General features: G+C 47.7%; 94 protein-coding genes and 1 pseudogene (1 of these 95 running past the window's edge). 39 read left to right on the forward strand and 56 right to left on the reverse strand.

Annotated elements, in window-relative coordinates:
* Positions 1–85: 85 nt before the first annotated feature.
* The 3 genes from KVT36_RS01220 to KVT36_RS01230 all read left to right on the forward strand — a co-directional run bounded on the left by KVT36_RS01220 (position 86) and on the right by KVT36_RS01230 (position 2220).
* Complete coding sequence (locus tag KVT36_RS01220; RefSeq protein ID WP_217601680.1) at positions 86–793, forward strand: DUF4386 domain-containing protein; 708 nt, start codon at positions 86–88, stop codon at positions 791–793.
* Positions 783–1655 (forward strand): AraC family transcriptional regulator, encoded by an 873-nt coding sequence (locus KVT36_RS01225; RefSeq protein ID WP_217601681.1) that lies wholly within the window; start codon positions 783–785, stop codon positions 1653–1655. Before KVT36_RS01220 ends, KVT36_RS01225 begins: the two co-directional genes overlap by 11 nt.
* A 154-nt stretch (positions 1656–1809) precedes the next feature.
* Positions 1810–2220 (forward strand): DUF1348 family protein, encoded by a 411-nt coding sequence (locus tag KVT36_RS01230; protein WP_217601682.1) that lies wholly within the window; start codon positions 1810–1812, stop codon positions 2218–2220.
* A gap of 4 nt (positions 2221–2224) precedes the next feature.
* Here the strand turns inward: KVT36_RS01230 and KVT36_RS01235 are convergent, their stop codons facing one another.
* Positions 2225–4120: a beta-L-arabinofuranosidase domain-containing protein gene (locus KVT36_RS01235; protein WP_217601683.1), complete on the reverse strand. Its 1896-nt coding sequence runs from the start codon at positions 4118–4120 to the stop codon at positions 2225–2227.
* A 272-nt stretch (positions 4121–4392) separates the two neighbouring features.
* Here KVT36_RS01235 and KVT36_RS01240 point away from each other — a divergent pair, with 272 nt between their 5' ends.
* The 4 genes from KVT36_RS01240 to KVT36_RS01255 all read left to right on the forward strand — a co-directional run bounded on the left by KVT36_RS01240 (position 4393) and on the right by KVT36_RS01255 (position 9421).
* Positions 4393–4971 carry an RNA polymerase sigma-70 factor gene (locus KVT36_RS01240; RefSeq protein WP_217601684.1) on the forward strand — a complete coding sequence of 193 codons (579 nt, stop codon included), beginning with the start codon at positions 4393–4395 and terminating at the stop codon, positions 4969–4971.
* A gap of 29 nt (positions 4972–5000) precedes the next feature.
* Positions 5001–6008 carry a FecR family protein gene (locus KVT36_RS01245; RefSeq protein WP_217601685.1) on the forward strand — a complete coding sequence of 336 codons (1008 nt, stop codon included), beginning with the start codon at positions 5001–5003 and terminating at the stop codon, positions 6006–6008.
* Between the two features lie 25 nt (positions 6009–6033).
* Positions 6034–8574: a TonB-dependent receptor gene (locus KVT36_RS01250; RefSeq protein ID WP_217601686.1), complete on the forward strand. Its 2541-nt coding sequence runs from the start codon at positions 6034–6036 to the stop codon at positions 8572–8574.
* A 100-nt stretch (positions 8575–8674) separates the two neighbouring features.
* Positions 8675–9421 (forward strand): hypothetical protein, encoded by a 747-nt coding sequence (locus tag KVT36_RS01255; RefSeq protein WP_217601687.1) that lies wholly within the window; start codon positions 8675–8677, stop codon positions 9419–9421.
* Between the two features lie 81 nt (positions 9422–9502).
* On the opposite strand, the gene KVT36_RS01260 is transcribed toward KVT36_RS01255, so the two are convergent.
* The 7 genes from KVT36_RS01260 to KVT36_RS01290 form a co-directional block, all read right to left on the reverse strand.
* Positions 9503–9838 carry a DUF86 domain-containing protein gene (locus KVT36_RS01260; protein WP_217601688.1) on the reverse strand — a complete coding sequence of 112 codons (336 nt, stop codon included), beginning with the start codon at positions 9836–9838 and terminating at the stop codon, positions 9503–9505.
* Positions 9831–10121 carry a nucleotidyltransferase family protein gene (locus KVT36_RS01265; protein WP_217601689.1) on the reverse strand — a complete coding sequence of 97 codons (291 nt, stop codon included), beginning with the start codon at positions 10119–10121 and terminating at the stop codon, positions 9831–9833. Before KVT36_RS01265 ends, KVT36_RS01260 begins: the two co-directional genes overlap by 8 nt.
* Positions 10122–10164: 43 nt before the next feature.
* Positions 10165–10626: a hypothetical protein gene (locus KVT36_RS01270; protein ID WP_217601690.1), complete on the reverse strand. Its 462-nt coding sequence runs from the start codon at positions 10624–10626 to the stop codon at positions 10165–10167.
* 41 nt (positions 10627–10667) lie between these two features.
* On the reverse strand, positions 10668–11315 hold the full coding sequence (locus KVT36_RS01275; RefSeq protein WP_217601691.1) for a DUF1080 domain-containing protein: 648 nt from the start codon (positions 11313–11315) through the stop codon (positions 10668–10670).
* An 87-nt stretch (positions 11316–11402) separates the two neighbouring features.
* Positions 11403–11939, reverse strand: a complete 537-nt coding sequence (locus KVT36_RS01280; RefSeq protein WP_217601692.1) for a pyridoxamine 5'-phosphate oxidase family protein — start codon at positions 11937–11939, stop codon at positions 11403–11405.
* An 80-nt stretch (positions 11940–12019) separates the two neighbouring features.
* Positions 12020–13249 carry a multiheme c-type cytochrome gene (locus tag KVT36_RS01285; protein ID WP_217601693.1) on the reverse strand — a complete coding sequence of 410 codons (1230 nt, stop codon included), beginning with the start codon at positions 13247–13249 and terminating at the stop codon, positions 12020–12022.
* A 39-nt stretch (positions 13250–13288) separates the two neighbouring features.
* On the reverse strand, positions 13289–13960 hold the full coding sequence (locus tag KVT36_RS01290) for an NAD-dependent epimerase/dehydratase family protein (protein ID WP_217601694.1): 672 nt from the start codon (positions 13958–13960) through the stop codon (positions 13289–13291).
* 193 nt (positions 13961–14153) lie between these two features.
* Here KVT36_RS01290 and KVT36_RS01295 point away from each other — a divergent pair, with 193 nt between their 5' ends.
* Entirely contained in the window at positions 14154–14858 is a 705-nt protein-coding gene (locus KVT36_RS01295) for a hypothetical protein (RefSeq protein ID WP_217601695.1), read from the forward strand.
* Positions 14859–14922: 64 nt separating this feature from the next.
* On the forward strand, positions 14923–15948 hold the full coding sequence (locus tag KVT36_RS01300; RefSeq protein ID WP_217601696.1) for an MBL fold metallo-hydrolase: 1026 nt from the start codon (positions 14923–14925) through the stop codon (positions 15946–15948).
* Positions 15949–16046: 98 nt separating this feature from the next.
* Here KVT36_RS01300 and KVT36_RS01305 read toward each other — a convergent pair whose 3' ends face one another.
* From KVT36_RS01305 to KVT36_RS01390, 18 genes are all read right to left on the reverse strand, one after another.
* Positions 16047–17447 carry a glycoside hydrolase family 30 beta sandwich domain-containing protein gene (locus KVT36_RS01305; RefSeq protein WP_254639784.1) on the reverse strand — a complete coding sequence of 467 codons (1401 nt, stop codon included), beginning with the start codon at positions 17445–17447 and terminating at the stop codon, positions 16047–16049.
* 11 nt (positions 17448–17458) lie between these two features.
* On the reverse strand, positions 17459–18277 hold the full coding sequence (locus KVT36_RS01310; protein WP_217601698.1) for a family 16 glycosylhydrolase: 819 nt from the start codon (positions 18275–18277) through the stop codon (positions 17459–17461).
* Between the two features lie 232 nt (positions 18278–18509).
* On the reverse strand, positions 18510–20054 hold the full coding sequence (locus tag KVT36_RS01315; protein WP_217601699.1) for a RagB/SusD family nutrient uptake outer membrane protein: 1545 nt from the start codon (positions 20052–20054) through the stop codon (positions 18510–18512).
* 12 nt (positions 20055–20066) lie between these two features.
* A complete protein-coding gene (locus KVT36_RS01320; RefSeq protein ID WP_217601700.1) occupies positions 20067–23435 on the reverse strand; it encodes a TonB-dependent receptor in 3369 nt (1122 codons plus the stop codon).
* 396 nt (positions 23436–23831) lie between these two features.
* The gene (locus KVT36_RS01325) at positions 23832–25019 is read right to left on the reverse strand and encodes a FecR domain-containing protein (RefSeq protein ID WP_217601701.1); all 1188 of its coding nucleotides are present in this window, start codon (positions 25017–25019) and stop codon (positions 23832–23834) included.
* Between the two features lie 89 nt (positions 25020–25108).
* On the reverse strand, positions 25109–25696 hold the full coding sequence (locus tag KVT36_RS01330; protein ID WP_217601702.1) for an RNA polymerase sigma factor: 588 nt from the start codon (positions 25694–25696) through the stop codon (positions 25109–25111).
* A gap of 92 nt (positions 25697–25788) precedes the next feature.
* Positions 25789–26655: a toxin-antitoxin system YwqK family antitoxin gene (locus tag KVT36_RS01335; protein WP_217601703.1), complete on the reverse strand. Its 867-nt coding sequence runs from the start codon at positions 26653–26655 to the stop codon at positions 25789–25791.
* Positions 26656–27034: 379 nt separating this feature from the next.
* Positions 27035–28192, reverse strand: a complete 1158-nt coding sequence (locus KVT36_RS01340) for a TlpA disulfide reductase family protein (RefSeq protein WP_217601704.1) — start codon at positions 28190–28192, stop codon at positions 27035–27037.
* Positions 28193–28212: 20 nt separating this feature from the next.
* Entirely contained in the window at positions 28213–29652 is a 1440-nt protein-coding gene (locus KVT36_RS01345) for a PKD-like family lipoprotein (protein ID WP_217601705.1), read from the reverse strand.
* Positions 29653–29667: 15 nt separating this feature from the next.
* Entirely contained in the window at positions 29668–30504 is an 837-nt protein-coding gene (locus tag KVT36_RS01350) for a DUF4843 domain-containing protein (RefSeq protein ID WP_217601706.1), read from the reverse strand.
* A 9-nt stretch (positions 30505–30513) separates the two neighbouring features.
* Positions 30514–31965: a RagB/SusD family nutrient uptake outer membrane protein gene (locus KVT36_RS01355; protein WP_217601707.1), complete on the reverse strand. Its 1452-nt coding sequence runs from the start codon at positions 31963–31965 to the stop codon at positions 30514–30516.
* A 14-nt stretch (positions 31966–31979) separates the two neighbouring features.
* Positions 31980–35471 carry a SusC/RagA family TonB-linked outer membrane protein gene (locus KVT36_RS01360; RefSeq protein WP_217601708.1) on the reverse strand — a complete coding sequence of 1164 codons (3492 nt, stop codon included), beginning with the start codon at positions 35469–35471 and terminating at the stop codon, positions 31980–31982.
* A 57-nt stretch (positions 35472–35528) separates the two neighbouring features.
* The gene (locus tag KVT36_RS01365) at positions 35529–36584 is read right to left on the reverse strand and encodes a FecR family protein (RefSeq protein WP_217601709.1); all 1056 of its coding nucleotides are present in this window, start codon (positions 36582–36584) and stop codon (positions 35529–35531) included.
* Between the two features lie 91 nt (positions 36585–36675).
* Entirely contained in the window at positions 36676–37260 is a 585-nt protein-coding gene (locus KVT36_RS01370; protein ID WP_217601710.1) for an RNA polymerase sigma factor, read from the reverse strand.
* Between the two features lie 89 nt (positions 37261–37349).
* Positions 37350–38336 carry a glycoside hydrolase family 43 protein gene (locus tag KVT36_RS01375; protein ID WP_217601711.1) on the reverse strand — a complete coding sequence of 329 codons (987 nt, stop codon included), beginning with the start codon at positions 38334–38336 and terminating at the stop codon, positions 37350–37352.
* Positions 38337–38403: 67 nt separating this feature from the next.
* Positions 38404–40032: a Na+/H+ antiporter gene (locus KVT36_RS01380; protein WP_217601712.1), complete on the reverse strand. Its 1629-nt coding sequence runs from the start codon at positions 40030–40032 to the stop codon at positions 38404–38406.
* A 68-nt stretch (positions 40033–40100) separates the two neighbouring features.
* A complete protein-coding gene (locus KVT36_RS01385) occupies positions 40101–40760 on the reverse strand; it encodes a class I SAM-dependent methyltransferase (RefSeq protein ID WP_217601713.1) in 660 nt (219 codons plus the stop codon).
* Between the two features lie 92 nt (positions 40761–40852).
* Positions 40853–42121, reverse strand: a complete 1269-nt coding sequence (locus KVT36_RS01390) for an NAD(P)/FAD-dependent oxidoreductase (RefSeq protein WP_217601714.1) — start codon at positions 42119–42121, stop codon at positions 40853–40855.
* A gap of 132 nt (positions 42122–42253) precedes the next feature.
* Here KVT36_RS01390 and KVT36_RS01395 point away from each other — a divergent pair, with 132 nt between their 5' ends.
* Positions 42254–43120 carry a dienelactone hydrolase family protein gene (locus tag KVT36_RS01395; RefSeq protein WP_217601715.1) on the forward strand — a complete coding sequence of 289 codons (867 nt, stop codon included), beginning with the start codon at positions 42254–42256 and terminating at the stop codon, positions 43118–43120.
* 82 nt (positions 43121–43202) lie between these two features.
* Here the strand turns inward: KVT36_RS01395 and KVT36_RS01400 are convergent, their stop codons facing one another.
* Positions 43203–43646: a GNAT family N-acetyltransferase gene (locus KVT36_RS01400; RefSeq protein ID WP_217601716.1), complete on the reverse strand. Its 444-nt coding sequence runs from the start codon at positions 43644–43646 to the stop codon at positions 43203–43205.
* Between the two features lie 174 nt (positions 43647–43820).
* On the opposite strand from KVT36_RS01400, the gene KVT36_RS01405 reads away from it, so the two are divergent.
* Positions 43821–43958, forward strand: a complete 138-nt coding sequence (locus KVT36_RS01405) for a hypothetical protein (protein ID WP_217601717.1) — start codon at positions 43821–43823, stop codon at positions 43956–43958.
* 188 nt (positions 43959–44146) lie between these two features.
* Here the strand turns inward: KVT36_RS01405 and KVT36_RS01410 are convergent, their stop codons facing one another.
* Positions 44147–45850: an FAD-dependent monooxygenase gene (locus KVT36_RS01410; protein ID WP_217601718.1), complete on the reverse strand. Its 1704-nt coding sequence runs from the start codon at positions 45848–45850 to the stop codon at positions 44147–44149.
* 102 nt (positions 45851–45952) lie between these two features.
* Between KVT36_RS01410 and KVT36_RS01415 the strand changes: the two genes are divergently transcribed.
* From KVT36_RS01415 to KVT36_RS01425, 3 genes are all read left to right on the forward strand, one after another.
* Positions 45953–46930 (forward strand): AraC family transcriptional regulator, encoded by a 978-nt coding sequence (locus KVT36_RS01415; RefSeq protein ID WP_217601719.1) that lies wholly within the window; start codon positions 45953–45955, stop codon positions 46928–46930.
* A gap of 344 nt (positions 46931–47274) precedes the next feature.
* Positions 47275–50049 carry an outer membrane beta-barrel family protein gene (locus KVT36_RS01420; protein WP_217601720.1) on the forward strand — a complete coding sequence of 925 codons (2775 nt, stop codon included), beginning with the start codon at positions 47275–47277 and terminating at the stop codon, positions 50047–50049.
* A gap of 11 nt (positions 50050–50060) precedes the next feature.
* Positions 50061–50810 carry a GLPGLI family protein gene (locus KVT36_RS01425; RefSeq protein ID WP_217601721.1) on the forward strand — a complete coding sequence of 250 codons (750 nt, stop codon included), beginning with the start codon at positions 50061–50063 and terminating at the stop codon, positions 50808–50810.
* A 9-nt stretch (positions 50811–50819) separates the two neighbouring features.
* Here KVT36_RS01425 and KVT36_RS01430 read toward each other — a convergent pair whose 3' ends face one another.
* From KVT36_RS01430 to KVT36_RS01440, 4 genes and pseudogenes are all read right to left on the reverse strand, one after another.
* Positions 50820–52070: a glutamate-5-semialdehyde dehydrogenase gene (locus KVT36_RS01430; protein WP_217601722.1), complete on the reverse strand. Its 1251-nt coding sequence runs from the start codon at positions 52068–52070 to the stop codon at positions 50820–50822.
* Positions 52071–52082: 12 nt separating this feature from the next.
* Entirely contained in the window at positions 52083–53117 is a 1035-nt protein-coding gene (gene proB / locus KVT36_RS01435; RefSeq protein WP_217601723.1) for a glutamate 5-kinase, read from the reverse strand.
* Positions 53114–53509, reverse strand: a complete 396-nt coding sequence (locus tag KVT36_RS33095) for a hypothetical protein (protein WP_368669993.1) — start codon at positions 53507–53509, stop codon at positions 53114–53116. Before KVT36_RS33095 ends, proB begins: the two co-directional genes overlap by 4 nt.
* Positions 53510–53518: 9 nt before the next feature.
* A pseudogene (locus KVT36_RS01440) lies at positions 53519–55168 on the reverse strand (glycoside hydrolase family 127 protein); the annotation flags it as partial.
* Positions 55169–55347: 179 nt separating this feature from the next.
* Here KVT36_RS01440 and KVT36_RS01445 point away from each other — a divergent pair.
* From KVT36_RS01445 to KVT36_RS01470, 6 genes are all read left to right on the forward strand, one after another.
* A complete protein-coding gene (locus KVT36_RS01445; RefSeq protein ID WP_217601724.1) occupies positions 55348–57648 on the forward strand; it encodes a GH92 family glycosyl hydrolase in 2301 nt (766 codons plus the stop codon).
* Between the two features lie 218 nt (positions 57649–57866).
* Positions 57867–58385 carry a hypothetical protein gene (locus tag KVT36_RS01450; RefSeq protein WP_217601725.1) on the forward strand — a complete coding sequence of 173 codons (519 nt, stop codon included), beginning with the start codon at positions 57867–57869 and terminating at the stop codon, positions 58383–58385.
* A gap of 829 nt (positions 58386–59214) precedes the next feature.
* On the forward strand, positions 59215–59676 hold the full coding sequence (locus KVT36_RS01455; RefSeq protein ID WP_217601726.1) for a hypothetical protein: 462 nt from the start codon (positions 59215–59217) through the stop codon (positions 59674–59676).
* A 129-nt stretch (positions 59677–59805) separates the two neighbouring features.
* Positions 59806–60474: a hypothetical protein gene (locus KVT36_RS01460; RefSeq protein WP_217601727.1), complete on the forward strand. Its 669-nt coding sequence runs from the start codon at positions 59806–59808 to the stop codon at positions 60472–60474.
* A complete protein-coding gene (locus tag KVT36_RS01465; protein WP_217601728.1) occupies positions 60441–61274 on the forward strand; it encodes a sensor histidine kinase in 834 nt (277 codons plus the stop codon). Before KVT36_RS01460 ends, KVT36_RS01465 begins: the two co-directional genes overlap by 34 nt.
* Positions 61246–61920, forward strand: a complete 675-nt coding sequence (locus KVT36_RS01470; RefSeq protein ID WP_089917547.1) for a response regulator transcription factor — start codon at positions 61246–61248, stop codon at positions 61918–61920. The genes KVT36_RS01465 and KVT36_RS01470 overlap by 29 nt, the downstream gene beginning before the upstream one ends.
* Positions 61921–62013: 93 nt before the next feature.
* Here KVT36_RS01470 and KVT36_RS01475 read toward each other — a convergent pair whose 3' ends face one another.
* Genes KVT36_RS01475 through kduI form a run of 4 tightly spaced genes read right to left on the reverse strand, consistent with a single transcriptional unit; the run spans position 62014 to position 66028 of the window.
* Positions 62014–63234 carry a glycoside hydrolase family 88 protein gene (locus KVT36_RS01475; protein ID WP_254639786.1) on the reverse strand — a complete coding sequence of 407 codons (1221 nt, stop codon included), beginning with the start codon at positions 63232–63234 and terminating at the stop codon, positions 62014–62016.
* A 32-nt stretch (positions 63235–63266) separates the two neighbouring features.
* A complete protein-coding gene (locus KVT36_RS01480; RefSeq protein WP_217601729.1) occupies positions 63267–64331 on the reverse strand; it encodes a LacI family DNA-binding transcriptional regulator in 1065 nt (354 codons plus the stop codon).
* A 51-nt stretch (positions 64332–64382) separates the two neighbouring features.
* Positions 64383–65147, reverse strand: a complete 765-nt coding sequence (locus KVT36_RS01485; RefSeq protein WP_217601730.1) for an SDR family oxidoreductase — start codon at positions 65145–65147, stop codon at positions 64383–64385.
* 38 nt (positions 65148–65185) lie between these two features.
* Positions 65186–66028: a 5-dehydro-4-deoxy-D-glucuronate isomerase gene (gene kduI / locus KVT36_RS01490; protein ID WP_217601731.1), complete on the reverse strand. Its 843-nt coding sequence runs from the start codon at positions 66026–66028 to the stop codon at positions 65186–65188.
* A 197-nt stretch (positions 66029–66225) separates the two neighbouring features.
* Between kduI and KVT36_RS01495 the strand changes: the two genes are divergently transcribed.
* Positions 66226–67872: a UxaA family hydrolase gene (locus tag KVT36_RS01495; protein WP_217601732.1), complete on the forward strand. Its 1647-nt coding sequence runs from the start codon at positions 66226–66228 to the stop codon at positions 67870–67872.
* An 86-nt stretch (positions 67873–67958) separates the two neighbouring features.
* Here KVT36_RS01495 and KVT36_RS01500 read toward each other — a convergent pair whose 3' ends face one another.
* From KVT36_RS01500 to KVT36_RS01525, 6 genes are all read right to left on the reverse strand, one after another.
* Complete coding sequence (locus KVT36_RS01500) at positions 67959–69167, reverse strand: thioredoxin fold domain-containing protein (RefSeq protein WP_217601733.1); 1209 nt, start codon at positions 69165–69167, stop codon at positions 67959–67961.
* 193 nt (positions 69168–69360) lie between these two features.
* Complete coding sequence (locus tag KVT36_RS01505) at positions 69361–70668, reverse strand: MFS transporter (protein ID WP_217601734.1); 1308 nt, start codon at positions 70666–70668, stop codon at positions 69361–69363.
* 47 nt (positions 70669–70715) lie between these two features.
* Positions 70716–71378, reverse strand: a complete 663-nt coding sequence (locus tag KVT36_RS01510; RefSeq protein ID WP_217601735.1) for a bifunctional 4-hydroxy-2-oxoglutarate aldolase/2-dehydro-3-deoxy-phosphogluconate aldolase — start codon at positions 71376–71378, stop codon at positions 70716–70718.
* 1 nt (position 71379) lies between these two features.
* On the reverse strand, positions 71380–72375 hold the full coding sequence (locus KVT36_RS01515) for a sugar kinase (protein WP_217601736.1): 996 nt from the start codon (positions 72373–72375) through the stop codon (positions 71380–71382).
* Complete coding sequence (uxaC, locus tag KVT36_RS01520; protein WP_217601737.1) at positions 72375–73769, reverse strand: glucuronate isomerase; 1395 nt, start codon at positions 73767–73769, stop codon at positions 72375–72377. Before uxaC ends, KVT36_RS01515 begins: the two co-directional genes overlap by 1 nt.
* Before the next feature lie 207 nt (positions 73770–73976).
* Positions 73977–75491: a tagaturonate reductase gene (locus KVT36_RS01525; protein ID WP_217601738.1), complete on the reverse strand. Its 1515-nt coding sequence runs from the start codon at positions 75489–75491 to the stop codon at positions 73977–73979.
* Positions 75492–75677: 186 nt separating this feature from the next.
* Here KVT36_RS01525 and mnmA point away from each other — a divergent pair, with 186 nt between their 5' ends.
* The 4 genes from mnmA to KVT36_RS01545 all read left to right on the forward strand — a co-directional run bounded on the left by mnmA (position 75678) and on the right by KVT36_RS01545 (position 83978).
* Entirely contained in the window at positions 75678–76772 is a 1095-nt protein-coding gene (gene mnmA, locus KVT36_RS01530; RefSeq protein ID WP_217601739.1) for a tRNA 2-thiouridine(34) synthase MnmA, read from the forward strand.
* Between the two features lie 327 nt (positions 76773–77099).
* Positions 77100–80441, forward strand: coding sequence for a glycosyl hydrolase family 18 protein (locus tag KVT36_RS01535; protein ID WP_217601740.1), 3342 nt, complete (start codon positions 77100–77102; stop codon positions 80439–80441).
* Positions 80442–80534: 93 nt separating this feature from the next.
* Positions 80535–82178, forward strand: coding sequence for a glycosyl hydrolase family 18 protein (locus KVT36_RS01540; protein WP_217601741.1), 1644 nt, complete (start codon positions 80535–80537; stop codon positions 82176–82178).
* Between the two features lie 114 nt (positions 82179–82292).
* Positions 82293–83978, forward strand: coding sequence for a S8 family serine peptidase (locus KVT36_RS01545; RefSeq protein ID WP_217601742.1), 1686 nt, complete (start codon positions 82293–82295; stop codon positions 83976–83978).
* Between the two features lie 6 nt (positions 83979–83984).
* Here the strand turns inward: KVT36_RS01545 and KVT36_RS01550 are convergent, their stop codons facing one another.
* From KVT36_RS01550 to KVT36_RS01560, 3 genes are all read right to left on the reverse strand, one after another.
* On the reverse strand, positions 83985–85154 hold the full coding sequence (locus KVT36_RS01550) for an RsmB/NOP family class I SAM-dependent RNA methyltransferase (RefSeq protein WP_217601743.1): 1170 nt from the start codon (positions 85152–85154) through the stop codon (positions 83985–83987).
* A gap of 93 nt (positions 85155–85247) precedes the next feature.
* Positions 85248–86819 carry a 2-oxoglutarate dehydrogenase complex dihydrolipoyllysine-residue succinyltransferase gene (gene odhB, locus KVT36_RS01555; protein WP_217601744.1) on the reverse strand — a complete coding sequence of 524 codons (1572 nt, stop codon included), beginning with the start codon at positions 86817–86819 and terminating at the stop codon, positions 85248–85250.
* Between the two features lie 71 nt (positions 86820–86890).
* Complete coding sequence (locus KVT36_RS01560) at positions 86891–89647, reverse strand: 2-oxoglutarate dehydrogenase E1 component (protein WP_217601745.1); 2757 nt, start codon at positions 89645–89647, stop codon at positions 86891–86893.
* A 279-nt stretch (positions 89648–89926) separates the two neighbouring features.
* Here KVT36_RS01560 and rpsT point away from each other — a divergent pair, with 279 nt between their 5' ends.
* From rpsT to KVT36_RS01575, 3 genes are all read left to right on the forward strand, one after another.
* Entirely contained in the window at positions 89927–90181 is a 255-nt protein-coding gene (rpsT, locus tag KVT36_RS01565) for a 30S ribosomal protein S20 (RefSeq protein ID WP_089917584.1), read from the forward strand.
* Between the two features lie 256 nt (positions 90182–90437).
* On the forward strand, positions 90438–92168 hold the full coding sequence (locus KVT36_RS01570) for a M14 family metallopeptidase (RefSeq protein ID WP_217601746.1): 1731 nt from the start codon (positions 90438–90440) through the stop codon (positions 92166–92168).
* A gap of 213 nt (positions 92169–92381) precedes the next feature.
* Complete coding sequence (locus KVT36_RS01575; RefSeq protein ID WP_254639787.1) at positions 92382–93506, forward strand: YhcG family protein; 1125 nt, start codon at positions 92382–92384, stop codon at positions 93504–93506.
* On the opposite strand, the gene KVT36_RS01580 is transcribed toward KVT36_RS01575, so the two are convergent.
* From KVT36_RS01580 to KVT36_RS01625, 10 genes are all read right to left on the reverse strand, one after another.
* Positions 93469–94521 carry a beta-ketoacyl synthase chain length factor gene (locus tag KVT36_RS01580; RefSeq protein ID WP_217601747.1) on the reverse strand — a complete coding sequence of 351 codons (1053 nt, stop codon included), beginning with the start codon at positions 94519–94521 and terminating at the stop codon, positions 93469–93471. The two genes, KVT36_RS01575 and KVT36_RS01580, sit on opposite strands and share 38 nt — an antisense overlap.
* 16 nt (positions 94522–94537) lie before the next feature.
* On the reverse strand, positions 94538–95752 hold the full coding sequence (locus KVT36_RS01585; protein WP_217601748.1) for a beta-ketoacyl synthase: 1215 nt from the start codon (positions 95750–95752) through the stop codon (positions 94538–94540).
* A gap of 14 nt (positions 95753–95766) precedes the next feature.
* The gene (locus KVT36_RS01590; RefSeq protein ID WP_217601749.1) at positions 95767–96024 is read right to left on the reverse strand and encodes a phosphopantetheine-binding protein; all 258 of its coding nucleotides are present in this window, start codon (positions 96022–96024) and stop codon (positions 95767–95769) included.
* Positions 96025–96119: 95 nt separating this feature from the next.
* The gene (locus KVT36_RS01595; RefSeq protein WP_217601750.1) at positions 96120–97406 is read right to left on the reverse strand and encodes an ABC transporter permease; all 1287 of its coding nucleotides are present in this window, start codon (positions 97404–97406) and stop codon (positions 96120–96122) included.
* A gap of 6 nt (positions 97407–97412) precedes the next feature.
* Positions 97413–98138: an ABC transporter ATP-binding protein gene (locus tag KVT36_RS01600; RefSeq protein ID WP_254639788.1), complete on the reverse strand. Its 726-nt coding sequence runs from the start codon at positions 98136–98138 to the stop codon at positions 97413–97415.
* A 99-nt stretch (positions 98139–98237) separates the two neighbouring features.
* Entirely contained in the window at positions 98238–99242 is a 1005-nt protein-coding gene (locus tag KVT36_RS01605; RefSeq protein ID WP_217601751.1) for a BtrH N-terminal domain-containing protein, read from the reverse strand.
* Positions 99243–99319: 77 nt separating this feature from the next.
* Positions 99320–99721, reverse strand: coding sequence for a hypothetical protein (locus KVT36_RS01610; protein ID WP_217601752.1), 402 nt, complete (start codon positions 99719–99721; stop codon positions 99320–99322).
* 32 nt (positions 99722–99753) lie between these two features.
* Positions 99754–100893: a beta-ketoacyl-ACP synthase III gene (locus KVT36_RS01615; RefSeq protein ID WP_217601753.1), complete on the reverse strand. Its 1140-nt coding sequence runs from the start codon at positions 100891–100893 to the stop codon at positions 99754–99756.
* 154 nt (positions 100894–101047) lie between these two features.
* Positions 101048–101974 carry a hypothetical protein gene (locus KVT36_RS01620; RefSeq protein ID WP_217601754.1) on the reverse strand — a complete coding sequence of 309 codons (927 nt, stop codon included), beginning with the start codon at positions 101972–101974 and terminating at the stop codon, positions 101048–101050.
* Positions 101975–102299: 325 nt separating this feature from the next.
* The gene (locus tag KVT36_RS01625; RefSeq protein ID WP_217601755.1) at positions 102300–103025 is read right to left on the reverse strand and encodes a head GIN domain-containing protein; all 726 of its coding nucleotides are present in this window, start codon (positions 103023–103025) and stop codon (positions 102300–102302) included.
* Positions 103026–103122: 97 nt separating this feature from the next.
* Here KVT36_RS01625 and guaA point away from each other — a divergent pair, with 97 nt between their 5' ends.
* The 10 genes from guaA (at position 103123) to KVT36_RS01675 (ending at position 113086) form a co-directional block, all read left to right on the forward strand.
* On the forward strand, positions 103123–104661 hold the full coding sequence (guaA, locus tag KVT36_RS01630) for a glutamine-hydrolyzing GMP synthase (RefSeq protein WP_217601756.1): 1539 nt from the start codon (positions 103123–103125) through the stop codon (positions 104659–104661).
* Positions 104662–104752: 91 nt separating this feature from the next.
* Positions 104753–106084, forward strand: a complete 1332-nt coding sequence (locus KVT36_RS01635) for an ABC transporter substrate-binding protein (protein WP_217601757.1) — start codon at positions 104753–104755, stop codon at positions 106082–106084.
* A gap of 73 nt (positions 106085–106157) precedes the next feature.
* Complete coding sequence (locus tag KVT36_RS01640; RefSeq protein WP_217601758.1) at positions 106158–107243, forward strand: ligase-associated DNA damage response exonuclease; 1086 nt, start codon at positions 106158–106160, stop codon at positions 107241–107243.
* Between the two features lie 37 nt (positions 107244–107280).
* Complete coding sequence (locus KVT36_RS01645) at positions 107281–108876, forward strand: ATP-dependent DNA ligase (RefSeq protein ID WP_217601759.1); 1596 nt, start codon at positions 107281–107283, stop codon at positions 108874–108876.
* Positions 108877–108904: 28 nt separating this feature from the next.
* Positions 108905–109108 (forward strand): hypothetical protein, encoded by a 204-nt coding sequence (locus KVT36_RS01650; RefSeq protein ID WP_217601760.1) that lies wholly within the window; start codon positions 108905–108907, stop codon positions 109106–109108.
* A gap of 99 nt (positions 109109–109207) precedes the next feature.
* Complete coding sequence (locus tag KVT36_RS01655) at positions 109208–109678, forward strand: Lrp/AsnC family transcriptional regulator (RefSeq protein WP_089917619.1); 471 nt, start codon at positions 109208–109210, stop codon at positions 109676–109678.
* 9 nt (positions 109679–109687) lie between these two features.
* Complete coding sequence (locus KVT36_RS01660) at positions 109688–110551, forward strand: AraC family transcriptional regulator (protein WP_217601761.1); 864 nt, start codon at positions 109688–109690, stop codon at positions 110549–110551.
* Positions 110552–110714: 163 nt separating this feature from the next.
* Positions 110715–111572, forward strand: coding sequence for an SMP-30/gluconolactonase/LRE family protein (locus tag KVT36_RS01665; RefSeq protein ID WP_217601762.1), 858 nt, complete (start codon positions 110715–110717; stop codon positions 111570–111572).
* 54 nt (positions 111573–111626) lie between these two features.
* Positions 111627–112022, forward strand: coding sequence for an ester cyclase (locus tag KVT36_RS01670; RefSeq protein ID WP_217601763.1), 396 nt, complete (start codon positions 111627–111629; stop codon positions 112020–112022).
* Between the two features lie 29 nt (positions 112023–112051).
* The gene (locus tag KVT36_RS01675; protein ID WP_217601764.1) at positions 112052–113086 is read left to right on the forward strand and encodes an LD-carboxypeptidase; all 1035 of its coding nucleotides are present in this window, start codon (positions 112052–112054) and stop codon (positions 113084–113086) included.
* Between the two features lie 85 nt (positions 113087–113171).
* On the opposite strand, the gene KVT36_RS01680 is transcribed toward KVT36_RS01675, so the two are convergent.
* Entirely contained in the window at positions 113172–114497 is a 1326-nt protein-coding gene (locus tag KVT36_RS01680; RefSeq protein ID WP_217601765.1) for an NCS2 family permease, read from the reverse strand.
* 63 nt (positions 114498–114560) lie between these two features.
* Here KVT36_RS01680 and KVT36_RS01685 point away from each other — a divergent pair, with 63 nt between their 5' ends.
* A protein-coding gene (locus KVT36_RS01685) for a ligase-associated DNA damage response DEXH box helicase (RefSeq protein WP_217601766.1) crosses the window boundary here: on the forward strand, positions 114561–115343 show its 5' portion. 1671 nt of this gene lie beyond the right edge of the window; the window shows 783 of its 2454 coding nt (coding positions 1–783); the start codon lies at positions 114561–114563; the stop codon falls past the right edge of the window.

Here is a 115343-nt window from a genome sequence, read left to right on the forward strand (position 1 = left end):
TTTCAATGGCTGCCCCATCAGGCATTTGCGGACCTTCCTAAATAATCGTTAAAAATAAATAGCTTTATAATGTTAATTTATCCCGATGCAAGACAAGTCCTTCCCTTCCCTGAAAAGAAATGCGCGTTTTGCCGGCATTCTATACCTGATAGTTATTGCCGGCGGGCTGTTTGCTCAGGTGTTCGTACGGCAGGCACTGACGGTTCCCAATGATGCCATGGCAACGGCCAGGAACATACAATCCAATGAACTATTTTATCGTTTAGGCTTTTTGGCCGACCTTATAAATTTCATTTGCGGGTTGCCGGTGATATTGTTTTTTTATCTTTTGTTTAGCCCGGTACATAAACGCAGTACCCTGCTTGCCATCTTTTTTGTGATCATCTCAAATGCTGTATTTGCGATCAATATTTTATACCAGCTCTATCCACTGCTGATTTTTGGTAACAAAGCCTACCTGGGCGTTTTTCAGGCCGGTCAGTTAGCAGCGCTGTCTGCAATGGCCCTGGATGTTCAATCACAGGGTTATGCCATCGGACTGGTGTTCTTTGGGTTTTACTGCATAATAATGGGTTATCTTATTTTTAAAACGCTTTACATACCAAAAATACTGGGGATCTTATATGCCATTGCCGGCTTATGTTATATCATCAACAGCTTTACCATGTTCCTTTCACGCGGCTTTGCCAATCCTTTGTTCCCTTATATCCTGTTCCCATCCTTCATTGGAGAGGCTGCGGTTTGTTTATGGCTTATTTTTGCAGGGATAAAAGAAAATCAGCATGAGCAGTAATACATTGGAATTAATAGATCCACAGCGCAAGTCTTTAGCATTTAAAGTTTATGCGTTTGAAGATGATGTTTATTTCAGCAGTCTTAAAAAGTATAATTATTTTTCAGTGATCCTGGTAACAAAGGGTAAAGGCATGGTGACTGCAGATCTGTCACAATACCCTTTTGATGGCACCTGCCTGATGTGTTTTTCCCTTTACCAGCCCTTTAAGATCAAAAGTGAAGGCGCATTCCAGGGAGTGATGGTTAATTTTCACCCGGAATTTTTTTGTTTGCATAAACACCGTAACGAAGTTTCCTGCAACGGCGTGCTGTTCAACAATATTTATGATTCACCGGTAACCGCTTTGACAAAGGATGAAACGGAGCTGCTGTTATCGACCATCAATGGCCTTAGGCTGGAATTGCAAAACACGGGCATTGCGCAAACCGAAGTGCTGATATCTTATTTAAAAATATTACTGATAAACGGCTCCCGGATCAAACTCTTCCAACAACAGGCGGAAGATGCATCTCTCACAAAAACACCGGTTATTTTAGACACTCTGAAAAACGCTATAGATGAGCATTTCAGCTCGCTGCACAGCGCGGGAGAATATGCAGACCTGTTAAATATATCTACAGCAGCATTAAACAGGGTTTGCAAAACACATTTCAATAAAACTTTGTCGCAGCTGATCTCAGACAGGATCATCATTGAGGCAAAACGGCAATTGTACCTTACGGACAAGCCGGTTAAACAAATTGCCTATGAGCTGGGCTTCAACGACGAATTTTATTTCAGCCGCTTTTTTAAAAACCACGTTGCCATCTCCCCACAATTTTTCAGGGATACCATTGGGTTCAACCGGGCCAATGCTTAACTAAGTTCCTGTTTGTATCAATTGTCCATGCCAAAGCACTATCCGTCCATGGACCGCTCCCCTGCATATGATGACCTTTGTAAAGTCAATGGCGATCCATGAAAACGCCCATTGAGCTTTAACATTTATTGGTCAATTTTTTAAAGTTAAAAAAATGGAAAACGCAAAATTAGTCCCGCCCTTTAGCGGGGAAACAGCAGCCCAAAAATTGCAGCTGAACGAAAATGAATGGAATACCCGCGATGCTGAAAAAGTATCTTTTTTGTACACAGAAGACGTTGAATGGTCAGACCGTACCACTTTTCTCAAAGGGAGGGCCCAGGTCAAAGATTATATGAGCCGCAAGTTTGCAGAGCAGCAGGAATATAAGATCCGGAAAGAAGTGTGGGGCGCTAAAGAAAACCGGAATGCGATCCGCTTCCAGGAGGAATGGCGCGACCGGGATGGCCAGTGGTTTCATAGTTACGGGAATGAGCAGCTGGAGTTTGATGAAAAAGGTCTTATCAGCAAACGTTTCGGCTGCATTAGTGATAAAACTATTAAGGCCACAGAACGGTCCTTATAACGTATTATTCCTTCCCTCCCACAAACCGCCAATAAGCAGCAAACCGCTGATCATAGATCCTGGACACCGGCACCAGTTTTACCGGCTTCCCATTACTGGTCTGGTCTGTTGTAAACGCCAACCTTGTTGAAGGCATTTTCTGTATCCAGCTCAGCTGCCCGGTAGTACCGGTAAGGGCGGGTACTGTTATGGTTGCGGCATAAGCCGGGGGCACATCACCGAAAAAATAATCGGTGGTCATGATCAGTGAATCAGCCATTTTTTCACGCCCCAGCTCACCGGCCAATACCAGGGGGCCATACATTACAGAAGCATACGCAGGCGCGTCAGGCAGTGGTTGCAGATGGAGCTGCATCGGCAGGTTAATGGTTACTTTATCGCCGTTATGCCAGCTGCGGTTGATCACCACAAAGCCGGTACTGTCTGGCGCTGCTGTTATGCTCTCACCATTCACTTTTACAGTGATCCCTTTGGCAGCCCAGTAAGGCACCCTGAAATGTATGGCATACCTGGCAGCTGCTCCGCTGATCTTAAACACGGACTGCTCATCATCAGGGAATGAAGTAATCTGTTCCATGCTGATACCTTTTGCTTTCCATTTTACTCTGGAGGGAATATAAAGGTTCACATACAGGTCATTTTTACTGTGAAAATAAATGGAGGATGCATAACGCACATGATCCTCCATACCGGTGCCGGTGCAGCACCAGAACACTTCCTCATTTTTACCGAATGTTTTAAAGCCACCGGGTTGCTGCGTATGGAAGTACATCATGCCGCCGGTTTCAGGATGGATAGCCGAAAGAATATCGTTATACAGCGCTCTTTCTACATAGTCGCCGAACTTAGCATGCGGATGCATACGGAAAAGATCATTGCTTAATTTAACCAGGTTATAGCTGCAACAGGTTTCGCCTGCTTTAATACCCAGCTCAGGCAATAAGGTATCAGGCCCATGATGCCAGTATTCATTGTAACCGGTACTGCCATTGCTGAAAGTACGGTGGCCGGTTACCTGGTTCCAGAAGAAATCAGCGGCCTGCAGGTAATAGGTATCCCCGCTAACCTCATACTTACGGAGGGCGCCAATAAATTGCGGGATAGTGGCATTTGCATGCTGGTAGTTGCTGGTAATATTTTTATTCAGCACATCCTTGCCTTCAGCAGCAGGTTTAATTTTGGATGTTTGCTCAAAGAAAGTAGCGGCTGTTTTATGTTTCTCATCATGGGTAATAATATAGAGGTTCAGCAGGGATTCTTCAATACCTCCTTGTTCAATAATATCCAGCACTTTCGCCCAATGTGCCTGGTCGCTGATCTTTGCTGCGCGTGCAGCAAACCAGTCGCCAAAGCGGGTGGCTACCTTCAGCGCCTGTTCATTACCTGTAAGGGTATAGGCATCCAGGAGGCCCTGGAGTATTTTATGCAGGATATAATGCGGCGCCCATCCTTCTCCTGTTTTTTCAACCCGGTCAATATCTTTTTCAGGGAAAGCGCTCAGGTACCCATTTCCCAGCTTATTCTGGCACTCCGCAAGGTTGCTTACTATATAAGTGATCCGCTGCTTTATTGCGGGCAATGGCTCCTGCGCGTACCAATAGCTAAGTGCCGACAAATAGTGCCCGGTAGTATGCCCGCGCAATGCCACCTCAGGCGCTTCCCAGCCGCCATAGGGTTTAATGGCCGGCTTAACCGGTATACCTGCATTTTTCCTGAAGGTATATAACAACCTGTCAGGCACTATAGACAACATTACTTTTTTATCCGTTTTGCCGGCCTGGAAAAAATCACCACCCGTAATGGTAACATCTTTTACGGGGAATGCCGATACCTGCTCCTGGCTCTTAACAAGGCAGGTAACAGATAGTTGTAAAAAGACCAGCAGAAAAAGATATCTCATATGCATACACGGTTGAACTGGCCCGAAATTAATGGTACACCGGTTGTTACGGTACCTATATCTTAGCAGGATCTGGTTGGTTTTTGATCGGCGTTCCGATGAACTTTTTGTTAAACAACAGGGAAGGACTACGATACTTATCCTATTGCGCTGGTGCAGCCGTAAGAATATATAATTATTTCTTTAACTTGCAGCGCCTTTATTCATGTTAATCAGTGTTCTAACATCCTTATTGCTAACGTGTAGCAATCTTTTTTATTAAACCTTTTTCTGTGGATCCCAACGATCTTTATAGCCAATTCAGAGAGTTATTTTTAACCCATTACGATCCGCTTTGTAAATATGCTTTTACGTTCCTTAAAGACAAAGAAAGCAGTGAGGATATAGTGCAGGACGTTTTTACCCGCATATGGGAGAAACACCGGGAAGTAATAAGCTCTTCAAAGATCCGCGCTTACCTGTATACATCGGTAAGGAATAGCTCCTTTACTCACCTGACCAAAGAAAATAAGCTGCCTGTTTATAGTTTAACGGATTGGGACACCGGGGAAGAAGAAGCCAGCCCCTGGGATCTAACAGCGGAACCTGAGCAACATGACAATATCAACTACCGTGAATTGCTGCAAAAGGCCATGGACAATCTTCCGCCAAAGTGCCGGGAAGTATTTCTGCTCAGCCGCTCCGGCAACCTGAGTAACCAGGAAATTGCAGATCACCTGGGCATCTCTGTTAATACGGTCAACAATCAAACCTGGAAAGCCATGAAACTGTTAAGGGCATTTATACGAAAGGCCAGCTTATGGATACCACCGGTTTTATTTATTTTTTTCTTTGGCGATAGGAGTTTTTGAAAAATGCGGGTCTTAATTACAGGAAAAGTATGACATCATTACCTGAACATATAGCAATAATAATAGAAAAACAGCTGAAAGGCCTCCAGGACAGCACAGAAATGAAAGTGCTGGATGAATGGAGAGCAGCAACAGCAGAGCATGAGCTGTTTTACCAGCAGGTGCTTAAACTATGGGAGGAATCAGGGGCCATATTGCAGGCGCCTGTTTTTGACGCGCAGCAAGCATGGCATAAGCTGGACCTGGCCCTCCGGCATGGCAAGGATGAAACAGCGCCCCTAACGCCTACCCCTCAGCCCAGGATCCGTGTTATGGTAAGGGTATTGCTGGCAGCCTGCCTCACGGGCATCCTTTTCCTTGCGGGATGGATGTTCTTCAGTAAAAAAGATACAGGCTTGCTTCACCTGCAGGCAAATGGCAAGGCTAACAAACAGCTGTCGCTTCCTGACGGATCAATGGTAGTGCTGCGTGAAGGCGCTGCCATTTCTTTTCCAAAAACGTTCAGTAAAAAGGAACGTGCGGTTACCCTCACGGGCGACGCTTATTTTGATGTTCAACCGGATAAGGACCGCCCTTTCCGCATACAAACGTTAAGGGCTAACCTTGAAGTGATCGGAACATCTTTCCTGGTGAGCAGCAATAAGCAGTACGACCGCCTGGTGGTAAGCATTGGTAAAGTAGCTTTTATAAACAGGGAAGCAACGGAGGAACGGCATATTGTCTCAGCCAGCGAAGCTGCTGTATTGGATAAGAACGGGTTTAACAAGCAGGAAGTGACGGATTCAAATTATTTGTCGTGGCAAACCGGCATTCTACAATTTGATAATACACCTATTGACCGGGTGGCTGCGGAGCTGGCAGACCATTATAACCGCTACATACAGCCGGATAGTCTATTGCTGCAACGGCCGGAGCTTTACGCCATCACTGCCAGGTTTGAGAAACAACCGCTGGAACAAGTGCTGGATGAATTGAAGCTGCTTGTTAACATCCGTTACCGCAAGCAACAGGATACTATTATTTTATTTAAACCTTAGCTCCACGGTACCAGAGTATATACCTATGTTACGCCTTTTACTTGTTTTAGCCGGCTGTCTCCTGTTATCGGATGTTATAGCGCAAAACAACCTGTTAAATACAAAGTTTCATTGCCGGGCTGCAGCAGGCAATGCCCATAAGCTATTACATGACCTTGCAGCTTATAGCAGGTTCAATATTGAATACTCCCCCGTTATACTGGATAGTACGGTAAACGTTACGTTACCGGATGGTGAAACATCCCTGGGAAAAGTGCTGAACAGGATCCTAAGCGGACAGCGTGTATCCGTGATCGAAAAAAACGATAAGATCATCATCTTACATGCTGATGCTCCCCTGCCGGCCGATGCTTTGCTGGAAAAACATATGTTATACGGATTCATTCAGCAGGAAAACAGCCTTGAACCCATCCCCTTTGCTTCCCTGCGTGAGGTATCTGCAAAGGCCATATGCGAGTCGAATGTTTTTGGCTTTTATAGTATCATGCTCCCGGCCGGCGAACATGTGCTGCAGGTTTCCTTTACAGGATCTTCTTCAAAAACCGTAACGGTAGATCTCACTAAAAATACCCAGCTGAATTTTTTCCTTTCCCCGGCCCTGTTGCCTGAAACCCAGGTAGCAGCAGGTAATATGCTGAGAAAGGATGCCAGTATTAAACTGGATAGATACCAGTCCGGCTTATACAGTAATATGCTGGGAGAAACCGATCCTGTACGTGCCCTGTATTTATTACCCGGCAATATGGAAAGCCAGGAATCAGGCGGTAAGTTATTGGTAAGAGGCGGCGATCCGGGTCAAAGTCTTTTTTACCTGGATGGCAACCAGGTATTTAATCCCGCTCATTTACTGGGCGAAGTTTCCATTTTAGGCAATACCAGTATAAGATCTGTGCAGCAATATAAAAATGATTTCCCGGCCCGGCTTAGCGGAGCTATATCTTCCGTGACCGAAATAAACTCAAAGGATGGTAATATGAACCGCTGGAGCGGGGAAGCAGAAGCCGGGCTAAACGCGTTTTCCGCTACCATAGAAGGCCCGCTTAAGAAAAACCGGACTGCAATGATGGCATCTGTAAGGCAAAGCACCGGAGATGCTTTCAACCAGGACATGTTTGCATACGACGCCAATTTTGGGGATACACATGTTAAGCTCACCCATCTTCTTAACAGGAATAATAAATTACAGCTAAGCGCTTATGCAGGCAGTGACCGGCTCCAATTAACACAGGATAGCCAGGAATACCTGCAAAAATGGAGCAATGCGCTGTTTACCGCAAACTGGAACCACGTATTAAACAGCTGCTCTTTTGTAAACACTACCTTTAATGCAAGCGGTCATAATAATTACATTGCTTTAATGTATAAGCTGCCGGAGACAAACGATATTGGAGTGCCTGTTAGCAGGAACATTGTTTTTAATAATTATTCATCCGGCAGACGGTATGAGGCAAAAACACAATTTGAGCTGGCGGTTTCGCCTGATGTACAATCCCGCTTTGGAGCAAAGTTTGAGTATAATATCCTGCACGCTTTCAACACGCTTGTTACAGAAGATTTTAAGGAAGGAACAGATGCCTTCCGGGTTATGCGCTCACCCCATTTCTCTAACCTGACGGCCTATTATGAAAATGATATCAATATAGGCGCCAACCTGCTGATAAGACCCGGTGTTCAATTTAACAGCTATAAATATGATACGTATAACTACCAGGTTTTTCAGCCAAGGTTTTTCTCCAGCTACCGCATAGATGACGATCAGCAGATCAATGTTTCCTATACACATACCGGGCAAATGCTGCACCTTGTTACCAGCCCTTACACCGGTATTAACCGGGAAGTATGGCTGCCGGCAAGCGCCCGGCTGAAGCCCGAAGAAAGCCGTATGATAAATCTTGGCTACCAGTTTAAGAACAGGCGCCTGGTGAATCTTACGGCGGATGTTTATTATAAGAAGATGAATAATGTAACCGGATTCGCTGAAAATATAAATATCCTTTTCAACGGCGATTCCGTAGAAAATAAGATCATTGCAGGTAAAGGATGGAGCTATGGGACCGAATGGATGTGCGAAAAGAAGTTTGAAAAATTTAAAGTGATCTTTTCCTACACACTTTCCTGGAGCTGGCGGCAGTTTGACAGCTCCTATAATGGTAAGCGCCAGCCCTACCGGTACGACCGGCGGAACCAGGTTAATCTCTTACTGGAATATCAACCTATAAAAAAGCTGGACCTGAGCCTGCTCTGGCATTTTAATACCGGCGGGTGGATAACGCTTCCTGCTACCGTATCCCTGGATCCGGAAAAGGATGTTATAAACCCGGGGCAGGATGTGAAGCCCCCATTCAAAGGCCCCGTCAGCAACCGGGTAAATCTTAATGCCGCCTGGTACTTTGATACAAAAAAGGTACGGCATACTGTGATTGCCGGGATCAGCGCTATTAACCAATCCGCTATGAAATATAGTACGGAGATCATAACGGAAGACAATAAAAGCTACGACCTGGATATGTACCCCCGTGAGCTCTTCAAATTCAATGGCTATTTAACCTATAAATTATCTTTTTAAATTTTTTTTCCCGGCCGATAGGAGTTCTTCAACATTTGCCGTCTTATATACAAATTGATTCACCTTAAACGAGTTTACAAACTAAAAATCGAATTTGACCATGAAAAGAATATTGATCGCATTGATGGCGTGCACTTTCCTGTTTGCCTGTAAAAAGGATGATGCTACACCTGATCCCTATAATAATAGTGATGAATCGTACCAGCCAACCAATAACATAATAGCTGACGGCGCAGTAATGTACACCAACAATGATGTAATACATGATCAGGCGCTTATAGCGGATTATATTACCCGTATGGGCTACTCACCGGAAACACCAGGCCCTAATGACCTTTCCTCTTACTCTCTGACATTTACTGGCGGTAATAACGTACTGCGGGGAAACATAAAAGCAGAGATCATCAATAAGAACGATTCGTTAATGGTGATTGCGGAAATGGATAACACCACTGATAACCCAGGCCCAAGGTCAGTTTGCGATACTTTACTGGATCTGTTGCCTAAGTATGGCCCCATGGTGGAATGCCCTACTTATTATACCAATCCATGCAGCTACCGGAAAAAATTTCCCATCCTGATCTCCAAGGGTAATTACTCTTTACCTTATTACGTTGCCATTGCCTCCACTACTACCTGGAGGCCTGTATTTGGTATGATGATGGCATTCACGAACAAGGGTTACATTGCAGGGCCTACTATGATCTCAAGCGACAGCCTTTTAATTGATAAAATAAGGAACAACACAACGCTGACCTATTATGATGATGTGCTGCAAAGGGATATCACTACGCAAAGATATGATACCATTGTAGTGCGGACAATGCACCGTCCTCTGAAAAAGTAATAATGAGCTGGGATCTGTAGCGAAAAAGGCTGTCACGTTTGAGCGTGACAGCCTTTTTTTATGGAAGATCAGTTTCTTGTATTATAAATTAAGTGAGTTTAACCGTGAAATTAAATCAGGTAAGAAGGCCTCCTTTACGGTCCAGACTATTTCATAGTCTATACCAAAATAATCATGAACAATCCTGTTTCTAAATCCACGGATACGATGCCAGTCAATATCCGGATGGGCATCTTTGAATTCAGCCGGTAATCTGTTTGCAGCTTCTCCGATTATCTCAAAATTCCTGATCACTGCATCCACGACCAGATCGTTCGCCACAAAGCCATCGTAATCCAGCCCTGTAGTGTAGGTAAGGATCTTCTTACCACTTTCAATAATATCCTGGATGAGTAATGCCGGCTTACGTTTAGACATAAACGATCTCTGGCTCTATTTCTTTGTAATATTTTTCCTTTACTCCTTTCTTGGAAACAAGGTCAACCGGCCTTTTCAATTTCTTCTCAATATAATCGGCCATATCAACAAATTCAATTCCAATAGGACGGGCAAAATCAACAATAATATCTACATCGCTGGAAGGCATAAAATCATCACGCACCACAGATCCAAACAAACCAATTGAACTGATATGAAATTTTTCAATCAGCTCTGGCTTTAGCGCAGATAAAATGTTTTTTATGGTTATAAGATCGCCCATAATACAAATATAACTTAATCGGCCCAATTTTAGGAGCTAGCGGCTACTTTACCCTTACATACCGCTCAATGATCTCACGGTCAATACCGGCGCCCTCCACTTTTTCCATTCCCCGCTGTATCAAGGTATCATTACTGATGGTAACGGTAAAATCAAATGTTTTGCCTTCCCAGTTCCGGTCTGCATAATAGTCCAGGTGTTCCGTGTAGGCATTGCCGGTAAGTGTATAGCTGCCCCCGCCTGCATCGAAATGGTATGAAGAGTCTTTCGGGCTGTTAAGGTCATGCTTTAAAAAGGCAAAATGGGAGTCATTGATGATCTTGATCATACTGGATCCCTTGGTATAATCGGTGGTAGTGCTGTCTCCTTTTGTAATGGTAGTACCGGATACCAGCTGCCAGGTACCGGTAATAGGTACCGCAGTGGTGGTGTTAGTAGTGGTAGATGATGTGCAAGACAGCAGCAGGGCAAAAGGTAATATGACAGGTAAAAGTGTATGTTTCATCTGATAAATATAAAAAATTAACGGCTTCATAACACTGGCTATTAATCGGCCAGCGGTTTTACCATAATGTCCTTAAAATAAACAGTGCTGCCGGGGTCATGGCCCTGTAATGCAAAAGTACCGGATGCTATTTTCCGGCCGCTATGGCTGGCATCCGGCTGATAACCTTTCGGCTCTGTATAATCCACTACGGTTTTGTCATTTATTTTAATGATCACTCTTTTTCCTTTTACAATAATATGCTCTGTATACCATTCATTGTCCTTTGCATATTTTTCTCTTACATCTACCACATCATATAAGCTGCCGGTCCGTTTCCAGTCTGTGTGCGAATTATTCACCTGTACTTCAAAACCTTTTTCCGGCCAGCCTTTTTCCTGGTAAGCGGTATGAAAGTAAATGCCGGAATTAGAGCCGGGCAGCGTCATTACCTGCGCTTTAAATTCAAAGTTCTTAAACTCATGCTGGTGTACATCTCCAACATAAAATAAATGCGCTACCGGCCCATTTACTTTAATAGCGCCATTCTCTATTTTAAAAGTAGAATCATGATCGCCTACTTTCCAGCCGTTAAATGTTTTTCCATCGAACAGTGAAACCCAGCCTGCACCGCCTGCATTTTTCTGGGCCGTACAAAAATTAAAGAGCAGCGCAAGGCTGCAAAAGAGGAATATTTTTCTGTGTAACATGCCATTGATGATTTAGTGGAACGTATCTAATGTAATAAAAAAGTCCGGGTAATTACCCGGACCTCTTAACTTATTTTAAAAGTGCGTTTACAATTTCAATGTTCCTTCTATTGAATCATCCAGTGTTTTTCCCATCATGGCGCCGGCAACCTGTTTCGCAAATGCTACAACTTGTCCATGTTTGGTATCCCAGTAATAACCTTTTTCCGGCACTACCCTGATCACTGATATGCGGGGATCGTCCTGCCCTTCTGTGAACCAGGTCTTAAAAACAGGCTCCCATAGCTCGGCGATCTTTGCTTTGTCCTGGCTGATGGTGGCATGGCCGTAAAAGCTCAGGAAATCCGAATGGGTGCTGCCCTGGAATAACAGCTGTACAGCCGGGTCTTCAGTTATATCAATGTTCTTTTCGCTATCCGTAGCGCTCAGGAACCAGCAGGTACCATCATCGTCTATATGTTGAACGGCCATGGGGCGTACCGCAAATTGTTTACCGGTGGTAATATGGGTGCAGAAAAAACAGGTCTTAGCTTTTTCACCCAGCTCTTTCAGCTTGTGGGCAGCTTCCATGCCCTGCAGGTTTTCCCGGTTCTTTTCGGGCTGCTGTTGGTTAATGCTATCCATGGTTTCTTTTTAAAACTGTACAAGTAAAACCATGCCAAAGCAATTATAATTAAAAGGGAGTTCAGCAATAGAGATAAGCTTTAGCTGGCTTGCTTTAAGCGGGCTAATACCTTCTTTGTTTCCTCTTTGTAAATGGTGATCAGGTGCGTACGGATGGAATCTGGTGTAGGGCTTTGTTTGCCGTTAGTAAGCAATGTAATGTTGGCCGAAGGCAATGCCGGCATATGGCAATCTATACAATTCTTTGCAAGGGTATTTGCAGGCAGCTCTACTAGTTTGCAAAAATTATGACTGGCTGTGTTATGGCAATGCATACAACGCTGGGAGAACAGCTCCATATTATTGCTTTCACTGTTATGCGGGTTATGGCAGGATGAACAGTTCATGTCATTACTTTTTATAAAACATTTGCTGGCAGTGAACAGCTGGTATTGGGTGCCATGTACATCCATTTGCGCCGTGCGCTTTGGTGCAGTAAACTCAGGAAAGAAATAATCGGACAATGCATCGCCCGGTTTAAAATCGAACATAGACTTTTGCGGTGTGCCTAAACCGGAATGACAAAGCGCGCACATATCCAGCTTTTGCCGATTCTTTAGTTCAGCTATCCGCGTCATGTACATAGCTTTCTTTTCCTGCGGATGGTCGTTGTGAAACTGTACATGCTCCGCAGCAGGGCCATGACAGCGCTCGCAGTCAATACCGTATACAACCTGGTTCTTCTCAAATGATTCTACAATGTGCACACCCTGCATGTCTGTACTTTTGCCTACCATAGAACTATGGCAGCCAAAACAGGTGCTGGGTATCATGCGGTCAAACTTAGGATGATCTGCCGGAAAACCCGGGCTGTTGGCCCAGCTATGCGCCGGTACAAAATAAGAAAGGGGCAGCTGAAAATATTTCCCGTCCTGCCAGTATAAATAGGTTTGCGCTTTCCGCCCGGAGCCTACCACAATATCAAAACGATGGTTTTCCTGCGGTACACCATTGTTGTAGGCTGCCTGGAACAAGCCGCTGTCGCGGGCTTCCATTACCACCTTTGCAGCGTTGCTGTAAGTAAAAATAGGATCCGGTGCAGTAAACGATCCTTTTACGGTAGCAGTATTGGCCGGCCTGGAAGTATGGTAATGTGCCGTGCCCATGTATGCATCAAAAATATTCTTATGGCAGCCGGCACAGGCAGCAGCGCCTGCATACTGCGGCCCCCTGAAGGCAGCATCATTTTTCTCCGTCTTATTGATACATTGTGAAAGAATAGTGATACAGGCAATAATACAGCAGGATACGTACAACAGGCGTTTATTCATAACGGTAGATGATAACCGAAATATACAACTCCTTCGTAATTATTCCTTCGCCAGCTGAATAATATCTACCCCACTAACTATATCCTTATTATAATCATTAATGGTAACGTGGATCATGGCCAGGCCCAGCTCTGTTAAGGTGCAGAAGCCATTGGGAAAAAAGCTGCGGCCAATAGGGAACATCCAGCCAATATATTTATAAAAAGGATGCACATTATGCAAGCCCTTAATAGGCTTAATAAACCCGGGTCTGAAAGCATATGCCCTATGGAAAGGCAGCTTCCGCAGGGCATTTTCTGTTTTGCCTTTTACACGCGCCCACATGCTGCGGCCTATTTCCGTACTATCTGTACCTGCACCGGATACATAACAAAAGATCATACCTGGATTCAGGCGGCTAAGGGTTTCCGCGACGTGCAAGGTAAGTGTGTAGGTGACCTTAAAATAGGCCGGCTCCTTCATTCCTACAGATGATACGCCCAGGCAAAAATAACAGGCATTATAACCGCTCAGATGTTTTTCTATGGGCGACAGATCATAGAAATCTGTATGAATGATCTCTGTAAGCTTAGGATGGGTAATGCCCAGGCTTTTGCGGTTAATAATTAAAACCGCTTCTACCAGCGGGTTTTGCAAACACTCATGTAATACGCCTTCTCCTACCATGCCGGTGGTGCCTGTAATAATAGCTCTGATCTCTTTGTTGTTCATTGGTAAAATATTTTTTCTGATGTTTCCAATTCCGCTGACCGGTGGCTGCTGCGGATTTCCGGCAGCCGGGTTATGGCCAAAAGTAGCCAAATTTACCTTGTTGCCAAACCAGCTGGCTTTTTTTAACGTTTTTCACTATTTTCATATCGAGAAAGCAGTGATTAGCAAAAACAGATAATTATCCACCCTACCTATGTATGAGTACCTAACGTTCAGGAAATTTGCTACCCAGGATGAAGCCTGTGCAGTACAGGAGCTATTAGTTGAAAATGATATTCCTTGTGTGCTGGAAGCAGACCCGGTGTTACTGCCCTCCACTTTCATAGGCCAGAACTTTGATCTTCCCTACCGTTTAAAAATACCTTCCAATTGTTTCCGTGCCGCGGATGCCCTGTTGTGGCAGCCGGTGAGCGTACAGCCGCCTGAAACGGAAAACGATTATTACTTACTGTCTTTCTCCGATGATGAGCTGATGGAGGTGATAGAAAAACGGGATGAATGGGGAACTTATGATTACGCGCTGGCCCTGCAGCTGCTGCAGGCAAGGGGCCTAACCTTAACCACCAGCGACCTGGAACGTATTAACCAGGACAGGTTCACCACACTGGCCACACCGGATAATGGCAGCACTATATGGACGGTGATCGGCTATCTTTCCGCCCTGCTTGGCGGAATGCTGGGGCTTTTCATTGGCATATTCCTTTTCACCGCTAAAAAAACTTTACCGGACGGCTCACGTATGTACGCTTACAGCCAGCATACCCGGCAACATGGGAAATACATTATGCTCCTGGGATTTATTTCCATTCCTTCCTGGATCTGTTATGCCGTATATTTTAACGGTAGTCTGCCGGGGCTGGGTACTATTTTGGGGCTGATGTCGAATGTACATTTTTAAGCCACCGGGGTATATTTTCACTCACTTTTCCAGACCTTTGCCTTTATCACCAGGATATTGAACAATGAAAAAACAATGGCGTTCGCTGAGCGATTCTGAAAACTACAGGCAGGGCAAATTTGAGAACTTATCTCCCACGCCCATGCTGGCGGAAAATGCTTCCTACGGGCAAATTATCCGTGACCAGTTCAAGCGGCCGGCTACTATACAACCTTCGCACGTTTTACCATCTGTAAAAACAAACCTGGCCACCCTGCATTCGGAAACGCCGGTGATAGTATGGTTCGGGCATTCCTCTTACCTCATTCACTGCAAAGGCACCAGTATACTGGTAGATCCTGTTTTCAGCGGGCGCGTTTCGCCCATAGCCGGTATGATGAAAGCCTATCCGGGTACGGATGTGTATAAACCGGAGGACATGCCTGCCATTGACCTGATGATCATTACCCACAACCATTATGATCACCTGAACCGCAAAACGCTGACACAGCTGAAACCCAAAACCAGTGCTTTTTACACGCCATTAGGTGTGGGCAGGGATATTGAAGATTGCTTCGGTAATGATGATGTGCGCATTACGGAAATGGACTGGTGGGAAACAGAAAATCCCATGCCCGGTATTACCCTTACAGCTGCACCGGCCCGGCACTTTTCCGGCAGGGGGCTGCGGCGCGGTACTTCATTATGGAGCTCCTTTGTGCTGCAATTGTATGGTTATACCATTTACATAGGCGGAGACTCCGGTTATGATACCCACTTTAAAACCATTGGTGAAAAGTATGGCCCCATGGACCTGGCCATCCTGGAATGCGGGCAATACGACGAGGCCTGGCCTTATATACACATGATGCCGGATGAAACGCTGCAGGCTGCTATAGACCTGCAGGCGAAGCTGCTGCTGCCGGTACACTGGGGAAAATTCACATTAGCAAATCATCCGTGGAATGAGCCCATTATACGCCTTACAAAGCTGGCAAAAGAAAAAGGCTTCCCGGTAGCAACCCCGCAGATCGGTGAACCGGTGGATATTCTGCAACGGAACAGCTGGGAAAACTGGTGGGCAGAAAGCCAGGCGCAGAATGTAAAATGATAAATGTAAAATCTTAAATGTAAAAGTGGAATGCAGCGATTAAAATTTCGCCGCATTCCACTTTTACATTTTACATTTATGATTTTACATTTTACATTCTACCACACATACGTCGCCACTGCGCCACTATCCAGCGAGCTGGTAACTATCTTATTATTGAACTGTATGTTAAATGTTTGCGCCTCGCTGCCATCATTAATAACGATGAGCACCTTTTTACCATCCTTTGTTTTAAAGGCTACGTTGTTTAACTGCCCGGGAACATTAGTGCTGATACGCACTGCGCCGGGCCGAACGAATTTAGCTGCATGTGCAATAATGTAGTAGGCTACATTCTTTTCTACCTGGTCATTAGGGCCGATGGTCACTGCACCCATACATTCTGTGCAGCCGCCTTTTGTATGCGGGTTATAAGCCGGATCAGCTGCAAGATTCCATTCTATTACATTCCTGCTCCAGTTACGGGTAGCGCCTATGATCAGGGTGCTTACATGCCATCTCAGGTTCTTATCAAATGTACCGGGCTTACCTACCCATTGCTCTGTAAAGTATAAGTGTTTTTTCGGGTAGGCATCATGCACCTTGCTCAATGCCGTAATAGGGCCTGCATACAGGTGAAACGCGCTGCCATCAATATACTGCCGGGCAGCAGGATTATCCAGCACAGTAATAGGATATTCCGGCTTGTCGGCATTATGATCGTAGATGATGATCTTTGTTTTAATACCGGCAGCTTTAAAGGCAGGGCCTAAATGGTTGCCAATAAAATCGGCCTGCTCTGCGGGCTGCATTACCATGCTGGGCACATTACCGCCATGCAAAGGCTCATTCTGCGGGGTAATAGCATCAATGGTAATACCAGCGGCCTTCATAGCCTTTATATATTTCACAAAGTATTGCGCATATACGCCGTAGTACTCCGGTTTTAAGCTGCCGCCTTTAAAGCTGTTGTTACTCTTCATCCAGGTGGGGGCAGTCCAGGGGGAGCCTAATATTTTAATGGATGGATTGAGCGCCAGTATTTTTTTGAGCACAGGTATCACATCCTTTTCATCTTCCTTTATGCTGAAGTGCGCCAGGCTGGTATCTGTTTGCCCGGCAGGCATTTCGTCGTAAGTGAAAGTAGTATCGCTGAGGTCTGATGCGCCAATGGTTACACGTAAATAACTTACGCCAATGTTATTACCGCTGGTAAGGAACAGCTCTTTCAGCAAAGCATCCTGCCTGGCAGGTGAAAGGGAATGAATTAAGGTAGCGCTGCCACCGGTAAGCGCATAACCAAAACCATCTATTTCCTGGAAGGTTTGCGCGGCATTTACCGTAATGGTGGGATAACTGTTCTTAGTGGTTTTAAATGCCAGGCTGGCGGGCTGTTTGGTAAAGGTTACCGACCGGTCTGATTTTGTAAGCCAGTAGGATACGCTGCCTGCTTTGGCCGGGCCGTCCTGCGCATATACCGTAGTTGTAAAAAGGGCGCCTAACAATAATAATACTTTCATCTTTTCCATCGTTATTTATCAATCATTTTATAAACCCGTACATAATCCACTTCCATCGCGGTGGGAAAAACATTGTCGTCAATACCCTTTTGCCCGCCCCAGTCGCCGCCTACGGCTACATTCAGCAGCAGGTGAAAACGTTTATCGAACGGCCATACCTTATAACCGGTACCTTCATTCTTAAATTCAAATATCAGCTGGTCATCAATAAATCCCTGCATGTATTGGGGTGTCCAGTCTACCCGGTACAAATGAAATGCCGTAGTAGCATTTTCAATAATTTTAGTAGCTGTTTTTTGAGTATTGATCTTGAAATAATAGGCTTCTGTATGCGCGGTAATGTGAATGTTGTTGAGGTCATACCCTACATGCTCCATAATATCTATTTCGCCCGACTTAGGCCAGTTGCCATAAACCCAGTCTGTAGGCAGCATCCAGATGGCGGGCCAGGTGCCTTTACCGGCGGGCAGCTTGGCTTTGATCTCAAAACGGCCGTACAGGAAATCGCCTTTGTTTTTAGTAACAATGCGTGCAGAGGTGTAGTTCTTTCCTTCCTTATTTTCTTTGCGGGCGGTAATGGAAAGTACGCCATTGGCCACAGATGCATTTTTAATGCTGTTGGTGTAATACTGCAGCTCATTATTGCCCCAGCCCCTGCCGCCAATATCATAACCCCATTTGGCGGAATCCGGTAAACCGCTGTAGTTAAATTCATCGGCCCATATTGGTTTTTTTTCAAACTGCCAGTGTTTGACGGGTTGCTGGGCGTGGCCAATTAATGGCAAAGCGAATAATAGTGCGAGTAATAAGTAGTTTCCTGGTGCCTTCATAACGGTATTTGTTTTTATGAAAGCGGCGGGGGAATGTAAACATTCCTGCCCGCCGGATTTCATTTCATCAAAAGTATCTCTTTTTTTTGTTCCTTTTTGCTTCCCCAAAAAGGAACCAAAAAGGGGACCGCAACCGGTTACCGCCCGGTTGCGGATGGGTACCTTGATTAAGCTTTATTGCTACTGTGGTGCCAGGCTGTTGGGCCTCTCTTGCGCCACTTTAGTCCTTGTTTTATTTGGTGCCGCCCCATTCCTTGCTTTGCTCGATTTTGGTGTTGTCCAGCTCTAAAAGGGGAATAGGTAATATTTCATTTTTACCTGCTACAAATCCGCGGGTAGCCAGTACGGTAGCGGCTTTGCCGGTGCGCACCAGGTCAAACCAGCGTTTGCCTTCGCCGGCCAGCTCTAAACGGCGCTCGTTAAAAATGTTATCAAAAGTAGCCGGGATAGCGGGTAAGCCTACACGGGCACGTACGGCATTCAGCAGCGCATAGGAGCGGGTGCCGGCCAGGCCGCTTTCGCCATTGCGCACGCGGGCCTCTGCTTCCATCAGGTAGGTATCTGCCAAACGGATCTCGTACATATTAATGCCGAAGTTCAGCTCAGAAGGGCCACCGCCGGTGCTTTTGTTAGATACACGGCCGGCAAATTTCTCCAGGAAATAACCGGTGTTGTTGTATCCTTTTTCATAAGAGGCAATACCGTTCTTTTCAAGGCTGTCAAGATTAGCAATGGTATACGGATAACGGGGATCGTTATGAATGGCATCGAACAGGTTGGTTGTAACAGGCAGGAAGCTCCAGCCGGATACATAATCAGGCGCGCCTGTTTTTAATGCCTTGTAAGCACGGGGCCCTACCATAATGCCCAGCACATTACCTTCTGAACAGGATACGCAATCCCAGTTACCGGCAGAAGTAGAGGTGAAAGACATTTCAAAAATGGATTCAGAGTTGAACTTTGTTTTCCACAGATCACCAAAATTGGCCAGCAGCTTATAACCGTAGGTAGCGCTTACATCGCCGGGGGTGGCGCCATTTACTTCCTGGAATTCTGCAATGGCCTCTGTCCACTTCTGTTCCCACAGGTATACCTTACCCAGCAGGGCATGTGCAGTGCCTTTGGTTACGCGGCCGCCTTCTGAAGCTGCACTAATGGTATTGGGCAGGTTCGTTTCTGCAATAGCTTCCTTCAGGTCTTTTTCTATCTGCGCATATACTTCCTGCGGTGTTACCTGTGATATATTATACCAGTCGTTTTTTTCAATAGGCTCCAGCGTAAGCGGTATGTTCTTGAAAAAGCGTACCAGGTCAAAATAGAAATAAGCGCGCAGCAATTTTGCTTCTGCAGTAAAACGTGCTTTGGTATTTTCATCCATAGCGGTTACACCGGGCAGCTTTTGCAGCAGCTTGTTGGCGCGGAAAATACCCTGGTAGCTGTTAGCCCAGATATCGTCCTGCGGGCCGGTTGCCGGCGTTAAGGTGTAATTGGAAATAACCTGCAGCTGGCTCACATCGTTAGGGCCGCCACCACCAGCCAGGTGATCGTCTGATGCGGCATCTGCCACACCTACCTTGGTTACATAACCATTGCTGGTCCAGGGTACTTTATCATAAATGGCTATCAGGCCGGTATAGGCTTCTGCCGCTGTTTTGTAATAATTCTCTTCCAGTATGGTGCCCCTGGGCTGTACATCCAGGAAACCACGGCTACAGGCTGCTGCCATGGAAAGACCAGCGGCCACTAATGCGATATATTTGATATTACGTTGCTTCATCTTTCAATAGTTTTAAAAAGTAACATTTAAACCTGCCATGTAAGAACGGGCCTGCGGATAAATACCGCGGTCCACACTCAATACGCCATTACTACGGTCATTACCGCCAATTTCAGGATCATAACCGCTGTAACCGGTAATGGTGAACAGGTTCTCGGCCATTATATATACACGTACTTTTGAAATGAGCGCTTTTTTGGTAAGTGTGCCCGGTAAGGTATAACCCAGCTGTATGTTGCGCATACGGAAGTAACTGCCGCTTTCCAGGTAAAAGTCTGAAGGGTTGGTAAAGTTCTTGTTCGGATCATTTACGTTCAAACGGGGAAAATCGGTGGAAGTACCTTCACCATGCCAGCGGCCCAGGGCCGTGGTTTGCCAGTTGGCATTGGGAATATCCAGCCTGCGCAGCGCCTGGAAGATCTTGTTACCGGCAGAGCCCTGACCAAATATAGTTAGATCAAATCCTTTGTAAGCAGCATTGATGGAGAAACCATATGACCAGCTGGGAATAGGGTTACCAATAAATGTGCGGTCCGCGTCACTGATCAAACCATCATTATTCAGGTCTGCCCAGCGGAAATCGCCCGGTTGTGCACCCGGCTGTATCCTTTTACCATCTTTTGTATATGCATCAATTTCTGCCTGGTTCTGGAAAACGCCCAGGGTCTTGAAACCATAAAATGCATTATACTGCTGGCCTACGGCAATACGTGTTAAGGGGTAGCTGCTGGCTACAAAAGGCACCTGGTCGTCTGTGATATATTTTACACCGGTACCCAGGTTGGTTACTTTATTTTTCAGGTAAGATACGTTGGCGTTCACACCCAGGTTCAGATCGCCCAGCTGTTTGCGGTAACCTACTTCCAGCTCCAGACCGGTGTTATCCATATCTGCTACGTTAGCAGCAGGGTTGGTGTTGGAACCTATGTAAGCCGGAATGCGCGGGTTACGCAAAATGCCGGTAGTTACTTTTTTGTACCAATCGAAATTCACGAAGAAGTCACGGAAAAGGGTGGCTTCAAAACCAACGTTGGTCTGGCTGGTTTGCTCCCATTTCAGGTCCGGGTTAGCCGGTGCATTGGGACTGTAACCTATCAGGTAGCTGCCGCTGTTGCCTATAGTATAGTTACGGCCGCTACCCAGGGTAGAGGCATAAGCAAAGTCGTTAATGTTATCATTACCTACAATACCGTAACCGCCGCGGATCTTTAAGAAATCCACTACATTGTTCTTAGGCCAGAAGTTTTCACGGGAGCTTACCCAGCCCAGTGAAAAGGATGGGAAGTTACCGTACTTGTTATTCACACCAAAGCGGGATGAACCATCGCGGCGTATAACACCCTGTACCAGGTATTTTTCATCGTAGTTATAATCCAAACGGGCAAACAGGGATGACACTGTATGATCTATACCTTCTGAACCGGATGATACGCGCTTATCGCTGGGCACATTAAAGTTCAGGGAAGCTTCTTTAAAATTGGTAGCTGGTATCTCGTAATAGGTAACGCTGGTGCCGCGGGTGTGGTTGTCCTTATAGGCGCCTTGTCCTAACAGCACCGTGAAGTTATGCAAGCCGGCTACTTTGTTATAAGACAAGGTGTTTTCCAGGTTCCAGTCAAAACGCTGGTTGTTGCTACGCAGGAAAGAAGTACGGGTGGTGTTGGTGGATGAGTTGAGGTAGTAAATAGGTGTAAAGGTTTCATCGCCCCAGAAACCTATTTTGGTACCTACTGTGGAACGCAGGCGCAGGCCTTTAATGGGCTGCACTTCTATAAATGCGTTACCTACTATGTTATGTGCCCAGGAGTAGTTGCCCAAACGGGTTTGGATATACGCTGCCGGGTTAGTAAGCTCCTGGCCTACCTGGCCGGAAATACCATACGGGCGGCCGCTGGCGTCTTTTACCACGCCCAGGTTCAGGTAAGGCTGTGCTGCTGCAACAGCAGGATCAGTTACTACGAACGGCGTAATAGGATCCATGTTGATGGCAGAGCTTAAAGGGCCGCCGAACTCATTGTTGGTATTACCCAGGCCAATGGATTTTTCGTAGGAGTAACCTACGTTCTGCCCAACGGTTACCCACTGTGATAATTTATGCGTAGAATTCAGGCGCAGGTTCACACGTTGGTATTTGGAAATATCAGTGGCTACAATACCATCCTGTTTCAGGTAACCTACGGAGCTGTAAAAGGTAGACTTTTCGCTACCGCCGCTTACGCTGATCTCATGGCTCTGGCGGGCGGCGCTGTTGTTAAAGATCACATCCTGCCAGTCAGTACCGGCGCCAAAAGATGCCGGGTTGGTAAATGGTGCGGGCTTGCCTGCATTTACAGCTGCCTCATTACGCAGGGTAGCGTATTCGGTAGCATTCAGCATATGCAGCTTTTTAGCAGGTGCAGAGGTACCATAATAACCATTATAGCTCACCTGCGTATTACCGGCCTTACCTTTTTTAGTGGTGATGAGTATAACGCCGGCGGCTGCACGGGCACCGTAAATAGCCTGGGAAGCAGCATCTTTCAGCACTTCCATGGATTCTATATCGTGCGGGTTCAGGTAGCTGATGCCGCCGTTATCCACCACTACCCCATCTACTACCCATAGCGGGTTACTGTTATTAAAGGAGGTAACGCCGCGTACACGTACGCTGGCGCTGGAACCGGGCTGGCCGCTGCTGGCAGCAATGGTAACACCGGAGGTGCGGCCCTGCAGGGTTTGTTCCAGGCGGGTTACCGGCTGGTTCTCAATATCAGCAGCTTTTACGCTGGAGATAGCGCCGGTTACCACGCTTTTCTTTTGTACGCCGTAACCTACTACTACTGTTTCCGTTAAAGCGGTTTGCGATATCTGCAGCTGCACATCCTGCATACCGGCAATAGCCGGGAAGGTATGCTGGGTGTAACCAACAAAGGATACTATCAGCTCACTGTTGCGGGGTGCGCGGATATTGTACCTGCCCTCGCCATCCGTAGCAGTACCGGTGTTGGTACCTTTTACGCGGATGGTGGCGCCGGGTATAGGCTGGCCCTTTTCGTCGGTTACGCGGCCGCTGATGCTAACAGTGGTGTCCTGCTGCATTTTAGCACCGGGGCGCACCTGTATAATGATACGTGAGCCATCAATGCTATAGAACATGGCCTGATCGCGCAGGCATTCGTCCAGCACTTCTTTCACCGTGGCGTTTTTTACCGATACGGTTACAGGCTTAGTGCGTGACAGCATGTTCTCATCATACACTATAGACATACCCGCCTGACGGGATACTTCTTTCAGCACCTTTTTCAGCGATGCGTTCTTTTCTGAAAGTGTGATCTGCTGGGATACTGCTTTTGCGCTTATCTGCAAGCAGGCTGCCAGCATTAAAAAGGCAGTCAGTTTCATAACGCAGAGCATTTTACGGGCCAGCAGGCTTTTTGCTGTAATACCATGGTCCGTGATTTGATTTTGGTATTGCTTTTCAATAACATGAGCATGCTCATGCCAGGTAGGTAGCTTCCGGGTAACGGAAGCTTTACCACTAAAGTTTAAATACATACTTTTGTAGTGTTTGGGAATGACCAGATAATAGTTCTTAACGGGACTTATTGTTTCTTCGGGAACCCAGACTTTCTGCCGGGGGTGTTGCGAGCACTTCCGGCTTTTTTCATAGGTATTGCCCCCCTTTGTGCGTGTTAGCTTGTTTCAGGCTTCATAACGTTATATATGTTTACGATCAGTTTGAATAATGCATACCCGGCCGCACGTGGTAGCGGCCAGGTATGAAATTGATGACGTGGTTTATTCTGCTGTAACCGTCAGCCGCCGCCCTTCCAGGCTAAATTTTGCGCCATTCGCTTCCAGCATATGCAGTATTTCAGATAAAGGCAGGTTTCTGCTGATACGGCCTCCAAAACGGCGGTTGCTTTTTTCATTACCATAGGCCACCTCTACATCGTACCAGCGGGCCACCTGGCGCATGATCACATTCATGCCGGCATTGTCAAACTCGAAAAAACCTGTTTTCCAGGCAATGGTTTGGTCTATATCTGCCGGGTGTACGGACATTTGACCGGTAGCATATTCCAGCACCGACTGCTGTCCGGGTTTCAATAGCTGCTGGTGCTCACCGCGCTGTACGCGTATGGCACCTTCCAATAATGTTGTATTCAGGCTTTGCTCGTCAGGGTAGGCCATAATGTCAAAACGGGTTCCCAGCACCTGCACCTGCGTATTATTAACATCTACGATAAACGGATGATCTGCGTTGTGCGCTATTTCAAAATATCCCTGTCCCTGCAGCTCCACTACCCTTTCCTTACCGGTAAAGGCAGTGGGATATTTCAGGCGGGAGGCGGCATTCAGCCATACATGGCTGCCATCCGGCAACACAATATTAAACTGGCCGCCGCGTGGCACTACCAGTATATTATAACCAATAGCTTCTTCTTTACCCTGTGCGGCATATTCCAGCCGGCCATTGCGCTGCTGCACAGTGGTTTTACCCTGCTGCAGCACCTGGTTGCCGGCGCTGTCCAGCTCCACTGTAGTGCCATCTGCCAGTGTAAGCACGGCTTTATTGGTGCCCGGCGCTACATTACTACCAATTCCACTTTTCTTATTCAGCGTCATGTTTGAAGCAATGTTGTGCGACTTATCTGTTTTATAGAACCAGTATACGCTGCCGGCCAGTAATAACATTAATATGGAGGCTACCGCTGCCCAGCGCCAGGGCTGGCGTAAAGGCACTATTTTATTACGGCTGATGTTCTGGAGCAAGCGGGCTTCTATCCGGTCGCTTACAGCGGCAGGTACTTCATGGGGCGCATTAATAACCTGTTCAAACTCCTGCTGCAGCCTGGCTAACAGGGGACGGTGCGCGTCTGAAGACTTCAGCCAGTTGTATAGCGCCGCCGCTTCTTCGGGCGTACAGCTACCTTGCAGGTAGCGTTGTAACAGTTCTTCGTAGTGGCCTTTGGTTTCAGACATAAGTGGACAACAGATACTGTTTGACACAGGTATCCAAGGTATATATATCCGAAAACCGGGTGCGAGGGTACCCCTTTCCTGAAAAAAATTTAAAATATTTTTTGCGCGAGGTATAAAAGAGTGATTACCAGTCCATGGCGGTAAATATAATTATGAATGGCCCGCATGCTTAATACCATATGTTTTTTCACTGCATTGCGGGAAATGCCCAGGATGGCCGCTGCCTCATCATAACTTTTACCTTCCTGCCGGCACAGGCGGAATACATTCAGGCGCTGGGGGGTTAAACGGCCCAGAGCTTCCTGGAATAAACGGTTGTACTCTTTTTCATTTACCATTTGTTCCGGTCCGTTACCCTGGAACTGGAGGTGCTCCAATACTTTTTCCTGTAACACCTCATCATATGCCAGCTTTTTCAGGGTTTTAAAAGCATGGTTACGGGCAATGCGGTACAGGTAGCCGGTAAAGGGCAGGGCGGGATTAATACGGTGCCTGATCTCCCATACTTTCAGGAATACATCATGCACCAGGTCCTCTGCAAGCGAAGGTATTTTGCAGATACGCAACAGGTAAGTATACAGCGCAGAATGGTACTGCCGGTAAATGCTCGTGAAAGCCGACTCATCCCCTTCAATCATCCGTGCTATCAAACCCTCCCCGGATGGTATGCTATCCATGTGTTTGTACATTTAAGAAACCCTCACGCCGTAAATTAAACAAAACAGGCAAATGTACCAATTGGCGCTGAATTGGCGGTGCAGAAAGGATCTTATATAATAAGGCTGCTTAAGCCGTTACGGGCCAGCGTAGCCACTACTATCGTATATAGTATCAATACAATAGCAACAAAAACCACTACGCTGCTGAACCAGCGGCGTACGCCCGTGCGGGTAGCCCAGGCTAAGCTGATCACAGAAGCCAGCAGGGTTACGGCCAGCAAAGTGCCCATTACGGCTAAGAAATAATGAATAATGAACGCGTTCACCACATCCGCATACGGATACCATGGGAACAATGCTGCAAAAAATGCCAGCGCAAACAGCACAATCGTTACAATGCTTATCATGGTATACCATGACTGGTAGCTGCGACTATTGATCATTACCAAAGCGCTCATACCTAACAGCAGCAGGGTAACGACGACAGGTATAATGGTAAACGTGATGGATATACCCCTATGACCTATAACCCCGTCCAGGTGCAGCCTGCTTTCCACAATCCCATCAGCGCGGTAATATCTCCAAACGCCGGTGCGTACGCCGTGATCATACTGGCCCTGTACATTCAGCACCCCATCCCGGTCAAAGCCCTGGAAAGTGCCGTGCATCTTATTATCCTGGTAATGGATAATGGAGTAAAAAGGTTTGCCCTCGCCATAATGCTGGATCTCTGTACGGTCAGGACATTGTTTTATAAACCCGCTGATCAGGCTATCATCATGATCAATAAGCAGATAGCCTTCCAGGGTACGCGTATCTATGTTCCATTTAAATTTTTTGCGGCCGTTCTCCGAATATTTCACCACAGCGTAGGTAACGCCGTTCCTGCTCACCTGCATTTCACGTGTTTTACCGTTGGGATATTTAGTGATCAGGGTATCATCCTGTGCTGCGGAGGAAAATGCAAAACACAGCATACATATAATAAGGTAACAGGACCGCATAGGAATAGGCATAGGTTTAAACTCCCTTAAAGATAATATAAAAATTAAGGGCCCGTAATGTTACAGGCCCCTGGTTATAGGATTCAGCCATAGGGAGTTAATTATTTCCAGGGGTGGGCAATGGTACCGGCCGTTATTTTCATATTTGCGTTAAGGTTAGTGCCGGTATATTTTCTGAAGATAAACAGAATAATTATCAATGTTGCATGCTTTAATGTTTTTTAATACGCGGGGTCATAAGATCATCCGGTTTGCAGGCAGCAAAAAAGCCGCTGCTGTTGCAACGGCTTTTTTAAAAAGGAAAACTCTGAGGTATTAAAAGCGGAACTGCTCTTATAGGATAGTTATATAATTAATTATGCGCATTGCCTTTATCCAGCAGCTCTGCCAGCTTCTTTTCCAGCAGCTCGCCACGCAGGTTGCGGCCTACGATCTTACCGGCAGGGTCAATGAGAAAGTTGGTGGGCACGCCTCTTACGCCGTACAAACCAGCTACTGCATTGCTCCAGTACTTCAGGTCAGATACGTGCGTCCAGCCTTCCAGGCCATCTTTTTTAATGGCTGCCAGCCACAGGTCCTTTTTGCCCGGCTGGTCAAGGGATACACTAAGCACCGTGAAGTTCCGGTCCTTATACTGGTTGAATGCCTTTACCACTACCGGGTTCTCTGCACGGCAGGGGCCACACCAGCTGGCCCAGAAATCCAGCAGCACATACTTACCGCGGAAGTCGGAGAGCTTTACCGGTTTATCATTTACATCGTTCTGCGTAAAATCAGGTGCAGTTGCGCCCATGGCCAGGCCGCGCTCTTTTTCCATAGAAGCGGCAAACTCTTTACCGGCAGGGCTGTTGCGCAGCTCCGGTGTCAAACCTTTGTACATAGGTTCCAGCAGCGTAAGGTCCATATTGGTATGCACCGCCAGCTCTTTTAAGGCTACTATGCTGAAGAAGGAGTTAGGATTTGCTGCTATGAACTTTTGCATCAGCTCCTTTTTTTCTGCTATGGCTTTATGAAAACGCGCGTCCAGGCCTTTGGTGAAATTGGTATCCCGGCGTTGTTCATCGGTAGCGGCGCCAAAATCTTTATTAATGCTGTTCATCTGCTCATCAAAAGGCGCCAGGAATTTCTTGTAGCGCTCATTTTCAGTGTTGATGGCTGATCCGGTGATGGTGCCATCTTCCAGCGTGGTAGCAGCTACCAGGGTAATGGTGCCCTTTTCCAGGTAAATAAGGCGTTTATCCGGCGCCGTTTGCGGGTTAGTTACGCCTGCGCCATCATGATCTACCATCAGCATACATAATAAAGGGCCGTCTACCTTACCCTTAAATTGAAAGGCGCCGTCTTTCAGTATGGCAGAATCCAGCATGATCTTACCCTCTTCCCTGCGGTCCAGGTAAGCTTTGGCAGGCGCATTCAGGTGGCCCAGTTTACCGTTTAATACAAAGTTGCCGCTTTGTGCTTTGGTTAGCAGAGGGAATGCTGCACAGGCAAGTAGTATCCATTTTTGCATGTTGTTTATTTATTTAAAGTTTAATCACGTAGTATAATATCCTGCGGCGATCCGGGGATGCCGTCTATTTTTTTAATGAGCTGCCCCAGCTTACCGGTACTGATGTCCAGGTAATAAATGCTGCCGCCTTCTGCGCCTGCTACCAGCAAGTTGCCGCCCTGCAATACTTTGAGCAGGGTGATCTTTTTACCGGCAGTAGTGGTTTGCAGGGGTTTAATGTCGTTGTTCAGCGGGTTATAACGGTAAATAATATCGTTGGCGCTGAAGAAGAACACCCCAATAGGCGACGACTGCCATTTAGTGCCTGCCGTTAACAGGCTGGTTCCGGGAAAGGGTCTTTTATAAGTGGTATAAAAACGCTGGGTACTGTCTGTAAAATCCACCCTGAACTTTAATTCCAGCTTTTTACCCAGGCTGTCGCCAATGGCATACAGCTCATTATCATTAAAGCGGTTCATGTAGATCATATCCATCTTCACCTGTTTGGGATCAAAGGCATCGCCCAGCACTGTATAGTTCACATCATAAAAAGTATTGGCATAAAAACGTACAAAGGCTTTGCGGTTCTTATCATACCCCAGGCAATAACTACCTCCTCTGCCAGACAGCGCTGTTTCTGTGAAATTCTCCATCAGCTGGGGGTACAGGGAGTAGCTGCCGTTAACGGGCACACCCCAAAAGCCATAGTAGGGCCAGAAGGGCGCTGTTTCTGTAGCGCCTATATATAACTTGCCGTCTATAACAGCATTGGTAGTGCCATTTACCATGTTCAGCAAATAATCTGCATGCGTAGTGGCCGGGGCATCAAAAAAATTATCCGGTATGTATTTATTCTTTTTTAAGCTGCTGGCGTCTATCTGCACACCGCCGTTCTGGTCCCCGTCATACGTGATCCAGTAGGCAGTAAGGGCGTTCAGGTAAAACATATTCTGGATAGGTACCAGCTGTTTGGCAGGGCCGGGCAGCGCCTCCTGGTTAATGGACTGGTAAATATCCGGCCGTACGGTGCCATCCGGTTTTACGAATGACAGTACTGCCTGGTTATTGTTATTACTTAGTACCAGCAGGCCTTTGGTAAATTCTGTTTGCGCTATAATGTCAAACTTGTAAAAGTATTTCATGCCGGTAGTGTTATCCGTTACGGCTAGCTGCGTGGGATAACGTGCGGCCGGCAATCCAAATACAATGCGCAGCTCCCGGCCTTCATAGTCCTGGCTGCGGGCTTCTGCGGCTACATCTATTTTCCAGTAACAGCTGTAATCATTTTTGCCGGAGGCCAGGGTTATTTTAGGTGTAATGATCAGGCTATCGCCGGTAATGGCGGTATACACGGTATCCAGGTTGCTGATCTGCGGATCCGGCAGCTCCACGTAATCATAATTGCCTTTATCGCGTGCGCAGGCTGCCAGTAACAGCAGCAGTACGGGTATATATAAAAGAGCGTATTTCAATTTTTGCATGACGAATAATTTGTTTTACACAACAATGCGGTTGCCATCCTCATCCCGGAAATAATACCGGTTATCTGCCGGGTTCAGCTCCAGCAAATACTTTCTCTCCGGGTTGGTAATGCTGTAAAAAAAGTAATTGCCGTTGGTAGTGGGCGTTAGGGTGTAACCGGCATCCGGGTTGTTCTGCACCCATAACAGGGGATCGCTCAGGAAGGCTTTAAAACGGCGGGTATAATACAGCACCCGTGGCGTAGTAGTGGCGTCACTGTTAGTAGCGGGTAGCTCCGTAGTGCCGGATACGCGGATGAACAGCTCATGTTTTACCCGGGAATACAACCCCAGCTCACCTATCCATACATTCCACCACACGGGCTTTTCCAGCCGGTTAGAGAATATTACGCGCAGGCTGTCCCAGGGTGTATAATCCACTTTAAAATCTGCTGTGGCTACCAGCATGAATTTGATGCGCACCGTTTTATTAGCCAGTTCCGGATCAGTGTTCAGCAGTATAACGGGTACGCGTGTGGTACCTGAATCTGCCGGTATGGTGTACGTATCTTCCAGCGGTTTATAATGCAGGCCGGCTACAGCGGTAGTAGCGCTATCTACTATAGCGATCTTAAACTGCCGCGCTGTTTTTACACGGCTGCCGGATATACGCACGGGCAGAAACACCGTGTCAGCAGCTTTATCAGGGAACAACGCAAAGCTGTACACGATACTGTCTGAACGTATCTGTTTGCTTGTATCTGTTATTAAGTTGAAGTACACATTATCGGTGGATTGATACCTGATCTCCTCCACCTTTTTACACGAATATAAAATACCGCATAAGAGTGCTATAGCTATGATATGCTTCATTCGTAATGTTTATCTGTTACCGTATGCAATTTCATCGTCCGGGAAAGGCAGCACCATAATAGCGCTGCTGGCCGGCACTGTGCTGCCGTTCTGCCCTGTAATGGGCATGTTCAGGCGTTTGTACATATAAAAGATCTGGCCTTCTCCATACAGCTCCTTACGCGCTTCTTTTACCAGCTCCTGCAGGAACACAGCTTTGGAGGGATCATTGCGCGTAACGCCTATGCCCCGGTTCAGGCGTACGGTATTAAAATAATCCCAGGCTTTGCCAGGGTCCGTGTCAAACGTGCATTCTGCAGCGATGTAATACATTTCGCTAAGGCGCATAGCCGGGGCCATTTGCGGATGCAGGTTATTATCCGGATCGCGGGCATATTTTTCCAGGCGCAGGTAGTTGGTAGAGCTGACTGTTTGTTCGGATAACCATTGTTTGTAACGGAAATCCTCCCCGCCTACCCCACCGGTTTCATACAGGTTGCGGCCTTCCTGTGTGGAGATATACAGGCCCCTGTCCGAATTACGGAACAGGCGGCGCAGCTCTTCTGTAGTATTAGGTATGTAAAAAGCAAACAGCAGCTCTTTGTATAATACCCGGTCTTTTTTGGTATCATCCGGGTTAAGGAAATCAGCCTGCCGGGTCCAGGGAAATTTATTGGCATTGATCACTTCCAGCGCGTTGCTAAGCGCATTGGCCTTATCACCTTTATACAGGTATACCCGTGCCAGCTGGCCACATACGGCATAATAGTTCAGGCGGTGGCGGCGCTCCTGCACAAAAAGATCGCCATTCTGTTCCGTAGATGAATCCGGGATGGGATAACCTACTTTATAACCGGCTGATACAATGGGATCGGCCGTGGACAGCAGGGTTTTGGCAGCCTGCAGGTCTTTCAGCATCAGGTCCAGGGCTTCACCGGTTGTATACATCTTGGGCACATCCTTGCTAAAGGCGGTTACATAGGGAATACCTTTGCCGCCTGCATCAACGGCAGCGAATAAACGCAGCACATCAAAATGGCAGTAAGCGCGTATGGCCAGCGCCTCCCCTTTTACCAGCGCATAGTTCACCGGTGTAAGAATTGCCTGCTGCTTATCTACTTTTTCCAGGATAAGGTTGGCATTGGCAATCACATTGTACAATCCGCGCCAGGCGCTGTCTTTACGGCTAATGAAATCAACGTCCTTATAATTATAGAGCGCTGTTTCTCTATAATGTACCGGATCGTCGGATGCAATGGTGTAGTTCTGCGCCAGCACATCCGGGAAACCGCCCAGCAGCTCTTTGCCATACAGGTCCGGCTGTGCGCAGCGGCTGTATAAACCGTTGATAGCTTCTTTAAAACCATCTTCAGTGCTAAAAAGATCATCCTGCGATACCTGCGACTGTGGCTGCACATCCAGCCACTTTTTGCAGGAGCTAAAGGCGGTTATTATTATAATTAAGATCAAATATCTTTTCATCCGTAAATAATTTTTTAGAACCTGGTTGATAATGAAAAAGTGAAGCTCCTGGCAAAAGGATACTGAATACCTCTTTCCAGCTTTACGGTGGACCAGTAAAAGAGATCGTTCATGGTAAGCGCAAAGCGCAGGTTCTTCATCTTTAACTTTTTGTACAGGGTAGCCGGCGCATCGTAGCTCAGGTATACGGATTTCAGTTCCAACCTGTCTTCCCGCTGCACAAAACGCGATGAGGTGCGGGTAAGGCTTTTATCCGTAATGTCCTTATACAGGGCATGGTCGCCAGGTTGCTTCCAGCGCAGGTCCAGCGCGCGGCTATCTACATTATACCATGGGTTGGCATTTTCAATACGGTCTACCAGGGTTTGGTTATAAATATCGCCGCCTACTTTTCCGTAAAAGTTCAGCTGCAGCATCAGGCTTTTGTAAATGAGGCTGCCGCCAAAATAACCGTCTATATCCGGTGTTTGATCGCCTACGGGTACGGTGTTCTTCACCTTATAATCATAGGTGCGGGTACCATCCTGGTTCAGGTATATTTCTTTCCCGTTCTCCGGGTCTATGCCCAGGGAGCGTACGGCATAAATGGTGTTGAGCGATTGCCCTTCCTTGTAACGCAGCAGGGGCGCGGTGGCCAGGTCTGCTTTGGCATCCTGCTGTTTATCTACCTGGTCATTGTAGCTTTTAAGCGCATCGGATATTTTAGTGATCACATTGGTGTTGTGCACCAGGTTTATGTTTATGTTGGCCGACCAGTTGCGCGTGCGCCATACGTTAGCGCGCATGTACACCTCATAACCTTTGTTCACCATCTCCCCAAGGTTGGCTTTGTATTTATCAAAACCCGTGGAGGTAGGTACATTAATATCCGCCAGCAGATCGCGGGTAAGCTTGTAGTAATAACGCGGTGAAATGTACACGCGGTCATTAAACAAACCCAGCTCCATGCTTACATCATAGTTATTGGTGCGCTGCCATTTCAGCTGCGGATTGCCATAGGCAGTAAACACAGCGCCTACGCCGGTAGAGTACCAGCTGCCCGTGTAATACTGGTAAGTGGTATTGGATAAATAGGCCGGGAACGACACACTGCCTGTTAAACCGGTAGTAGCTTTTAAACGCAGCTGGCTGATGGCGGTATGCTGCAGGAACTTTTCCTTATGCAGGTTCCAGCCAATGCCGTAAGACCAGAAAGGGGCCATGCGGGAACCCGTGCCAAACTTGGACGAGCCATCTACCCGCACGGTACCATCCATTAAGAAACGGTTCTGGTAAGAATAGTTAAAGGACAAAAAACCGCCAATGAGGCGCTGCTCCTCAATATCGCCGGTGGGCGCCGTATTATCTTCATACTTGCGGGCAAATGTGATATTGGTGAACCGGTCATTGGTAAAGCCTATAGCGGAAAAACTTTTGATGTCTGTTTTTGTTGCCTGCACATTCATCCCTAATGAAAAGTTCAGGAAATGCGTGTTTTGCAGGGCCTTGTTGTAGGTGATGGTGGCATAACCATCCACCTGCATATCATCCTGGCTGGTGTAGGTGTATTTGCCACGGTCTTTCAGCGCGTCGCCACTGTAAAAGTAGTAGTAGTTGCTGAGCGGCGATGCAAAAACATCCTCCGTGGTTTTACGTTTGGTAAGGCTTACGGTTGCATTGAACCGCAATGCATCAGTGGGTGTGTATTGTGTAGAAAAAGCGTCAATAAATTCCAGGTATGATGATTTGTTAAAACTGCCGGTGGTAGCGTCGTACAAAGGATTGAGCACAGTGGTGGTAAGGCCGGCATCCTCTCCCTTGTCATTCAAACCGCGGTAATTCCATTTATCTATTTCACGGATCAAACGGCCGGCGGAATCGCGCATGGGATAATAAGGGTTCATATTCACATACTGGTCAAAATTGCCGTATGGCGATGCCTTAGCGCTTACCTGCGACAGTGTGAACTGGTTACGGAACAGCAGCTTCTGGCTTTTAGGCTGGTAAGAAAGCGTATTACTTAAGCTGTAACGATCGCGCCCCGAGCCTTTCATAACGCCGTTGTTGGTCTGGTAACGCGCATCAATACCATACCGGATGGCAGACGAACCGCCCTGCAATGACACAGAATGTTTATGACCAAAGTCCGTAGCCACCGGCTGCGACAGCCAATAGGTATTAATGCCGCTGAGCACATTTTTCTTTTTGGCGTAATACAGCTTCTCCAGATCGTCGGCACTGCTCACGCCATTGCTGGTGTATAAACCGGCCAGCCTCTCATACTCCAGCTTTTGCGTAGCATCTAATACGTTATAGGCAGTAAGGTCCGGTGTGGTTACATTCAGCTCATAGTTATAATACAGCTCCAGCTCTCCTTCTTTAGGTGCGCGGGTTTGTATCACCACTACACCATTGGATGCTCGCGAGCCGTAAATTGCGGTAGCAGCGGCATCTTTCAGCAGGGTTACCATTTCTACCCGGTTAAAGTCCAGGTCAAAAATTGTTTCTATGCTTACCTGGTAACCATCCAGTATAAATAATGGCAGGTTGGTTACATTGGCCAGCTGCGTTCTGCTTAGCTGGCCTGCATCGCCGGTAGGTATGGCGGTAGTGCCGCGCACATTTACATTGGGCAGCTGGTTAGGATTAGCGCCTGCAATATTATTTTCCACCAAACGGAAAGAGGGATCAGAGGCCTGTATGCTTTGCAGGATGTTCTGCGGGTTAAAACGTTTCAGCTCCTCGCCGGTAATAGTAATAGCGGAGCCGGTATAACTTTCTTTCTTCAGCTGCTGGTAACCATTCACCACAAAGTCTTTCATAGACTGCACTTCTGTAAGCAGCTTAACATCAATATTGGCACGGTTACCTATTTTAACCTCCTGCATTTTATAACCAATGTAACTGAATACCAGCGTGCCATTGGGCGGTACGTTATTCAGGCGGTACTTACCATTCTCATTGGTTTTGGCGCCATTGGTGGTGCCTTTTACCACCACGGTTACGCCTGGCAGCGGCACGCCGGATTCCTCTGTTACCTGCCCGCTTACAGCAAACTGCTGCAGCTCACCGGAAGGCGTAGCTGTAGCTGAACCTATCACTGCTGCGCTCACGGGCTCCATATTAAGGTCAGAAGGAGTAATGGGATGATCGGCCGGTTTTGTGCCGGACTTCTTGTAAAGAATGTACTGGTCCTGCCCTACCTGCTCTGCTTCCAGGCCTAAAGGCAACAGGAATTTGTTGAGATAATCAATCAGTTTGGTAGCGGGATCTTTGACCGGCGGCGCATCTGCATAAATACCCTTTACCGTGTTACCAACATAGTTAATGCGTATGTTGTAACGGCGCTCCATATGGGCCAGGTGATCTTTGAGCGGCTCCTGGTCCTCTGTGTTGTTTTGTACGTAATAAACAGATCTATCAATGGCCGGGCCCTGTGCTTTACCAATGGCAGTAAGACTGCCCAATTGGATCAAAAGAGCCAAGGCAAGGCCACCACCGGTATATCCGGCGTGAATTTTCACCATAGCATTAGATTAAGGTTGGTTATATGTATTTACGAAACACTGTTACTTGTACTGCTTTTATTCCCCCTGTATTTTACTGATCCTGTATGTGTTAGCTCCTGTCTTTTCGGTATGTACATTAAACGATCTTCCGAGTGTTATAAAAAACACGGTGATATTATCCCTGGGTATAGTGCCTGTAAAGGTTTGGGCGCCCAGGCTGTCATCTTCCAGCACAATGGTAAGGCCCAGGTTATCCTGTAATGAGCGGATCACCTCTGCTACCGGCGTTTCATTGAACAGCAGTGCCGGTGTGCTCCAGGATGCATATTGCTCCGGGTTCACGCGCTGGTTGCTCAGCTCCGCGGTGGCGGCGGAGTAGGTAACCATATCACCGGGTTTCATGGTAATAGGCGCGGTGGCTTTTTTGGCGGATGTGGTATTGTTCAGCGTCAGCTTTACCACTCCGTTGCGCAGCACCACCTGTGTTTTTACCCGGCGTGTGTTCACATTAAATTCTGTACCTACTACCTGAATGCTTACATCATCGGTATGTACAACAAACCGCTGGTTATTGTAGGTATGCTGTACCGTAAAAAATGCTTCGCCCTTCAGCCACACTTCACGGGGCCCGGTACCGGCCCATTTTTTAGAAAAAGATAACGTGGAATTTACATTCAGCTTTACTACCGAATGGTCAGGCAGCTCAATGGTTTTCATTTCTCCCATTACCGTAGCGTATTGCACGGTTTTATTGAAGGAAAAGAAAATAACTGCACAGGCAACCAGCACCCCTGCCAGCAGGGCAGCGGCCGCATAAGGCCACCACCGGCGTTTTTTGTGCAGGGCTACCAGCTTAGCGCCGGTAGCTGTATGTTGGTTTGCGATGGAAATACTTTGTAATACTTTTTCCCAGGTCTGCTCCTCATCCTGCGTGGCCGGTGCATGTGCAGGGCCGCCGCCTATCAGCAGCAGCAGCTCGCGGGCCTGGTTTACAGCAGGCTGTTTATCAGGGTTTTCCTGCAGCCATTGCTCCCAGAACCGTGTAACTTCCGGCTCCTGTTCCAGCACCCACTTGCGGAAATCAGGATGTTGTAAAAAATCCTCCGTCTTAAAGTCCCTGAATGTCATCATTGGTTCTTAATAAGGTAAAGCAGTGAATGGTGAAAATCTTAGCGTGTTTTGGAAAGTTTTTTTAAAAAAAGTTTCCGCCCCTCAAAAATGGCTATAAAAACCGTTGGTGCTCAAGCACTATTAATAATAGCGGCAGCAGCTGATCACTATTTTTCTTCAGGTAATTCAATGCTTTGGAGAGCAGCACGTAGGTTGAGTTCATGCTCAGCGACATGATTTCCGCTGTTTGCTGCGTATCCAGTCCTTCGTAAAAGCGCAGGTATAAGATCTCCCGCTGGCGGCGGGGCAGGCTGCTCATCACCTTTTCCAGCTTTTGGGTACGTTCTGCGCTGGCCTGCTCGTTGATCAGGTCATCTTCACGGGAGTGCGTGAATGGCTCTTCCGTATGTTCAAACAGGCGGCTGAACACACCCTGTTGCTGGCGGCCGATCTTCCTTTTCAGGCTGGCCAGCAGGTAAAATTTAATGGAATCTGTTACGGATAAACGTTCCCGGCTTAGCCAGATGCCGGTAAACAGGTCGTGAATGCAATCCTTTACCAGGTTGCCATCTGCGTGCAGCTTCATGCCATAGCGGTAAAGGGAATGAAAATGCGTGCTGTAAATGAAAGCCAGTGCATCCTGGTCGCCTTCCATTACCTTACTCCAAAGCGCGCTATCATTCAGGCTGCCGTACAAGCTATTTAAGATTTGGTTTATTACGGTTCAGGTGTACTGGTGGTGTATTCTATCCGCTAAAGATATGAACCGGAATAATAAGATGCAACCTACTTTATCTTCACCGGCGTAACTCCTTCTTTGGTGATCTTTACAGGAGTGATCAATCCATCTTTATCAAAATGCATTTCATCAATACAAACCACGCGGTTATTGGCAGCGGTTTCAGTTAAAGGCCGGCGGTGGTACACAATATACCATTGATCCGTGCCGGGCAGCTGTATTACGGAGTGGTGGCCGGCGCCGGTAGCTACGCCCATATCCTGCTGTAATATTTTCCCGATGCGTTTAAAAGGCCCGGCAGGGGAATCGGCTATGGCATAGGCTACGGAATAGTCCGGGCCGCCCCAGCCCCCTTCAGACCACATAAAATAATATTTGCCATTGCGGATGAACATAAACGGCCCTTCCACATATCCTTTGGGCGTGATCTCCTTAAATGTAGTGCCATCTGCAAAAGGCTCAAAGCCGGTAAAATCGGATTTCAGGCGGGCAATATTACAATGCTGCCAGCCGCCGTAGATCATATAATAACGGCCATCCTTGTCATGGAACACAAACTGGTCTATAGGCTGGGCGCCGTTATGGAATTTATCGATCAGCGGTTTGCCCAGGTAATCCTTATAGGGACCACCCGGCTGGTTGGCTACGGCTACACCTATGCCACCCTTTTCCTGGTTGTTCTGAATATCGTTGGCAGCAAAGAAGAAATAGTATTTGCCTTGTTTTTCTACAATGGCCGGGGCCCACATGGCGCGTTTGGCCCATTTAATAGCGCCGCTGTCCAGTACATGCGGGTGTTTTACCCAGCGGCTCATATCGGTTGAGGAAAAGGCGTCAAAGAACACCTGGTTCTCATATTTGTCAGAATAGGTAGGGAAGATCCAGTAAGTTTTACCAAAAATAGCCGCTTCAGGATCAGCATACCAGCCACTGATCACGGGATTGCCCACCTTTTTCTGCTGTGCAACGGCTGTAGTTAAGGAGATTGCAGCACCCAGGAATACCGCGATCGAAAATACCAGTGTCTTTCTCATAGCTATTACTAATACGTTTAAGTAGTGCGCCAAAATACAACGGGAATTACTAATTGTCAATTAGTAATTATTCTGTGATTTCTCCGCTCACCATCAACCGGATCTTCTCCTCTTCCAGGTCCAGCAGGCCAATGTATTTGCGGATCAGGTCTTCGTCTATCTCCTGCTTTTTATTCAGTTTTTGCAATAGCTCACGCTGCTCTTTGATCACTGCGCCTACGGCGGCGCGGTAATGTTTGCTGGTAGTTTCAGCTGCCAGCTGCATATTTTCCGCTGCTTCATCCTGCAGGCGTTCCAGCAGGTGAATATCACTTTCATAGCGCACCTTTAAGCTTTGCAATTGTTCATTGGCGGCTATTTTCTCCAGGTACTGCTCATTTAGCACACGCAGCCCCGTATGCGCCAGCTTGCGGCGCACCACTTTTTCCTGCTCTACATAAGGCATGGGGTAATCATTGTCTTCCAGCTTTAACCAGCGCACCACTATGGGTAAGGTTAGGCCCTGGAATACCAGCGTTATCAGGATCACGGTAAAGGTGATGAAAAGAATAAGGTTACGTTGCGGAAAAGGCGTGCCATTGGTTAAGGTGATAGGAATAGACAATGCTGCCGCCAGCGATACCACACCCCGCATACCGGCCCAGCCAAAGGCCAGCGGCGAACGCCAACCGGGCCTGCTATCTGCCGTAGTAATAAATTTACTGGCAAAAACGGTGAAGGCAGATGCCCCCAGGGTACATAAAAGCCTGGCCACGATCAGCGCCAGGGAAATGATCAACCCATAACGGATAGCATCGCCCATACTTACTGTACCCAGTTGCTGTACAATAAACGGCAGCTCCAGCCCTATCAGCATAAACACAATACCATTTAATGCAAAGCCAATGGTTGACCATACATTCTCTCCCTTGAAACGGCTGCCCGGGCTCAGGATCACGTTACTGCGGGTAGACAGGAACAACCCGCCGCTTACCACTGCCAGCACACCGGAAAAGTGAAACTCTTCCGCTACTATGTACATTACATACGGCGCAATAAAGGTGAGCACAATGTCAACATTAGTAGTGGTAGGCAGCCAGCGGTGAATGGCATAAAACACCAGGGCCACAGCCAGCCCGATAAGAATACCCATAATGATCACCACAAAAAAGCTCACAATTGCCTCATGGAAAACGAATTTGCCGGAATCAATGGCGCTGTATGCAAAACGGAAAACAATTAAGCTGGAAGCATCATTCAGCAGGCTTTCCCCTTCCACTATTGTTACCAGCCGTTTAGGCACCTTAATACTTTTTAAGATAGAGGTGGCCGATACTGCATCCGGCGGTGAAATAATACCACCCAGCAAAAAGCCCATGGGCAGCGTAAATGCCGGGATCAGGCTTGAAGATATAACGGCAATTACGCAGGAGGTAAGTATTACAATGAGGAAGGCAAAACTGGCAATTACCCGCCGGAACTTCCAGAAATCTTTCCAGGAAGTTTGCCAGGCAGCTTCAAATAACAGTGGTGGTAAAAAGATCACGAAGATGAGCTCCGGGTTGATCTGAATTTGCGGCAGGCGCGGAATAAAGCTCAGGCACAAGCCGCCCAGCACCAGCACAATCGGGTAAGAGATCTTTAAACGATGCGCCAGCATAACAAGGAACAGGATCACCAGCAGCAGGAAAATATAAAGGCTAAAGGTATTATGCATAAATATGTATAAGTCAAATTCTGCGTTGGCCCTAAAATAATACAATTATCCTAATGCGCCAGCAGCCTTTATGGGCGCTCCAGCACACAACCCCGCAGCATATCTTTTTTTACAAAGGTGGCTGTTTCCGTAAAGCCGGCATCCTGCCACAGGTGTTTGAACTGGGGGTTGGCATATAATATTTTCATGGGACGCGGATGTAGTTCCAGGCTTTGTAATACTTTGGTGATAAAAGTTTCCATCACAGTGCCGTCAAAAGGGTTAAATAAAAAAACAACACCTACGCGGGATGGAATGTCGTAATAGCGGGCATCTATCCATTCAATGGTAATATGCGTGCCGGGGTGGCGGTCCTCCACTTTTTCCGCATTATCTGCAGCTTCCTCACAAAGCGCTTCAGAAAAATCTATTCCAATAATATCCTTAAACCCATACCCCGCGCCAATGGCCAGTACACGGCCACGGCCGCAGCCTACATCCAGCAGGGTAGTTTGCTTATCCTCCGGCGTTAGCTGATCAAATAAGGTGGTAGCGCTATAGTAATTCACCGGCTCATAAAAAGAAAAGTGTTTGCGTTCCTGTTCCGGTAAGTGCTCCGGCAAATGGTGAAGGCCAATAGTACGCACGCCAAACCGCCGCTCACCGCGGATCTCATGCTCAATAATAAAAATAGCTACATCCAGGCCCCAATACCATGCTAAGTAAAAAAAATACAGTACATACCGCATGTGTATAGTTTTATCTGTAAGCGCGTATACCCCACAATGGCCGTTTCATACATTGGGATCCGGGGTACCTGCTACTGTTTCATAACGGGAAGCTACGTATTGTTTTCATTATCCGGACGGATGATCATACGTAACGACTGATCTTTGCTAAAGTAAGCCACCGTCCAGTTGGCTAATGTTTTTAAACGGTTGCGGTAATTGATCAGCGACATTACATGCACGAACAGCCACATGAAAAACGCGATAATACCTTTGAAATGCAGCACTGGTTTGGGAAGGTCCGCTACTGCCTTGTTGCGGCCTATGATGGCCATAGAGCCTTTGTCGTGGTATTTAAAGGGCGTTACTGCACGGTTCAGCGCCATGGCTTTAAAGTTCTTAGCCAGGTGCTTCCCTTGCTGTATAGCTGTTTGCGCCACCTGCGGATGCCCGTTGGGCCATTGCGGCTCATGCAGCTGTAAGCTGGTATCCCCAATGGCGTAAATATTCGTGGTGCCCTGCACCTTGTTGTATTCATCGGTGAGCATGCGCTTACCGCGCCCGTAGCTGGCAGCAGGTATGCCTTCAAACATTTTTGCGGTAACACCGGCGGCCCATATAAGGCTCTTGGCTTCAATGGTATCACCATCGTCCAGGATCACAGTATCATTTACATAATCTTTTACGTGTACGTTTAACCGTATCCGTACGCCCATCCTGCGCAGCGCATCATAGGTACCTTTCTGTGACTGTTTGCTCATGGGCGATAGCAGGCTTTCGCTGCCATCCACCAGGTATATCTCACCACGTGTGCCGTGCAGCTCCGGGTAATCTTTTAACACGATAGTACGGCCCATTTCAGCCAGCATGCCGGATATTTCCACGCCTGTAGGCCCGCCGCCGGCTATTACAAAGGTGAGCAGTTTTTTACGTTCCGCCTCATCCTTAGTAATAATGGCCTTCTCCATTTGCTGCAGCATGCGGTTACGCATGTCAATAGCATCGTGCAGGGTTTTCATGGGCATGGCATGCTGTTTTACGTTTTGCATACCAAAGTAATTGGTTTCCGCACCGGTGGCAAATACCAGGTGATCATAGGTAAGCTCCCCGTTATCCAGTACTACCTTATTTTCTTCGGGCACTACCTTTACCAGGCTGCCCAAACGGAAGTGCAGGTTATTTTTATGACGGAATAATTTACGGAAAGGGTAGCTGATGCTGGAGGGTTCCAGGAAAGCCGTAGCTACCTGGTAGATCAGTGGTGGAAAAAAGTTATAGTTGTTCTTGTCAACCAGCGTAACGGTATAATTCTTATTGCCTCCCAGTGAACGCGCCAGGTTTATACCCGCAAACCCGCCACCCACTATGATAATATGCTTCATAAAACCAATTTTTGCTTTGTAATAGATCCATTCGAAAATTAACCCGGTTCCTGTAATTATTGTCGTCTAAAACATTAAATTTAAGGTACTTTCTCTTCATATTAAACCTTACTCACCGGAAATCTCTTTTTTATGGATCAGCGTATCATAAACCTCTTTGATGAATATACCCACAAGCCTTTACGGCGCGATGAATTTATTAACCGCCTCATCCGGCTTACCGGCAGCCTGGCCGCTGCCACCGCGGTTTTACCCTTACTGGAGGTAAACTATGCACGGGCGGCTACGGTACCGGAAAATACTGCCGGCATCCAGGGACAGGATATTACTTACCCCGGCGATGGCATTACCATGAAAGGTTACCTGGTAAAACCCACTACACTGGCGGCCGGCACTAAAACCGGGGCCGTAATAGTGATCCATGAGAACAGGGGACTAAACCCGCATATCCGCGATGTAACACGGCGGGTAGCGCAGGCAGGGTATATTGCCCTGGCACCGGATGCTCTGTCTGCCACGGGCGGCACACCACAGAATGAGGATGAGGCCCGCGACCTCATTGGCAAGCTGGATGCGCAAAAGAACCTGAACAACTACCTGAAAGCCCTGGATTACCTGGGCGGCCTGCCGGAATGTAACGGTAAAATTGGTTGTGTTGGTTTTTGCTGGGGTGGCGCGATGGCCAACCAGCTGGCAGTAAATGCCCCCACGCTGAAAGCAGCCGTGGCCTATTATGGACGGCAGCCGGATGCTGCCGATGTACCCAAGATCAAAGCGGCCGTGTTATTACACTATGGCGGGCTGGATGAGCGCGTAAATGCCGGTATACCGGCCTACGAAGCCGCACTGAAAGCTGCAGGCGTTAAATACCAGCTGTTTGTATACGAAGGGGCGCAACATGCCTTTAATAACGATACCGCCCCTACGCGGTATAATAAAGCAGCAGCAGATAAAGCCTGGGAAAGAACTTTACAGCTATTCAGCGAAACATTACATTAAGCGATGTTATTCATAACAAAGGGCTGTCTCATTTTCCTGAGACAGCCCTTATATTTTAGTATAACCGTAAACGTTAGTACATCTAATCAACTATCATATACTCAAATACCTTTTGCACTTTCTTTTCTTCAAACCCGTTCTTTTCATAAAAGGCATGCGCTTCCGTTCTTTTTACCTGGCAGCGCACCCGCAGCTTGTTGATATTTCTTTCTGCCGCCCACTTTTTAGCTTTCTCCACCAGCAGGCTGCCTACGCCTTTACCGCGGGCGCTGGCGGCCACTACCAGGCCGCCTATTTCACAAAAGGGGCCGGTTTCCAAACGCATGGTATAAAACACATGGATCCAGCCCACTACCTGTTCATTCATCACAGCCACATACGCCATGTCATAATTGCTCTTATCAATGGCCGCAATGTTAGTGATGGTATCCTGTACAGTTAATGGATAACCTAATTGTATAGAAAGCTCAGTGATCTGTGGGGCCTCTTTCTTAGTAGCCGCCCGTATCTGGATGGTACCGTCCATGACTCATAATTTCCATGATAATACAAAAATTTGCCCGATAAATATTTTAAAAGTATCTTAGAATGATAACCCAACCCTATTAATAACCCGTTTTTACAAACACATATCTTTTCAAGGAGCAGCCGAAAACCTTCTGACAGAGTAGGCAAATTGTTTAACCAAAAATTCCTTTGTATGAAAAAGAAAATCAAGAAAAAGCTCGACGTCAAAAAACTGAAGATCAGCAGACTGAGTGAAACAAACCAGGCCAAGCTGAAAGCCGCCACTATTCCGCCAAACACTTTCTGGTGCGAAACAGGCCCGGGCTTCTAAACCTAGCATTAAGATCTTAGGGCTGGCCCAAAAGAATGTAAAATCATAAATGCAAAATTCCAAATGTAAAAGTAGGAACCAGGTACTGACTCATGTTCGCTGCTTTCTACTTTTACATTTATGATTTAAAATTTTACATTTTACATTCTTTTGGGCCAGCCCCTGTAATTACCCCACCTTATAAAGGCTTATGCATGACTATAAACAACAGGCTGCACAAAAGGCAGCATAGCAGTTTGCAAAGCCTGCAAAGCTTTAACAGGTGCGGTTTCACAACGCCATGCCACAAAACCATCCGGCCTCACCAGCACCGCGCCGGTAGCGCTGATACCTAATATTTTTTCAATAGTACCTGCTGTAAAAGCCAGGCTGCCCTGCGCGCCAATACTGTACACGGGTACCTGCATAGTAGCCGCAGCCTGCTGCCAGCCGGCATTATCCATGCCGGTAAACAATACAAAACCTTTTCCTAACAGGTCAAGCGTAGATATTTGTTTCCCTTTATACAACACCCAAAGGTGTGGCATACGCGTACCTGGTGTACCATCCAGCGCGCGGGCCGGCTGGTATTCCTGCGTAGGCAATGCATTATCCAGCACGGCAGCAGATGTATATTTAAAGGCCGGTAATCCCAGCAACCCTCCTACATACCGCATGGTCAGGCGATGGCTGCTTTGCTGCCAGCCAAAGAACGAAGCTATTTTTGCACCTGTTACCGTGGTAATAATACTCAGTATGTTCAGGAAGTTCTTCTTCAATATTCCATCTTCATCAGACCAGTTGCCGCTTTGTACGGCATAATGTAAACCTACCGGCTGCCGCTCCGTACTGTAGGTTTGCAGCAGCGCAGGCGCTGCGGTTCCCTTCAATACAGCAGCCAGTTTCCAGGCCAGGTTATGCGCATCCTGTATGCCGGTATTAGCGCCTTTACCACCATAGGGCGTCATTACATGCGCAGCATCGCCGGCCAGGAAAACACGCCCGTGCTGCATGTTAAGCACCACCTTTACCGTAGGCTGCCAGGGTAAAATGCTGATGATGCGGATAGGCAGCCCCGGCATACCCAGCACATCCTGCAAAATAGCGGTTATTTTTTCCGTGCTAAGATCAGCGGCATTCTCTACTGCCGGATCATAATGCAGGTGAAACACCCAGCGGTTGCTGCTATTAATAGTGGCAAGCAACCCTTTTCTTGTAAGCGTTTTTAAGATCACAAGGCTGAAACGTTTGCCTTGCAGGGTGGCTGTCAGGTCAGCCTCAAAATAAATGTTCAGCAGGCTGGCAATAGCGCCCCTGCCGCAAACCGGCGCCTGCAAAGCCTCCCGCACAGGACTTTTTGCGCCGTCAGCAGCTATCATATAAGTAGCGCGTACGGTTTGTGTTTCATCCGTTTCCCGGTTACGGATCAGGGCTGTTACGCCTTCCGCATCCTGCGTAAAAGAAACCAGCTCTGTATAAAAGGCCAGCTGTGCGCCCCGTTCACGGGCAGCAGCCAGCAATACGGGTTCTGAAAGGTCCTGTGTGCAGCGGGCTGCTTCCTCAGGGCTTAATGCCATAATCTTATCTACCCCCAGCACTTTGCCGGGCGTTTTATTACCAGGTTTTATTTTTTTCAATGCTGCTACAAGACTGCTGTTCTTATAAATGCCCCAGCTATGCGCCAGGGCCTTCCCTGCATCGCGGATGGCCTCACTGAGCTGCAGCTCCCGGTACAGCTCCATGGTGCGCATATCAAAACCCCTGGCCCGGGGGTGAATGGAAGTGCCTTTATGCCGCTCAATTAATAACGGTGTAATGCCCTGCTGTAAAAGGAATAATGCGGCCGATAAACCTACCACGCCACCACCCACAATTAAAACAGGTACGTGCAGGGTGTTTGTTGTTACATTCATTTGCTGATGGATTATGTTACCGCAAAATTGCACCGGCAGCTAACCGGCAAAGGGCACCAACGGGATTTTTTTGTACCTTAAGCGGAGTAATCTGACTGGATCATGCCACAGCAGGAACAACATCCTGATTTCCCGGGTTTTGATGAGATAACCAATTTGCCGGAAAGTGAAACGCCTTACATTTTCTCCGTTTCCCTGCCGCAGGTGGATGGGCATTTCCGTCTCCTGAAAATGGGCGCCATAGCCCTTTCCGACGGCTGGATGCAGCTGAAGGACAAAAACCTGGAATATGCGGCCATGAAACATTTTAATGAGCTGCCCCTGGTAGAAATGAACTTTTCCCTGGAAGGCTGCATCCGCCAGAAGCTGGGATTCCTGGAGGAGGATGTGATATTCACAAAGGGGTACCACAATATTATGTACAACCGCGGGGAATGGGAGCATAATCAATTCATGAACGGCGGCATTCACAACACCTTTACCATTAATATTCATGCGGACCGTTTCCTGGAGCTGTTCTCTGACTACTCCTCCCCCATGGACCGGCTGGCGGAAAATGTGCTGAAACAGCAGCCTTTCCTGCTGCAGCAGCCAGGCCTGCCTTATACCCCGCAGATGTTATCCATTATTAATTCCCTGTGGAGCTGTACTTTAACCGGCGGTTTAAAACAGCTGTTCCTGGATTCAAAAATGATGGAGCTGTTGCTGCTGCAGTTTGAGCTTTTCACGCAAGCTGCGCCAGGGAGAAATACAGGCCCTGACAAAAACGAGCTGGAAAAGCTGCACCTGGCACGGGAAATACTGCTCCGTGATATACAGCACCCGCCCACCCTGGCCCAATTGGCGCGCCAATGCGGACTCAATGAATTTAAGCTGAAGAAAGGGTTTAAGGCAGCCTTTAACAATACGGTATTCGGGTACTTTGCCGCCATCCGCCTGGAACAGGCCAGGCAGCTCATTTTACATACCGCTAACACCATCTCTGAAATAGCCTACGAAACCGGTTTCAGCCATCCACAACACTTCCAGCGGGCCTTTAAAAAACACTTTGGCATCCCGCCCGGGCAGCTCCGTAAATAGCAGCAGACTTTTCCATTACAATAATCCGGGATAAGTACAACAGAATCCGTTAAATAGCCATTCTTTTACATTCATTTTCGTTGCACCTTTGCTTGTAATAAACAGTAAATAACGATTCACTTATACAGTGTAACAGTTGTAGGTTTAGGTACAGGCCGGAGTATTCTTATTCCGGTTTTTTTATTTTTATAAGCCCCATTCGTCGTTCATCACAGTTATAAACCGGTTCATCCCTTTTAACAAATCTTTTACTGCACACCGGGATTAACCATAAAATATTTTATTATTCTTTGTGGAAATAACTATTGTCAGCATCTCAATAAGTTTAACCGTCAATTCCCTTCATGAAAAAATATTTATTCATTGTTTTCCTCATAGTGCCCTGCCTGTGTTATGCCCAGCAACCTGCTGTGAAAGGCAGTGTATTGGATACGCTCAATCATCAGCAGTTATCCAACACTGTGATTGCTGTTTTGCAGGCAAAAGATTCTATTCTGCAAACCTTTACCCGCAGCGATGCAGGCGGTAAATTTTCCATACCTCACCTGCCAGCCGGTAAATACCTGCTGCTGGCCACTACGCCGGGATATGCGGATTATGTAGAGCCATTCACGTTAGCCGACAGCACCTCCACCACGAATGTTAATATTATACTATCGCTCAAAAGCCGGCTGCTGAAAGAGGTGCTGGTGAACCAGGCCATAGCTGCCATTAAATTAAAGGGAGATACTACGGAATATAATGCGGATAGCTTTAAAATGCAACCCAATGCAACGGTAGAAGACCTGTTGAAAAAGCTGCCGGGTATACAGGTAGATAAGAATGGGCAGATCACCGCCCAGGGCGAAAAGGTGCAGAAAGTGCTGGTTGACGGGGAAGAATTTTTTGGAGATGATCCTACCCTGGCTACCCAGAACCTGCGGGCCGATATGGTAGACAAAGTACAGGTATTTGATAAAAAAAGCGATCAGGCTGCCTTTACCGGGATAGATGACGGGCAAAAAACAAAAACGCTGAACCTGAAGCTGAAAGAGGATAAAAAGAACGGTTACTTTGGTAAAGCCAGTACCGGCGCAGGTAACGACGGTTATCACAACAACCAGCTGATGCTGAACTTCTTTAAAAAGAAACGCAAGATCTCCGGTTACGGCATTGTTTCCAACACCGGTAAAACAGGGCTTAACTGGAATGAAAGGGATAGTTACGGGCAAAGCATGGCGGAAAATTTCAGCTACGATGAAAATACGGATTCATATATGGGCGACTTTCAGTCAGACGATCTGGAGAGCTGGGACGGGCGTTATAACGGGCAGGGCTTTCCGCTGGTACAAACCGGGGGTCTGCATTTTAATGATAAGTGGAATGAGGACAAACAGTCCATTAACGGCAACTACAAGATCCTGAACCTGCATGTAGACGGGTACAGCAATACCAGCTCCCAATACCTGCTGCCGGACACCTTTTACTACACCAATTCCAGCGAACGTTTTGCCAACACCATATTACGGCAACGGGCCAACGGCATTTACGAGCTGCAGATAGATTCTACTTCCTCTATCCGCATCGCTGCAGACGGCGGCCTGGATCATAAAACCACCAAAAGCGCCCGCACCATGCAGTCCATAGCACAGGACAGCGCGCTGGTGAACCAGAATGAGCGCAACATAGCCACCACCGGGGATATACGTACAATAAACAGTAGTATATTATGGCGCAAAAAGCTCCGTAAAAAAGGCCGCACCCTTTCCCTGAACATACAGGAAAAGTATACCCAGAACAATTCCGACGGCTACCTGGATGCTGTTACGGAATTTTATAAGAACGGCAGTGTGGATTCCTCACAGGTCATAGATCAGTATAAAACCAACCGGAACGAGAATATTACGTTTGATACCAAGCTTACCTATTCGGAGCCTTTATCAAAATCCAGCTCCATTATATTGAATTACGGCATAGTCGTCAACAACAGCAGCTCCAACCGCAACTCCTTTAACCAGGATGCCAGCGGTAAGTACGGTGAGCTGGATTCTTTATACAGCAACGATTATAAGTTCAATATATTCACTCACCGCGGCGGCGCCAACTATAACCTTATTAAAAAGAAAATACGGGCCAATGCAGGCCTCAGCGCAGGCCTCACCAGCTTTGATCAGCAGGATATGCATACGGGCCTTACCCGTAACCGTGATTTTGTGAACTGGTTCCCGCAAGCCTCTTTCAGCTATATGTTCAGCACCCAGCGCAGGCTGTCCATTAACTATAACGGCAGCACCAACCAGCCCAGCATTAACCAGCTACAACCCTTACGTACAAACGAAGACCCATTGAACATCAGCATTGGTAACCCGGACCTGAAACCGCAGTTCTCCAACAACATCCGGATGTTCTTCAATGACTACAAGATCCTTACGGATCGCGGCATCTGGATCAACGGCAGCTATAACTTTACCTATAATGCCATTACCAGCAAAACCGTTATTGACGCCAGCGGCAAAAGGACCAACCAGGCCGTGAACGTGGACGGTAACCGCAATGCCAACCTGTACCTGGGTTATAACTTTAAGCTGAAAAAGCTTGATATGCGCACCGGCTTTAATGGTAACATACGCTACAGCCGTTATGTAAACTACATTAACGAAGCGCTGAACGCTACTAACAGCGGTAGCTACGAGCTGGGTACTTACCTGAATAAGTCCAAAGAAAAGAAATATGAGATAAGCATGGAAGCATCGGCTACGTATACCAACAGTAAATCATCCGTGCAGCAAGCTATAAAAACCAATTACTGGACCTTCAGCATTAATCCCAACGTAGACCTGTTCTTCCCCTGGAAGCTGCAGCTGCACACGGATTGTAATATAAACCTGCGGCAGAAGACCGCTGCTTTTGATAACAATAACAACGTAGTATTATGGAACGCCTGGATAGGTAAAAAGTTCATGAAGAATGATGCCCTGCTGATCAAAGCAGAAGTGAACGACCTGCTGAAAGAGAATATAGGTTTTAACCGGCAGGTGAACAGCAACTTTATTTCCCAGCAGAACTACGGCACCATTAGCCGTTATGTATTCTTATCCATTAACTGGAACTTTAATAAAACCGGCGCAGGCGCTAAATAAAACTGACCATCATGAAACAATTACTCCTGTATATCCTGTTAGGCTGCGCCGTAAACGCCACGGCACAAAATCCCATTTACCTTACCCAGGGCCGTATTGAGTTTGAGAAAAAAGTGAACCAGCACGCCCGCCTGGAAGCGCTGTTTAAAAATCAGAATGATGATGGCTGGAAAGACATGGAAAAAAAACGCCTGCCCCAGTTCACTACCTTTTACTTTGACCTGGTTTTTAATGGCAATACCACCTTATATGCGCCGGGCCGGGAAAACCCGGATAATATACGCCTGCGGCCGGAACCAGGCAATGATAACGTGATCTATGACCAGCTGGATAAAAAAGAAAGCACCGCCAGGAAAACCGTATTTGAACAAGTGTTCCTGGTAAAAGACAGCACCCGCAAGATCCGCTGGAAAATAACCGATGAAAAGCGCAATATTGCCGGTTTTGACTGCCGCCGCGCCAATGCGGTGATCATGGATTCCATTTACGTGGTAGCATTCTATACGGATGCGATTGTTACTCCCGGCGGCCCGGAATCCTTTACCGGCCTACCCGGCATGATACTGGGCATAGCATTGCCCTATGAGCATATAACCTGGTTTGCTACTAAAGTGCTGGCAGAAGATATTACACCCGCAAAATTAAAAGCACCTGCAAAAGGCAAAGCTGTAAATAATAAAACATTGCTGGAAACCCTTAACAGCAGTATGAAAGACTGGGGCCACTATGGTAAGATCTATACGCTGATCCTGATGTTATAAGGCAGCTGTTTATGTGCGCACCTGCCCGTTTCCATATACAAACCATTTTTCCGTTACCAGCTTTTCCAGCGCAAAGGGCCCGCGGGCATGCAGCTTCTGGGTAGAGATGCCTATCTCTGCCCCTAAGCCGAACACACCTCCATCTGTAAACCGCGTAGAGGCGTTCACGTATACTGCAGCAGCATCTACCTCATTCATAAACCGTTCACTAATGGCGGCATCCGCTGATATAATAGCTTCAGAATGTTTGGAGGAATAATGGCGGATGTGGGACAAGGCCTCATCAGCACCCTCCACCACTTTTACGGAACATTTAAAGTCCAGGAACTCCCGGCCAAAATCTTCCGGGGCAGCATGCTGTAAATAAGGGTAACCGGCTTTTTCCAGGATGGGATAGGCCGTTTCATCTGCAAAGATCTCTACATTATAGACCTGTAAGGAAGGCGCCAGCAATGGCAGGAAATCCGCTGCCACCACACGGTCTACCAGCACCGTATCCAAAGAGTTACAAACAGAAGGCCGTGTTACCTTGGCATTGGTTACAATGATAGCGGCCTGCTGCAGATCAGCCGTGCGCTCCACATAAGTATGGCATACACCGGCCCCGGTTTCAATTACCGGCACACGGGCATTGTCACGCACAAAGTTGATGAGCTGCTGGGAGCCCCGGGGAATAATAATATCTACATACTTTACAGCGGTCAGCAGCTCCATAACCAGGTTACGGTCTGCCGGCAGCAGCTGCACAGTTGCTTTGGGCAGCTCAAATTCCGCCAGTACATCCTGTATAAGCCCTACCAGGCAGGTGTTGGTATAAAAAGCATCTGTACCGCCGCGCAGCACACATACGTTGCCGGAGCGGATGCACAGCGCCGCCACATCTACTGTTACATTAGGCCTTGATTCATAGATCACACCTACTACGCCTAAAGGCGCCGTGCGTTTTTGCACCAGCAGCCCATTGTCCAGCTTTTTCTCTGAAACCAGCTGGTTAGAAGGGTCCGGCAGTTTGGCTATATCCGTAAGGCTGTCTGCTAATTGCTGGACACGTGTTTCGTTCAGTAACAGTCGGTCCTTCTTAGGGTCTGTGTCCGGCATACGTTCCAGGTCCTGCCGGTTGGCGCTTACAATTTCGTGTATATGTTCCTGTAAGTATACTCCCAGCCGTTTCAGCAGCTGCTGCTTTTGCCGGTCAGGAAAGGTTTTAATAGCACTGGTGGCTTGCTGCGCCTGTTCCAGTAAAGGCATGATAGACTCCATGAAATGATTTTTTTACAACAACACAATATCATCAGCGTGCGCAATTTCTACGTTCTGCGCTTTTTTATTACCGGCCAGCACATCGGACGATACTTTTGCACGGGCTACCGCAATTGCTTCATGCTGTTCATTTACAATTTCTATTACTTCGCCGCGGGTAAATTTCTCCAGGATGGCCTTTACGCCTACCGCCAGCAGGCTATGTCTTTGTTCCAGGGCTTTTTGCGCACCGGCATCTACCTGCAGGCGGCCGGTTACCAGGCTGCCGCTGGCCAGCCATTTTTTTCGCGCCGGCATACTGCATTCCTGCGGCACACATAAGGTACCGGTAGTACCTGCCAGCGCATTTAAAATACCATCGGTAGTATGAATACCAAAAATAACCACGCGTATGCCCATGCGGGTAGCCAGGCGGGCAAAGGTAAGCTTGGATACCATGCCGCCCAGCCCCAGGCTGGATTTGCGGGTATCTGCCAGCGCAAAAATAGCTTCATCTATGATCTCTATCTGTGGTACTACTTTGCCTTCCTTATCCAGCACACCACCCACAGAAGTGCTGAACAGCAAACCGGAAGCGCCAAAACCTACTGCTATCAGCGTGGCCAGTTCGTCGTTATCAGAGAACTTTAGCTCCAGGTCGCTCACCACATCATTTTCATTGGCTACAGGAATAATATTGTTGGCCCACAACTCCTCATAGGTTTTTTTCAGCTGCAGGAACTGGCTGCGGTTGCTGAAATGCCGCCGCTCGCACAGGCTTTGCGCAATGGCAATATTATAAGGCTGAAAATACTGCGCGTATTTATTTAACAGTAAAGGGTTGCCGATGGCTGCGGCAGCCTTGCGTTCACTAATGGTACCGCTGTATTGTGGCAGGTATTTTTTACCGGCAGCTACCGCCCCGGATGATACCAGCACCATATTATACTCCGCATGCAGGGTAGCTACCTGCCTTGTTATAGCGGCTACTATTGATTCGTCCAGCTCTCCGTTCTGATGGGTAATTGACGCCGTTCCAAACTTGATCACTAAAATAGGCTTGCTCACTGAGATTGAATTTGGCCCCCAAAATATTGAAAATATTTTGGAACCCATACCGCCATATCGGAATGCCCGCGGTTGCCCCAGGCGTAATAGGGAATAAAAGTTACTTTCAGCGGTTTGGTATCATTCACGGTTGCTTCCCGGTACAAGGTGTTTTGCCAGCCGGTATCACTGCGCAGGCGTACAATACCGGTTAAACCCATCATATTATTATGGTCTATTTGCATAGGCACGGGCTGCAGCGCAGCTTTATCCGGCATTACAATATCAAACAGGTTAGCGCCTTTGGGCAGGTTGGCCCCTTCCAGGCAATACACAATAGGGCCACGTTTTACAGCTACCTGGTTACGGGTTTCTTCTACCAGCGGGTTACTTTCCATTAAGGTTACCGGCATGGGTAATTGCAGGGAGATCACATCGCCCGCTTTCCAGCTGCGGTGCAGCGCTGCATACTGGCCGGGTGTAACGGTAACACCGGCCGGTTTACCATTTACCAGCAAAGTGGCCTGGCGGCTCCAGCCGGGTATGCGCAGGAAAACGGTGAATGCTTCCGGGCCGGCCGCCTGCACCGTTAGTTTAACATTCCCATCCCAGGGATAATTGGTAACCTGTGATAGCTGCAGGGCTGCGCCGTTCTTCAAATGCGTATGCAGCTGGTTAGCGCCATATAAATGTACCCACACACCTTTATCTGAAATACCATACGCATAATTGGCGGTTTCCGCAATAGTGCGCACCACATTGGGCGGGCAGCAGTTGGACAGGCTGATGTAGGGTATGCGCCCGCCTGCCCAGCGCAGTGTGTAAGGGTATTTGTCCGATACGCTTAATGGGTTGGCATAACAAAAACGGTCCCCATCCAGGCTAATGCCCGACAGCACACTATTATATAATGCCAGCTCCAGTACATCCGCATACCGGGCATCGCCGGTAATTTGCAGCATACGCCAGTTTCAAAGCACATTGCCAATATTGGCGCAGGTTTCATTATGGGCCGTCATATTAGGCAGCTGGTAATCGCGGCCATAGGCCTGGTGCGTTTTCTGAATTTCCAGGGGGTTGTAGGAAACACCGTAGGGCGAAACTCCATCGTACAAAGCCCCGCAGGCGCCGGTGATGTACATTTTCCGGTACACCACATCCTGCCATATTTTATTTAAACAGGTCAGCAGGGAATCGTCGCCTGTTTCCGCATACACATCCGCCACACCGGCATATAAATAATTGGCGCGTACTGCATGCCCCATGGCTTTGGTTTGCTGGCGAAAGGGCACCCGGTCCTGGTTATCATCTGTACCACCTTCCACATAACCTCTTATATTGATCAGGTTTTTAGCCAGCTGTAGATACTTGGGATCTTTTGTAGTGCGGTATAGCTCTATTACCCCCATGTAATGGGAAGGGCAGATGGCATTGCGCGCCAGCTCCGGCGATGCTTTTTTATAAAAACGGTCCAGGTAATCTGCTGCTTTAATGGCAATATCCAGCAGGGTTCTTTTTCCCGTAGCGCGGTAGTGTACACAGGCCGCCGTCATCAGGTGACCCATATTATAGGTTTCAAAATTCAGCTTGTCCTCAAATTCCTTTACACCGGCTTTAGCATGCCGTGCAGCTATCATTACAGGGGTGTGAATATAACCGTCTGCCCGCTGTGAGGCTGCAATTACGGGGATCACGCTATCCATCAGTGTTTCCAGCTGTTTATCTTTGGTAGCTGCGTATAAGCTGGCTACAGCTTCCAGCAGCTTATAAAAATCGCCATCATGAAAAGGAGGGCCTGCGTGTGAGCCGGTATCCAAACCGGCTGCTATCCTGAAATTCTCATAGGAATGGCTTATTTGCGGATCGGTATAGGTTTTCCATAAATGAGGTACCATGGCTGTTTTACAGATGGTAAAACGCTCTGCCCAAAAACCGCTGGTCCATTGTACAGCGCCCATATCTACACTGCTCAAAACAGCGAACTGGCTGTTGCCGGTATTTACAAGTGCCTGCTGTTGGGCGTTTACAAGGGCCGGCAGCGCCATCATCACCAAAAATAAAAAGCGGTTCATAAGTGGAAAGTGTTTACTGTTCAGCAAGATAATAAATATCTGCACTATACTACACTATACTACTTTTATAGACGGGTGCTGCATTTGCGGCCCCTAATTGCAGCAGAATAAATTTCGCGGAGCGCTAAAACGTTTTATCTTTAACACTACTTATTAAAAATAATATTGCCATATAAACAATGAAGAAAAGCTTATTCTATTTGCTCTGTTTAGCCCAGCTGCCGCTGTTTGCACAAACAGGCGCCAACCTGACCCGTTATGTAAAACCTATCATCGGCACACAAAAGATGGGACATACATACCCCGGCGCTACCGTGCCTTTTGGCATGGTGCAGCTTAGCCCGGAAACAGATACCCTTCCTTACGAGATGAATGGTAAGTACAACCCGGATGTATATAAGTACTGCGCCGGTTACCAGTATGACGACAAAACCATTACCGGTTTTAGTCATACACATTTCAGCGGCACCGGCCACTCTGACCTCGGCGATTTCCTGATAATGCCCACCACCGGCGCTTTACAGCTGAACCCCGGTACTGCCACCAACCCGGAAAGCGGTTACCGCTCTACCTTCTCCCATCAGTCAGAAGTAGCGGAACCCGGTTATTATAAAGTAAAGCTGGATGAATACAACATCCTGGCAGAGCTTACCGCCAGCAACCGCGTGGGCTTTCATCAATACACCTTTCCTAAAACAGACCAGGCGCATATTGTCCTGGACCTGATGGCCGGCATTTATAACTACGAGAATAAGAATGTATGGACGTTTGTACGTGTAGAGAACGATACGCTCATTACCGGCTACCGCCAAACCAATGGCTGGGGGCGCACCCGCTTCGTGTACTTTGCCATGAGCTTCTCCAAACCATTTTACCGCTACGGGCAAAAGAACTATGCGCATGATGTATACCGCGGTTTCTGGGGTAAGTTTGACCAGGCGCACAACTTCCCTGAAATGGCCGGCAAACAGGTAAGGGCTTACTTTGATTTTAAAACCACTGAAGGGGAAAAGATCAAGATCAAGTTTGCACTGTCACCGGTAAGCACAGAAGGCGCACTGCAAAACCTCCGCGCAGAAATACCCCACTGGGACTTTGATAAAGTAAAAGCAGACGCGCAGGCGCTGTGGGAAAAAGAGCTGGAGAAGATCAATATTAAGCTGGCAGCTAATGACGATATGGTGAGCTTTTACACCGCTATGTACCACGCTTTTTTAAGCCCTACCACTTTTATGGATGTAGACGGCGCTTACCGGGGCCTGGACCAGAATAATCATATGGCCAAAGGTTTTACCAACTACACCACCTTTTCCCTGTGGGATACCTACCGTGCGCTTCACCCGCTGTTTAATGTGATACAGCCCAAACGGAATGCAGACATGATACAGTCCATGCTGGCGCACTACGACCAAAGCGTGCATAAAATGCTGCCCGTATGGTCGCACTACGCCAATGAGAACTGGTGTATGACGGGCTACCACAGCGTATCTGTAATTGCAGATGCCGTAATAAAAGGCAATGCCCCCTTTGATGCCAACCATGCGCTGGAAGCCTGTGTAAATACTGCACGTTACAAGCTGTATGACGGGCTGGAATATTATATGCAAATGGGTTATGTGCCGGAAGATAAAAATTCATCGTCCGTATCAAAAACCCTGGAGTATGCATATGACGACTGGTGTATTGCGCAAATGGCTAAAAAACTAGGCCGGAACGATCTGTACGAAGAGTTCATTAAACGTTCCGCCAACTTCAAAAATGTGTATGATGCCGGCACAGGCTTTATGCGGCCTAAGATGAGCGATGGTGAGTTCCGCAAGGATTTTGACGCCTTAACCACCATTAACCAGGGCTTTATTGAAGGCAATGCGTGGAACTACAGCCTATATGTGCCGCAGTATCCAAAGGAGATGATAGCCCTGATGGGTGGTGAAAGCAAATTTATTCCCCACCTGGATTCCCTGTTCACCATGCATTTGCCGGATGCTTTTTTTGCAGAAACAGAAGATATTAGCCGCGACGGTATTATTGGCAACTATGTGCATGGCAATGAGCCCTCCCACCATGTAGCCTACCTGTATAACTGGACTAAACAGCCCTGGAAAACACAGGAACGGGTGCGCATGATCCTGAAGAAAATGTACCATGTGGGTCCGGATGGTTTAGGTGGTAACGATGACTGCGGGCAAATGAGCGCCTGGTACATCTTCACTACCCTGGGTTTTTACCCTGTATGCCCCGGCTCTGACCAGTATGCGCTGGGCAGCCCGGCCATGGAGCAGGCCACCCTGCAGCTGGAAAACGGGAAAACCTTTACTATTACAGCCAAAGATCAAAGCGATAGGAATATATATGTGCAAAAGGTGGTGCTGAACGGGCGTATGCTTACGCAGCCTTTCATTACCCATGCAGATATCATGAACGGCGGGGAGCTCACTTTTTACATGGGCGCCAAACCGGCTAAAAAGAATTACCAGTAACAGCCCACAGTTGGCTGACCACGGTCCACTGCCTTGTGTATAGGTAGTGGACCGTGGATTTTTATATACTATCCGGATCTGATAGGAATACTTTTGTCCCGGTCTTTTAGCTCCCTCCGGACCGTGCTCCCTCGACGGAGGACCGTCCCCGACAGATAAATACCTGCATAAGTTGATTAAATTTATATCCGGAATCCCCAAATGGTTCCATTGCGTATATGCAGGTACCTCCCACAGAACAGGATTTTATCTTCAACATGCAGGGCATTGGCGGCATTCAGCTGGGTAAGATGCCAAAAAACGTACGGGGGCTCATACCCCTGAAGGATTACCGGCACCGGCAGCGCTTTATGGTATTGCCGGACATTGGCCGGTTCTATGTGTATAATGGTTCCCTGAAAGCCCGCCTGCGCCATCCCCAATCCACTATTGATATCCGTTACCTGCTGGCCGGCACCAATGAGCAGGGCTTTATAAACAGCCTGTTTGTGTACCCCATGCCGCCGGGCGGCCATATAGCGGAGCGTTTAAGCCAGGTGTATGGTGAGCCGCGGATCGGTTTGGGTAACCTGGGCGGGCAGGTGGTGAACTCCAATCATTTTTGGGTAACGGAAGGTGAAACGGAGATCTCTTATGTAGGGCCTGAGCAGAGCATGCGGGAAATGGGCATTATTGTGTTCCGTTTCTTTTATGATTCGGAGGCGCTGCACCAGTTTACCCTTGCATTAAAACGTTGATAATCAGAAATACCTTATGACCACCTATCCGATATGAAACCTGTAAAAAAAGAAAAGGCCTGCTAAACAACAGGCCAATTATGGTACTTTGGGGGGGACAATACAATTGGGTTTTCACAAGAGTACAAAAACTTCAGGGGTAGGTACAATGTTGATGAAAGGTTGCAGTTGTGTTTCAATTGCAAGTTCAAATTATCAAAATGAATCCAATTAAAATGCATGAAGAGGTCCCTGAGCCAACTTTACAAGTGTTAAAATGGCTATCTTAGTAGCATAAGCAGTCCAGGAAAGGCAAGTACATGTGAACCCGCAAACCTTTAACCAGCCGTACTTAGCCGATATTTACAACTACCAGAACTAACGGGAACGAACATAGATTTACGGGCAAACTGTGGTGAAAAATCCGGTAATAAACTAACCTTAAAATGTACATATACGAAAGGGGCAACTGCGTAAATCACGGTATAATCGCCCCCGTATTTTAACGGGCTTTGCGCTGTGCTTTTACATATAAGGGGGTATACTAGGGGGAGCTGGGGCCGGAATCCCTCTGAATTTAGCGACTGTAGAATCATGGAAAAAAGACACCGATAAATAACGGTACATAGGCACCGTTATTCACGCAGTTTTACCCAGATGTTTCTTCATATTTTTTACCGGAAAAGACGGTTTTTATATTACAAAAAAATCAATACGATATGATTATGGTTACATTATGGATTTAAGTAATTTATTATCTAATGAAAATAAGTAATTTATAAATAACATTATATCAGATTTGAGATAGCTTTATAAAGTTATTTGATCATTAAACCTAAAACTTCCGATTATGTCCTCTACTAAACAAATCAATAAAGTGGGCAAATTCGTGGATGCTCGTCATGTAAATGAACTCCGTGAGAATTACCGTGCCGAAAGATGGATTGAGAATTCAAAGCATCTTGGTAAACCCGACTCATTAAGTGTTTGGTACAGCCTGGATGAATTAAAGCAGTACCTGGACACAGCTGCTGCTGCCGGAGCTGATGGCGTACGGGTTTACTTCGGAGCATATCCTTCCACATACCCCGAAAATATTTTGCATGCAGGCCGCCAAACCGTAGTGTTTGTAGCCACGCAGCAAAAATTAAGCGAGACAGGTAAAACCGAAAACAAAGACCTGTATGTTTCCACACCCAAAGGCCCTGAGGTGGTAGCATTCAACTTTGGCAGCCTGTGCCCTCCAACCTGCCCTGGTGGCGGCGGAACAACGAAAGATCTGCCCACTTTTATTGTAGCAAAAGAATCTTAAGGTTTAACAGCCTTCTTAACCTGTTTATTACTGCCAGACAATCATTTGTCTGGCAGTTTGTTATAGACCCCACGCTAATTCATCTGACTTTCCTAATTTGATGCCGTATTAATAATTGCTATGCACCCAATGAATCTACTAGATTTCATCACCGAAATTCCTGTTTATATTATTTTCATCTTTCTATGCCTGGTGCTCAGCCTGGTATCGCTGGCTAAAAAGAATCCACCTGCTTATCTTGCGCTGTTCACCTGTTACCTCCTTTTAACCCTGGTGATTGAATGTGTGGGCTGGTCATACAAAAAGGCGAACAGTAACAACCTTACCATGTATAACCTCTATGGGGTGGTGCATTTAACCTATGCTATTTACCTGTTAAGCTCCTTTTTACAGCCGGGAAGGGCCAAACAGGTTTTTACCTGGATCATGCTGTTTTACCCCGCTCTTGCCTTGCTGAACATCTATTTTATACAGGGACCACGTCATTTCGGGACTTATAGTTATATTGTAGGAGCGGTAATAGTGGTTGTCTGTTCCATCAATTATTTTTACCAGCGCATTAAATTTCCCGGCCGGGATAACCTCCTGCGGGATCCTTCCTTCTGGATTGCTACGGGGTTATTATTTTTTAATGCAATAACGGTACCCTACCTGGGGATCGTAAACTTTTTGGCCAATATACCACAGTACGCATATAAGACCTTTTCAAATATCAACGCCGTATTGAGTATTATTCTTTATTCCTTGTTTTGTATATCATCCGTATGCAGTCTGAACTTCCGGAAGTTGCCATCGTAATCATCACAACTATTATCCTGTTACTTTTCCTGGTGGGGTTTATTGTTATTATGCTGATCCTGAATCAGAAGAGCCGCCTTACCCAGGTACAGGAGCTGCGTTTGATGGAAGAAAAGTATGAGCAGGAGCTGTTAAGGACCCAGCTGGAAATACAGGAAAATATTTTTGGCAACCTTTCCCAGGAGATCCATGACAACATAGGGCAATCCCTCACCTTTGTGAGCCTTTCCCTGTTAACTGTACCGGTAGAAAACGGTAGCGAGGCGCATCTTTATATAGAAGAAAGCCGGAAAATGCTGCAAAAAGCCATTGCTGAACTGCGGGACCTTTCCAAAGGTTTACAAACAGAACGCATCATAGATATAGGCCTGGTAAAGTCTATAGAATTTGAGCTGCAAAGGCTGGAAAGAACAAATTTGTACAAAACTTCTTTTAATTTTACAGATGTTCAGAACCTGATGGACTCCCAGACAGAGACCATCCTGTTCAGGACTGTACAGGAAATGCTGAACAATATTGTAAAGCATGCCCGGGCCAGTGAACTTGAAATACACTTAACCCATGAAAACGATACTATTAACCTGGAGATAAGGGATAATGGTATAGGATTTGACCCCGGTACCCTGTTGGAAAAAGAACACTCAAAAGGCCTGGGATTGCGGAACATCCGCAAAAGAGCTGCCCTTATCGGCGGCACCTGTAACATCAATAGTATAAAAAATGGCGGAACAACCATACGCATAACCATACCCGTAAATAAACAACCTTTCCATGAGCACAACGAAGAAAGCCAAATATAGTGTAGCAATTGCCGACGACCATGTGCTGGTTCGTAAGGCGCTGGGCAGGCTTATTAACACCTTTAACGATTACTTCATGCTGTTTGAAGCCAGTGGTGGAGAAGAAGTAATTAAGATCATTAACAGCCGTGAGATACAGTTACCGGATATCCTGATACTGGACGTGAACATGCCGGGCATGAACGGATATGAAACCGCCACCTGGATCAATAACCACTTTCCGCAGATCAAAGTACTGGCGCTGTCTATGCTCAACGATGAATCCGTGATCATTAAAATGCTGAAATCAGGGGCCAAAGGTTACATCATGAAAAATGTAGAGCCAGATGATCTGAAGGATGCTTTTGACTCCATCATCAAAAAAGATTTTTATCTGCCGGATTACATTTCCGGTAAAGTGATCTCCGGCCTGCAGAAAGATGTACTGTCCGTTAGTGAAAAAATAGACCTTACACCTAAAGAAAAATACTTCCTGCAGCTGCTGTGCACAGAGCTTTCCTATAAAGAAATTGCACAGAAAATGTATGTAAGCCCCCGTACTATAGACGACTATAAAAGCAGCCTGTGTGAAAAGCTGAAAGTGAAGACCCGTGTAGGTTTGGTAATATTCGGGATTAAGTACGGCCTGATAGACATCACGAATTAAGCTGAATGTTTAACGCAAAACGCTTAACGCCGGTTATGTTCTGCGTTAAGCGTTTTGCGTTAAGCGTTTTGCGTTAAGCGTTAAGCATAACTCCTATTTACCCCATTGCTTGTACCGCAGCAGCGCTTCTACAAAATAATAGTCAGCATAGGAAAGCGGCACATCTACTTCAGATTTATGCGGGAAAGAACCTACGCTGTGCATTAATATAAAATCATTATTCTCTCCTTCTTTAGCCAGGTAGGCCGGGCTGCTTAAGCTGGTAAGCATTTTTTCTGCTGCCTTCCAGTAGCGGGTAGCATCCTTACCGGTAGTATAACGGCTTAGCTCCAGTAAAGCAGATGCTGCTACAGCGCCGGCAGATGCGTCGCGGGGCACATCCGGTATGCCGGGTGCATCGTAGTCCCAGTAAGGGATCATGTCTTCCGGCAGGTTAGGATTGTTCAATATGAAATCTGCAATATGCTTGGCCTGGTCCAGGTAAGCTTTGTCCTTGGTTTCCCGGTACATCATGGTATAACCGTATAGACCCCAGGCTTGTCCGCGTGACCATGCAGAGCTATCAGCCGCGCCCTGGTGGGTTTTCTTTTGCAGCACCGCACCTGTAGCGCCATCATAATCTATTACGTGGTAAGAGCTGTAGTCCGGCCGGAAATGATTTTTGATGGTTGTGTTTGCGTGCGTTTTAGCGATCTTCGCAAAAGAGCCGTCACCACTGGTGCGGCTGGCCCAGGTAAGCAGCTCCAGGTTCATCATGTTATCAATGATCACCGGGAAGGTGAATGCGCCATGATCCCATGATTTAATGCAGCCCACTGTTGGATTAAAACGGGTGCATAAAGACCTGGCGCTGGTAAGCAGCACTTCTTTATACGCAGGATCTTTAAATAAGCGGTAAGCATTGCCAAAGCTGCAATACATCATAAAGCCCAGGTCGTGCGTGCCTTTATTATTCTTTTCGTTTTCAATAAGAGCCAGCCGTTTTAAGGCTTCTGTTTTCAGGGACGCATCTTTTTTGTATTCATACAGGTATAATAAAGTACCGGGGTAAAACCCGCTGCACCACCAGCGTGAGTTGGAGGTCATTAAGCTGCCATCCGTGTTGGTGGAGCGGGGCAGCAGGCTATCCGGCAGGTGCTGCGCCATCAGCTTATACTGTTTCACTGCCAGGTCCAGCACCTGGTTGGCCTGCTGTACCAGCGCCGGTTTTGCTTTTTGCGTTTGCGCCTGCACAGGTGCCAGGGCGGTCAGTGCTGCCAGCAATACGGTGCCGGTGAACAGCTTAAAGGTTTGTTTGCCTGAATACATGTTCATTTCGTGGTCTTTTGTCGGTTTAGTTGCAGTGGCTATTTCTTTGCAGGTTTCTTTGCAGCTGTTTTCACTACATTTTTCCCTGCAGAAGATGCCCGCTCAATTAATCGGATGGGTATAATTTCCGGCGATTGCTTTTGCGGCGCCGTGGGTGCCTTTAATAATTCTATTAATGCCGCTGCTACCCGTTCTCCCATCATTTCCGGTGACTGGTCTACGGAAGTAATGGAAGGCGTACTGATCTCACTGCGCGGGTCATTGGAGTAACCAATGATCTTCAGGTCTTCCGGTACCCGCAGGTTAATACCCCGGCAATATTCCAGGATAGTAAGTGCGGTAGTGTCATTGGCCGCGAAAATGCCATCCGGGTAAGGCTTTTGGCCAAAGATCTGCTTACAGGCCTTCAAGGCATTCTCCCGGGTAAGCTCCTGGTAGAACATGCGCGTTTTTTTAAACGGCAGCTTGTATTGCTGCAGCGCTTTTTTATGACCGGCCACCCTTTCTATATACAGGCTGCAGCTCAGCGGGCCGGAAATATGCACAATATCCTTACAGCCTTTCTGGATCAGGTGCTCCGTAGCACTAAAGCCACCCAGGAAATCATCGCCCTTGATCACTTTTGCATTTTTTTCCAGGGGCACCCGGTCAAAAAATACCAGGGGAATATGTTGCTCTTTAAAAATATCGAAGTGCGAAAAATCGCTGGTATACAAAGTGGTGGATACCGCTAAACCATCTACCCTGGCTGAATACATCGTATTTACCAATGCCACTTCCTGCTCATAAGAATCATTTGACTGGCAAATGATCAGGTTATAACCATGCTCCTGCAATTTGTTTTGCATGATGGTGGTAATGGTGGCCGGGAAGAACATGGAAATGCGCGGTATGATTAACCCGATGGTTTTACTCTTATTATTCCGCAATCCGGCAGCCAGCGCGTTGGGGCGGTACCCCAGCTTACGCGCCATTTTCTTTACTTTATCTTTCGTACGGGCGCTGATGTTAGGATTATCATGCAATGCGCGCGACACCGTGGATACAGAGAGGTTCAGCTCTGCTGCTATGTCGACGATGGTTTTTTCTGATCGTTTACTCATGTATTGTAATTAGCTGCGTGGAATTTATGAAATAAGTGGCTAATTACCTATCTAACGCCCCATCCAGCCGCCATCTACCGTTAAAATAGTGCCATGCACATAGTCCGATGCGCCTGATGCCAGGAATACCGCAGGGCCTTTAAAATCCTCCGGCTGGCCCCAGCGCCCGGCTGGTATACGTTCCAGGATGGAGGCGCTCCGTTTTTCATCTGCCCGCAGGGCGGAGGTATTATCCGTAGCAATGTAACCCGGCGCTATGGCATTTACATTCACACCCTTACCGGCCCATTCATTGGCAAATGCTTTCACCAGCGATCCTACAGCGCCCTTGCTGGCAGCGTATCCCGGCACATTAATACCTCCCTGGAAGGTAAGCAGGGAAGCGGTAAAGATCACCTTTCCCTTACCCCTGGCCAGCATCCCCTGCCCTATCTCACGGGTAAGGATAAACTGGGCGTTTAAGTTGGTATTGATCACGGTATCCCAATACTCATCCGGGTGCTCTGCTGCCGGTTTACGCATAATAGTACCGGCGTTGTTCACCAATATATCTATAACAGGCATATCTTTTTTTACCTGCTCAATAAACGCATATAATGCTTTACGGTCTGCAAAGTCGCACTGGTAGGCTTTAAACGTACGCCCCAGGGCAGTAACCGCCTTTTCAACATCACTCCCGCTTTTTTCCAGTGAGGCAGAAACGCCTGCTATGTCAGCCCCGGCTTCTGCCAATGCCACGGCCATAGCCATGCCAATGCCTCTTTTACAACCGGTCACTAATGCCGTTTTCCCCTTTAGGTCAAATAGATCCAGCATCTTGTTAGTATGTTTTTGTGTTAATGTAATTGCGGTACTTAGCGCAGCTCAGTGATCGGACAACCATCCATATCGCCATAGTCCAGGTTTTCACCGGCCATCCCCCATATAAATGTATAATTGCTGGTACCTGCGCCGGCATGAATGCTCCAGGGGGGAGAAATAACCGCCTGCTCATTCTGCATCCAGATATGCCGGGTTTCCTGCGGCTGCCCCCAGAAGTGGCTTACCGATTGGCCCTGCGGTACTTCAAAATAAAAATATACTTCCATCCTGCGGTCGTGCGTATGCGCGGGCATGGTGTTCCATACACTGCCGGATTTCAGCTCCGTCATACCCATTTGCAGCTGGCAGGTGGGCAGCACGCTGTTCACGATCAGCTTATTAATAGTGCGGTGGTTAGCGGTTTCCAACGCGCCCAGGGTTACTATCTCCGCTTCCTTTTTGGTAATGCGGCGGGTAGGGTAATTGGTATGGGCGGGTGTGGAGTTCAGATAAAACTTGGCGGGTTTACCGGGTTCTTTACTGCTGAAGATCAGTTCCTGCTTGCCCTGGCCAATGTATAAGGCTTCTTTGAAATCGATTTCAAATGTTTCTCCGTCCACTTTCACCGTGCCGGCGCCACCTACGTTAATGATGCCCAGCTCCCGGCGCTCCAGGAAATAGGTTGCCTTCAGCTGGTCTACCGGTTCAAGCTTTATGGCTTTGCTTACCGGCATAATGCCGCCGGTAATAAAACGGTCGTAGTGGCTGTATACCAAACGTATATCATCGGCTTCAAACAGCTGTTCTATCAGGAGAGCCTCCCGGGTTTGCGCTGTGGTCCAGGTTTTTACTTCCTGCGGGCTGTTTGCATACCTTGTTTCTGCCTTAATACTCATGCTTTTGATTTTGAAATATAAGGTAAGATAGCGCGAATTCATGAATCTTGCAAACGTTTGCATAGATTCAGGCGCATGTTTGTTGGTTTATTAGTTTCTTTGCACGCTGGACGATACAATTTAAAGGTGTCAAAATCTTATTAAGGATTAACATTTTAGTATTAAAATCGAAAACACATATTCGTTACTTTAGTATTATGAACACGTATTTGCAAATACACCCTGATGATAACGTATTGGTGGCGTTACAGGATCTTCCGACAGGCACTCATATTCAATTCAATGGCACTTCACTGGAACTGATTAAGGACGTTCCTGCCAAGCATAAATTCACCCTTACCGATCTGCAACCTGATGCTCCCGTTGTGATGTACGGCGTACTGGTAGGCAAAGCCAATTCCCTCATCCGCCAGGGAGAGGTGATCACTACCAGCAACATCCGCCATGATACTACGGCGTTCCATGAAAAAGATGGCTCCATCCAATGGCAGGCGCCGGATGTAAGCAAATGGAAAACCCGCACCTTTATGGGCTACCCCCGTAAAGACGGGCAGGTGGGTACCCGCAACTACTGGCTGGTAATACCCATGGTATTTTGTGAGAACCGGAATGTGGGCGTGATTAAAACCGCATTTGAAAAAGGGCTGGGCTTTGCTCCGCCAGAGCTGTATAATGAGCAGGTAAGCGACCTGGTAGGCCTGTATAAAAGCGGCAACCTGGAAGGGATTAAGAGCTACCAGCCGGTGTCAGTAACAGAAACGGCTACACGTAGCTCAGTATTCCCGAATGTGGATGGTATTAAGTTCCTGATCCATGAAGGCGGCTGCGGCGGTACCCGGGATGATGCTGAAGCCTTGTGCGCCTTACTGGCCGGTTATATTCACCATTCCAATGTGGCAGGCGCCACCATCCTGAGCCTGGGCTGCCAGCATGCACAGGTATCCATTTTACAGACCGCGCTGAAAAAGCTGAATCCTACTGAGGATAAACCAGTGCTGGTGTTTGAGCAGCAGAAAAGCGGTTCTGAATTTAACATGCTTTCCACCGCTATTAAAGAAACTTTCCTGGCTTTGGTTGAAGCCAATAAAATAGAAAGGCAACCGGCCCCTTTATCCAAGCTGGTAATAGGTTTGGAATGCGGCGGCTCTGATGGGTTCTCCGGTATCTCCGCTAACCCTGCAGTAGGCCATACATCTGACCTGCTGGTGGCATTGGGCGGTACTTCCATCCTGTCTGAGTTTCCGGAGCTGTGCGGGGTAGAGCAGGAATTGATCAACCGCTGTAACAGTGAAACTGCTTCCGAGAAATTCATCCGCATTATGCGGGCGTATGAAAGCCAGGCAGAATCCGTAGGTTCCGGCTTTTACCAGAACCCTTCCCCCGGTAATATTAAAGATGGTTTGATCACAGATGCGATCAAGTCTGCCGGTGCTGCTAAAAAAGGCGGTACTTCCCCGGTGGTAGATGTGCTGGATTATACGGAGTATGCCACCAAGCCCGGTCTGAACCTGCTGTGCACACCAGGTAATGATGTGGAATCCACTTCCGCAGAAGTAGGCTCCGGCGCTAATGTGGTGTTATTCACTACCGGTTTAGGCACGCCTACCGGCAATCCCATTTCACCGGTTATCAAACTCTCCACCAATACCCGCCTGGCACAACGGATGCCGGATATTATTGACATTAATACCGGTCCTATTATCAGTGGCGAAAAAACCATTGCAGCCATGGGCGAAGAAATACTGGAGTTTGTAATTAAAACAGCCAGTGGGGAGGTTGTTACCAAAGCTGAGCAGCTGCACCAGGATGATTTTATTCCGTGGAAACGGGGTGTGAGCTTATAATTGACTGGATCTTACCACAAAATAAACAGGCTGTATCAAGGTAGATACAGCCTGTTTATTTTATAAGGCAGCCTGCCACCAGCCCCTTACTTCCATGTGGGCTCCCCATTTTTCATTTTCTCCAGGGTAGCGCTCAGGTCTTTATCTCCATTTGATAGCTTTACCGCTTTTTCTTCCATAGCTATTGCTTCGTTTTTCTTACCCAGCTTATACAGGATGTTGGCGTAAGTATCTATGTACATAGGTTCTTCCTTGTCTTTAAAGGATCGTTTGCTCCATTCCAGCGCCTCCGTTACGCAGGTCATATCCTGACAGTTCTCAAACACAGCCCATGCAAATTCGTTCAGCATTTCAGGCGATGTGTTGCTGCCAAATTGTTTCATATAGATCATCACATTGGTCTGAAACATAGGCCAATCTTTTTTTGCCATACTGTACCGCACTTTACCCATGGTTACTACTTCCGCTGCATATTGCGGGTATTTTTCCTGCACTTGCTTTTCAATGGATGCCCAGTCCACTGCATTCCCCCTCAGCTTTGCATAGACCTCTTCATTTGCAATAATGTCTTTTACCCTGCCGATAGCTTTACCTTCGCCCAAAACGGCATCTACCCCTTTACTTTGTTTCATAAAAATGGTAAAACCAGTGTCTTTACTACTGTGGGTAAAGTTGTCCATGAAGCGGATGTTATCAACCGTCATCAGGTTCTTTTGTGTAGCAAGATATTCCCGGGAAATTTTGGCGGCATGGGGCATATCATCGGCTTCCATTGCAGCCATGGCCATTGCTTTCAACGTTTCGGGCTTATTGTTGCCTTTATTGTATTTATCCAGCTGTGTATAATACTGGGTGGCGGGGTTCAGCGCCTTTTCAGACCGGGCAATAAACTCTGGCGCCTCTGAGCTTCCTACCGTACGGTGCACAATCTTTCCATCCGGCGAAAAGTACAGGAAGGTAGGGTAGCTCCGGATCTTATACTCTTTTTCTATCATTGCGGCATCCGCATACCAGCTTTTAACATGCTCATTGTCATCCGGGGTTTTGTCCAGCTGAACTTTTACATTAATAAAATTGCTGTTGAAGAACCGGCCCATTGCTTCCTGCGGGAATACCTGTGCAGTCATGTATTTACAGGGGCCGCACCAGGTAGTATAACAGTCCACAAAAACATATTTGTGCTCCGCTTTAGCTTTAGCCAGCACCTGCTCCCAGCTAAGCTCCTTTTCAAAATGTACCCCCTGCGCAAAAGCCAGCGCAGGCAGCAATGCCAACAGGCATAATAGTTTTTTCATGGTTAGTTTATTTAATGATGGGGTGATGGGTTTGACGATCTGACAATTAAGATAAGTTAAATATCTATACCCTCAGGTACCGCCGGTAAAATTGTCCCGGAGTGATGTTATTCCTTCAAAAAAAATCCCGGCTTTATCAGCCGGGATTTTCGTGTTCAATTATTTCCTTCAATTAATTATTCATTCTTCATTATTAATTATCCTTCAGCTGCACCTGCTCCATTCTGGGTGCAAAAAAGTGCATGATCACCCAGGCCAGCAGGTAAGCAAATCCGCAGATGACGAACAGGATGTTATACCCAACATTCACATCGCCCAGCGCTTTGTAATGGTCCAGCATGAAGCCTACCAGCAAGGGAAACAGCATACCGCCAATAGAGCCCGCCATACCGCCGATACCTACCACGGAGCTTACCGCGTATTTAGGGAACATATCGGATACCGTGGTGAAAATATTTGCAGACCAGGCCTGGTGTGCAGCTGCAGCCAAACCTACCAGGGACACGGCTACCCACATGCTATCCGTGTATTTGGTAAGCATAATGGGTACTACGCAAACCGCAAAAAGTAACATAGACGTTTTACGTGCCTTAAATACCGGCCATCCTTTCTTAATAAGGAAAGAGGATAACCAGCCGCCGCCAATGCTGCCAATGCTTACCATGGTATAAATGATAATGATGGGCAAGCCATAGCTGGCTTTCATATCTACATTAAACGCGGAGGAAATATAGGAAGGCAGCCAGAAAAGGAAGAACCACCATACCGGGTCAGTCAGCAGCTTACCAAATACAAAGGCCCAGGTCTGGCGGATGGTGAATAGCTTTAACCAGCTGATCTTGCGGGTTTCGGCATCCGGGCCGGCCTGGTGTTCTTCATTATCGCTGTGAATATATGCGTATTCTTCTTTCGTTACCCGTTTGCTTTTAGAAGGTGTATCATATAAAATGAACCAGAAGATCAGCCACAAAAAACCAATGGCGCCGGTCCAGATAAAGGCGCTTTGCCAGCCCTGTACCTTAGCGATCCAGTACACCAGTGCCGGCGCAATCACCGGTCCCAGGTTGGCGCCGGCATTAAAAATACCAGTTGCCAATGCCCGCTCTTTCTTGGGAAACCATTCTGCAGTGGCCTTAATGGCGGAAGGGAAGTTACCTGATTCACCCAGGCCCAGGGCCACACGTGCTATCCCAAAACCTAAAGTGGATTTTGCCAGTGCATGCGCCATGGCAGCCACACTCCATACGATCAGGGAAATGGTATAACCTAATTTGGAACCAATTTTATCTACCAGCCCGCCAAAGGCTAGCAGGCCCAGTGCATAGGCAGCTGAAAAAGCGATCACTATATAGCTGTAATCAGATTCTGTCCAGTGGAACTGTATTTCCAGGTCTCCTTTTAACAAACCTATCACCTGCCGGTCAATGTAGTTAATGGTAGTAGCAAAGAAAAGCAGCGTGCAAATAACCCAGCGATAGTTTCCGGTTTTTGTGGAATTCATTCTAATAAATTTGGAATTTATGAGCAAACGGTGTTTGAACACTCAATTTAGTGCAATGCTTTCACAAATGCAAACGTTTGCACCACTTTGGCTTTCAGCGCACTCCAGTCTTTGCTGTCAATCACCTGCTTTGACAATAAGTTAGAGCCCATGCCTACACAAACCACGCCGGCCTCAAACCAGGAGGCTATACTTTCCTTGGTAGGCTCTACCCCGCCGGTAGGCATAAATTTGGTATTGGGAAACAGCGGTTTAATGGATTTTACAAAACCAGGCCCCAGGATATTACCGGGGAACAGCTTTACCAGCGGGGAATCCAGCTTTTCTGCCACTGCAATTTCAGAGGGTGTCATACAACCGGGTATCCAGAGGATGTTCTCTTTTTTGCAGCACTCCCCAATTTCAGCATCGGTGATAGGGCTTACAATAAAATCAGCGCCCTGCCCTACAAAGGTTGCCGCATCTGCCGCATTTTTAATAGTGCCAATGCCCAGATACATATCCGGCATGCTTACCAGCTTCTTATCGCGCATAGCGGCAAAATTACGGCTGGCATGCTCTCCCCTGTTGGTGAACTCAAACACGCGGATACCACCTTCATAACAAGCCTGCATTACTTCTATACAAACTGCTTCATCATCATGGTAAAATACCGGTATTATCCCGCTGCGCTCAAAGGCTGCTATAATAGTGGATGGTTGAGGTGCCATATTAAATAAGTTTTAAAATATCTTCTTTACTGGTTTGGTTAAAGTCGCCTTTTATGAACAATTTAGACCAGGCAGCGCCGGCAGCAAAGGAAATGAGCTTTTGTGCATCAAAACCCTGCAGCAGCCCGTGTATAAGGCCCGCCATAAAACTATCGCCGCTGCCTACGCGGTCTACCACCTCATTGGTTTCAACCTGTTTGGAAACGGTTTGCTGCCCGTTATGATAGTAGGTAGCATAATACAGGTTATGGGTAGGCCCGTTGGAGAAGCGGAAGGTAAAGGCCACATGTTTACAGCGTGGGTACTTTTCCGTTATTTCCTGCGCTACTTTAATAGCCTGTTCCAGGTATACTTCCTTTTTGTCCTGCTCCAAAGCCACCGTATCCAGGGTAGTATCCAGCATGTTATGCGCTGCCCATATGTTGCCCATTATTACATCACAATACTGCACCAGCTCCGGCATTACCTGGAATGGTTTGGCGTATTGCCATAATTTATTGCGGTAATTCAGATCAGTAGAAATGGTGAGGCCCTTGCGGCTGGCAGCTTCCAGGGCTTCTTTACAAACCTTTGCAGCTTGCCCGCTGAGCGCGGGTGTAATAGCGCTCCAGTGAAACCATGTAGCATCTTCCAGCAATTCATCCCAGTTTACGGTGCCGGGTTCCAGCTGGCTAAAGGCGGAATATTTACGGTCATACACTACCTCTGCATGTTTCAGGTCGCTGCCCTGCGCCAGGAAATAGGCGCCTATACGGTCGCCACCCCACAGCATACGGTCGGTAGTAATGCCTGCTTTTTCCAGCTGCTGCATTACCTGCTTGGAGAGGCCGTTTTCAGGGGCTTTGCTAATGTAGGCTACTGGCGTGCCCCAGCGTGCCAGGGAGGCAGCCATATTAGCCTCTGCCCCGCCTATGTATAATGCCGAATTATGTTGCTCCCAGTCAGGGGAAAAGCGGAATAACAACTCTCCGTACGATATAACTTTTACTGGTTTCATTAAAAATTAAAGTATGCTTTTGCATTATTGTAACAAATATCCTGCACCATTTTACCCAGCCAGGGAATATCAGATGGCAGCTCCCCGTTCTCTACATCATTTCCTATAAGGTTACACAAAATACGTCTAAAATATTCATGACGGGAATAGGAAAGAAAACTTCTGGAATCTGTCAGCATCCCAACAAAGCGGCTCAGCAGTCCCATGTTGCTTAATACATTCATTTGTTTTTCCATACCGTCTTTCTGATCCAGGAACCACCAGCCGCTGCCAAACTGCATTTTACCGGCCACCGTACCATCCTGGAAATTGCCTGCCATGGTGGCAAACACTTCGTTATAAGACGGGTTCAGGTTATAAACGATGGTTTTAGCCAGCTTATTCTTTTTATCCAGCCCATCAAAAAAGGCCGACATACTCTCCGCTACCTGCCAGTCGCCAATGGAATCCACGCCCGCATCTGCACCGATCTGTTGTAACAAACGGCTGTTATTATTACGGATGGCCCCTACGTGAAATTGCTGCACCCAGCCTTTTTCATGGTTCCACTCACAAATAAAATGCAGGGTGGCGGCTTTGAATTGCACCGCTTCTTCCGTGCTCACGGCCTTGCCTGCACGTAGTTTGGCAAAAATACTTTCCAGGCCGGCAGTAGTATACGCCGCTGCGTAAAAGGTGCTGATGCCATGGTCAGACAAACGCCCGCCCGTGGCATGAAAATAATCGTGCCGGCTGCGCAGCGCATCCAGCAAGGCCTGGTAGCTGTTAATATCTTTATTGGCAGCAGCCGCCAGCTTATCCATGTAGGCATTAAATGCAGCAGCATCTTCTACTGCCATCGCTTTATCCGGCCGGAAGGTGGGTAACACTTTTACCCCTAAATTCTTTTGCTGTATGGCTTTATGATGTTCCAGGCTATCGCAGGGATCATCGGTCGTGCACAAGGCATTTACCTTAAAATGCTGCAGCAGGGCCTGGGCGGTCCATTGCGGCAGCTGTGCGTTGCAATGATCATAAATTTCCTTTGCCGTATCTGCATTCAGCTGTTTGGTTATGCCAAAAGGATTTAACAGCTCCATATGCGTCCAGTGATATAAAGGATTGCGCATGGTATAAGGTACGGTAGCCGCCCAGTGTTTGAACTTGGTAAAATGGTCGGCGCTGCCGGTAATAAATTCTTCTGCTACACCGTTGGCGCGCATGGCCCGCCATTTATAGTGATCACCCTGCAGCCACATAGCGCTCAGGTGCTCAAACTGCCGGTTGGCGGCAATTTCATCCGGCGCCAGATGGTTATGATAGTCAATAATGGGCATGCTGCTGGCATACTCATGAAATAAACGTTGGGCCGTTGCTGTTTGTAACAAAAAATCTGCTGATAAGAATTGCTTCATACGTGAAATTTAATTACGAATTGTCAATTACGAAATGCGAAGCATTCATGAATGCCGCTGAAAGTAATTGTGATATGAATAATTACGAATTAAAGGCAGCGGAGATCATCTTTTATTCAATGCTCTGCACGCATAATCCACTTTCATAATTGTTCAAATTCATAAAATTTATTTAATGCCATTCCCGAAGTGTGTCCCAATTCGTAATTACTTTGTTGCCGCCTTACGCAGGCCATCCGCATACACCAGCGTGCCTTCCTGCATCATTCCCAGCAGGTGCGCGCTTACAGTTTCCGCAAAGCCTGGCAGCTGGTTAAGGTCAGCTTCCCACAGGCGGGTATCGGATATTATTTGTTGTACAAGCTGGGTAACAGCTGCGCTGTCAGCGGTTTTCACCTCTTTCCAGTAAGCGGCAAAAACAGCGGCGTTATCATCTGTAATTACATATTGTTCTGTGCCGCGGGCGCCAAAGAACTTACCGCCTTCTTCCTTCACGGGGCGCAGGAACAGCAGCATGGCGGCAAAACCCAGACACATGGCCGGCGGCAATGTATGTTTGCGTTCATAATAACGCAGCAGCGTGCGCACATTACGGGCATTCATTTTGGAGCTTTCCTGGAATGTAATGCTAATGAGCTTATGCGCAATATTGGGATTGGCAAACCGGTCCAGCACATCCTGTGCAAAGTTATCGGCATGCGGACAAATATCCTGTATGGTAGGCAGTATTTCCTCCATCACTACGGTACGGAAAAAGCTGTGCATATAGGAATGCTCCATACACTCGTACACCGTGTTCAATCCCCCCAGGAATGCCAGCGGTACGGAAATGGTATGGCTGCCATTCAAGATACGTAATTTCTGCTCCCGGTAGGGCGTAATGCTGGGTGCTATCAGCATGCGCGCATCTGCTTCATGAAAAGAAAGCCGTTGTTTAATATGCGCATCCCCTTCTATAGCCCATAACAGGAAAGGTTCTGCATCAATCCACAAACTATCTGTATACCCGGCTTTCTCCTGCAGTGTTTCCAGCTCTTTGGGTTTACCGGGTACAATACGGTCAACCAGTGAATTACAGAAATTGTTATTGTTTTTTATCCATTCTATAAATGCTGCCGGCAGCTGGTTAAAGGCGGCCAGCTGTAATACGATCTCCTGTAATAAACGCCCGTTATCCACTACCAGCTCTGTTGGCACGATCACAAAACCTTTGTCCACGCTGCCTTGAAAATACTGGAAACGCTCCCACAGCACCGCCAGCAATTTACCGGGAAAAGAGGCCGGCACTCCGTCGGAAATATTCTCTTCCACATACTGGATCCCTACTTCCGTAGTATTGGAAATAATCACCCGCAATTCAGGCTGGTGTACGGTTTCCAATACCTTCGCCCAATCTGCATTCGATTGCAAAACACGGCTAATAGAAGCGTTTATAAGGGTGCGGTTAATTTTCTCGCCCTGGGCTACGCCTTTGATATGCGTGGTGTACAAATTATCCTGGGAAGAAAATTCTGTGGTTGGGCCATCTGTAGATTTCACCACCACTACCCTGCCTTTGAAAATGCCTTGTTTGTTGGCTTTGTCTATCAGGTAATCCACCAATCCTCTTAGCAACACACCGGTACCAAACTGCAATACTTTTTCGGGGTAGTTAAGATATTCCTTTGAGATATGGAGATCAGGCCGGCTTAACACATATTCGCTGTTTAATATAGGCAACATGGAACTAATTTATAATATTTAATACTTTACCCGCTAATATAGGCTTCCATTTTAAGATTTTATAATAAAAAATGATGAAATGCTGATGGCTGAAGGCTCTCTCTATGCCCCTATCACTACTATCAATAACCTGCTGCCCGCCAATGGCAGGATTTTCTTTAACTTTGCAGCCTTACACGAACTACTATGAGCAGAAACGGCAAAGTGCTGGTGGCCATGAGCGGCGGTATCGATAGTACGGTTACCGCGCTGATGCTGCACGAGCAAGGATATGAAGTGATCGGCATTACGATGAAGACCTGGGATTATGCATCTTCCGGCGCCAGTAAAAAGGAGACCGGCTGCTGTAACCTGGATTCTTTTAACGATGCCCGCGCAGCCGCCGTACACCATGGTTTCCCGCATTTTGTGCTGGATATCCGGGATGAGTTCGGGGACTTTGTGATCAACAATTTTGTAGATGAATACCTGGCAGGCCGCACCCCTAATCCCTGCGTGCTTTGCAATACCCATATTAAATGGCGGGCGCTCCTGAAAAGGGCCGATGCTATGGACTGCGCACTTATAGCCACCGGCCATTACGGGCAAATACGGCAGCATAACGACCGTTATGTGCTTAGCAAAGGCATTGATGACCTGAAAGACCAGAGCTATGTGTTATGGGGCCTGCAGCAGGATGTGCTGGCCCGTACCCTGCTGCCATTGGGTAAATACCGTAAAACAGAGATCCGCCAGATGGCGTTTGACTTTGGCTACCCCGAGCTGGCTAAAAAGGCAGAGAGCTACGAGATCTGTTTTGTACCGGATAATGACTACCGCGGTTTCCTGAAACGCCGGGTAGATGGGCTTGAAGAACAGGTGAATGGCGGCAATTTTGTGCTGAAGGACGGCACCATTGTAGGCCAGCATAAGGGTTATCCCTTTTACACCATTGGCCAGCGTAAAGGGCTTGATATTGCCCTGGGCCGCCCCATATACGTAACCAGCATTATCCCGGAAACCAATACTGTGGTGCTGGGTGAAGAAGAGGACCTGCAACGGAGCGAAATGCGGGTAGCCGGTATTAACATGGTTAAATACGACCATATCCCTGAAGGGATGGAAGCCACTACCAAGATCCGTTATAAGGATAAAGGCGCCCTGAGCAACCTGTATCATACAGATAACGGGCAGATCGGCGTTCGCTTTTACGAACAGGTGAAAGGCATTGCCCCCGGGCAGTCCGCCGTGTTCTATGAAGGGGATGATGTAATAGGCGGTGGTATCATTCAGCGCTTATAATCATAGCTGATCCAACAAGAATGTAAAATGTAAAATTTTAAGTCCTAAATATAAAAGGGGAATGCAGCGGATAACGTCTTCACTGCATTCCCCTTTTACATTTGAAATTTTATATTTAGGATTTTACATTCTTTCAGCCCCTTTGTGTTTCCAAGGTTACCCCTCCCTCCGATACTTATCCGGTTTTTCCTTTTTTTCTTGCCTTTTTTAGCTTTTTGGCTAGATAAGATGGTACTATGGGCGCACTCGTGCGACTATTACCGTCCCGCAGTGCACTGCGGGAGCATGAACCTTTATTGATTATAAACCAAAAACAAAGAACCGTCTATGAGAACCCGTTCTACCCGACGGCACGGACTTCCACGCCGTGCACCGTACCTGTACCTGTATTGTTCCGTTTTACTGGTAGCACTCTGCCTGAGTATGCAAACGTTTGCGCAACAATTATCAAGACTCCGCCAAAGCGGCACACGTATCATCAATGAAAGTAATCAGGAAGTTATCCTCAAAGGCGTAGGCCTTGGTGGATGGATGCTTCAGGAAGGTTACATGATCAAACCTTCATTTTCCGGTGGTGGCACCCAATGGTCCATCAAAAAAAGATTGTATGACCAGGGCCAGACCGATGCGCAGGTAGAAGCCTTCTACCAGAGCTGGCGTAACAATTTCATTACCAAAGCAGACATTGATTACCTGGCCTCCCAGGGATTCAACTGCGTGCGGCTGCCACTGCACTATGAGCTGTTCCTGACCAGCGCCCAGCGCGCGGTGCGTAACAGCGTGGCCCGCAACTCAGGCAATTACAACACGTATGTAAGCAACCTGACCTCCTGGTACAACAGCAACCAGCTGTTTAATGATGCTAACCTGGAAGGGTTCCGCCTCACAGACAGCCTGCTGAAATGGACCGCTGCCAACAACATGTACGTGATCCTGGACCTGCACGCCGCACCCGGCGCACAAGGCACAGACGCTAACATTTCCGATGCCCTGGTAGGGAATGATCTGTGGAACAAACAGATCTACAAGGACATGACCGTTCGCCTGTGGCAGCGCCTCTCCACCCGTTACATCAACAACAACGGCGTGGCTTTTTATGACCTGATCAATGAGCCGAACAACGTGCCGGACAACCGCACGATCCATGACCTGTTTGAGCGCCTGATCAATGCTATCCGCGCACAGGGCGATGATCACCTGCTCATGATCGAAGGGAACGGATGGGGCAACAACTACAATTACATGGAGCCCTTTACGTTCAGCAACCGCTCTAACCTGGTGTACAACGCCCACCGTTACTGGATCACCAACTCCACTACGGAAACCAATGGTGATGTGAACCAGATCAACCTGATCGCCAACATGGTAAACTTCCGCAACACCAACCAGGTACCTGTTTGGGTAGGCGAAACCGGCGAAAGCGACAACAACTGGTTAAGCGAAAACATCCGTGCGCTGAATTCAAAAGGTATTGGCTGGTGCCACTGGACGTACAAACGTTTTGACACCCAGGAAAATGCCGCATTAATGCACATTAACCCGCCCTACCTGATGGATGGCGCAGGCAACATGGCAGCAGTGCTGAACAGCATCAAGTTTGCCAATTGTGTAAAGAACAATGGCACCATTGCAGCCGTAGCACCCGGCATACAGCCGCCTGCATCAACCGGCCCTATTGGTAAAACCATCTGGCTGAAAGGTTTTAACGGCCAGTATGTAAGCTCTGAGAACGGCACACAGGCTATGAACTGCAACAGGCCTACTGTACAGGGCTGGGAACAGTTCCTGGTAGGCGATGGCGGTAATGGTAAAATTACGCTGAGCAACCAGGGAAAATTTGTTTCTTCTGAGAACGGAGAACAGGCCATTACCTGCAACAGGGCTACTGCGCAGGATTGGGAAAAATTTGACTGGATCAAAAATGCCGATGGCACCATTTCCCTGCGTGGCAGCAATGGGCTGTATATCTCTTCTGAAAATGGCACACAGGCTATGACCTGCACCCGCACTGGCATACAGGGCTGGGAAGCCTTCAGCTGGGGTGAGGTAAGCGCTGCAGCTGTTGCCGCAGCAGCGGTTGCTAACAACTTTAAAGTAGTAGGTTATATGCCTTCCTGGGCTGGTAATGTAGATCCGCAGTCTGTTCAGTACAGCAAGCTAACGCATATCAACTACGCCTTCCTGCTGCCCAATTCCAACGGCAGCCTGCAGCCTATTGAAAACCCGGGCAAGCTGCAAAGCCTGGTGGCCAATGCACATGCTAAAGGCGTGAAAGTAATGATCTCCGTTGGTGGCTGGAATAATGGCAACGACGGTGGTTTTGAAGGATTGGCTGCCAACAGCAGCACCCGCACCACTTTCGTGAACAACATGATCGCTTTTGTAAACCAGTACGGCCTGGATGGTGTGGACATTGACTGGGAATACCCTGACAATGGCACCTCTGCCAATAACTACCTGGCATTAATGACACAGCTTTCCAATGAAATGCATAACCGTGGTAAACTGCTTACTGCTGCGGTAGTAGCAGTAGGCGGCAGCAGTATTGTAAATGGCGTATTCTCCGTAGTGGACTTCCTGACCATTATGGCATATGATGCCAATAATGCTAATCACTCCACTTACGATTATGCAGTGCAATCCCTGAACTATTGGAGAGGCCGTGGCCTGGCTAAAGAAAAGGCCATACTGGGCCTGCCCTTCTACGCACGCCCCAGCTGGGATGGTTATAATACCCTGCTGGCTAACGGCGCCAGTCCTAATGCCGATGTATTTAACGGTAACTACTACAACGGTATTCCTACCATTAAACGTAAAACCAACCTGGCATTTGACAATGGCGGCGGTGTAATGATGTGGGAACTGTCACAGGATGTTGCTCCTACCAATCCAAACTCACTGGTAACTGCCATCTACCAGGTAGTATTGGAAAGAAGCGGCGACACCAGCAATCCTCCCCCGCCCACAACCGCACCCATTGGTCAAACCATCTGGCTGAAAGGCTTTAACGGTCAATACGTAAGCTCTGAGAACGGTGAAGAGCCTATGAACTGTAACAGACCTACTGTACAGGGCTGGGAGCAGTTCCTGGTAGGCGATGGTGGTAATGGTAAAATTACGCTGAGCAACCAGGGCAAATTTGTTTCTTCAGAGAATGGAGAACAGGCCATTACCTGCAGCAGAACCACTGCGCAGGATTGGGAAAAATTTGACTGGATCGTAAATGCTGATGGCACCATTTCCCTGCGTGGCAACAATGGGCTGTATGTATCTTCTGAGAACGGCACACAGGCTATGACCTGCAACCGCCCTACCATACAGGGCTGGGAAGCCTTTAACTACGGTGTAGTTGGCGCAGCTGCCAGAACAGCTATTGCTGCAACAGCCGTTGCTCCTAAAGAAGAAGCAGTCGCTGCTAAGGCAGGTAGCGCGCTCGTATATCCGAACCCGGTAGTAAAGGGCAGCACCTTTACCGTAAAGGTAGATCAGTACGATGCCAGCAAACCTGTACAGGTAGTGCTGATTGATGTGAACAAAAGGGTAGTGTCCTATCACAAGGCCAGCACCGGTATGCTCAGCATCCCCACCGGCAATGTAGCCAGCGGGTTCTATATCATGACCATCACTAACGGTAAGAACACTTATACCAAAAAGGTGATCATCCAATAACACAACAAAAACACAGCACTGCCGGTCTTTTACCGGCAGTGCTGCTTATACAGTATTGCGAGCTTTACGATCTCTTAATTTAACCTACATCTTATGAAAAATAACCTATGGAATAAAACAGTCCTGCTGTTATTCCTGCTGCTTGCCACATCCTGGCAGGCCTTTTCACAAACACCTTTTAAAGTAGTAGGCTATCTTCCCACCTGGGGCGGCAACGTAAGCGATGTACAATTCACCAAGCTTACGCACGTCAATTACGCCTTCCTGATCCCTACTGCTTCCGGCAGCTATCAGCCCATTGAAAATCCATCCAAGCTGCAAAGCCTGGTGAGCGCTGCACACGCTAAAGGTGTTAAGGTGATCATCTCTGTAGGTGGCGGCGGCGGTGATGTGGGTTTCCGTACCATTGCGCCCAGTGCCGCTATACGCGCCACTTTCGTCAGCAACATGATGACTTTTGTGAACCAGTACAACCTGGATGGTGTGGACATTGACTGGGAGTATCCCAGCGGTACCAATGAGCCGCAGAACTTCCTGCTGCTGATGCAGGACCTGTATAACGCCCTGCATCCCAAAGGCAAGCTGCTGACAGCAGCGGTAATTGGCGAAGGCGGTTCCATGTTTGTGAACGGCCTTTTTCCTATTACAGATTACTTAGCCATAATGGCGTATGACGATAATGATTTTCAACACTCCACCTACGACCTGGCCGTTTCCTGTATGAGCTACTGGTTAGGCCGCGGCCTGCCTAAGGACAAGGCAGTGCTGGGCGTGCCTTTTTTTGGCCGGCCCGGCTGGATAGGTTACAACGAATTGCTTTCGAGAGGAGCCAGCCCCAATGCAGATGTATTTGGTAACATAGGATATAACGGTATACCCACTATTAAGAAAAAAACCAACCTCGCCTATGACAGGGGCGGCGGAATTATGATGTGGGACCTTTCTACAGACGGTGCAGGCGCCACTTCCCTGGTATCTGCCATTCATGAAGTAGTAGCACAAAGAAGCGGTGATACCAGCACACCACCGCCACCCACTACCACTGCGCCTGTTGGCAAAACCATCTGGCTGAAAGGTTTTAACGGCCAGTATGTAAGTTCGGAGAACGGCGAAGAACCTATGAACTGTAACCGGGCTACTGTACAGGGCTGGGAGCAGTTCCTGGTAGGCGATGCCGGCAACGGAAAAATTACGCTGAGCAACCAGGGTAAATTTGTTTCTTCTGAGAATGGCGCTGCCCCTATGAACTGCAACCGGGATGCGGCAGATGGCTGGGAACAGTTTGAGTGGATCGAAAATGCAGATGGTACTATTTCACTGAAAGGCAACAACGGTTTGTTTGTTTCCTCTGAGAACGGTACCCAGGCTATGACCTGTAACAGGGCCACTGCACAGGGCTGGGAAGTCTTTACCTACGGCATAGCAGGTGCAGCTGCCAAAACAGCTATCGCTGCTGAAATTACTACCAAAGAAGCGGAAAGCGCTAAAACAGGTAATGCCGTCGTATATCCCAACCCGGTAGTAAAGGGCAGCCCTTTTACCGTGAAGGTAGCGCAGTATGATGCCAGCAAACCCGTACAGGTACAGCTGGTTGATGTGAACAAACGGGTAGTGTCCTATCAAAAGGCCAGTGCCGGTATGCTCACCATCCCCACCGGCAACATTGCCAGTGGTTTATACATCATGACCATTACCAACGGTAAGCATACGTACACCAAAAAGATCATCATTCAATAAAAAAGCATACACATAGGAACACAGGCCGGGTATTTTTGCCCGGCCTTTTTTATGCCTGCAGCTACATGGAAATCTCAGCCGGAACGCCTAATTTCACATAAATGCCGGCCCATTGTGAAAACATTTTCCTTATCCATTTCCTTTCTTTTTCCCCTATGCCTGCTGCTGGCCGGTATACCTGCCCGGGCACAAACACCCCGCTACGTAATTGCCTTTACAGATAAAAATGGTACCCCTTACCAGCTGAATGCGCCTGCAGCATATTTATCCAGCCGCGCCATTGAGCGCCGCAGCCGCCAGCAAATTGCTATAGACAGCACTGACCTGCCGGTGAACGCGGATTATGTGAATGCTGTACTGCAAGCCGGCAATGTACAATTGCGCTATACCTTACGCTGGACCAACCAGGCTGTTATTGCCACCAATGATGCAACTGCCTTGCTAAAAATACAGCAGCTGCCCTTTGTAAGAACGCTGGTAAAAAGCGCCAACCGGCTGTCGGCGCCAGGTGACCGGCGCAGGCGGGATAGCGTGAGCACCGCCCGTACAATGGGTACTACGGATATTGATTACGGCAGCGCCTATACGCAAATTCATTTACATGAAGGGGAATACCTGCATAATAAGAACCTGAAAGGGAATGGTATGCTGATAGCATTGCTGGATGGCGGTTTCCCTTCTGTAAACAATAACCGTGCTTTTACCTGGCTTCGTAATAACCAGAAAATTACCTATACCCGCAATTTTACAGATGGTACGGCGGATGTATATAATTATAGTGATCATGGCACGCACTGCCTGTCTATACTGGCAGCTAACCTGCCTGGCGAAATAACCGGTACTGCACCGGAAGCCGGTTATGTACTGTTACGCACAGAGGAAACCGGCACAGAACAGCCCATAGAAGAAAACAACTGGGCCGCCGGTGTGGAGCTGGCAGATAGCTTAGGCGTGGACGTGATCTCTTCTTCCCTGGGATATAACACGTTTGATGATCCGCAGTATGATCATACCTATACACAGCTGGACGGCCATAGCCTGGCTATTACACAAGCCGCGGCACTGGCAGTACGCAAAGGCATGATCGTGGTAAATGCAGCCGGTAATGAAGGAAAATCATCCTGGAAATACCTGCTGGCCCCTGCGGATGCAGACAGTGTGCTGACTGTAGGCGCGGTAACCAGCCAGGGACAGGTGGCTAATTTCAGCAGCTATGGCCCTACTGCAGACGGGCGTATAAAACCCGATGTAGCCGCAATGGGGGTAGGTACAGCACTGGTAACCACAGATGGTACTATTACCGGCGGCAGCGGCACTTCTTATGCCTGCCCGGTGCTGGCGGGCTTAGTAACCTGTTTATGGCAGGCATTTCCCCGGCGTACCAACCTGGAAATTGTGCAGGCGGTAAAAGCATGCTCCAGCCAATACCCTGCCCGGGATAACCGCATGGGATACGGCATTCCCAACTTTCATACAGCCTATGATACCTTATTGAAAAGAGAAGCCGGCGATACAGCTTTTATCCGTGAGCAGCTAGCCAACCGCATGATCAAAGTATTTCCCAATCCTTTTACCAATCAGCTGAGCATCTATTATCAATCCACAGCCTCACAACAACCCATTTACCTGCAGCTGATAGATGGCGCCGGGCGGCTTACCCGTACCTGGCAGCTGCCTGCTGTAAGCAATTACGGCTACTTTACCACGCAAACAGGATTGGATAAATTACCGGTAGGTATGTACTACCTGAGATTTGTACAAGGAAATAACAAAGAGGTGGTGAAGCTGGTGAAATTATAATCCATCTTACTTCACCAGCTTAGCCGCAAACATAGTATCCGCGCCAATGTTATAACCGGTAATAATACCGCCATCGCGCCATTGCAGGCCGGTGTGCTCACAAATAAGTTTTACCACCGCTTCATTCTCCTGCTTAAAGGCAGAGCAGGTAATATAGATCAATGAGCCGCCTTTTTTTAACAGCGGTACAACGTTTTCGGCTATACGTTTTTGTAGGTTATGAAAGGTATTGATGCGCGGTTCTTCAAAAAAGTACAGGTGCTCCGGGCTGCGGCCCCAGGTACCGGAACCGGTGCAGGGCGCATCCAGTATAATACCGTCAAACGATCCGTAGTCAAGGGTTTGCGGCGGCACCGGCAGCGTAAGGTCCAGCGCTTTGGTTTCATAGTTTTTAATACCTGCAGTGTAAAACCGCTCATGCAGGTTTTGCAGGATGGATACCCGCACATCACTTACTGTAAGCTGCACACGCGGTTCCTTATCCATTAGCAATAAAGATTTTCCACCACTGGCAGCACAGGCATCCCACCAGCGCTGTCCGGGTTTAGGTGTAAGCAGCTGGCCGGTTTGCTGAGAAGAGGCATCCTGGATCTCGTACCAGTCTTTATTTTTAATAACGGTTTCTATATTAGTGCCGTTGGGTAATGCCAGCATGTCATCCGCCAGCCACTCCCCTGTTATACCAGCCTCTTGTAGTAATGCAGTAATTGCTTCCTGCTTGTTTTTCCGCACGCGGATGAATAAACGGGGCTGCACAAAACAGGCGCTGGTAAAAGCCGCCGCATCTATGCCTTCAGAAAGGGATGCTGTAAAGGGAAAAATATCATTGGGTGTGGGCGATTGCCCGTTAAAGGAAACAGTGGCCAGCTTTTCCGCTACAGGTAAAGTTACCTGCTCATTCCATTCCGGTTTTAACAGGGCCAGTATTTCATTGTGCTGTGTTTCGCACAGGAAAAGACCCAGCAACAGCCGGTCCTTTACAGGCATTTCATTTTTCCACAAATGGCCCAGGCGGTAAAAGGCATATGCCAGCTGCGAGATACAGCGCCGGTCACGGCTGCCCATTTGCGGGTTTTGCTTAAAAAATGGCTTCAGGAAATGGTGTAATGGCAAGCTGCCATCATAAGTGGTAATGATCTTCTCTGCTGATAACAAGTAATTTTCCCAACGGGTCATGGGACAAAGAAAAGTAAAAAAGCAAAAAGCAAAAATTAAAAAGTAGAACCGGGTTTTACTTTTTAATTTTTGCTTTTTAATTTATCAGGAGGATTATAATTTCAGCAATGCTTTTACCGGGTCTTTGCCAAACAGCAGCTGTTCCGGGTTTTCCAGCATTTCTTTTACTCTTACTAAGAAGCTTACGGATTCGCGGCCGTCAACAATACGGTGGTCATAGCTCAGCGCCAGGTACATCATGGGACGTATTACCACCTGGCCATTTACGGCCATGGGGCGCTCCTGTATTTTGTGCATCCCTAAAATAGCAGACTGGGGTATGTTAATGATAGGCGTACTCATTAAAGAGCCAAATACCCCGCCATTGGTAATGGTAAAGGTGCCACCGGTCATTTCATCCATAGTAAGCTTGTTATCACGGGCCTTGGTGGCCAGCTCTACTACTTTCTTTTCAATCTCTGCCATGCCCAGGCTTTCTGCATTACGGATCACCGGTACCACTAAGCCTTTGGGGGCAGATACGGCAATAGACACATCGCAATAGTCATGGTACACCAGCTCTTCCCCGTCTATGTAAGCGTTTACAGAAGGGAACTCCTGTAAGGCAAAACAACAGGCTTTGGTGAAGAAGCTCATAAAACCCAGGTTCACCTCATGCTGTTTTTTGAACACTTCTTTATACTTGGCGCGTATGTCCATGATGTTGGTCATGTCCACTTCGTTAAAAGTGGTGAGCATGGCCGTAGTGTTCTTGGCTTCCACCAGGCGGCGGGATACTGTTTTACGCAGGTTGCTCATTTTCTCCCTGCGGTCGTTGCGGGCAAACAGCTCTTTACCTAATGCCACACCCGGGTTTTGCAGGGCGGCAAAAACATCATCCTTCAATATTTTGCCATGGGCGCCGCTCCCTTTAATGGAGGAGGGATCCACATGTTTATCTGCTATTACAGCGGCAGCCACCGGGGTAGTTTTAATATTATCCGGGATAGCGGTTACCGGCGCCTGTTGGGCCTGCGGAGTTGCCTTAGGCGCTTCAGCCTTGGCAGCAGGTGCTGCTTTACCGGCAGGGCGGGCGGCGTTGGTATCTATCTGGCAGGCCACATCACCTATCTTCAGCACATCGCCTTCTTTGGCTACTCTTTTTAATATACCGGCTTCTTCTGCGTTCAGCTCAAAGGTGGCTTTTTCGGATTCCATTTCGCACAGCATTTCATCACGCTCTACGTAATCGCCATCCTGTTTCAACCATTTTACCAGTGTTACTTCGCTGATGGATTCTCCAACAGTGGGCACTTTCATATCAATAGTTCCCTTATTGGCCGGCGGAGGACCAGCGGGCGCTTGTGGTGCAGGTTCTGCTGCTTTGGCGGCAGCAGCGGCTTCCGGCGCGTTGGCGGATACAGGGGCTACAGCGCCTGCAGGTGCAGCGGCATCTGTATCAATGGTACAGGCTACCGCGCCAATGTTCAGGGTAGCGCCTTCCGGGGCGGCTATTTTCAATACCCCTGCTTTCTCTGCATTCAGCTCAAAGGTGGCCTTTTCCGATTCCATTTCGCACAATACTTCATCCTGCTGCACATAATCCCCGTCTTTCTTCAACCACTTCGCAATTGTTACCTCGCTTATAGATTCTCCTACCGTAGGAACTTTGATTTCGACAACCATTATTTCAGTTTTCTGTTTGCAATAATTCAATTGGGATTTTAGATTTACGATTTCCCACCAAATCTAAAATCTTAAATATTAAACGCCGTTTCAATGATCTCCTGCTGCTCGCGGGTATGCACCTTCGCATAACCGGTAGCAGTAGCAGCGCTTGGGTTACGGCTGATAACGCCGTAGTTCAGCTGCTTCAGGTTCATTTGCAGGTAAGAGGCAGCGCCCATGTTCAGCGGCTCTTCCTGTACCCAGAACCAGGTGGCTCCTTTATATTTCTGGTTAACAGCTTCCAGCTGCGTTACCGGTAAAGGATACAGCTGTTCCAGACGAACAATGGCTATGTCCTTACGGCCTTCCTTCGCTTGTTTCTCGCTCAGGTCAAAGTAAATTTTACCGCTGCAGAACAATACTTTCTTCACCTGGGAAGCATCTGTAATAAACGGATCATCCAGCACTTCTTTGAAACCACCGGTAGTAAAATCTGCCTTGGTAGAGTAAGCACCCTGGTGACGCAGGTTTGCTTTGGGCGAAAAGTTCACCAGCGGTTTGCGGAACGGCCAGGTAAGCTGGCGGCGCAGTGCATGGAAGAAGTTAGCTGCCGTAGTAATATTTGTAACTACAATATTATATTCAGCACAAGCCTGTAAAAAGCGCTCCGGACGGGCGTTTGAGTGGTCAGGGCCACCGCCTTCATACCCGTGTGGCAGCAACAGCACCAGGCCGTTCATGGTGGTCCACTTTTGTTCGGCGCTGGTCAGGTACTGGTCTATTACGGTTTGCGCGCCATTCACAAAATCGCCATACTGCGCTTCCCACAATACCAGGGTATTGGGGTTGGCCATTGCATAACCATATTCAAAGCCCATTACGGCAAACTCACTCAGCAAAGAGTTGTAGATACGGAACTGGCCCTGTTTTTCCTGCAGATGCGCCAGGCGGTTATAGGTAGCGTTGGTGTTTTCGTCAAACAAAATAGCGTGGCGGTGTGAGAAGGTACCACGTTGTACATCTTCCCCGCTCATACGCACATCCTTCCCTTCTACCTGCAGGCTGGCATAGGCCAGCAGCTCGCCGGTAGCCCAGTCTACCTTACCATCTGTTTCATACAGCTTGATCTTATCTTTCAGCAGCTTGTCCACCTTACGTAAAGGCACAAAATCTTTGGGCCATTGCATCAGGCTGTTGAACAGGCGGGTAAAATCTTCTTCTTTAATGGCTGTTACCGGTGATTGCTCAAAGTCCTGCGGAGTGGCTTTGCGCAGGGCGGCCCACCACTGCTCCGGTTTCTGGTGGCTATAAGGCAGGGGATGCTGTTTTACTTCATCCAGCCTTTCCTGCAGCTCAGCCCAGAATACTTTTTGCATATCCTTGGCCATTTCCTGCGCATCTGTTTCACCATTCTTCAGCAGGTACTGGGTATATACTTCCCGCGGATCTGCATGTTTATCGATCAATGCATACAGGCTGGGCTGGGTGAATTTAGGCTCATCGCCTTCATTGTGGCCATGCCTGCGGTAGCAAAGCAGATCTATGAAAATATCGCAATTAAATTCCTGGCGGTATCGGGTGGCTATCTCAGAGATCTTTACCACGGCTTCCGCATCATCCCCATTCACATGGAATACCGGCGCCTGCACAATGGCGGCTACACTGGTACAGTAGTCGGAGGAGCGGGCATCATCAAAATCAGTGGGAAAACCAATCTGGTTATTGATCACAAAATGCATGGTGCCGCCGGTGTAATAGCCTTTCAGATTACTCATCTGCACCAGCTCATATACCACACCCTGGCCGGCTACAGCCGCATCGCCATGGATCAGTATCGGGAATATCTTATCGTAATCACTGTTATAGATCACATCTGCCTTACTGCGTGCAAAGCCGGTTACCAGCGGATCTACCACTTCCAGGTGGGAGGGGTTTGGCAGCAGCTGCAGGTTGATCTGTTTGCCGGCAGGCGTATCTATCATAGAGCGGAAACCCAGGTGGTACTTCACGTCCCCGCTGCCCATAGTAAGGTCCGGGGTAGAGAGGCCTTCAAATTCCGTGAAGATCTGCTCGTAGGTTTTACCCAGGATGTTAGCTAATACGTTTAAGCGGCCGCGGTGGGCCATGCCTATCACGGCTTCCTGTACGCCCAGCTCAGAGGCAGTATTTATCATAGCATCCAGCGCGGTAATGGTGTTTTCACCACCTTCCAGCGAAAAGCGCTTCTGACCTATATATTTGGTATGCAGGAATTTTTCAAAAATTACGCCCTGGTTCAGCTTTTGCAGCACGCGCTTTTTCTTTTCCAGGGGCATGGGCTGGTGCATGGTGTTCTCCATTTCACGCTGCAGCCATTCTACCTTTTTAGCATCGTTAATATAGGTGAATTCCAATCCTACAGGACCGGCATATACCTGTTTCAGCCTGTTTACAATATTTTCCAGGGAAGTTTTGCCCAGGCCTATTACCTGGCCGGCAAAAAATTCGCTTTTGAGGTCCGCATCGCTCAAACCAAAGAAAGAGATCTCCAGGTTGGCCTGGCGGTTCTTTCTTTCGCGGATGGGATTGGTTTTGGAGATCAGGTGTCCTTTTTTGCGGTAGGCCTGTATAAGCCTGTATACGCTCAGCTCTTTATTAAGCTGATCGCCGGATACGGGTGCAGCACTACTTCCTGCCGCCACTGTTGCTGCTCCTGCTTTACCATTTTGAGTAGATACCGCGAAATCAAATCCTTCAAAAAATTTAACCCATTCGGGATCAACGGCCTGAGGATCTTTGCGGTAATCCTGGTATAATGATTCAATGTAAGCAGGGTGCGAGTTAGTGACAAATGAGAAGTCCTTCATTTACAACGAGTTTTGCTTGGTCTTCGGTTCAAATTACTTGTTCTGTTGAAATTTGATACCCATTATAATATTGGATTGCAAATATCGCTTGTTTTTTGTTAAAGCGGTAGTAAAATAATGAATAAATATGCGGATAAAGTAGTACACAAACCGGCTGCCCGGATGCGCCGAACCTCATATATTTTGTAGATTTGTGCCCCGGCAGAAACGGTACATTAATTTTTTGTTTTGAAAAAAGAATATCCGTACCTTTGCCCTCCTGAAACTGAAAATTAAAAAATGGCAAACCATAAAGCAACGAAAAAAGACGTACGTCAGAGCAGAAAGCGCAATGAGCGGAACCGTTACTACGGTAAAACCACTCGTAATGCGATCCGTGATTTGAAAGCGCTGACCGATAAAGCAGCCGCTGAGAAAGACCTGTCAGCAGTTGCCGCTATGATTGATAAGCTGGCTAAACGTAACGTGATCCATAAAAATAAGGCAGCTAACCTGAAGAGCAAACTGGCTAAGAAGGTGAACGTCCTGGCTTAATTCATAGGCACACACTTATTTCTTATACATGGCTCTTCCTGTAAAACAGGAAGGGCTTTTTGTTTTTGCTACTACCGTCATTCCACGCCAGACGGCGTTCAGTCCCAGTCCCAGTCCCAGTCCCAGTCCCAGTCCCAGCTAAATCCGGACTAACTTCCTGCCAGTCAACATTTTTACCGTCCGCCCGCCCCTGCTATGTATACAGGTTATCTGGATAAATCATTATTTTAACCTCCCTGAAATCTAAATCTGACCGATGAGAAAACTGTTGATAGCCGCCGCTTGCAGCTGGCTGATACCCTTGCACACCTTTGCCCAGGACCTGAGCACCCGCTTTGAACGTACCCAGGGCCGGGAAACCGCTACCTATACAGAATGCATAGATTATTACCGCCAGCTGGACCAGCGCTTTCCGCAGATCAAGCTGCTGGAAATGGGGCCTACGGATGCCGGATACCCGCTGCACCTGGCTATTTTCTCCGGCCAGGGTAATTTTGACTTTAACAGCCTGCACCAGCAAAACAAACGTATCATACTCATTAACAATGGCATACACCCCGGCGAGCCTGATGGGATTGACGCCAGCATGCTACTGCTGCGCGACCTGGCCCTGGGTAAAAAACACCTGCCGGATAATGTGGTGCTGGCCGTAATACCCGTATACAATATTGGAGGCGCCCTGAACCGCAGCCCGGATTTCCGGGTAGATCAGAATGGGCCGGATGCCTTTGGATCCCGCGGCAATGCCCAAAATCTGGACCTGAACCGGGATTTTATTAAAGCCGATTCTAAAAATGCCCGCTCCTTTCAGCAGATCTACCAGCTTACAGACCCGGATGTGTTTGTTGATAACCACGTAAGCAATGGCGCCGACTACCAGCATGTATTAACCCTGCTAAGTACCCAGCATAATAAGCTGGGCGGTGTAATGGGCGATTACCTGGAGAAGGAATTTGAACCCGGCCTGTATAGGCTCATGAAAGCCCGGGGGTATGATCTGATCCCTTACGTAAACCATTTTGGGGAAACACCTGACAGCGGCTGGACGCAATATTTCGATGGTCCCCGCTACTCCAGCGGTTACGCAGCCCTGTTCCATACTTTTGGCTTTGTACCGGAAACACATATGCTAAAACCTTACCCACAGCGGGTAAAAGCTACCTATGAGCTGATGGAATGTTTTATACAATTTGTAAGTGAGCATAGCGCTGCCATTAAATCGATCCGCGACCAAACCAAACAAACCGTAAAAACACAAAGCAGCTTTCCGCTGGAATGGAAAACAGATATGAGCCGGCATAGTACCATTACCTTTAAAGGATATACAGCGGGGCACAAACCCAGCGAGGTTTCCGGTTTGCCGCGCCTGTACTACGATCGCAATAAATCCTACGAGCGGCAGATCCCTTTTTACGATATAGCGGAGCCGGGTAATTTTGTGCAAAAGCCTGCAGCATATCTTATTCCGCAGGGCTGGTGGGCCGTGACAGACCTGTTAAAGAATAGTAATGTACAGATGCAGCGCCTGGCACATGATACCACCATCACAGTAGAAGTATATCATATCACCGATTATAAAACAGCTGTCCGGCCCTATGAAAAACATTACCTGCATAGCCAGGTGAAAGTGGCTGCTACACAGGAAAAGATCGCTTTCCGCAAAGGTGATTATTACATTCCTCTAAACCAAAATGCCAACCGTTATTTAATAGAAACCCTGGAGCCTACCGGCGGCGATTCTTTCTTTGCATGGAATTTCTTTGACGCTATACTGGCCCCCAAAGAAGGATATTCCAGTTATGTATTTGAGGATACTGCGGCGGAATATTTACGCCAACACCCGGAAGTAAAAGCAGAACTGGAAAAACGTAAAGCCACTGATACTGCTTTTGCCCATGACGCCAGTGCACAGCTGGATTTTGTATACAACCATTCGCAGTATGCAGAACCAGGATATTTGCGGTACCCGGTATACCGTATAAAGTAAACGCCTCTACGAAAAAGTGTAAATACAGTAATTTATCATTGTTGTATTTACACTTTTTTTATGATCCTACATTTATCATTTTGCCTGTTGTTAGTACGCGCCTAACCACTTAAATTTGAACCAATTACTAACTAATTGTTTGTTATACCGCCGGTGTACATTCTCCCCATGCTTATGATCTTTGAAAGTTTTGCTACACCAAAATCATATCTTATGAATTTTAATTTTTTGTTGCACCGCATTGAAAACACGCATCAACATTTACAGGAAAGCGCTGCAAAAGCAGTGAACCGTTTATTAACCATCCGCAATTGGTTAATTGGGTATTACATAGTGGAATATGAGCAGAACGGGGAGGATAGGGCGAGATATGGAGAAAAGTTGTTTGACAAATTATCTGAAAAACTAAAGAAGGAGAGTTTTTCTCCACGCAACCTTCGTTTATACCGGCAGTTCTATACTACCTATGAACACATCGGGCCTGTTATCAGGGAATACATACCGATTGTAATTTGGCAGACAGTGTCTGCCAAATTGCAATCGGCTAATAATCAATCAGTTGAAATTTGGCAATCACAGATTGCCAAATGTGAAAACATATTTATTGCTCCTCAAAGATTATTGGATAAACTCTCCTTCTCCCATATCAGCTTATTGCTTACCATTTCAGATCCGCTGCAACGTGCCTTCTATGAGCTGGAAACCATTAAAGGCAACTGGAGCGTGCGCGAATTAAAAAGGCAGATCAACAGCCTGTATTTTGAGCGTATGGGTCTTTCAAAGAATAAGGAAAAGCTGCAGCAGTTTATTCATGAAGCAGATATTCCCATAGATCCGGCTGACTTCATTAAAAACATGTACACTTTTGAGTTCCTGGACCTGCCGCAAAAAGCGCTGGTAATAGAAAGTGACCTGGAAGCCGCGCTGCTGGGCAACTTACAGGATTTTCTACTGGAAATGGGCCCTGGTTTTTGCCTGGAAGCAAGGCAAAAACGTATACTCATTGGTGATGAACATTTCTTTATTGACCTGGTATTTTATCACCGCATTTTAAAATGCCATGTGCTGGTGGAGCTGAAAGTAGATGCGTTCAATCATGTGAATGCAGGCCAGCTGAACACTTATCTGAATTATTATAAAGCGGAGGTAATGGAAAAAGATGATAACCCGCCCATTGGTATTTTAATGGTAACCAATAAGAATGAAACATTGGTACAGTATGCCACGGCAGGTATGGATCAAACCTTATTTGTAAAACAGTACCAGGTAAAGCTGCCTTCCAAAGAAGCGCTGGAACAGTTTATACGGCAGGAGCTGCGGTACGCTCCAGCAATATGAAGGTATGCTGATCGCCAAAAAAATGATTGTAAATTAAAATGCGGTTAAGAGTGGCGGGGAATTGTGATACCATGGGAAACCATTGCTGCGGCACCTGCTGCGCTTTCAGCATATGCGCGCCCAGCCACAGCGCAAAGGCGCCGGCCGTTTCATATTCCCCGCACAAATGTTTAAAAGGCAGCTGGCTCACTTGCGGCAAACCCAGATCCAGCTGCCGGTAGTAGTGCTCAAAATTATTATCCCCATTGCGCCCGGTAATCACCAGATCTATATCTTTTGCAGATAATCCGTGCTGGCTTAAAAAGGTTGCCAGTCCTGTTGTTAAAGCAGTAAGTGAAGGTTTGTATAACATTTTTAAACCTGCAACCCGTGCATAACTTTGAGTAGTAGGTGCTGCTGTTAAGGTAAAAAAAACAGCGCCTTCACCAGAGATTGTGCCTGGCGTTAAATGATCATACAGCGCTGCGCTGTTCACCATTTCTTTTTTCCAGTGCCCAATGCGGGATTTAATATAAAAATGCTCAGCAGATATTTCATCAAAAGCGCCGGTAAGCGTGTGCGATGCGCCCTCTTCCAGCAACAGCATACTATCCAGCAGCGCGCTTTCAAAAGAAAAACCGCGATGCACAAAAGTATTGTTGTAGGTAGTAACCTGCTGCTGCACGGCTATCATACCATTTACGGCATTGTAGGTGGATTGGATAAAAGGGGTTGGGTTGAGCGCACGCTCCTCATACTGGCGGATGTCTTTCAAAAAACGTTCTGTATCCTGTAAGCTGCCTTTGCCGGTGCCGGTAACAATAGCGTCCGGTACGCTCAAACCGCTGTCCTGCATACATTTCAGGGCAGTGGTTAAACCCATTTTTAGCAGCCGGCTGATACGCCGCAGGCTATTGGCAGGAATAAATGTTTTATAGTCCGGTTCTGTTACGGCAAATACATTGGCGCCGGTACTCACCAGTGGCTGAGAAAAAAGGTTTCCTTCAAAAGTATGCTGGGGCGTTATAGCCGCCAATCCTTGTATGTAACACTTACCCTTCATATTTGCTGATCACCAGGGAGGCATTGTTGCCGCCAAAGCCAAATGAGTTTGAAATAACAGTATTCACGGGAACCTGCTCCAGCAGCCGGGTTTCGGGTGCTATGGACAGCTCCTCCATTTTTTCAGAATAGTTAAGATTGGGAAATATTACCTGGTGCTGAATAGCCAGTACAGCATAAATAGCTTCAATAGCACCTGCAGCAGCCAGGGTATGCCCCGTAAAAGGTTTGGTAGAGCTAAAGGGCGGCACCTGTGCGCCAAATAAGCGTTCCAGCGCTTTACCTTCAGATACGTCGTTATTCAGTGTTGCCGTACCATGCACATTTACATACTGCACATCTGCCGTGTTTCTGCCGCTCATAGCCAGCGCATTTTTCATAGCAGCAAAGGCCCCATCCCCTTCCGGTGAGGGCGATGTTGGGTGAAAAGCTTCATTACTATTGCAATACCCGCTTAGCTCTGCCAGGATAACACTGTTGTTTTCCCGTACCAGGCTTTCACTTTCCAGTACCAGGTAAGCAGCGCCTTCGCCCAGGTTTAAACCATTACGTTGCTGGTCAAACGGGCGGCAGGGCCGTTTATCCACGTTCTTGAGCGAGTTAAAACCATTAAGCGTAAAACGGGTAAGCGCCTCTGTACCGCCACAGATCACGCGGCGCAGCAATCCCTGTTTAATGAGGCGGGCGCCGTACATAAGGGCGTTGGCCGATGAAGAACAGGCCGTGCTAACAGTAGTAATATATTCTGTAAAACCTACGGTATCGGCTATACGCTGTGTACAATCCGCACAATCCAGCGTATCAATATATTTCAGGAAATCCCCTTCCTTTTCAGGATCGGTAATGTCAAAATAAACTTTTTCGGTATCGCACATACCGCCTACGGTAGAGGCGTTAATAAAACCGGTAGGTTCCTGCTGCAGGTCGCTGATGCCTGCCTGCTGCAGGGCTTCCTGCATGGCTAACAAACCTAAAAGAGTGGTGCGGGTATATTCCGGGGTATTGGGTACACCAGCCATAGTACTCAATTCCGCCGTACTATGCTTTACTTCTGCTACCGGTAATACCTCTTTATAAATAGTATCTATATAACAGGTAAATCCCAGGCCGCTTTGCTGCTGCCGGAGGCTGCCAAGGTTTGCTGCAACGGTATCACCAATGGCAGTGATCATTCCCATCCCTGTTATAAACACACGTTCCGCCATGCTACCGTATTGGCTTAAGCCGGTTGTTTAGATTGAATAAATTCCGCCATGGATTGTACGGATTGTAAGATCTTCCGGCCTTCGCGCGGATCTTCTACCTTTATCTGGTAATGCCTTTCCAGCAGCACCATCAGCTCCAGGGAATCAATGCTGTCCAGCCCCAGGCCTTCTCCGAACAAAGGCGCATTATCATCAATATCCTCAGGCTTGGTATCCTGCAGGTTCAATGCCTCAATGATCTGTACTTTCAGTTTTTGTTTTAAATCTTCCATAATAAGTGTTGTAGGTATATCCCAATATCAAGACTGCATCAGGACAACGGTAAAAATACAGTTTTACAATTGATTAGAAAATAAATCCCCTGCGCTCAGCTCATCCGCCCCTTCTCTACCCGCGCAGCCAGGTATAACATGACCAGACACAATATCATCAGCTTGCCGGCATTACCCATGATCTGCGCAAAACCGCCATTACGCAGGTACAAATCGTTAATAGCTTCCAGCCCCCAGTTCAACGGGGTTAAATGCCCAATGAACTGCATGGCCGGCGGCATTACCTCCAACGGCACCCATATGCCGCCAATGGCAGAAAGGATCACAATAGAAATAGCGCCAAAGCTCAATGCCTGGTTAGGCGTTTTAAACAACGTGCCTACCAGTATGCCGTATGCAGTAGCAGCCAGTGAAATACACAGCGCTATTACAAACACAGGCAGGTAGCTGTGCCCCAGCACTAAACGGGGCAAATGTAACAGGGGCATTAAGTAAATGCCTACTAATGTCATCAGGTAAAACTGCACCACGCAAATGCTTACAAAGAACAGCATTTTGCCTGCCAGCAGCGCCAGGTAAGAACCTGGTATCAGCTTCATACGCAGCAGGCTGCCATCTTCCCGCTCCCGTATCATGTTACCTGCAATGGGAATTACAATGAAGAACATAGCAAAAATGCTCCATGCCGGCACATTGTGCTGCACGGAATTATATACCATATTTATTTGTTTGGTAGGGCCGGTTACCTGCTCCTGCAGGCCTACGGCTTTTAACTGTATGGCAAAGGTATCAGCAGCATCCGCCTCTTTACTGTGCAGCTGCAGCTTTATGCGTTCCAGCAGCAGGTCTGTTTCTATCTGTGTTAAAAAATTATCCAGCGCCTGGTGAATAGCGCTTTTAAAGGCTTTTTTAGCTGCGGGGTCAAAATAAATGAGCACGTTCAAAGAATCGTTCCGGCTCTTTACCGGTTGCACGGCCGGTAAGCCCATACGTTTTGAAAGATCATTTACAATCCGGTTGGCATTGCTCACAATAGCGGCGGTAGCGCCTTTAGGAATAAGGATACATATTTTATAGTCGCCTGCATTTACCAAACGTACGGCATCTTCCTGGGTAACAGGCTTACCATCCAGTGAATCTACCAGAGTAAACTGCCCGCTGTGCTCCAGGCCTTCTTTAATATAACGGGCCAGCCTGCCATGATCATTATCTACTGTAAGCACGTCAAACTTCAGCTCCTGGTAGTCGCGGAAAGGCGCATCTTCTATCAATGCCATTACCGTGATCAGCACCAGCGGCATTAAAAATAACAATGCCAGTCCTCCCCTGTCCCGTATCAGTAACAGCCATTCTTTGCGTATGGTAGCCAGTAATCTTAGCATAGTGTATTAGTCTCTCACCGCCAGCCCGGTATGATGCAGGAATACTTCTTCCAGGTTGCGGCACTCCGGGTGTTGTTGTATCAGTTGTAATGGTTGCCCCTGCATTACCAGGCGGCCCTGGTCAATGATGGCTACTTCCTCACACAGGCTTTGCGCCTCTTCCAGCAGGTGCGAGGTGTATAAAATGCTTACTCCCTGCTGCTGGTTATACTCCCGCAAAAATTGCAGGATCATATTGCGCGACTGTACATCCACACCGGCAGTAGGCTCGTCCAGGATCAGCAGCTGCGGATTATGCAGCAGGGCAGCAATAATATTGGTACGGCGTTTCATACCGCCGGAAAATTTATAGACTTCTTTTTTACCGTTCTTTTCCAGGCCGAAACGCTGCAGGTAATCCTCTATTTTAGTGCGCAGGGGCTTGCCTTTCAGGCCATACAGGTTACCAAAATAGGTCAGGTTTTCCAAAGCGCTGAGCTGCGGGAACAAGGCTATCTGCTGCGGCACAATACCGATCATTTTTTTAATGGACTCCCGGTGGTGGACATCCTGGTGCAGGTCAAAGATCTGTGCATCCCCGCTATCAGCCCTTACCAGCCCGCAAAGGATGGAAATGGTAGTGGTTTTACCGGCGCCGGTGGGTCCCAGCAAACCTGCTATCCTGCCTTTGGGAAAGCTGAACGATAAGCCGCTCAACGACGGCTCCAGCGCTCCCGGGTAGGTTTTATGCAAGTTCTTAACAGTAATCATTTTCTAATTAGATGATGTGCTGATATGCTAATGTGCTGGTATATACTTGTCAGCACATTAGCATATCAGCACATTAACACATTATATCTTCACTTTAGACAACTTCTTAAAAAACACTTCCTCTGCTGCAGCGCATTGCAGCAGCATTTCACTTAATTCAGCATAAGATACATTATCAGCGGAACGGCTTTTACAAACCCGGCCGGCATTAAATGCAAAGTTGCGCCACAGGTCGCCAATACCGGTTAGCTCCCGGGACAGCTTGGCCAGCTCCGGCTGTTGCAGCAGGTCAGCCGCTTCCTGTAAAAAGGCGGCATACATAAAACGGAAGCCGGCGCCGCCCGTACCTATCTCTTCCTGCATACGTATTATATTACCCAGGTACAGCGTGGCTTTACGGTCGCCCAGCTTTTCAGGATAATGTTTTACCCGCTTGGCTAAAAAGCGCATGCCTTTTACGCCGAACATGGGTACCGGTATCTTTAACATATAATGGCAAGCCTGTTCAATGCCCTGGCGGATGGGCTTTTGCAGCGATACGCCGGAAGGCACCTGCACCGGGTAGTACATTTTACCTTTAGGCTCCGGGAAGCCTTTTGCAAAGCGGGCTTCTGCCAGGCTTTTGGGATCTATTTCCGTTACCACATCCATAATAGGATCGCTTACCTGGTAGTTATCGCCATTCTTTCCATAGATCACCAGGTTATGCGCGTTAAAATGAAAACGGTACGCCGGCGGAAAATAAGGCAGGTAATATACGCTGGACAATACGCCCACCGGGATGCCTTCGCCAATTACACGGTCCAGCGCCTGCATAGCTTTTTCCGGGCTGGAAAATTTCTGCGACTGCATTTTTACGCCCAACCGGCTGCACACCCGCTGAAAAATAGCACCGGGCCAAATACGGTAGGTGGTACCGGGCACACCGTTCACTTTTACAAAGGGCAGGTGGCCAAAGAAAATGCCGGCGCCTATGCCAAAAGCCATTGGCTCACTGATATTAAGGCCGTAATGCCGGAACAGGTTGGATATGACCCCACTCTCACAATGTGCCGTTTGCACGTGGTTAAATTGTACTTGGCTCATAATGTCTGAAATTGTGCACGGTCCACAGACCAACGTCAACCGCCGTGGTCTGCGGACCGTGTACTATAAGGCAATAACTATTTTATATGTTGTAATTCCTGCACCGTGATCTTGAAAGCGGCGGCATACCGCTGCAGCATAGTGCTGCTGAGATTTTTGAATACCCGGGGCTGCAGGTGGCGTTTTACCTGCCATTGAAATTTGCTCACATAACTGGCCAGCAGGGGCAGGTCCATGAGGGTCTTTTCCATGTAATAGGCTATAGGGCTTATTTCACCGGCCAGCACGCGCTCACGGGCTTTCTCCACTTTTGCATGCACCTCTTCCCAGGCCTGTGCCATGGCTACATTCTCCGGCTCCCAGCCTACGCTGGTTACCGGCTGTTTGTATTCACCGGCATCGTTCACTGCGTAGAACAATTGTTTAAAAGTGCCTTCGTGCAGGTTATCACCATCCTGCGGTACTTCGTTCTGTTTCATATAGGAGCAGTTTTAGGAGGCAACTCCCCGCTTTACACTACAGTCAAATGCGCGTAAGCATAAGAGAAACGTGCACTCTCCGGTACCATCATCACAATCTTCTGGCCTTTTTTAAGCATGCCGGTATTCATCAGCTCTTCCAGCATAAAGTAAGGCGAGGCAGTGCCTACGTTACCTACACGTGTAAGATTGGTGAACCATTTTTCCTGGGGAATGGGCACGCCTAAACGGCTGATCTCTTCATCTATCTTAAAACGGAAAAATTCAGAGGAAAGGTGGGGCAGAAAATAATCCAGCCCGTTCTCTATATCAATATTATAACGCTCTACCAGCTCTTTCCACATTTTTGCACCGGAGGGTACAATGTTCTTGCCCAACAGGCGCGTATCCTGTTTAAAGGAAAAAACGCTGTGCTGCGCCCATTCTTCCGGCGTCATATCTATCCAGCCCTGGGTGCCGCCGTTGCTGTCTTTAATAGCACCGGCATACATGCAGGTATCCAGCTCATGGGCATAGGAGGCAATCTCCACCCAGTCTACCCGCAGGGAAAGGCCGTCCTCATTCGGTTTATCCTGGAAAAGGGCTGCACTGGCGCCGTCAGACAGCATCCACCGCAGAAAGTCCTTTTCAAAAGCAATGATCGGGTTCTCGCTCAGCAGTTTCAGGTTCTCTGTTTCCGGCTCAAATTTCTTGGCCAGCATCCAGGCGGAGAATTTTTCAGAACCGGTGCTTACACCGTTGGCAGTATTACCACATTTTACAGACATGTAAGCATATTTAAATGCCTGCATGCCGGCTGCACAGGCGCCGGTGGCGGCAATCAGCTCTACCGGCTGGCATTTCAGCAAACCATGCACCATAGCGGCATGGTTGGGCAGCAGCTGGTCCGGGGAAGTAGTGCCACAGGCCAGCAGCTGCATGCGGCTTATGGGAAATTTATCATCAAAAAGCCCCTGTACTGCCGCTGCAGTCATTTCTGCATTGGTATGGGTGCTTTTCCCGTTTTTATCTAAAGAATAATAGCGCGTCTTGATCTTATTATTCCCTAAGATCATAGACCTGGCGCGGGATGGCTTTCCATCTACCATACCCAGTATACTTTCCATTTCATCATTTCCAACCGGCTCGTTGGGTAAAAATTTGGACAGCCTTGTAATAAATACATCCTTCATCTGAAAATGCTCTTTTAAAATACCGCCCGCGCATGCGGAACAAACACATGGATCATCCCATAACCATGCCGTATTCAGCGCGTAAATATAATTATAAAAGGATATTTCCCCCTTATCTGTTCAATACAAAACTACATGACTATCTCCGTAAAATCTATTTTTCAGTACGCAGGTCAATGCCCTTAAAGTATTCCACTTCCTGCAATAATTGGTTACGTTTCACCAGTAAAGTGATCATGGAAGAGATCTTAGTGATAGGAGTCAGTACAAATATGCCTAACAGCAGCAGCCCGCGGTACATGCTTACACGCCCCTGCCGTTCCGGTGCTCCCGGCCCGCCTTTGGCGCTGATGAACTTTGACCAGTAACGGAAAGCGCGGATGCCCCTGTCTTCCAGCACCACCAGGTTGGGTTTCAGGGTAACGGCATCCTGCTGCCGCAGCTGTGGGTGCAGCTGTTCCCAGTTACCCTGCTGTAAAGCCTGTGTTATGGGTGCGGCAAAACGGTCGGCCGCCTGTATTTCTTTTTCCTGTACCCCGGCGGGTGGTAAAAACCGGGTAGCTTCTTTTTTCCCTTTAAACTGCCAGCGTAATACGGTCATAACAGAGATCAGGTTGGAGGAGGTATCCACCAACGCAATATTGCCAACCAGCTGTGCGCCTGCCTGGTGTAAATATGTTTTTACTTTTTCCTGTGCATTCAGCCACATGTTACGTGCGCCAATGAGCGTAAGCACCTTTTTGCCTTTCAGCAGGCGTGCGGCGCCTTCACTTTGCAGGAAAGCGGCGGTAGGCTGCGAGGGGGAAAGGAACCAGGGCTGGTAGGCCAGTATCACCAGGTCAAAATGCTCGTCGGGGTTCACTTTCAGTGGCTGTACGCCACGGGGCCGGCCCAGTACCGTTTCCGGCATGGTATCGTAGAACGTTTGCTTATCCCATGGGAACGTGAAAGGCTGTACCGGGACGATTTCTTCATACACAATATCCGCCTGCGCCTGCAGCGGTGTTACCACCCTGTCAATAATACGTTTCAGCTGCCCGGTTTGTGTATAGTATATGATCAGTATTTTTTGTTTCGCCATATCAGGAATAAGGAGTTCAAACTACAAACTGTAAACATACAAATAAAGTGTCACAGTAGGAGATAAAATTTTAATATATGTTACAGGGTTGTATTGTAGCGTATTGCTGCTCAGGCAGCGGGTTACAGGCGAAGAAGGGGCAGGTGGTTCAAGCTTGTGCCTCAGCCAGGTACTGGAGTAACACGCGAACGTTTACAACAGTACCCAGGCTAAAGGACTTGAAAAAGTTTGTTATAATAACCGCGAAGGTGAGTAAAATATGATAAATGAAATGTTAAAATATCCCTTGGAGTAAAGGATTTCGTTTATACCAACCCGTTACCTGCTATTGCTTTATTACAGATCCGGAACCTACTACCTTAGAGGATACCTGCGGGCTACCCTTGTAGTATACATTGCCGGAACCGGCTATTTTAGCATCCAGGGTTACACTGGCATGCACGTTGGCATTGCCGCTGCCGGCAATATTAATATTGGCGGTTTCCGCCATCAGGTCTTCTCCCTTAAAATTGCCGCTGCCGGCAATACCGATCTCCAGCTCTTTGCTTTCGCCGGAAAGGGACATATCCCCGCTGCCGGAAATACTGCCTTTCACATGCGGGGCATTTAACGCACCGCTGACATTACCGCTGCCGGAAACACTTACCTCAATGGCATCCCGGTTACTGATCTGGTTTTCCAGCTTTATATCACCGGAGCCGGCCAGCCGGATGTCGGAGAGATCCGGTGTGGTTACATATACCTTCATATCACGCTTGGTATCAATGTTGGTGTGGGGCTTGGTGCGTATCACCAGCTCATCACCCTCTTTTTCCAGCAGTATCAGGGGGATAATATTATCCTCTGCCTCAATTACAGCGGATTTTACTGGTCCCTGGGTTACATACACGTTCATGCTGCCTTTTACAGACAGGGTTTTAAATTCGCCTACGGAGCGTTCCTCTTTGGAAACATTGCCGCTGCCTTTTACGCGGTTCTGGCCCGTAACATCGCAGCTGGCCACACATAAGGGAATGGCTAACAGTAACAGAAAAGGAAGTTTAGATTTCATATTGGGAAGTTTGTATGAAGTTAATAAACACCCCTGAAAAACTTATAGGAAGTTATCAATTGTTCATTAGGATCTGGCCCGTTATCTTTGCACCACCATGACAGAAAAGATTCTTATTCTCGATTTTGGTTCCCAGTATACGCAGCTGATTGCACGCAGCATCCGGGAGCTGAATGTTTACTGTGAGATCAAACCTTGCTTACAGCCCATCCAGTGGGATCCTTCCATTAAGGGTATTATTTTATCCGGCAGCCCGTTCTCCGTGAACGATCCGGGCGCCCCTACTGTGGATATTGCCGCCATGGCGGCCAAAGTACCGGTGCTGGGCGTTTGTTACGGCGCGCAGCTAATGGCCAAAGTATTTGGCGGGGAAGTAGCCAAAAGCTCCATCCGGGAATATGGCCGCGCTTTCATGGAACATGAAAATAAAGAAGAGACCTTATTATATGACATATCCGGCAAAAGCCAGGTATGGATGAGCCATTCCGATACCATTGTACGCATGCCGGAAGGGTTTGAGATCATAGCCCGTACAGAAAATATACCGGTGGCGGCTTTCAAAAGCCAGCCCCAGGGCAGCTGCCCGCTGCTGGGCCTGCAGTTCCATCCGGAAGTAACTCACTCCCTGGAAGGTAAGCTGCTGCTGCGCAACTTTATAGTACACATCTGCAAATGCCAGCAGGACTGGACCCCGGCCGCCTTTGTACACGAAACCATTGACCGCATCCGGGAGCAGGTAGGGAATAAAAGAGTGGTGATGGCCCTGAGCGGCGGGGTAGATAGTACCGTAGCCGCAGAACTGATCCACAAAGCAATAGGACAAAACCTGTTCTGCGTATTTGTGGATAACGGCCTGCTGCGCAAAGATGAATTTGAAACGGTGCTGGACTCCTATAAACACATGGGCCTGAACGTAAAAGGCGTAAATGCCCGCGACCTGTTCTACGGGGAGCTGAAAGGCATTACCGACCCGGAACAGAAACGTAAGATCATTGGCCGCCTGTTTATTGAAGTGTTCCAGCAGGAGGCTATCCAGCTAACAGATATCTCTTTCCTGGGCCAGGGCACCATTTACCCGGATGTAATAGAATCGGTATCTGTGAACGGGCCTTCCGTAACCATTAAGTCGCACCACAATGTGGGCGGGTTACCGGAAAAAATGAACATGTCGCTGGTAGAGCCCCTGCGTTTCCTGTTCAAGGATGAAGTACGCCGGGTAGGCCGCGAAATAGGCATCAGTGAATTATTCCTGGGCCGCCACCCCTTCCCGGGGCCTGGCCTGGCCATCCGCATACTGGGAGAAATAACCCCGGACAAGGTAGCCATGCTGCAGGAAGCAGACGCTATTTATATAGAAGGCCTGCGCGATGCAGAGCTGTATGATAAAGTTTGGCAGGCCGGCACCATTCTGCTGCCGGTGCAAAGTGTAGGAGTAATGGGTGATGAAAGGACCTATGAATTTACCGTAGCCCTGCGCGCCGTAACCTCTACCGACGGTATGACGGCCGATTGGGCGCACCTGCCTTACGAGTTCCTGGCAAAAATGTCCAACGATATTATTAACAGGGTAAAAGGTATCAACCGCGTTGTGTACGATATCAGTTCCAAACCGCCCGCTACGATTGAGTGGGAATAAAAAGTTGTAAGTGGCTAGTAATTAGCGGTTAACGCTGGTTACTAACCACTCCCGTTTTAGCGGGAATGATTTTTGTAATTCTAAGAACGCTATGAGCCTATCTACCATTACCAGACAACTGTTAGCCGGTACCGCATTAGCTGTTTTGCTGTCGGCCTGCTCACTGTTCAAGAAAAGCACCACTACCAGTCCGGATATTCCGATGACTGTTAATAAGCCAACAACACCGGAGGAAAAAAAGAAGGAAGAAGAAAAGATCATTAAGGAAGGGAAAGCGCCGTTTAATGTACCGGCTTTTGCCCGCGAAGTAAAAAGAGCCTCCTATAACATTGCTTTATTTGCGCCATTATACCTGGATTCTGCCTTTTCCGCTACGATGGATCCCACCGGCCGTACCATGCCGCGTTATGTGCTGCCCGGCCTTGACTTTTATGAAGGCGCTCAGCTGGCGCTGGATACCTTGCGCATGCAAGGCTTTAACCTGAATGTAATTGTGTACGATAGTAAATCCCGCTCCAATAACGTACCGGCGCTTATCCGTAACCGTACCCTGGATGCGGTGGACCTGATCATAGGTTCTGTAAGCAACCCGGAGCTGAAAGAGCTGAGCGATTTTGCACGGAATAAAGAGGTGAACCTGGTATCTGCCACCTATCCCAATGATGGCGGGGTTAACAGCAATCCTTTTTTACTGATCACCAACAGCACGCTGAAAACACACTGCGAGGCCCTGCAGAACTACGTGCAGGAAGCATTTGCCACCAAGAACATTGTGCTGCTGCGCCGTAACAATGCCGCTGAAGCTCGCATTGCCAATGATATAAAGGCCGCTTACGATAAGCTGCAGAGTGATAAGAAATCCCGCATCCGCGAAGTGGTATGGAATGAGGGCACTACCGATGCTGAGCTGTCACAGAATCTGCTGGTGGACCGGCCCAACCTTTGCATCATCACTGCCCTGGACGAGGCAGGCGCTAAAGCCATTATGCAAAAGCTGAGCGTACAGGCGCCCAACTACCCCATTCATATTTTTGGCATGCCTACCTGGGATGTAATGAAGATCAAGGAGCCGGAGCTGAAAGGCCTGCAGGTATATTATTCCACACCTTATTACAATGATAAAACAGATGCCTATAGCCATTATATAGCCGATTATTTCAAAAGGATCTATAAGGCGCGCCCTTCTGATATGGCGTATAAAGGGTTTGAGCTTACTTACTATTTCATTAAGCTGCTGAGCGATAAAGGCGTGTACTTTAACAGCAGTGTAAATGATTCATCCAAGAAGGTGTTCACCAATTTCAACTACCAGCCGGTATACCTGAAAGAAGGAGAAGAAAAACCTGACTACTTCGAGAACAAGAACATTTACATTATACAGAAGAACGACAGCAGCGACATTAAAATGAACGTTAGCTTATAGTTCTCCCTGTTAACAATACGGAAATGCCGGAAGTGATCAGCTTCCGGCATTTTTTTTGACGCCTGTTCCCATAATGACGCCTGTACTCCAATTCACCGATAAAGGTATTTACTGCCCCGGCGGGGATTTTTACATAGATCCCTGGCAGCCGGTACCGCGTGCAGTTATTACCCATGCGCACTCTGACCACGCCCGTTTGGGTAACCAGCATTACCTGTGCCACCTGGAAAGTGTGCCTTTGCTGCAGCTGCGTTTGGGCGCGGACATCAGTGTACAGGGTATTCCCTACGGGGAAACACTGCGCTACAATGGTGTAAGCATTTCCCTGCATCCCGCCGGCCATATTATCGGCAGCGCGCAGGTGCGGGTACAGCAGGGCAATGAAGTATGGGTAGTAAGCGGGGATTATAAAGTGGAGAACGATGGCCTCTCCGGCCAGTTTGAGCCCGTGCCCTGCCAGGTGTTTATTACAGAAAGCACTTTTGGCCTGCCCATTTATAACTGGCAGCCGCAGGCCATGATCTTTGGCGATATACGGAAATGGATATATGAAAATCAGCAGGCCGGCAAAAGCAGCGTGCTGCTGGCTTACAGCCTGGGTAAGGCACAGCGGCTGTTATTTAACCTGAAAGACCTGGATACCCCCATCTTTGCACATGGCGCTATTGATGTACCCCACCAGGTACTGCTGGCGCAGGGTTATGACTTGCCGCCAATACAACGTATTACGCCGGACACACCCAAAGCGGATCTGAAAAAAAGCGTGATCATAGCCCCGCCTTCTGCTGCAGGTACTCCCTGGATGCGCCGGTTCAATCCTTATGCGCTGGGCATTTGCAGCGGGTGGATGCAGGTACGTGGCTCCATGCGCCGCCGTAATGCGGATGCAGGTTTTGCCCTGTCGGACCACGCAGACTGGTCCGGGTTATTACAGTCAGTAAAAGCCACCGGCGCTGAAAAAGTATTTACCACGCATGGCTTCAGCAGCGCCTTTGCCCGGTATTTACAGGAGAATGGCATTGAAGCGGAAGCCATCAAAACAGCATTCGGCAATGAGGATGAGGAAGCGCCGCAGGAAGCCGGTACAGAAACAGCCGCAGCAAACCTTACGCCTGATAACGGAACAGCAGCAGCACCGGCAGCCGGTGAAAGCGAATAAATTTAAATAATAACAGCAGGCCCTGACATCAAACAATATGCAACAATTCACCCAACTGGTAAAAATAGTAAGCAACAGCACCAAAACCAATGAGAAGCTGGAGGCGCTGCGGTTTTACTTTACCCATGCCGATGCCCGGGATAAACCCTGGGTGCTGGCCCTGTTCAGCGGCAGGCGCCCCAAACGCACCGTGAACAGTACCCAGTTGAAACAATGGTGCCTGCAAAAAGTAGATATACCGGAATGGCTGTTTGAAGAATGTTATCACTCCGTAGGCGACCTGGCAGAAACCATTGCTTTGCTGCTGCCGGATAGCGGACAACAGCTTTCCACCCATCCTTTACATTACTGGCTGGATGAGCTGGCCAAGCTGGAAAAAGCGCCTGAAGCGGAGAAACAGCAATTTATATTACAGGCCTGGCAGGAGCTGGATACTAATGAACGTTTTGTGTTTAACAAACTGATCACCGGCGGTTTTCGTATAGGCGTATCCCAGCAGATGATGGTAAATGCCCTGGCGCAAACTTACCAGATACCACCTGCTACCCTTTCCCACATGATCAGCGGTAACTGGGATCCGCGCCAAACCAGCCTGGAAGCGCTGCTGCAGGATACCGGCTCCGGTGCAGACGCTTCCAAACCCTACCCTTTTTACCTGGCCTATCCATTGGAAGAAGATCCTTCCGTGCTGGGGCAGCCGGAGGATTGGATAGCTGAATGGAAATGGGACGGCACCCGCGGGCAAATGATCAAACGCAGCGGGCAGCTGTTTGTATGGTCAAGAGGGGAAGAGCTGATCACGGAAAAATTCCCGGAATATACCCCCCTGCAAAATGCCCTGCCGGAAGGCACCGTAATAGACGGGGAAATACTCACCTATGCAGATAATTTCCCGCTGCCTTTCCAAACCCTGCAAACCCGTATTGGGCGCAAGAATGTAACCAACAAGCAGCTGCAGGAAGCACCGGTAGTGTTCCTCTCCTACGACCTGCTGGAATGGGAAGGCAGGGATATACGCGATAAACCTTTACAGGAGCGCCGTGTGTTGCTGGAGCAGCTGGTAGCGCAGGTGAATCACCCGACACTTCGTTTATCCCCCATGGTTACTTTTGATTCCTGGCAGCGCCTCATTGAATTCCGGCAGCAGGCCCGGGATATGGGCAGCGAAGGGCTGATGTTGAAAAAACGCAGCTCGCCCTACCAGGTAGGCCGCAAACGCGGCGACTGGTGGAAGTGGAAAATAGATCCCTTTACCATTGATGCGGTAATGATCTATGCACAAAAAGGCCATGGCCGCCGCGCAGACCTTTATTCAGATTATACCTTTGCCGTGAAGGACGGCGATAAGCTGATCCCCTTTACGAAAGCCTACTCCGGCCTTACGGACAAGGAAATGAACGAAGTGGATCACTGGGTGAAAAGACATTCACTTGAAAAATTTGGCCCTGTAAGAACCGTACAGCCGGAGCTGGTATTTGAAATAGCTTTTGAAGGCATTGCCGCCAGCAACCGCCACAAGTCCGGTGTGGCGCTGCGTTTTCCCCGCATTCACCGCTGGCGGAAAGATAAAACACCGGAGGAGATCAATACCCTGGCCGACCTGCAACAGTTGCTGCAGCAATACAAAGGATAACATTTGGATGGACCCTAAAACCCTATCTTTGTTAACATTATCTATCATCCCCTATGCAGAAATTAATGTCTATCCTGTGCCTGGCAGCCCTGTTAGTGTGGTTCCCTGCGCGCGCACAAAAAACACTTTCTCCCATTCTGCCGGTGTAACCTTTTATGGCGCCGATGATTATTTTTCCGCAGGTTTAATGTATGCGCCCCGTATCAATTTTCAGCCTGGCCATGGTATTTAATATCGGCAGCTGGGTACGCAAAAGATGATTTGCACTACCTGTTACAGATAATTTAGTATATTGTATGGGTTACTATTCTTAAACCCGTACAATATTCTAATGGAGCTACCGGATATAGCATTGGACGAAAAAGACCTGGGCATCCTGAAACTGCTGCAGGAAGATGCAAAAATGACCATCCGCGACATTGCATCGCGCATGAACCTTAGTACCACACCCGTTTATGAACGCATCCGCAAAATGGAGCAGGCAGGCGTTATACGACAGTATGCAGCCATTGTAGATCCGCGTAAGATCAATAAAGGGCTTACGGTGCTGTGTTACATTTCCCTGAAAGAACATGGTAAAAAAGCCGGTGGCAAATTTATTAAAGAAGTTACCGGTTTTACAGAAGTTACGGAGTGCCTGAACATTTCCGGGCAGTTTGATTTTATGCTGAAGGTACAGGTAAGGGATATGAATGCGTATTATGAGTTTAACGTGAATAAGCTGGGTGAGCTGGATAACATTGGCCACATGGAAAGCGTGTTTGTAATGTCTGTTATAAAGGCCACCCACAAAATTGTGTAACTTTGTACTATGCTTTCCCGGTTCCCTACTTTAGCAACAGAGAAAAATGATCATGTGCTGCAATCGGCCACCATGCCTTTTGCACGGTATAAGTTAGCCGCCACTGCCCATAAAGCCACTAATTTTATTACAGAACATACCCTGCTGTTTGTGATCCAGGGCCACAAGCTGCTGCATTTCGAAGATTTTACGCATACTGCCGAAGGCGGGCACCTGATGTTCATGAAACGCGGCATTTACACCATGTCCGAATATATACCGGAGGGCGTGGCGTATGAAGCGCTGCTATTGTTCTTTACAGATGATTTCCTGAAAAAATTCTTACATACCTATAACCTCACCACTGCACAGGCAGCGCCTACCCCTTCCCACCTCATTATTCCCACTACCGAGCTGCTGGATAGTTTTAAGATGCAGTTCCTGGATTATTTTGGTAAAACCGTGGAAGGGCTGGATACTATTTTACAGCTAAAGCTGCAGGAGCTATTATTGTTATTACTGGCCGGACCGCATAAACAACAGGTGCTGGCATTTTTACAAAGCATTGCTTTCGGGCAGCCGCTGGACATTGACTATATTGTAAGAACACATTTGTTCCAGCCACTTTCGGTAGAAGAGCTGGCGAAACTTTCCGGCCGCAGCCTGGCCTCCTTTAAGCGCGATTTTCAGCATAAATATAATTGCCCGCCAAAAAAATGGATCAATGAACAACGCCTGGCCCATGCACGTGTGCTGTTACAACATACAGACAAACAGGTGTCTGAAATAGCCATAGAGTGCGGGTTTGAGAACATTCCCCACTTTATCCGCATTTTTAAGCAGGAATACGGCACCACCCCCAATAGCGACAGAGCTAAAAAAGCAATTGTTTGAGCTTTTACCGTTACCGGCCATCAGCACTTTGCTAATACCTTTGCATTAAACAATTAAAAAAGCATTCCTCATCCTCCTGTAACCGGCAGCAGCAAGCATTTGCAGCTGATGGTGTTAAAGGAAGGTAACGGGCGCCTGCATCCAAAAACAAATCAAATTTTTTATGAAAACAGCATTCGCATTACTGGCTTGTACGGTACTGGCATTCCATGCCTTTGCCCAGGACGAAACCGGACTGGCCCACCCTGAAAGCCTGCACGCTGACGGTCATTTCCTGTATGCTACCAATATCGGCAAAGCCATGGAACCTACTGCTAAAGACGGAGATGGTTTTATCAGCAAGCTATCGCTGGATGGAAAGATGATCACCCCCAGCATTACTACAGAAAAATTAAATGCACCTAAAGGCACTGCTATTATTAAAGGCGTACTGTATGTAGCAGACCTGGACCGCATTGTAGGCATTAACCTGGCTACCGGTAAAAAAACAGCTGAGATAAGCCTGGCAAGCACTCACACCGCTTTTGCCAACGATCTTACAGTGAAAGACGAACACACCTTATTTGTCTCTTTAACAGATGTTGGTAAAATAGTGGAGGTAGATCTGAAAACAGGGAAGCTCACTGAAATAGCTGACCTGAAAGGCGCTAACGGTATTTGTTATGATAAAGCAGGCAAACGCCTGTATACCTGCAACTTCCTGTTTGATAACATACAGGGTGGCGAAATTGGCGTGATCAGCTGGCAACAGGACAAACCTATGTATGAAAAAATTGGCGATGTCCAGGGCGGATTTGATGGCCTGGAAATGATTGACGATCATACCCTGCTGGTTTCCGACTGGGGTGCGCTGGACCACCCGGCCGGCTTCCTGGAAAAAATTGACCTGCACAGCAAAACTGCTGTTAAGCTGGATTGGCCTGTGATAGCCGGTCCCGCCGATTTTTACCTGGATGTTAAAAATAAACGTGTATACGTTCCCGTTCTGCTGGAATCAAAAGTACTGGTACACACATTATAATTTCAGGTCCTGGCAGGTATTCAAGATCTGCCAGGGCTTTTAAAAAAAGAAAATATGCAAACACAACTGGAAAAGAATAAAGCGATTGTAACCCGTTTTAACAAAGCATTTATTGAGCAGGGCGACCTGCAGGCATTTGAAGAAATTGTAGCACCGGATTTTATTAACCATACCGCAGCCAGCGTAAACCAGCCCAGCGGACGGGAAGGTGTGAGCAATTTTATTATGAATGTACTGCGCGTAGCGGTAGCGGATATACGGGTAGAGATCTATGACCAGGTAGCAGAAGGCGATACCGTAGTAACCCGCAAAGCTATCATCGGCAAACAGGTAGGTGATTTTATGGGCAAACCCGCCACCGGGCAGCAGATCACCATGAACATTATAGACATCATCCGCCTGCGGAATGGGCAATATACTGAACACTGGTCTTTAAGGAATATTCAGTAAAAACGGCTAATAATTCCTACATTAACCCCATGAACCGCAAGTATTTCCTGTCCTCGTTGATCAGTACCGGTATAGGTATTCCTGCACTCAGTTATTTAGCACGTGCCGCCGCAGTATTTAAAGCGCCCGTTCCACCATTGATACCGCCTTATTTAAAACCAGGCGATACCATTAGCATTACCTGCCCGGCCGGTTACATTACTATGGAAGAGATACAACCGGCGGTACGCATTTTACAAAGCTGGGGTTTTAATATCCGTACCGGTACTACAGTAGGCAAACGTGATTTTACTTTTGGCGGTACAGATGCAGAACGCCTGCAGGACCTGCAAGCTATGCTGGACGCCACCGATATACAAGCTATTATGTGCGGGCGGGGCGGATACGGCTGCGCAAGGATCATAGATGCGCTGGACTTTACCAAATTCACTGAACATCCTAAATGGGTGATAGGCTTTAGTGATATTACGGTGCTGCATAGCCATATAAACCGCCACTACGGCATTGCCACACTGCATTCCAAAATGTGTAACAGTTTCCCGGATGATCTGAATGCTGCGGATAAAGAGGTACAGGACACCATCCTCTCTATTCGGCAGGCATTAACTGGAACAGCTATGCAGTATAACACAGCGGCAGATGCAAAGAACCGTACGGGCACAGGCAGCGGTATACTGGTGGGTGGTAACCTTTCTATGCTGCAAAGCATATCCGGTACTGATTCCGAAATAGATACCATTGGTAAAATATTGTTCCTGGAGGATGCAGGTGAATACCTCTATAGCCTGGACCGTATGCTGGGTAACCTGCACCGCTCCCATAAGCTGGATAACCTGGCAGGACTGATCATTGGCGGCTTTAACCGTATTAAACCGGACGATCCTGGTGAGGAATTTGGCAGAACCGTTTATGACATGGTGCTGGAAAAAGTGAAAGACTTTCCCTACCCGGTTTGTTTTAATTTCCCGGTGGGGCATCAAAGAAATAACTATGCCCTGAAATGCGGGGTAATGCACCGTTTGAGCGTGCAGCCGGGCGGTGTGGAGCTGAGGGAAATGAAATAACAATGTACTTATGTGCTAATATGCTAATGTGCTGGTGTATACGATAATGAACAAATACCAGCACAATAGCATATTAGCACACTAACTAATTAACGAACATTGCCACAATAAACAACACTGCCAGCACATACATAACCGAGCTAATGGCTTTATACTGCCCGGTTAATATTTTCAGCAGTACGTAAGACAGCATGCCAAATACAATCCCTTCTGCAATGCTGTAGCTATAAGGCATCATTACAATAGCCAGGAAAGCGGGGATAGCTTCCGTTACATCATTAAAATCTATTTTAGTTACAGCGCTCATCATTAACATGCCCACAATGATCAAAGCCGGTGCAGTAGCGGCCTGCGGTATCATGGCAAATATGGGTGCAAAAAATAAAGCCAGCAGGAACATTACGGCTACGGTAAGCGCCGTTAAGCCGGTACGCCCGCCTGCTGCAATACCACTGGCGCTTTCCACGTAAGCGGTTACTACGCTGGTGCCTAATAAACCTGCAGCAGTGGTGCCTACCGCATCTGCCAGCAATGCCTGTTTAGCGCGGGGCAGGCGGCCCTGGCTATCCAGCAAACCGGCTTTGTTACACAACCCTATTAAGGTGCCTACTGTATCAAACAGGTTCACCATCAGCAGTGTGAATAAGATCACTACCATATCCATGGTAAAAATGCGGTTGAACTCAAGCTTAAAAGCAATGGGCGCCAGGGACGGCGGCAGGCTTACCAGCCGGCCGTTTGTGGGGAAATGTGTTAAACCAAACGGAATGCCCGCTACGGTAGCTGCCAGTATACCTATCAATAAAGCGGCATTTACTTTACGGTACATCAGCACCGCACTTACTATCAATCCTGTTAAAGCAATGAATGGCCCTGCGCTGGTAATGTCGCCTATTTTCAGCACTACGCCTTCCAAACGCCCGTTGCCCGTATGGTGCATGCCGGTTTCAATAATGCCTGCATTGGCCATGCCTATTAAAGCTATCAGCAATCCAATCCCTACGGAGATAGCATGTTTCAGGTTTTCCGGTATGCTGTTAATAATAGCTTCGCGTATGCGGAACAGTGAGAGTGCAATAAAAATAAGCCCTTCCAGGAAAACGGCGGTCAGCGCAAACTGCCAGCTGTAGCCCATACCAGCCACAATGGTATAGGCAAAAAAAGCATTCAGACCCATACCGGGCGCTACACCTATAGGCAGTTTGGCGTACAAAGCCATTACCAGGGTACCAATGGCTGCTGACAATGCCGTAGCAGTGATCAGCGCCTGGAAATCCATACCGGTACCGGATAAGATGCCGGGATTCACCGCCAGTATATAGGCCATGGTGGAGAAGGTGGTAAGCCCGGCCAGGATCTCCTTTTTTACCGTGGTCTGGTGTGCAGCAAGCTGAAAAAACTTAGACAACATGCAGTAAAAATAGGGAAAAGTAACGCTTTACTTTTCTCATCTATTTATCCTAATTTCATAAATATGACTGCAGGATGGAAAGTGATCAACGACTGGCTGGCTGCCAAAGAACTAAAGCCCTTTACATTCCAGGAAGAAGCCTGGAAAGCTTACCAGCAGCGCAGATCAGGATTAGTGAATGCCCCTACCGGTTACGGTAAAACTTTTGCCCTGTTCCTGGGCGTGGTAATAGACTGGATTGACCATCACCCCAAAACCTACCAGCAAAAAACAAAAAACGGCGTACAAATGTTATGGATAACGCCTTTACGGGCGCTGGCCAAAGACATAGGGCGGGCTATGGAAGAAGTGCTGCAGGAGCTGAACATGCCCTGGCAGGTAGGTATTCGTAACGGTGATACGCCTACGGCTACACGGGCAAAGCAGAAAAAGCAGATGCCGGAGATCCTGATCATTACACCGGAAAGTATTCATGTGCTGATGGCGCAAAAAGAATATGCCGGTTTATTTTCCACGCTGCATACCGTGGTGGCCGATGAATGGCATGGGCTGCTGGGCAGCAAACGTGGCGTGATGGTAGAGCTGGGCCTGAGCCGCCTGAAAGGCATTGTGCGTAAGGCAGGCAAGCCACCCCTGAAGGTATGGGGCATTTCAGCTACCATTGGTAATTTACCGGAAGCAATGGAAGTGCTGCTGGGCCGCCCTGATCCGGATGCAGTGATCATCCGCGCACAGCTTAAAAAAGAAATTGCACTGGAAAGTGTGCTGCCGGATGAAATTGAGAAATATCCCTGGGCCGGGCACCTGGGCATACGTATGCTGCCCAAAGCATTGCCCATTATTATG

The sequence above is a fragment of the Chitinophaga sp. GbtcB8 genome, assembly GCF_019091455.1.
Classification (GTDB): domain Bacteria; phylum Bacteroidota; class Bacteroidia; order Chitinophagales; family Chitinophagaceae; genus Chitinophaga.

Coding starts and splice junctions, on each gene's coding strand:
- KVT36_RS01220 (WP_217601680.1), top strand. CDS start 86: ATGCAAGACAAGTCCTTCCCTTCCCTGAAAAGAAATGCGCGTTTTGCC.
- KVT36_RS01225 (WP_217601681.1), top strand. CDS start 783: ATGAGCAGTAATACATTGGAATTAATAGATCCACAGCGCAAGTCTTTA.
- KVT36_RS01230 (WP_217601682.1), top strand. CDS start 1,810: ATGGAAAACGCAAAATTAGTCCCGCCCTTTAGCGGGGAAACAGCAGCC.
- KVT36_RS01235 (WP_217601683.1), bottom strand. CDS start 4,120: ATGAGATATCTTTTTCTGCTGGTCTTTTTACAACTATCTGTTACCTGC.
- KVT36_RS01245 (WP_217601685.1), top strand. CDS start 5,001: ATGACATCATTACCTGAACATATAGCAATAATAATAGAAAAACAGCTG.
- KVT36_RS01250 (WP_217601686.1), top strand. CDS start 6,034: ATGTTACGCCTTTTACTTGTTTTAGCCGGCTGTCTCCTGTTATCGGAT.
- KVT36_RS01255 (WP_217601687.1), top strand. CDS start 8,675: ATGAAAAGAATATTGATCGCATTGATGGCGTGCACTTTCCTGTTTGCC.
- KVT36_RS01260 (WP_217601688.1), bottom strand. CDS start 9,838: ATGTCTAAACGTAAGCCGGCATTACTCATCCAGGATATTATTGAAAGT.
- KVT36_RS01265 (WP_217601689.1), bottom strand. CDS start 10,121: ATGGGCGATCTTATAACCATAAAAAACATTTTATCTGCGCTAAAGCCA.
- KVT36_RS01270 (WP_217601690.1), bottom strand. CDS start 10,626: ATGAAACATACACTTTTACCTGTCATATTACCTTTTGCCCTGCTGCTG.
- KVT36_RS01275 (WP_217601691.1), bottom strand. CDS start 11,315: ATGTTACACAGAAAAATATTCCTCTTTTGCAGCCTTGCGCTGCTCTTT.
- KVT36_RS01280 (WP_217601692.1), bottom strand. CDS start 11,939: ATGGATAGCATTAACCAACAGCAGCCCGAAAAGAACCGGGAAAACCTG.
- KVT36_RS01285 (WP_217601693.1), bottom strand. CDS start 13,249: ATGAATAAACGCCTGTTGTACGTATCCTGCTGTATTATTGCCTGTATC.
- KVT36_RS01290 (WP_217601694.1), bottom strand. CDS start 13,960: ATGAACAACAAAGAGATCAGAGCTATTATTACAGGCACCACCGGCATG.
- KVT36_RS01295 (WP_217601695.1), top strand. CDS start 14,154: ATGTATGAGTACCTAACGTTCAGGAAATTTGCTACCCAGGATGAAGCC.
- KVT36_RS01300 (WP_217601696.1), top strand. CDS start 14,923: ATGAAAAAACAATGGCGTTCGCTGAGCGATTCTGAAAACTACAGGCAG.
- KVT36_RS01305 (WP_254639784.1), bottom strand. CDS start 17,447: ATGAAAGTATTATTATTGTTAGGCGCCCTTTTTACAACTACGGTATAT.
- KVT36_RS01310 (WP_217601698.1), bottom strand. CDS start 18,277: ATGAAGGCACCAGGAAACTACTTATTACTCGCACTATTATTCGCTTTG.
- KVT36_RS01315 (WP_217601699.1), bottom strand. CDS start 20,054: ATGAAGCAACGTAATATCAAATATATCGCATTAGTGGCCGCTGGTCTT.
- KVT36_RS01320 (WP_217601700.1), bottom strand. CDS start 23,435: ATGAAACTGACTGCCTTTTTAATGCTGGCAGCCTGCTTGCAGATAAGC.
- KVT36_RS01325 (WP_217601701.1), bottom strand. CDS start 25,019: ATGTCTGAAACCAAAGGCCACTACGAAGAACTGTTACAACGCTACCTG.
- KVT36_RS01330 (WP_217601702.1), bottom strand. CDS start 25,696: ATGGATAGCATACCATCCGGGGAGGGTTTGATAGCACGGATGATTGAA.
- KVT36_RS01335 (WP_217601703.1), bottom strand. CDS start 26,655: ATGCTGTGTTTTGCATTTTCCTCCGCAGCACAGGATGATACCCTGATC.
- KVT36_RS01340 (WP_217601704.1), bottom strand. CDS start 28,192: ATGCAAAAATGGATACTACTTGCCTGTGCAGCATTCCCTCTGCTAACC.
- KVT36_RS01345 (WP_217601705.1), bottom strand. CDS start 29,652: ATGCAAAAATTGAAATACGCTCTTTTATATATACCCGTACTGCTGCTG.
- KVT36_RS01350 (WP_217601706.1), bottom strand. CDS start 30,504: ATGAAGCATATCATAGCTATAGCACTCTTATGCGGTATTTTATATTCG.
- KVT36_RS01355 (WP_217601707.1), bottom strand. CDS start 31,965: ATGAAAAGATATTTGATCTTAATTATAATAATAACCGCCTTTAGCTCC.
- KVT36_RS01360 (WP_217601708.1), bottom strand. CDS start 35,471: ATGGTGAAAATTCACGCCGGATATACCGGTGGTGGCCTTGCCTTGGCT.
- KVT36_RS01365 (WP_217601709.1), bottom strand. CDS start 36,584: ATGATGACATTCAGGGACTTTAAGACGGAGGATTTTTTACAACATCCT.
- KVT36_RS01375 (WP_217601711.1), bottom strand. CDS start 38,336: ATGAGAAAGACACTGGTATTTTCGATCGCGGTATTCCTGGGTGCTGCA.
- KVT36_RS01380 (WP_217601712.1), bottom strand. CDS start 40,032: ATGCATAATACCTTTAGCCTTTATATTTTCCTGCTGCTGGTGATCCTG.
- KVT36_RS01385 (WP_217601713.1), bottom strand. CDS start 40,760: ATGCGGTATGTACTGTATTTTTTTTACTTAGCATGGTATTGGGGCCTG.
- KVT36_RS01390 (WP_217601714.1), bottom strand. CDS start 42,121: ATGAAGCATATTATCATAGTGGGTGGCGGGTTTGCGGGTATAAACCTG.
- KVT36_RS01395 (WP_217601715.1), top strand. CDS start 42,254: ATGGATCAGCGTATCATAAACCTCTTTGATGAATATACCCACAAGCCT.
- KVT36_RS01400 (WP_217601716.1), bottom strand. CDS start 43,646: ATGGACGGTACCATCCAGATACGGGCGGCTACTAAGAAAGAGGCCCCA.
- KVT36_RS01405 (WP_217601717.1), top strand. CDS start 43,821: ATGAAAAAGAAAATCAAGAAAAAGCTCGACGTCAAAAAACTGAAGATC.
- KVT36_RS01410 (WP_217601718.1), bottom strand. CDS start 45,850: ATGAATGTAACAACAAACACCCTGCACGTACCTGTTTTAATTGTGGGT.
- KVT36_RS01415 (WP_217601719.1), top strand. CDS start 45,953: ATGCCACAGCAGGAACAACATCCTGATTTCCCGGGTTTTGATGAGATA.
- KVT36_RS01420 (WP_217601720.1), top strand. CDS start 47,275: ATGAAAAAATATTTATTCATTGTTTTCCTCATAGTGCCCTGCCTGTGT.
- KVT36_RS01425 (WP_217601721.1), top strand. CDS start 50,061: ATGAAACAATTACTCCTGTATATCCTGTTAGGCTGCGCCGTAAACGCC.
- KVT36_RS01430 (WP_217601722.1), bottom strand. CDS start 52,070: ATGGAGTCTATCATGCCTTTACTGGAACAGGCGCAGCAAGCCACCAGT.
- KVT36_RS33095 (WP_368669993.1), bottom strand. CDS start 53,509: ATGCCGGTAACCTTAATGGAAAGTAACCCGCTGGTAGAAGAAACCCGT.
- KVT36_RS01445 (WP_217601724.1), top strand. CDS start 55,348: ATGAAGAAAAGCTTATTCTATTTGCTCTGTTTAGCCCAGCTGCCGCTG.
- KVT36_RS01450 (WP_217601725.1), top strand. CDS start 57,867: ATGCAGGTACCTCCCACAGAACAGGATTTTATCTTCAACATGCAGGGC.
- KVT36_RS01455 (WP_217601726.1), top strand. CDS start 59,215: ATGTCCTCTACTAAACAAATCAATAAAGTGGGCAAATTCGTGGATGCT.
- KVT36_RS01460 (WP_217601727.1), top strand. CDS start 59,806: ATGAATCTACTAGATTTCATCACCGAAATTCCTGTTTATATTATTTTC.
- KVT36_RS01465 (WP_217601728.1), top strand. CDS start 60,441: ATGCAGTCTGAACTTCCGGAAGTTGCCATCGTAATCATCACAACTATT.
- KVT36_RS01470 (WP_089917547.1), top strand. CDS start 61,246: ATGAGCACAACGAAGAAAGCCAAATATAGTGTAGCAATTGCCGACGAC.
- KVT36_RS01475 (WP_254639786.1), bottom strand. CDS start 63,234: ATGAACATGTATTCAGGCAAACAAACCTTTAAGCTGTTCACCGGCACC.
- KVT36_RS01480 (WP_217601729.1), bottom strand. CDS start 64,331: ATGAGTAAACGATCAGAAAAAACCATCGTCGACATAGCAGCAGAGCTG.
- KVT36_RS01485 (WP_217601730.1), bottom strand. CDS start 65,147: ATGCTGGATCTATTTGACCTAAAGGGGAAAACGGCATTAGTGACCGGT.
- kduI (WP_217601731.1), bottom strand. CDS start 66,028: ATGAGTATTAAGGCAGAAACAAGGTATGCAAACAGCCCGCAGGAAGTA.
- KVT36_RS01495 (WP_217601732.1), top strand. CDS start 66,226: ATGAACACGTATTTGCAAATACACCCTGATGATAACGTATTGGTGGCG.
- KVT36_RS01500 (WP_217601733.1), bottom strand. CDS start 69,167: ATGAAAAAACTATTATGCCTGTTGGCATTGCTGCCTGCGCTGGCTTTT.
- KVT36_RS01505 (WP_217601734.1), bottom strand. CDS start 70,668: ATGAATTCCACAAAAACCGGAAACTATCGCTGGGTTATTTGCACGCTG.
- KVT36_RS01510 (WP_217601735.1), bottom strand. CDS start 71,378: ATGGCACCTCAACCATCCACTATTATAGCAGCCTTTGAGCGCAGCGGG.
- KVT36_RS01515 (WP_217601736.1), bottom strand. CDS start 72,375: ATGAAACCAGTAAAAGTTATATCGTACGGAGAGTTGTTATTCCGCTTT.
- uxaC (WP_217601737.1), bottom strand. CDS start 73,769: ATGAAGCAATTCTTATCAGCAGATTTTTTGTTACAAACAGCAACGGCC.
- KVT36_RS01525 (WP_217601738.1), bottom strand. CDS start 75,491: ATGTTGCCTATATTAAACAGCGAATATGTGTTAAGCCGGCCTGATCTC.
- mnmA (WP_217601739.1), top strand. CDS start 75,678: ATGAGCAGAAACGGCAAAGTGCTGGTGGCCATGAGCGGCGGTATCGAT.
- KVT36_RS01535 (WP_217601740.1), top strand. CDS start 77,100: ATGAGAACCCGTTCTACCCGACGGCACGGACTTCCACGCCGTGCACCG.
- KVT36_RS01540 (WP_217601741.1), top strand. CDS start 80,535: ATGAAAAATAACCTATGGAATAAAACAGTCCTGCTGTTATTCCTGCTG.
- KVT36_RS01550 (WP_217601743.1), bottom strand. CDS start 85,154: ATGACCCGTTGGGAAAATTACTTGTTATCAGCAGAGAAGATCATTACC.
- odhB (WP_217601744.1), bottom strand. CDS start 86,819: ATGGTTGTCGAAATCAAAGTTCCTACGGTAGGAGAATCTATAAGCGAG.
- KVT36_RS01560 (WP_217601745.1), bottom strand. CDS start 89,647: ATGAAGGACTTCTCATTTGTCACTAACTCGCACCCTGCTTACATTGAA.
- rpsT (WP_089917584.1), top strand. CDS start 89,927: ATGGCAAACCATAAAGCAACGAAAAAAGACGTACGTCAGAGCAGAAAG.
- KVT36_RS01570 (WP_217601746.1), top strand. CDS start 90,438: ATGAGAAAACTGTTGATAGCCGCCGCTTGCAGCTGGCTGATACCCTTG.
- KVT36_RS01575 (WP_254639787.1), top strand. CDS start 92,382: ATGAATTTTAATTTTTTGTTGCACCGCATTGAAAACACGCATCAACAT.
- KVT36_RS01585 (WP_217601748.1), bottom strand. CDS start 95,752: ATGGCGGAACGTGTGTTTATAACAGGGATGGGAATGATCACTGCCATT.
- KVT36_RS01590 (WP_217601749.1), bottom strand. CDS start 96,024: ATGGAAGATTTAAAACAAAAACTGAAAGTACAGATCATTGAGGCATTG.
- KVT36_RS01595 (WP_217601750.1), bottom strand. CDS start 97,406: ATGCTAAGATTACTGGCTACCATACGCAAAGAATGGCTGTTACTGATA.
- KVT36_RS01605 (WP_217601751.1), bottom strand. CDS start 99,242: ATGAGCCAAGTACAATTTAACCACGTGCAAACGGCACATTGTGAGAGT.
- KVT36_RS01610 (WP_217601752.1), bottom strand. CDS start 99,721: ATGAAACAGAACGAAGTACCGCAGGATGGTGATAACCTGCACGAAGGC.
- KVT36_RS01615 (WP_217601753.1), bottom strand. CDS start 100,893: ATGAAGGATGTATTTATTACAAGGCTGTCCAAATTTTTACCCAACGAG.
- KVT36_RS01620 (WP_217601754.1), bottom strand. CDS start 101,974: ATGGCGAAACAAAAAATACTGATCATATACTATACACAAACCGGGCAG.
- KVT36_RS01625 (WP_217601755.1), bottom strand. CDS start 103,025: ATGAAATCTAAACTTCCTTTTCTGTTACTGTTAGCCATTCCCTTATGT.
- guaA (WP_217601756.1), top strand. CDS start 103,123: ATGACAGAAAAGATTCTTATTCTCGATTTTGGTTCCCAGTATACGCAG.
- KVT36_RS01635 (WP_217601757.1), top strand. CDS start 104,753: ATGAGCCTATCTACCATTACCAGACAACTGTTAGCCGGTACCGCATTA.
- KVT36_RS01640 (WP_217601758.1), top strand. CDS start 106,158: ATGACGCCTGTACTCCAATTCACCGATAAAGGTATTTACTGCCCCGGC.
- KVT36_RS01645 (WP_217601759.1), top strand. CDS start 107,281: ATGCAACAATTCACCCAACTGGTAAAAATAGTAAGCAACAGCACCAAA.
- KVT36_RS01655 (WP_089917619.1), top strand. CDS start 109,208: ATGGAGCTACCGGATATAGCATTGGACGAAAAAGACCTGGGCATCCTG.
- KVT36_RS01660 (WP_217601761.1), top strand. CDS start 109,688: ATGCTTTCCCGGTTCCCTACTTTAGCAACAGAGAAAAATGATCATGTG.
- KVT36_RS01665 (WP_217601762.1), top strand. CDS start 110,715: ATGAAAACAGCATTCGCATTACTGGCTTGTACGGTACTGGCATTCCAT.
- KVT36_RS01670 (WP_217601763.1), top strand. CDS start 111,627: ATGCAAACACAACTGGAAAAGAATAAAGCGATTGTAACCCGTTTTAAC.
- KVT36_RS01675 (WP_217601764.1), top strand. CDS start 112,052: ATGAACCGCAAGTATTTCCTGTCCTCGTTGATCAGTACCGGTATAGGT.
- KVT36_RS01680 (WP_217601765.1), bottom strand. CDS start 114,497: ATGTTGTCTAAGTTTTTTCAGCTTGCTGCACACCAGACCACGGTAAAA.